This is a genomic window from Limosilactobacillus secundus, assembly GCF_020784695.1.
Classification (GTDB): Bacteria; Bacillota; Bacilli; order Lactobacillales; family Lactobacillaceae; genus Limosilactobacillus; species Limosilactobacillus reuteri_F.
Genome location: NZ_JAJGUA010000042.1, coordinates 7,771 through 102,756, shown reverse-complemented (window position 1 = coordinate 102,756; position 94,986 = coordinate 7,771). Strand labels below are relative to the sequence as shown.

General features: G+C 37.4%; 92 protein-coding genes, 4 pseudogenes, 1 riboswitch and 3 other annotated features. Of the genes and pseudogenes, 40 read left to right on the top strand and 56 right to left on the bottom strand.

Going from position 1 to position 94,986, the window contains the following annotated elements; genetic code table 11:
* The 6 genes from tnpA to LMB57_RS08065 all read right to left on the bottom strand — a co-directional run.
* Positions 1-283, bottom strand: a 283-nt coding sequence (gene tnpA / locus LMB57_RS08090; protein ID WP_229278037.1) for an IS200/IS605 family transposase, incomplete at its 3' end; no start/stop codon positions are given.
* Positions 284-494: 211 nt separating this feature from the next.
* Entirely contained in the window at positions 495-2,477 is a 1,983-nt protein-coding gene (locus LMB57_RS08085; RefSeq protein ID WP_229271542.1) for an ABC transporter ATP-binding protein/permease, read from the bottom strand.
* Positions 2,478-2,574: 97 nt separating this feature from the next.
* The gene (locus LMB57_RS08080; protein ID WP_229271543.1) at positions 2,575-3,264 is read right to left on the bottom strand and encodes an ABC transporter ATP-binding protein; all 690 of its coding nucleotides are present in this window, start codon (positions 3,262-3,264) and stop codon (positions 2,575-2,577) included.
* A 17-nt stretch (positions 3,265-3,281) separates the two neighbouring features.
* Positions 3,282-4,340 carry an ABC transporter permease gene (locus LMB57_RS08075; protein WP_229271544.1) on the bottom strand — a complete coding sequence of 353 codons (1,059 nt, stop codon included), beginning with the start codon at positions 4,338-4,340 and terminating at the stop codon, positions 3,282-3,284.
* Between the two features lie 10 nt (positions 4,341-4,350).
* Entirely contained in the window at positions 4,351-4,863 is a 513-nt protein-coding gene (locus LMB57_RS08070; RefSeq protein ID WP_229271545.1) for a TetR/AcrR family transcriptional regulator, read from the bottom strand.
* 265 nt (positions 4,864-5,128) lie between these two features.
* Positions 5,129-6,139 carry a zinc-dependent alcohol dehydrogenase family protein gene (locus LMB57_RS08065; RefSeq protein ID WP_003665087.1) on the bottom strand — a complete coding sequence of 337 codons (1,011 nt, stop codon included), beginning with the start codon at positions 6,137-6,139 and terminating at the stop codon, positions 5,129-5,131.
* 523 nt (positions 6,140-6,662) lie between these two features.
* On the opposite strand from LMB57_RS08065, the gene LMB57_RS08060 reads away from it, so the two are divergent.
* The 4 genes from LMB57_RS08060 to LMB57_RS09850 all read left to right on the top strand — a co-directional run bounded on the left by LMB57_RS08060 (position 6,663) and on the right by LMB57_RS09850 (position 11,802).
* Positions 6,663-8,303, top strand: coding sequence for an Nramp family divalent metal transporter (locus LMB57_RS08060; RefSeq protein ID WP_229271546.1), 1,641 nt, complete (start codon positions 6,663-6,665; stop codon positions 8,301-8,303).
* A gap of 264 nt (positions 8,304-8,567) precedes the next feature.
* Positions 8,568-9,275: a hypothetical protein gene (locus LMB57_RS08055; RefSeq protein ID WP_267493664.1), complete on the top strand. Its 708-nt coding sequence runs from the start codon at positions 8,568-8,570 to the stop codon at positions 9,273-9,275.
* 327 nt (positions 9,276-9,602) lie between these two features.
* On the top strand, positions 9,603-11,408 hold the full coding sequence (gene thrS / locus LMB57_RS08050; RefSeq protein ID WP_229271548.1) for a threonine--tRNA ligase: 1,806 nt from the start codon (positions 9,603-9,605) through the stop codon (positions 11,406-11,408).
* 259 nt (positions 11,409-11,667) lie between these two features.
* Entirely contained in the window at positions 11,668-11,802 is a 135-nt protein-coding gene (locus LMB57_RS09850) for a hypothetical protein (RefSeq protein ID WP_267493665.1), read from the top strand.
* A gap of 42 nt (positions 11,803-11,844) precedes the next feature.
* Here LMB57_RS09850 and LMB57_RS08045 read toward each other — a convergent pair whose 3' ends face one another.
* Positions 11,845-13,089: an MFS transporter gene (locus LMB57_RS08045; RefSeq protein ID WP_229271549.1), complete on the bottom strand. Its 1,245-nt coding sequence runs from the start codon at positions 13,087-13,089 to the stop codon at positions 11,845-11,847.
* 9 nt (positions 13,090-13,098) lie between these two features.
* Positions 13,099-14,391 carry an alkaline phosphatase family protein gene (locus LMB57_RS08040; RefSeq protein WP_229271550.1) on the bottom strand — a complete coding sequence of 431 codons (1,293 nt, stop codon included), beginning with the start codon at positions 14,389-14,391 and terminating at the stop codon, positions 13,099-13,101.
* Between the two features lie 247 nt (positions 14,392-14,638).
* Here LMB57_RS08040 and LMB57_RS08035 point away from each other — a divergent pair, with 247 nt between their 5' ends.
* Positions 14,639-16,015 carry an APC family permease gene (locus LMB57_RS08035; RefSeq protein WP_229271551.1) on the top strand — a complete coding sequence of 459 codons (1,377 nt, stop codon included), beginning with the start codon at positions 14,639-14,641 and terminating at the stop codon, positions 16,013-16,015.
* A 63-nt stretch (positions 16,016-16,078) separates the two neighbouring features.
* On the opposite strand, the gene LMB57_RS08030 is transcribed toward LMB57_RS08035, so the two are convergent.
* Positions 16,079-17,035 carry a ketopantoate reductase family protein gene (locus LMB57_RS08030; protein WP_229271552.1) on the bottom strand — a complete coding sequence of 319 codons (957 nt, stop codon included), beginning with the start codon at positions 17,033-17,035 and terminating at the stop codon, positions 16,079-16,081.
* Positions 17,036-17,091: 56 nt separating this feature from the next.
* Positions 17,092-17,327: a binding site (T-box leader), on the bottom strand.
* Positions 17,328-17,797: 470 nt separating this feature from the next.
* On the opposite strand from LMB57_RS08030, the gene LMB57_RS08025 reads away from it, so the two are divergent.
* From LMB57_RS08025 to LMB57_RS08015, 3 genes are all read left to right on the top strand, one after another.
* On the top strand, positions 17,798-18,937 hold the full coding sequence (locus LMB57_RS08025) for a 5-methyltetrahydropteroyltriglutamate--homocysteine S-methyltransferase (protein WP_229271553.1): 1,140 nt from the start codon (positions 17,798-17,800) through the stop codon (positions 18,935-18,937).
* A gap of 131 nt (positions 18,938-19,068) precedes the next feature.
* Positions 19,069-19,287 carry a cytochrome b5-like heme/steroid binding domain-containing protein gene (locus tag LMB57_RS08020; RefSeq protein ID WP_229278167.1) on the top strand — a complete coding sequence of 73 codons (219 nt, stop codon included), beginning with the start codon at positions 19,069-19,071 and terminating at the stop codon, positions 19,285-19,287.
* A gap of 21 nt (positions 19,288-19,308) precedes the next feature.
* On the top strand, positions 19,309-19,554 hold the full coding sequence (locus LMB57_RS08015; RefSeq protein ID WP_229271555.1) for a cytochrome b5 domain-containing protein: 246 nt from the start codon (positions 19,309-19,311) through the stop codon (positions 19,552-19,554).
* Between the two features lie 126 nt (positions 19,555-19,680).
* Here LMB57_RS08015 and LMB57_RS08010 read toward each other — a convergent pair whose 3' ends face one another.
* From LMB57_RS08010 to LMB57_RS08000, 3 genes are all read right to left on the bottom strand, one after another.
* The gene (locus tag LMB57_RS08010) at positions 19,681-20,118 is read right to left on the bottom strand and encodes a GNAT family N-acetyltransferase (RefSeq protein ID WP_229271556.1); all 438 of its coding nucleotides are present in this window, start codon (positions 20,116-20,118) and stop codon (positions 19,681-19,683) included.
* A gap of 176 nt (positions 20,119-20,294) precedes the next feature.
* On the bottom strand, positions 20,295-20,951 hold the full coding sequence (locus LMB57_RS08005; protein ID WP_229271557.1) for an NAD(P)H-binding protein: 657 nt from the start codon (positions 20,949-20,951) through the stop codon (positions 20,295-20,297).
* Positions 20,952-21,079: 128 nt separating this feature from the next.
* The gene (locus tag LMB57_RS08000) at positions 21,080-21,391 is read right to left on the bottom strand and encodes a winged helix-turn-helix transcriptional regulator (RefSeq protein WP_229271558.1); all 312 of its coding nucleotides are present in this window, start codon (positions 21,389-21,391) and stop codon (positions 21,080-21,082) included.
* 97 nt (positions 21,392-21,488) lie between these two features.
* On the opposite strand from LMB57_RS08000, the gene LMB57_RS07995 reads away from it, so the two are divergent.
* Both LMB57_RS07995 and LMB57_RS07990 read left to right on the top strand, forming a co-directional pair.
* Positions 21,489-22,091: a nitroreductase family protein gene (locus tag LMB57_RS07995; RefSeq protein WP_229271559.1), complete on the top strand. Its 603-nt coding sequence runs from the start codon at positions 21,489-21,491 to the stop codon at positions 22,089-22,091.
* Between the two features lie 64 nt (positions 22,092-22,155).
* Positions 22,156-22,608, top strand: a complete 453-nt coding sequence (locus LMB57_RS07990; RefSeq protein WP_229271560.1) for a winged helix-turn-helix transcriptional regulator — start codon at positions 22,156-22,158, stop codon at positions 22,606-22,608.
* Here the strand turns inward: LMB57_RS07990 and LMB57_RS07985 are convergent.
* The 3 genes and pseudogenes from LMB57_RS07985 to LMB57_RS07975 all read right to left on the bottom strand — a co-directional run bounded on the left by LMB57_RS07985 (position 22,601) and on the right by LMB57_RS07975 (position 26,572).
* Positions 22,601-23,914: a hypothetical protein gene (locus LMB57_RS07985; RefSeq protein ID WP_229271561.1), complete on the bottom strand. Its 1,314-nt coding sequence runs from the start codon at positions 23,912-23,914 to the stop codon at positions 22,601-22,603. The genes LMB57_RS07990 and LMB57_RS07985 overlap by 8 nt on opposite strands.
* 10 nt (positions 23,915-23,924) lie before the next feature.
* Positions 23,925-25,109: pseudogene (locus LMB57_RS07980) on the bottom strand (MFS transporter); the annotation flags it as partial.
* A 140-nt stretch (positions 25,110-25,249) separates the two neighbouring features.
* On the bottom strand, positions 25,250-26,572 hold the full coding sequence (locus LMB57_RS07975) for a C1 family peptidase (protein ID WP_229271563.1): 1,323 nt from the start codon (positions 26,570-26,572) through the stop codon (positions 25,250-25,252).
* Positions 26,573-26,789: 217 nt separating this feature from the next.
* Between LMB57_RS07975 and LMB57_RS07970 the strand changes: the two genes are divergently transcribed.
* Both LMB57_RS07970 and LMB57_RS07965 read left to right on the top strand, forming a co-directional pair.
* Positions 26,790-27,431 carry an SDR family oxidoreductase gene (locus LMB57_RS07970; RefSeq protein WP_229271564.1) on the top strand — a complete coding sequence of 214 codons (642 nt, stop codon included), beginning with the start codon at positions 26,790-26,792 and terminating at the stop codon, positions 27,429-27,431.
* A gap of 146 nt (positions 27,432-27,577) precedes the next feature.
* On the top strand, positions 27,578-30,109 hold the full coding sequence (locus LMB57_RS07965; RefSeq protein ID WP_229271565.1) for a M1 family metallopeptidase: 2,532 nt from the start codon (positions 27,578-27,580) through the stop codon (positions 30,107-30,109).
* Positions 30,110-30,169: 60 nt separating this feature from the next.
* Here the strand turns inward: LMB57_RS07965 and LMB57_RS07960 are convergent, their stop codons facing one another.
* Positions 30,170-30,622 (bottom strand): Rrf2 family transcriptional regulator, encoded by a 453-nt coding sequence (locus LMB57_RS07960; RefSeq protein WP_229271566.1) that lies wholly within the window; start codon positions 30,620-30,622, stop codon positions 30,170-30,172.
* A gap of 178 nt (positions 30,623-30,800) precedes the next feature.
* A riboswitch (THF riboswitch) is annotated at positions 30,801-30,899 on the top strand.
* A 54-nt stretch (positions 30,900-30,953) separates the two neighbouring features.
* Between LMB57_RS07960 and LMB57_RS07955 the strand changes: the two genes are divergently transcribed.
* The 4 genes from LMB57_RS07955 to asnS all read left to right on the top strand — a co-directional run bounded on the left by LMB57_RS07955 (position 30,954) and on the right by asnS (position 34,615).
* Positions 30,954-31,511 carry a folate family ECF transporter S component gene (locus tag LMB57_RS07955; protein WP_169478228.1) on the top strand — a complete coding sequence of 186 codons (558 nt, stop codon included), beginning with the start codon at positions 30,954-30,956 and terminating at the stop codon, positions 31,509-31,511.
* A 4-nt stretch (positions 31,512-31,515) separates the two neighbouring features.
* On the top strand, positions 31,516-31,911 hold the full coding sequence (locus LMB57_RS07950) for a GNAT family N-acetyltransferase (RefSeq protein ID WP_169473079.1): 396 nt from the start codon (positions 31,516-31,518) through the stop codon (positions 31,909-31,911).
* A gap of 58 nt (positions 31,912-31,969) precedes the next feature.
* Positions 31,970-32,222: a binding site (T-box leader), on the top strand.
* A gap of 64 nt (positions 32,223-32,286) precedes the next feature.
* Positions 32,287-33,297, top strand: a complete 1,011-nt coding sequence (gene asnA / locus LMB57_RS07945; protein WP_229271567.1) for an aspartate--ammonia ligase — start codon at positions 32,287-32,289, stop codon at positions 33,295-33,297.
* Positions 33,298-33,316: 19 nt separating this feature from the next.
* Positions 33,317-34,615, top strand: coding sequence for an asparagine--tRNA ligase (gene asnS / locus LMB57_RS07940; RefSeq protein ID WP_229271568.1), 1,299 nt, complete (start codon positions 33,317-33,319; stop codon positions 34,613-34,615).
* A gap of 152 nt (positions 34,616-34,767) precedes the next feature.
* On the opposite strand, the gene LMB57_RS07935 is transcribed toward asnS, so the two are convergent.
* Positions 34,768-35,466: an EAL domain-containing protein gene (locus LMB57_RS07935; RefSeq protein WP_267493666.1), complete on the bottom strand. Its 699-nt coding sequence runs from the start codon at positions 35,464-35,466 to the stop codon at positions 34,768-34,770.
* 50 nt (positions 35,467-35,516) lie between these two features.
* Positions 35,517-36,584 carry a GGDEF domain-containing protein gene (locus LMB57_RS07930; protein WP_229278166.1) on the bottom strand — a complete coding sequence of 356 codons (1,068 nt, stop codon included), beginning with the start codon at positions 36,582-36,584 and terminating at the stop codon, positions 35,517-35,519.
* A gap of 242 nt (positions 36,585-36,826) precedes the next feature.
* On the opposite strand from LMB57_RS07930, the gene LMB57_RS07925 reads away from it, so the two are divergent.
* Genes LMB57_RS07925 through LMB57_RS07915 form a run of 3 tightly spaced genes read left to right on the top strand, consistent with a single transcriptional unit; the run spans position 36,827 to position 39,429 of the window.
* On the top strand, positions 36,827-37,324 hold the full coding sequence (locus LMB57_RS07925; protein WP_229271571.1) for an ABC transporter permease: 498 nt from the start codon (positions 36,827-36,829) through the stop codon (positions 37,322-37,324).
* Positions 37,314-38,645 carry a glycosyltransferase family 2 protein gene (locus LMB57_RS07920; protein ID WP_229271572.1) on the top strand — a complete coding sequence of 444 codons (1,332 nt, stop codon included), beginning with the start codon at positions 37,314-37,316 and terminating at the stop codon, positions 38,643-38,645. The genes LMB57_RS07925 and LMB57_RS07920 overlap by 11 nt, the downstream gene beginning before the upstream one ends.
* Positions 38,632-39,429, top strand: a complete 798-nt coding sequence (locus tag LMB57_RS07915; RefSeq protein WP_229271573.1) for an EAL domain-containing protein — start codon at positions 38,632-38,634, stop codon at positions 39,427-39,429. The genes LMB57_RS07920 and LMB57_RS07915 overlap by 14 nt, the downstream gene beginning before the upstream one ends.
* A gap of 73 nt (positions 39,430-39,502) precedes the next feature.
* On the opposite strand, the gene LMB57_RS07910 is transcribed toward LMB57_RS07915, so the two are convergent.
* Together LMB57_RS07910 and LMB57_RS09915 are read right to left on the bottom strand one after the other, a co-directional pair.
* Positions 39,503-40,174: a type 1 glutamine amidotransferase gene (locus LMB57_RS07910; RefSeq protein WP_229271574.1), complete on the bottom strand. Its 672-nt coding sequence runs from the start codon at positions 40,172-40,174 to the stop codon at positions 39,503-39,505.
* A gap of 99 nt (positions 40,175-40,273) precedes the next feature.
* Positions 40,274-40,635 (bottom strand): annotated as a pseudogene (locus LMB57_RS09915) (HesB/YadR/YfhF family protein).
* A gap of 250 nt (positions 40,636-40,885) precedes the next feature.
* On the opposite strand from LMB57_RS09915, the gene LMB57_RS07905 reads away from it, so the two are divergent.
* Entirely contained in the window at positions 40,886-41,737 is an 852-nt protein-coding gene (locus tag LMB57_RS07905; RefSeq protein WP_229271575.1) for an SDR family oxidoreductase, read from the top strand.
* Positions 41,738-41,801: 64 nt separating this feature from the next.
* Here LMB57_RS07905 and LMB57_RS07900 read toward each other — a convergent pair whose 3' ends face one another.
* Complete coding sequence (locus LMB57_RS07900; RefSeq protein WP_229271576.1) at positions 41,802-42,680, bottom strand: aldo/keto reductase; 879 nt, start codon at positions 42,678-42,680, stop codon at positions 41,802-41,804.
* A gap of 120 nt (positions 42,681-42,800) precedes the next feature.
* On the opposite strand from LMB57_RS07900, the gene LMB57_RS07895 reads away from it, so the two are divergent.
* Positions 42,801-43,673 (top strand): LysR family transcriptional regulator, encoded by an 873-nt coding sequence (locus LMB57_RS07895; RefSeq protein ID WP_229271577.1) that lies wholly within the window; start codon positions 42,801-42,803, stop codon positions 43,671-43,673.
* A 75-nt stretch (positions 43,674-43,748) separates the two neighbouring features.
* On the top strand, positions 43,749-44,738 hold the full coding sequence (locus LMB57_RS07890; RefSeq protein ID WP_229271578.1) for an asparaginase: 990 nt from the start codon (positions 43,749-43,751) through the stop codon (positions 44,736-44,738).
* Between the two features lie 265 nt (positions 44,739-45,003).
* Here the strand turns inward: LMB57_RS07890 and LMB57_RS09910 are convergent, their stop codons facing one another.
* From LMB57_RS09910 to LMB57_RS07855, 8 genes are all read right to left on the bottom strand, one after another.
* Entirely contained in the window at positions 45,004-45,297 is a 294-nt protein-coding gene (locus LMB57_RS09910) for a dihydrofolate reductase family protein (RefSeq protein WP_418887480.1), read from the bottom strand.
* Between the two features lie 45 nt (positions 45,298-45,342).
* Entirely contained in the window at positions 45,343-45,546 is a 204-nt protein-coding gene (locus LMB57_RS09905) for a dihydrofolate reductase family protein (protein WP_418887479.1), read from the bottom strand.
* 45 nt (positions 45,547-45,591) lie between these two features.
* Positions 45,592-46,593: a DUF1002 domain-containing protein gene (locus LMB57_RS07880; RefSeq protein WP_087215087.1), complete on the bottom strand. Its 1,002-nt coding sequence runs from the start codon at positions 46,591-46,593 to the stop codon at positions 45,592-45,594.
* A gap of 157 nt (positions 46,594-46,750) precedes the next feature.
* Entirely contained in the window at positions 46,751-47,944 is a 1,194-nt protein-coding gene (locus tag LMB57_RS07875; protein ID WP_229271579.1) for an aminotransferase-like domain-containing protein, read from the bottom strand.
* A 48-nt stretch (positions 47,945-47,992) separates the two neighbouring features.
* The gene (locus tag LMB57_RS07870; protein WP_229278165.1) at positions 47,993-48,943 is read right to left on the bottom strand and encodes an L-lactate dehydrogenase; all 951 of its coding nucleotides are present in this window, start codon (positions 48,941-48,943) and stop codon (positions 47,993-47,995) included.
* A gap of 50 nt (positions 48,944-48,993) precedes the next feature.
* Entirely contained in the window at positions 48,994-49,806 is an 813-nt protein-coding gene (locus LMB57_RS07865) for a 2-keto-4-pentenoate hydratase (RefSeq protein WP_019254126.1), read from the bottom strand.
* A gap of 179 nt (positions 49,807-49,985) precedes the next feature.
* Positions 49,986-50,218: a binding site (T-box leader), on the bottom strand.
* 123 nt (positions 50,219-50,341) lie between these two features.
* Positions 50,342-51,208 (bottom strand): alpha/beta hydrolase, encoded by an 867-nt coding sequence (locus LMB57_RS07860; RefSeq protein ID WP_229271580.1) that lies wholly within the window; start codon positions 51,206-51,208, stop codon positions 50,342-50,344.
* Between the two features lie 210 nt (positions 51,209-51,418).
* Positions 51,419-51,949, bottom strand: coding sequence for a DapH/DapD/GlmU-related protein (locus LMB57_RS07855; RefSeq protein WP_229271581.1), 531 nt, complete (start codon positions 51,947-51,949; stop codon positions 51,419-51,421).
* A 116-nt stretch (positions 51,950-52,065) separates the two neighbouring features.
* On the opposite strand from LMB57_RS07855, the gene LMB57_RS07850 reads away from it, so the two are divergent.
* Positions 52,066-52,935 carry a LysR family transcriptional regulator gene (locus LMB57_RS07850; protein WP_229271582.1) on the top strand — a complete coding sequence of 290 codons (870 nt, stop codon included), beginning with the start codon at positions 52,066-52,068 and terminating at the stop codon, positions 52,933-52,935.
* Between the two features lie 57 nt (positions 52,936-52,992).
* Here LMB57_RS07850 and LMB57_RS07845 read toward each other — a convergent pair whose 3' ends face one another.
* The 3 genes from LMB57_RS07845 to LMB57_RS07835 all read right to left on the bottom strand — a co-directional run bounded on the left by LMB57_RS07845 (position 52,993) and on the right by LMB57_RS07835 (position 55,414).
* Positions 52,993-53,478, bottom strand: a complete 486-nt coding sequence (locus LMB57_RS07845; RefSeq protein ID WP_229271583.1) for a flavodoxin — start codon at positions 53,476-53,478, stop codon at positions 52,993-52,995.
* 102 nt (positions 53,479-53,580) lie between these two features.
* Positions 53,581-54,453: an aldo/keto reductase gene (locus LMB57_RS07840; protein WP_229271584.1), complete on the bottom strand. Its 873-nt coding sequence runs from the start codon at positions 54,451-54,453 to the stop codon at positions 53,581-53,583.
* Positions 54,454-54,592: 139 nt separating this feature from the next.
* On the bottom strand, positions 54,593-55,414 hold the full coding sequence (locus tag LMB57_RS07835) for a MerR family transcriptional regulator (RefSeq protein WP_229271585.1): 822 nt from the start codon (positions 55,412-55,414) through the stop codon (positions 54,593-54,595).
* A gap of 79 nt (positions 55,415-55,493) precedes the next feature.
* On the opposite strand from LMB57_RS07835, the gene LMB57_RS07830 reads away from it, so the two are divergent.
* Positions 55,494-56,345 carry an arginase family protein gene (locus tag LMB57_RS07830; RefSeq protein ID WP_229271586.1) on the top strand — a complete coding sequence of 284 codons (852 nt, stop codon included), beginning with the start codon at positions 55,494-55,496 and terminating at the stop codon, positions 56,343-56,345.
* Positions 56,346-56,392: 47 nt separating this feature from the next.
* Here LMB57_RS07830 and LMB57_RS07825 read toward each other — a convergent pair whose 3' ends face one another.
* Positions 56,393-57,400 (bottom strand): NADP-dependent oxidoreductase, encoded by a 1,008-nt coding sequence (locus LMB57_RS07825; RefSeq protein WP_229271587.1) that lies wholly within the window; start codon positions 57,398-57,400, stop codon positions 56,393-56,395.
* A gap of 328 nt (positions 57,401-57,728) precedes the next feature.
* Between LMB57_RS07825 and LMB57_RS07820 the strand changes: the two genes are divergently transcribed.
* Both LMB57_RS07820 and LMB57_RS07815 read left to right on the top strand, forming a co-directional pair.
* A complete protein-coding gene (locus LMB57_RS07820; protein WP_229271588.1) occupies positions 57,729-58,049 on the top strand; it encodes a carboxymuconolactone decarboxylase family protein in 321 nt (106 codons plus the stop codon).
* A gap of 266 nt (positions 58,050-58,315) precedes the next feature.
* A complete protein-coding gene (locus LMB57_RS07815) occupies positions 58,316-58,516 on the top strand; it encodes an SDR family NAD(P)-dependent oxidoreductase (RefSeq protein WP_229271589.1) in 201 nt (66 codons plus the stop codon).
* A 275-nt stretch (positions 58,517-58,791) separates the two neighbouring features.
* On the opposite strand, the gene LMB57_RS07810 is transcribed toward LMB57_RS07815, so the two are convergent.
* The 4 genes from LMB57_RS07810 to LMB57_RS07795 all read right to left on the bottom strand — a co-directional run bounded on the left by LMB57_RS07810 (position 58,792) and on the right by LMB57_RS07795 (position 62,969).
* On the bottom strand, positions 58,792-60,084 hold the full coding sequence (locus LMB57_RS07810) for an FAD-binding oxidoreductase (RefSeq protein WP_229271590.1): 1,293 nt from the start codon (positions 60,082-60,084) through the stop codon (positions 58,792-58,794).
* 121 nt (positions 60,085-60,205) lie between these two features.
* On the bottom strand, positions 60,206-60,856 hold the full coding sequence (locus tag LMB57_RS07805) for a PepSY domain-containing protein (RefSeq protein WP_229271591.1): 651 nt from the start codon (positions 60,854-60,856) through the stop codon (positions 60,206-60,208).
* A 104-nt stretch (positions 60,857-60,960) separates the two neighbouring features.
* Positions 60,961-62,292, bottom strand: a complete 1,332-nt coding sequence (locus LMB57_RS07800; RefSeq protein ID WP_229271592.1) for a sensor histidine kinase — start codon at positions 62,290-62,292, stop codon at positions 60,961-60,963.
* On the bottom strand, positions 62,289-62,969 hold the full coding sequence (locus LMB57_RS07795; RefSeq protein ID WP_229271593.1) for a response regulator transcription factor: 681 nt from the start codon (positions 62,967-62,969) through the stop codon (positions 62,289-62,291). The genes LMB57_RS07800 and LMB57_RS07795 overlap by 4 nt, the downstream gene beginning before the upstream one ends.
* A gap of 366 nt (positions 62,970-63,335) precedes the next feature.
* Between LMB57_RS07795 and LMB57_RS07790 the strand changes: the two genes are divergently transcribed.
* Positions 63,336-64,013, top strand: coding sequence for a dihydrofolate reductase family protein (locus tag LMB57_RS07790; protein ID WP_229271594.1), 678 nt, complete (start codon positions 63,336-63,338; stop codon positions 64,011-64,013).
* 123 nt (positions 64,014-64,136) lie between these two features.
* Here the strand turns inward: LMB57_RS07790 and LMB57_RS07785 are convergent, their stop codons facing one another.
* Positions 64,137-64,445, bottom strand: coding sequence for a hypothetical protein (locus LMB57_RS07785; RefSeq protein ID WP_229271595.1), 309 nt, complete (start codon positions 64,443-64,445; stop codon positions 64,137-64,139).
* Positions 64,446-64,983: 538 nt separating this feature from the next.
* On the opposite strand from LMB57_RS07785, the gene LMB57_RS07780 reads away from it, so the two are divergent.
* The 6 genes from LMB57_RS07780 (at position 64,984) to arsC (ending at position 69,454) form a co-directional block, all read left to right on the top strand.
* Positions 64,984-65,469, top strand: coding sequence for a DUF3278 domain-containing protein (locus LMB57_RS07780; protein WP_229271596.1), 486 nt, complete (start codon positions 64,984-64,986; stop codon positions 65,467-65,469).
* A gap of 357 nt (positions 65,470-65,826) precedes the next feature.
* Complete coding sequence (locus tag LMB57_RS07775; protein WP_229271597.1) at positions 65,827-67,089, top strand: GHKL domain-containing protein; 1,263 nt, start codon at positions 65,827-65,829, stop codon at positions 67,087-67,089.
* A gap of 12 nt (positions 67,090-67,101) precedes the next feature.
* Positions 67,102-67,869 (top strand): LytR/AlgR family response regulator transcription factor, encoded by a 768-nt coding sequence (locus tag LMB57_RS07770; protein WP_229271598.1) that lies wholly within the window; start codon positions 67,102-67,104, stop codon positions 67,867-67,869.
* Positions 67,847-68,167 carry a cysteine peptidase family C39 domain-containing protein gene (locus tag LMB57_RS09880; RefSeq protein ID WP_324255232.1) on the top strand — a complete coding sequence of 107 codons (321 nt, stop codon included), beginning with the start codon at positions 67,847-67,849 and terminating at the stop codon, positions 68,165-68,167. The genes LMB57_RS07770 and LMB57_RS09880 overlap by 23 nt, the downstream gene beginning before the upstream one ends.
* A gap of 23 nt (positions 68,168-68,190) precedes the next feature.
* Positions 68,191-68,685, top strand: a complete 495-nt coding sequence (locus tag LMB57_RS07760) for a prolyl-tRNA synthetase associated domain-containing protein (protein ID WP_229271599.1) — start codon at positions 68,191-68,193, stop codon at positions 68,683-68,685.
* Between the two features lie 358 nt (positions 68,686-69,043).
* Positions 69,044-69,454, top strand: coding sequence for an arsenate reductase (thioredoxin) (gene arsC, locus LMB57_RS07755; RefSeq protein WP_102816242.1), 411 nt, complete (start codon positions 69,044-69,046; stop codon positions 69,452-69,454).
* Between the two features lie 69 nt (positions 69,455-69,523).
* Here the strand turns inward: arsC and LMB57_RS07750 are convergent, their stop codons facing one another.
* Positions 69,524-70,543, bottom strand: a complete 1,020-nt coding sequence (locus LMB57_RS07750) for a serine hydrolase domain-containing protein (RefSeq protein ID WP_229271600.1) — start codon at positions 70,541-70,543, stop codon at positions 69,524-69,526.
* Between the two features lie 215 nt (positions 70,544-70,758).
* Between LMB57_RS07750 and hpt the strand changes: the two genes are divergently transcribed.
* Both hpt and LMB57_RS07740 read left to right on the top strand, forming a co-directional pair.
* The gene (gene hpt / locus LMB57_RS07745; RefSeq protein WP_229271601.1) at positions 70,759-71,298 is read left to right on the top strand and encodes a hypoxanthine phosphoribosyltransferase; all 540 of its coding nucleotides are present in this window, start codon (positions 70,759-70,761) and stop codon (positions 71,296-71,298) included.
* A gap of 128 nt (positions 71,299-71,426) precedes the next feature.
* The gene (locus tag LMB57_RS07740; RefSeq protein WP_229271602.1) at positions 71,427-72,104 is read left to right on the top strand and encodes an MgtC/SapB family protein; all 678 of its coding nucleotides are present in this window, start codon (positions 71,427-71,429) and stop codon (positions 72,102-72,104) included.
* A 209-nt stretch (positions 72,105-72,313) separates the two neighbouring features.
* Here LMB57_RS07740 and LMB57_RS09875 read toward each other — a convergent pair.
* The 3 genes and pseudogenes from LMB57_RS09875 to LMB57_RS07725 all read right to left on the bottom strand — a co-directional run.
* Positions 72,314-72,487, bottom strand: a pseudogene (locus LMB57_RS09875) (HI_0552 family protein); the annotation flags it as partial.
* A gap of 27 nt (positions 72,488-72,514) precedes the next feature.
* A complete protein-coding gene (locus LMB57_RS07730; RefSeq protein ID WP_229271603.1) occupies positions 72,515-72,838 on the bottom strand; it encodes a branched-chain amino acid transporter permease in 324 nt (107 codons plus the stop codon).
* On the bottom strand, positions 72,825-73,517 hold the full coding sequence (locus tag LMB57_RS07725) for an AzlC family ABC transporter permease (protein ID WP_229271604.1): 693 nt from the start codon (positions 73,515-73,517) through the stop codon (positions 72,825-72,827). The genes LMB57_RS07730 and LMB57_RS07725 overlap by 14 nt, the downstream gene beginning before the upstream one ends.
* 105 nt (positions 73,518-73,622) lie before the next feature.
* Between LMB57_RS07725 and LMB57_RS07720 the strand changes: the two genes are divergently transcribed.
* Complete coding sequence (locus tag LMB57_RS07720) at positions 73,623-75,032, top strand: aminotransferase-like domain-containing protein (RefSeq protein ID WP_229271605.1); 1,410 nt, start codon at positions 73,623-73,625, stop codon at positions 75,030-75,032.
* A 41-nt stretch (positions 75,033-75,073) separates the two neighbouring features.
* On the opposite strand, the gene LMB57_RS07715 is transcribed toward LMB57_RS07720, so the two are convergent.
* Complete coding sequence (locus LMB57_RS07715; RefSeq protein WP_229271606.1) at positions 75,074-76,648, bottom strand: amidohydrolase; 1,575 nt, start codon at positions 76,646-76,648, stop codon at positions 75,074-75,076.
* 136 nt (positions 76,649-76,784) lie between these two features.
* Positions 76,785-77,462, bottom strand: a pseudogene (locus tag LMB57_RS07710) (alpha/beta hydrolase); the annotation flags it as partial.
* Here LMB57_RS07710 and LMB57_RS07705 point away from each other — a divergent pair.
* Both LMB57_RS07705 and LMB57_RS07700 read left to right on the top strand, forming a co-directional pair.
* The gene (locus LMB57_RS07705; RefSeq protein WP_229271607.1) at positions 77,435-77,617 is read left to right on the top strand and encodes a hypothetical protein; all 183 of its coding nucleotides are present in this window, start codon (positions 77,435-77,437) and stop codon (positions 77,615-77,617) included. The pseudogene LMB57_RS07710 and the gene LMB57_RS07705 sit on opposite strands and share 28 nt — an antisense overlap.
* A 131-nt stretch (positions 77,618-77,748) precedes the next feature.
* A complete protein-coding gene (locus LMB57_RS07700) occupies positions 77,749-78,396 on the top strand; it encodes a pilin (protein WP_229271608.1) in 648 nt (215 codons plus the stop codon).
* Between the two features lie 98 nt (positions 78,397-78,494).
* Here LMB57_RS07700 and LMB57_RS07695 read toward each other — a convergent pair whose 3' ends face one another.
* The 12 genes from LMB57_RS07695 to rpmH all read right to left on the bottom strand — a co-directional run bounded on the left by LMB57_RS07695 (position 78,495) and on the right by rpmH (position 91,714).
* The gene (locus LMB57_RS07695; RefSeq protein ID WP_229271609.1) at positions 78,495-79,358 is read right to left on the bottom strand and encodes an aldo/keto reductase; all 864 of its coding nucleotides are present in this window, start codon (positions 79,356-79,358) and stop codon (positions 78,495-78,497) included.
* A gap of 128 nt (positions 79,359-79,486) precedes the next feature.
* The gene (locus tag LMB57_RS07690) at positions 79,487-79,996 is read right to left on the bottom strand and encodes a GNAT family N-acetyltransferase (RefSeq protein WP_229271610.1); all 510 of its coding nucleotides are present in this window, start codon (positions 79,994-79,996) and stop codon (positions 79,487-79,489) included.
* Between the two features lie 38 nt (positions 79,997-80,034).
* Entirely contained in the window at positions 80,035-80,640 is a 606-nt protein-coding gene (lepB, locus tag LMB57_RS07685; RefSeq protein WP_229271611.1) for a signal peptidase I, read from the bottom strand.
* Between the two features lie 172 nt (positions 80,641-80,812).
* Entirely contained in the window at positions 80,813-82,057 is a 1,245-nt protein-coding gene (locus LMB57_RS07680; RefSeq protein WP_229271612.1) for a carboxylate--amine ligase, read from the bottom strand.
* Between the two features lie 17 nt (positions 82,058-82,074).
* Complete coding sequence (locus tag LMB57_RS07675) at positions 82,075-83,625, bottom strand: UDP-N-acetylmuramoyl-L-alanyl-D-glutamate--2,6-diaminopimelate ligase (RefSeq protein ID WP_229271613.1); 1,551 nt, start codon at positions 83,623-83,625, stop codon at positions 82,075-82,077.
* Between the two features lie 141 nt (positions 83,626-83,766).
* On the bottom strand, positions 83,767-85,686 hold the full coding sequence (gene asnB / locus LMB57_RS07670; protein WP_229271614.1) for an asparagine synthase (glutamine-hydrolyzing): 1,920 nt from the start codon (positions 85,684-85,686) through the stop codon (positions 83,767-83,769).
* 198 nt (positions 85,687-85,884) lie between these two features.
* Complete coding sequence (gene mnmG / locus LMB57_RS07665; protein WP_229271615.1) at positions 85,885-87,828, bottom strand: tRNA uridine-5-carboxymethylaminomethyl(34) synthesis enzyme MnmG; 1,944 nt, start codon at positions 87,826-87,828, stop codon at positions 85,885-85,887.
* 11 nt (positions 87,829-87,839) lie between these two features.
* The gene (gene mnmE / locus LMB57_RS07660; RefSeq protein WP_229271616.1) at positions 87,840-89,228 is read right to left on the bottom strand and encodes a tRNA uridine-5-carboxymethylaminomethyl(34) synthesis GTPase MnmE; all 1,389 of its coding nucleotides are present in this window, start codon (positions 89,226-89,228) and stop codon (positions 87,840-87,842) included.
* A gap of 157 nt (positions 89,229-89,385) precedes the next feature.
* Complete coding sequence (gene jag, locus LMB57_RS07655; RefSeq protein ID WP_229271617.1) at positions 89,386-90,153, bottom strand: RNA-binding cell elongation regulator Jag/EloR; 768 nt, start codon at positions 90,151-90,153, stop codon at positions 89,386-89,388.
* A gap of 96 nt (positions 90,154-90,249) precedes the next feature.
* Positions 90,250-91,083, bottom strand: a complete 834-nt coding sequence (gene yidC, locus LMB57_RS07650) for a membrane protein insertase YidC (RefSeq protein WP_004562481.1) — start codon at positions 91,081-91,083, stop codon at positions 90,250-90,252.
* A gap of 3 nt (positions 91,084-91,086) precedes the next feature.
* The gene (gene rnpA, locus LMB57_RS07645) at positions 91,087-91,440 is read right to left on the bottom strand and encodes a ribonuclease P protein component (RefSeq protein WP_229271618.1); all 354 of its coding nucleotides are present in this window, start codon (positions 91,438-91,440) and stop codon (positions 91,087-91,089) included.
* Between the two features lie 139 nt (positions 91,441-91,579).
* Positions 91,580-91,714 (bottom strand): 50S ribosomal protein L34, encoded by a 135-nt coding sequence (rpmH, locus tag LMB57_RS07640; protein ID WP_003665227.1) that lies wholly within the window; start codon positions 91,712-91,714, stop codon positions 91,580-91,582.
* 494 nt (positions 91,715-92,208) lie between these two features.
* Between rpmH and dnaA the strand changes: the two genes are divergently transcribed.
* Positions 92,209-93,531: a chromosomal replication initiator protein DnaA gene (gene dnaA / locus LMB57_RS07635; protein ID WP_229271619.1), complete on the top strand. Its 1,323-nt coding sequence runs from the start codon at positions 92,209-92,211 to the stop codon at positions 93,529-93,531.
* A gap of 175 nt (positions 93,532-93,706) precedes the next feature.
* Complete coding sequence (dnaN, locus tag LMB57_RS07630) at positions 93,707-94,849, top strand: DNA polymerase III subunit beta (RefSeq protein WP_229271620.1); 1,143 nt, start codon at positions 93,707-93,709, stop codon at positions 94,847-94,849.
* Positions 94,850-94,986: the final 137 nt, after the last annotated feature.

Genomic DNA, 94,986 nt, shown 5'->3' with positions numbered 1-94,986 from the left:
CATGTCGATCAAACATCATTAATGCACTTTTCCCTTTTAAGTATCCCATAAACTGCGATACACTTAGCTTCGGCGGAATACTTACTAACAAGTGCACATGATCTGGCATCATATGACCTTCAATTATTTCTACTCCCTTATATTTGCACAATAAACGAATATAATCTCTTAGGTCTCTTCGGTATTGATTGAAGATCGCTTTACGTCTATACTTTGGTATGAATACGATGTGGTACTTACATAACCACTTCGTATGGGCTAAGCTATTTAATTTATTAGTCATATTTATATAACCTCTTTTCCCTTATTGACTTTGGCTTGAACACCTACATCTTAAGGCAAAAGAGGCCTTTTTATATAATTTTTATCGCCCACCCGCATAGCAGGTGGTTTTTTGTTTCGTGCACTCGCTCTGCTCGCGCACTCAACCAGGCCTAAAGACATTAACAAAAAAAAGCAACAACTCTAGCTATAGGAAAGTTGTTGCTTTTTAACTAATCTGCAGCTAATGCATCAATTGGATTAAGGTTTGCCGCCCGACGTGCAGGAAACAATGCAGCAATAAACGAAATTACAACTGCAATTACAATCGCAAAGATTACATTTCCAACAGTAATTTGCACAATATTATATTTAATCAAGCCATACAGAGCGTGGTTAATAATAACCGTTACAACTGCAACAATTAGCAGTGCAAGAATCGCTGAAAACAATCCGATAAAGACAGATTCAGACGTAAATAAGCGACGAATATCTTTCTTTCGCTCACCAAGGGCTCGCAAAATCCCGATTTCTTTTGTCCGTTCTGAAACCGACATGTACATTGTCACAATAATCATTAATGCGGACACAAGTAATGAAATTCCAGCGATTGAAGCAAGAACCGTAGAAGCAAGACTAACATAAGTATTAACAGTTTTAAGGATCGAACCAACTGTAACTGCTCCTAACACCCGTTTGTTATTACTACCACGAAGATTATCGATCTTATTCGCTACTCCTTGAACATTGTCAAGATTTGTTACATTAACAGTTGCAAAGTTAGGAGCAGTAGAGGCGTTCGCTTTTTGAAGCAATGCACGCATAGTGGAATAAGTAATTAAAGTCCCAGCAGTTGCTCCTTCTGTAATACCCGCTACCTTGAAGTTGCCAGAAACGGGAACTGGATTATTGTTGTCATTTATCCATGTAAATGAAAGATGGATAGTTTTACCAACCATTTGTTTATAATTTTTGGCACTTGATAATTGAATTGCTTGTTGTTTTGTAAGAACGATTTCACCATTCTTGGGTTTATGCCCCTCCTTGATTGAATCACTAGTAATTGCCTTACTCCATGTACTTAGTGAAGTTCCACTTTGTTTTTTTCCATTATAATTAAGCTGAAAGGCACTCACCATAATTCCCGGTTGAACAGACGACACATTATTAAGCTTTCGTAACCGATCAAGATTATGATCACTAATCGTCATTGATTGGGGATTAGCCGCCATCGTTTGTCCTAATGATGATTGAATTTGTTCCTGGGTCATCTTCTTACCGGTTGTATTTTTAAATACGGTAATTGCCTGCGGGTTGGCAAGAGAATTAATCTGGTTTTGAATGTAACCATTTATCCCATTACCTAATCCACTAAATAAGAGTACCGCAAAGATACCAATTGCGGTTCCAAGCATAATTAACGAATTGCGCCAAAAGTTATAGATCAAATGTTTAAAAGCCGTTCGATAGCTCGCCATCGCCGGTAAAACTCGTGGAGTAATCTCTGTTGGGTCTTCCGGAATCGGATAAGCAGGACGCAACCTTTCGTCCCCATCGATTTTTCCATCGATCAAATGAACAATTCGTGTCCCATTATTCGCTACTTCCTGAGAGTGAGTAACAGCGATCACTAATTTCCCATCTCGAGCAATCTTGTCTAATAATGCTAATACTTCTTTTGTATTCTGCGCATCTAAGGCTCCTGTAGGTTCATCAGCAATAATAATTTGCGGGTCACTTGCCAATGCACGAGCAATCGCTACCCGTTGCTTTTGCCCTCCTGACAAATGGTTCGGATGCTTTTTTACTTGTTCACTTAAGCCAACCTTATCCAAGAGTTCCAATGCACGTTTCCGGCGTTCTTCCTTAGTCAAAGTTGTCATATCCAACGCGACCAAAACATTATCCAGCACCGTCAAGTGAGAAATTAAGTTATAGGACTGATAGATATAACCCACCGTCGCGCGCCGATAACTATCTAGTTGCTTTTCCTTTCTATGGTCAAGGATTTTGTCATTTACGAGGACTTCACCTTCAAAGTTACGATCAAGGCCGCCGATGATATTCATTAAAGTGGACTTTCCACCACCTGATTCACCAAGGATGGACACAAATTCTCCCCGATCAAACTGTAAGTTAATTCCCTTAAGAACTGGGAATTCCTCTTTGTCAATATAATATGATTTATATATGTTTTTTAATTCTAAAAAAGCCATTGCATCCTCCCCCTTTCCTATTTATTTAGTTCGCTTATTATAGCAAGGTTCGTGATGAAAAAGGCTTGTTTCTAATATTTCTTTAACATTATTTATATTATTGATCTGAGGGATTTTTACTTAATGTAAGCTTCCCATCAGCTAACTCGTAGACATTATCTGCATATTCACGCAAACGTAAATCATGGGTTACAGCAATCACTGCTTTCCCCCTCTTTTTAGCCAGTTCCTGAAATAATTGCCCTACTGTCTTTACTAAATTACTATCTAAGGCCGCTGTTGGTTCATCTGCAAGAATTATCTCAGGGTTGGTATATAGAGCACGCGCGATCGCTACTCGCTGGTTTTGACCTCCCGACAATTCAGAAGGGTATTGCTTGAGCAGTTTTTTTATCGCAAGCTTTTCCAACAGTTCATCAAAAGCTGTCGATGAAATATTACCGCTCTTCTTTATACGATCAACAAGTTTAAATTGATCAGCCACATTTAGATAGGGTAGTAAGTTATACGACTGAAGAATAAAGCCAATTTTCTGCAAGCGCAGTTCATCACGTTTTTTAGAAGATAACTTTTCAATATCAATTCCATCAATTAACACTTTTCCTGAAGTAGGTGTTTGCAAACCGCCTGCAATTGTTAAAAAGGTACTCTTTCCTGATCCAGAAGGTCCTAAAACCAAATTCAGTTCTCCCGCTTTAGCAGAAAAATTAACATCTTTAAGAACATGAACACGGCTAATTCCTTCGCCGTAATATTTGTTAACGTCTACTAACTTCAATTTTGACATAACATTACCTCCCCATCTTAATTTAAGGCCTGTACCGGGTCAATTTTAATAATCATTCGCACTGGTAATAATGAGCCAATCATTCCAAGAACTATTAACCCTGTTGCCATTAAACTAATTAGTGGCCAATTCATAATAACTGGTACTGACATTGGAATTGCTACACTCGTAAGAAGGGTTAAAAGAATTCCTCCTATTACACCACTAATCATTAGGAAAATTGATTGAGTAACTGTTGCAAGAATTAAGTGCCGCGCAGGAATTCCTTGAGCGCGCATAACTGCATAATGACTTATTTTTTGCATAGTCAGAATATATAAGAAGACCGCAATTACAATTAACGAAATTATCATTAAAAAGCCAATCATAAAAGTGAACGTATTATTTTGTGCTGAGTATCCCGGTAACTTATTAATATATTCGTTAACAGTATAGTGTTGAAGACCAGGGTAGGTACTCTTGCTAAGCTTATGGTCAGAAAAAAGCCCGCTAGCAACGGCTGAATTATTTAATCCTCTCAAATCTCGCCAAACCGGCAAACTGCCATATATTACAGGTGCAACGCTAAATTTAGCATCATTAACAAAGCCAACAATCTTATATTTCTCATTTTGAGAATTGATTGTTACTCGATCTCCTAAATGATATCCCTTTTTGCTTAAACTCTTGTCAACAACAATTTCGTTATTTCCCTTGGCTTGACGACCACTCGTGATTTTAATCTTTTCCCGGGAAATAAATTGGTCAGGATCTATACCAATAAATTGAGCATTTTCTTTACTTGCTCCTTTTTCTTTAAGAACTACTGGCGCTTGACCAACAAGTGCAACATTCTTTTGATCCTTATCTGGTAGTTGGTTGCGCGTAATGATTGATTGTCCGAGATTATCATTACTATTTTTATTTAGAAAAACAGTTTCCGTTCCCCATTCTTTAATGACAGCATCATTTTCATTTTGAAGTCCCAACATCATCCCCATTAAGAAAAACATTAGGTAACTAATCAAAACAATCATGGCAACAATTAATCCATAATGCAGTTTCTCATGTTTCATTTCTTTTAGTGCTAAAAACATATTCTACCTCCTACTGCAATAATGCAGTCAATACCTTGGACAGCCGTTCAATTGCTTCATCTTGTTTGTTAGGTTGAAGAAGGCAATCCTTAATTGTTTCATGACTCAAAACCATTACACTCCATTCTTGAGCACTATGAATCTTAATTTGCGGGCGCGTATTATCACGTAATAATCCTTCATTTGTTTGAAAGTGTAAGCGCATAAAATCACGGTACTTGCTTCCGTTGATTTCATCTACAAAAGCTTTAATCTGATTAATATAATCACTCGCAGCTAAAATGTGATTAACACGTGTAATTGGTGTATGAATTTCTAAAATTGCTACTTGATAAAGATACTGATAGGCCTCCGTTAAATCTGTAAAATACTTATAAAATGCTCCTCTAGCGATTCCAGCTTGCTTTACAATCCGTGCAACTTGAGCATTCGCTAAACTATGTTGACTAAACTCTGTTAATAGTGCATTAGTAATAAGTTCTTTTTTCTGTAGATTTAAATTTTCAAATGTTGTACTTGGCATCTTAATTCCTCCACCATGTTGTAACACCGTGTCACTATGAATGTAATTTATACATTATCACCAAAGTGACACCATGTCAATTATTAAACAATAAATTATGATGCTGCTATTTCTGCAAACTTTGCGATTATAGGGCTTGACCTAAATTTAATTTAACTGCTAATTACATATTTACTTACGGATGAAATGAGGTATAAAAAAAGCGAGACGAAAAATTTATTTCGTCTCGCTTTTAATATATTTAAGTTTTTGTCTTAATCTAGAATTAAGCTTCTTCGCCGCCAACTTTAACAACAGCTTTGGAAACCTTACCTAACTTACCACTAACAAAGTCTTCAACACCATCAAGATCTAATTCGTGTGAGAAGAGTGGTAGTGGGTCAACAACACCAGAAGAAAGAAGTGCAATTGAGTCTTCAAAAGTGTAAGGGTTAATGAAGGCCCCTTGAATTGTAAGTTGCTTTTGGAATACATCGTAAGTGTTTACTGAGAACTTGTCATCAGGGTTACCAACACCAAACATTAATACTTGAGCACCACGAGCTGCAGCTGCAAGTGCTTGTTCTTGAGTAGCTGGCAAACCAACCGCTTCAACAACGATGTCATATGCATCAGCAGGAATTTCTTCCTTAGTAGTGTTGATAGTCTTAACGCCGAAGTGCTTCCGGTTGTTTTCCAACTTTTCATCTGAACGACCAGCTAAAGTAACTTCGTGAATACCACGAGCCTTCAAGATTTGTGCAAATAATTGACCTTCAAAACCATCACCTAATACTAAAGCCTTTTGGTATGGGTGAGTTTCAAGTAAGTCAACACCGTGCATTGCACATGAAATTGGTTCAACAACTGCAGCTGCCTTTAATGAAACATCATCAGGAATTGGGTAAACCACCTTTGCAGGAGCAGTAAAGTATTCTTCAAAACCACCGTTACGGGTAACACCAACAGCATCAAGGTGTTCACATAATTCTGGGCGTTGAGTCCGACAGTACTTACATTGGCCACAGTAGATGTTAGGGTCAACAGTTACACGATCTCCCGGCTTAACGTTAGTAACTTCTGAACCAACTTTTGTAACTACCCCTGAGTTTTCATGACCTAAAACAATAGGAGGAACAGCTGATGCAGATCCTGGAAGACCGGCATAAAGTGCTTTATCAGTACCACAAATACCAGCGTAGGCAGTATGAATCAAGACTTCATCAGGCTTGATTTCAGGTTCTTTAATATCTTCAATTTCGAGTTGCTTTTTACCTGTTAAAACAAGTGCCTTCATAATTAAAATACCTCTCTTGTGAATTTAATCATTTGTCAAGTGATAGTATAGTGTGAAAACGCCTTAATTGTCAAACGTCCAACAATTATCTCACATTCTTTTCGCCATCATAAAACGTTAAACTCAGTAAATCCGAACCTAAACAAATCCCGTTATATCAGCATTTTTTAAAAAAGTGCAATTTTTAAATATTTTTTTCTTCACTAAGTTTAAACAGATTTTTTACTAGTACATAAATGGTTTTACTACTATTTTTTCGATTACATAATTTCACAAGGCTTGTTATCCTATTTAGCGTTTTATACCAAGAAATAAAATATTTCCTCATAACAAAGTAATAAATTCTAAATTTATATAGAAAATTTCTTTGTCTTTCAGAAAGCGCTTAACTACCATTAGGTACGCCAAAACTTATCTCCAACCATTCCTCAAGATCGTCTAAACTGCTGTTATAACGGCGATTTTCCATTGCGGGATATATTTTTTTATGTTACCCTAACAAAGTATTCGAACTAAGTTAATTATGATTTCCAATCTAATTAACAAAACTCAAACGAAAGGTGGATTTGGCGTGGACGACACAAAAAATCAACACCGTAAGCATAAATTAATTGAGTATGCAAACGGTAAATCACTAGAGGAAATTAACGGAACAGTTGAAGTTCCTCGTGGAAAAGGTTTCTGGCGAACATTATTCGCTTACTCTGGTCCCGGCGCATTAGTTGCGGTAGGTTACATGGATCCAGGTAACTGGTCAACTTCAATTACTGGTGGACAGAGCTTCCAATATACCTTAATGACTACTATCTTGATTTCAAGTTTGATTGCGATGTTACTTCAATACATGGCGGCTAAACTCGGAATCGTGAGCCAAATGGACCTTGCTCAGGCAACACGGGCACGTACCGGTAAAGCATTAGGTATCATCTTATGGATTATGACTGAGTTAGCGATCATGGCAACTGATATTGCTGAAGTTATCGGTGCTGCCATCGCGTTAAACTTATTATTCCACATTCCGTTAATTCCATCTGTATTTATTACTGTTCTTGATGTTTTAGTATTGCTATTGTTAACCAAGATTGGGTTCCGGAAAATTGAAGCCATTGTTGCATGTTTAATTTTAGTAATTCTATTTGTTTTTGCTTATCAAGTTGCCCTCTCTAATCCTAATTGGGGTGGTGTATTTATGGGTCTTCTTCCATCTGCAAAAGCAATTGCTCAACATCCAGAAATTGGTGGCATCACTCCATTAACTGGTACATTAGGTATCATCGGTGCGACTGTTATGCCTCACAATTTATACCTTCACTCAGCTATTTCTCAGACTCGGAAGATCGACCATAATGATCTTGATAGTATCCGTCAAACAGTTCGTTTTACTACTTGGGATTCAAACATCCAACTATCCCTTGCATTTATCGTTAATTCCCTTCTTTTAATTATGGGGGTTGCTGTTTTCAAGACTGGCGCTGTTCAAGATAGTTCTTTCTTCGGTCTATATGATGCCTTAAACAATACTTCAATGCTTAGTAATCCAGTTTTAATCGCTGTCGCTAAATCAGGTGTACTATCCACTTTATTTGCGGTTGCATTACTTGCTTCTGGGCAAAATTCAACAATCACAGGAACCTTAACTGGTCAAGTTATCATGGAAGGTTTCATTCACATGCGTATGCCTTTATGGGCACGACGGTTAGTTACGCGAATTATTTCCGTTATTCCGGTTATCGCATGTGTTGCCATGACCAGCGGTGAAAATACTATCCAACAACACACCGCATTGAACCTTTTAATGGAAAATTCACAGGTGTTCTTAGCTTTTGCCCTTCCGTTCTCCATGTTGCCATTATTAATGATGACTAACAGTGAAGTTGAAATGGGTGAATTTAAGAATAGCGGCTGGGTTAAAGTTTGCGGTTGGATCTCTGTAATCGCTCTTACCTTCCTAAATCTCTACAACCTTCCTGCAACTTATGAAGGTTTTGGCATTTGGTCAAAAGGGACATCTGATGTTCTCGCATATATCACGATTATTGTTATTCTTGCTCTTCTTATTTGGACTTGTATTGAACTCTATAAAGGGGATAAGCGCTTTGCTGCTGAAGGTAAAGGATTTGGGCAACGTGAAGCTCAAATGGGAAATTCAGCTTTAGAAGATTAAAATAAAAACTGGAAGTAAATTTCCAGTTTTTTATTTTCGTAATAGTTCTTTCACACAATGTTCATACTTCAACGGTATAGTATAGACAATCCCTAATATAAATAAACCCCTATTTTTCTTCTATACTATCCCCCTCAAAATAGCTATGAAGAAACACGAAAAGTGGTCGGCCCATAATGAGTCGACCATTTTTTAATACATCTAGGCTCACCATGGTATAATAAGGAACTAGATATATTACTCATTAAGCATGAGGTGAAATCATTGAATAATAAAGATAACAATCAAAATAATAAACGTCGACCGACACGCGTTGAGTTATACGACACTCCTAAGCCAGGTGAAGAAAAGAAAAAACGATCCTTCTTTAGTCGTAAGCCAAAACAACCTACTCCTAGTCATAAACATAAATCAGCAACTTCTAAAAAAACAAATACTAAGAAAAAGAACCCTTATGGTATTTCGCGACGGATGTTTAAGGTTATCCTTGGTTGCCTATTAGTTGTTTTAATCGCAACAATTGTTATTTTCCTTGTTAAACAACAAGACCCTGTTAATGTCGATACCAATGATACTACTGTTTCTACAAGTACGTCTTCACATAAAAAGAAACATAAAAAGAGTAGCAGCAGTCATAAGCATCGTTCTAGTTCTACCAGTACTAATGCCAGTGATGATGTCCAGGAATCGTACAGTATACCATCAGCAACACATTCGAATAATAGCAATACCACCCAAAATAATCACCCAACTAGTCAGCATACTACTACTGAATCATCATCCACTCCACAACAATCCAATAATCAGCCATCTCAAGATGAACACCATGATCAAGGCAACAGCCAACAACAATCCACTTCACAACCAGCAAGTAACAGTTCTGGATCACAATCCAGTCAAGGTTCGCAAAGTACTAATTCTCAATCGACGGTACAACCAGTTCAACCCCACTCTCAAAATAATAATCACTAATTTGAGATAAAGGGTTGTCAATTGAAGTGGGCGTGCTATAATCAAGACAATTGATTGAAGGATATGCACTTTCAAAATTCTCTGCAGAGAGCGAGTGCCTTGAGTGGAAGCACTTGTGAGTGATGCTGATTGTTGTACCACCTTCCCTTATTATTAGCCGACATAAGGCTAGTCGGATCGTGTCCGTTACCGCACCTTAGAGAGGACATTACTAGTGTGTCCTAAAGATGGGTGGAACCACGCTAATTTTTGTTAATTAACGTCCCTGATACTTCTAACACCAGAAGTATCAGGGACGTTTTTATTTATATTAAAGGAGAGATTTCTATGGCTCAGGTTGCTGTTATGTCCCCAGATGGATCAGTTAAAAAGATCGATCGGGATTCGCAAGAAGGTTTAGAAGCATTACGTAAACTTTCTGCGTTAATGTTAAAGGCTGCATTAAAACAAGAATTTAAGGGTATTCGACTTGGTGAAGCTGTCGCTGACGAAGATGGTTTCCACGTTGATTCTGATAAAGACAATCAACAAGTTTCTGCTGACGAATTACCAGCTCTTGAAGATGTAATCAAGGGAATGGCAAAGAACGATGTTAAGGTAGAATTTGTTGAAGTACCTGTTGAAGAGGCTCTTGCTGAGGTAAAAGATGATCGTTTCTCTACTGAATTGATCAATGAAAACGCTAAAGACGGTAAAGTAGCAATGTATCAACTTGGCGATGTTAAATCCGTTGCAGATGATGACATTCTTCTGTACGGTAATGTTGTTAAGAACTTACGCCTTCTTTCTGTTGCTGGTGCTTACTGGAAGGGAATGTCCTCTAATCCTATGCTTCAACGGATTTACGGAACTGTTTTCTACAAGAAAGACGCATTAGAAGAAGATTTAAAGAAACGGCAAGAAGCTAAGGAACGTGACCACCGTGTTATCGGTAACCAACTTGATCTCTTCTTTGTTGATCCTAAGGTTGGTGCCGGTTTACCATACTGGTTACCAAAAGGTGCTACTATTCGCCGGACCATCGAACGTTACATCATTGACCGGGAAGTTGCCGATGGTTACCAACACGTTTATACTCCAGTCCTAATGAATCTTGATGCCTACAAGACTTCTGGTCACTGGGAACACTACCGCGACGATATGTTCCCACCAATGGACATGGGTGATGGTGAAATGCTTGAATTACGGCCAATGAACTGCCCAAGTCATATTCAAGTTTACAAGCACCATATTCGTTCATACCGGGATCTCCCATTACGGATTGCGGAACTTGGTATGATGCACCGTTATGAAAAATCAGGTGCTCTTTCTGGCCTTCAACGGGTTCGTGAAATGACTTTGAACGATGGACACACCTTCGTTACCCTTGACCAAATTCGTTCTGAATTTGCGAAGATTTTGAAGTTGATCATGAGCGTTTACGAAGACTTTGATATTACCGATTATAGCTTCCGTCTTTCTCTTCGTGACCCTAAGAATGTTAAGAAGTACTATGCTAATGACGAAATGTGGGAAAAGTCGCAATCAATGTTGAAGTCAGCAATGGACGACCTTAACCTTGATTATTATGAAGCAGAAGGTGAAGCTGCCTTCTATGGTCCAAAACTTGATATTCAAACTAAGACTGCTCTTGGAAATGACGAAACAATGTCAACTATTCAACTTGACTTTATGCTTCCAGAACGATTCGGTCTTTCCTACGTTGGTCAAGACGGTAAAGAACATCAACCAGTTATGATTCACCGGGGTGTTGTTGGAACAATGGAACGGTTCATGGCTTACTTAACAGAAATTTACAAGGGTGCATTCCCAACTTGGTTAGCTCCAGAGCAAGTTCATATCATCCCTGTTAACGAAGAAGCCCATGGTGAATACGCAGATAATCTTGCTAAGAAGATGAAGGCTGCTAATATCCGTGTTAATGTTGACCACCGAAACGAAAAGATGGGCTACAAGATTCGTGAAGCTCAAACACAAAAGGTTCCATACACTCTTGTTGTTGGGGACGATGAAAAGAATAATAATGGTGTATCTGTTCGTAAGTACGGTGAAAAGGAACAAAACGAAATGAGTCAAGAAGCATTTATGAATGAAATTCTTGAAGATATTGCTTCTTACTCCCGTGAAAAGTAATTAAAACTAAAAATGGCTTTATCACAACTTTGTGAAAGTCATTTTTTTATTTTAAATTTTATAAAAGTGAAATTTTTAGCATAACTTTAACCGTCAAAAATAAACCGTTTTCGAAGTGTTCGTGAAGTTTTGGACAACCTAAAATTAGTGATTGACACTATTGATCAATGGTTTTATAGTAGTAAACGCTCGCTTCTGAGCCACTAAATATAATAATTAATCATAAAAACAAAAACTATTTATTTTGGAGGTATAAGATATGTCTACGATGAACGATTTATTTAAAGCAATGGGTAAAGCTACTGAAGAACGTCACGCTAGCGGCCTTTCATTTGAAGCTAAGACTGATACACCTGCCGGTATCGGTCAAGGTATCCTTAACGTTCGCAAGTAATTTTAAAAGGTCATGATTAGGAATCTTCCGATCATGACCTTTTTATTTATTCTTAATAGCTGAAGCAAATATAAACATAACGAACCCAAGGGCAAATAGAATACTTAATGAAGCTGCACCAACTGTCGATTTACCAGTCCATTGAGTAACGATTCCGACAATAAAGGGACCGAGAATTGCGGAAAACTTCCCAAGAATATTATAAAAGCCAAAAAATTCACTACTGTCATTCTTGGGAACAAGGCGGCCGAAGTATGATCTACTAAGTGCTTGAAGTCCACCTTGGCTTGTCCCAACTAAAATCGCTAAAATCCAAAAATCAATTAAAGTCTGTAACCGCAAAGCATAGAGACAGATAAAGAAATAAATTACAATTCCCAAAATAATAATACGTCGAGTTGAAAACTTATTGGCAAGCCAACCATATAAAATTGAAAATGGAACAGCAATTAACTGAACTACTAATAAAACCACCATTAGCATCGTTGTTTGAATCCCGAGGTCTTTACCAATAACTGTTGCCATCGTAAAGATTGTATCGACCCCATCAATATAGAAGAAGTAAGCAATTAAAAACCATGTCAGCTGCTTATATTGATTAATATGATGCAAGGTTATTCTCAGACGGCGCAAACTATCAACAAAAGGATTTGCCGCACTGTTGACGCTATAACGTTGATGCCCATTTTTTAATAATGGCCATGCAAAAATAATCCACCAAATTGCAGCCAAAATAAAACTAAATCGGGCTACACCATAGCTACTTAAGAGACCACCAAAGCCTTTACTTAGTTCTGCTACTAAAAAGATAATAAAGGCGACGACTCCTCCTAAGTAGCCCATTCCATAACCAGTCGATGAAACACGATCCATTTGCTTATCATCGGCTACATCTGTTAAGAAACTGTCATAAAATAGATTTCCTCCTGAGTAGCCAATGATTGACCCAATATAAACAATTAACAGTAATTGCCAGTACTTAGTTGGAACAAGAACAAGTCCAATTGTCAATATAATCCCCAACCAGGTAAAAAGATTAAGCCAGCGTTTTTTTGCATGAGGATAATCAGCCAAGGCTCCTAATAAAGGTGCAAGCAATGAAATAACAAGCGTCCCAAAACTATTTGCGTATCCCCACAGCGCTGTCGAGTTTGCTGCACTAACACCGGCATGATCAGCTACTGCTTTGAAATAAACTGGTAAAACAGCAGTCACAACTAAAATTCCATAACCAGAATTTGCCCAATCATAAAAAATCCATTGCCATTGTTGTTTTGTAAACCTCACAATGTCACCTCAGTCTTTAAAGATTGCATCAATTACTTGTCCAGCAGTTGCAGTCGGATAATGTAATCCTAATAATTTAGCAAATGTCGGTCCTTCGTCAACCAGGTGAGCATTTTCAATAGTCGCACCACCTTTGATTTGTGGGCCAGCAAAAATAGCGGTAGTAAAGTAATTTGCTTGTGTTGGCCCATAACCATGGACTCCACGATATCGATCATGGGTTCCAATCGATTCTGGATCAACTTTTTCGACAATTGCTGGTCTGTTTACCTCATCAGTAAAATAATATCCCGGCTTAGCTTCAACTAAAAACGTACATTTAGGATCTGCACCCCGTTTAATTGCCGCTGCGTTATCATAGATTTGCTTAACTCCTTCAACACCAGCTATCATTTGCTTAAGCTTTCCTCGATCTACGGCACCACGAGTATAAATATAAGTTTCTCCATCGCAAGTTTTAGCAGTGACTTGCCAGTTATTTCGATAAGTACTTTTCTTTCCAAGAGGGTGAAGAAGTCCTTGTTGCGCAAATAACATATTCAAATGAATCATCTTATCAACATTAATTTGATAGTGGTCTCCTAAAATTACAAAGTCTGTTTGCGCATAAGTACCAGCATCTTTTGCCGCTTGAATTATCCTAACTACGCGTTTATCTAGACGCTGTAATGCTGCTTTAGCTTGTGATGAGCGAACCCCATAACGGTGACGCATACTATCCATATCAACTAGGTGAATCAAGGTTAAGTCGGGTTTCTTATTCTTAATCGTATCAACCGCACAGGCTGTTACAAAATCATCAAGCCACGGCTGCTTAATCCCGTGACGTAATTTACCGTATTTTTTATTCATTTCATATAGAAATAACGGACTACTTGCCTTTAACGAAACAAGTACTTGATTTGTCCAAATTCGATTAGGGAAAATTTCTGCAAGGTTATAATCAATCTTACTACCAGCAGTCACAGGCCACAAAAATGCAGCCGTTGTTAAGCCTTGTTCTTTTGCAACATCATAGAGGGGTATCGATTGAATATCTTTTCGATACCAGAACCAGTCAGGCGATTGCCGGCGCGGCTGCAATTTAGTATTGTTAACAATTCCATGGACGGCCGGATACTGACCAGTAATAATCGAAGTATGGGATGGATAAGTTAGCGTTGGAAAGATTCCTTCAACTTTTTTAACCCATGTTCCTTGTTCTATTAAATTTGCTAATGTTGGCGTTAATTGACGCAATTCGTTTAGGTCACGAAAACCTAATGAATCTAGCGAAATAACAATTAGCTTATGCTGTTTCATCAGTTCATCTGCTTTCTTTTCAAACTCATTAGCTATTTTAAAATAAATCATTGTTAATAACTAGTTTTGAAAGAAATTATCAAAAATCACCTTCATCGTAAGCATTAAAATTTGTATAAAAGAACGGTTAGGCGATATTGGTGGGCCGTAGATTCCCAATAAGTTTTAAAGCGAAATTTGATTCACAGCAATTTTTAATGTAAAATTAAGTTTCAGTTTTCAGTATTTTACGAAAGGAATCATAATCATGCAAAATCAGTTACCTAAGGGAAAAGAGCATGAGAAGACTCTCGGTCTCTTCGACCTTTCTATTCTAGGTATTGGCGCAATCATCGGAACTGGAATTTTAGTTTTAACTGGAATTGTCGCCGCGGAAGATTCAGGTCCAGCAATTGTTTTCTCTTTTCTGATTGCTGCTCTTGCTAGTGGTTTAATTGGTCTTTGTTATTCAGAATTAACCACTAGTTTACCCAATTCAGGAAGTGCCTTTTACTACGCGTGGGTTTCAATTGGTAAATTTATGGCGTTCCTTGCTGGGTGGACGCTGATTGGAGTCTACGTTACTACAACTGCTACCGTAGCCAATGGTTGGACTGGATATGTGCAATCGTTCCTAGAAGTCCTTGGAGTTAATTTACCACATAAATTACTGGTTACTCCTGCAGCTGGTGGTTATGTAAATCTCCCTGCTGTCTTGATGATCCTTTTTATGACAATTATCCTGACACGTGGAACTAGTGAAAGTAAACTTGTTAATAATTTCTTAGTTGGTGTCAAAATTTTTATTATTATTCTATTTATCGTTGTCAGTGCTCAACATATTAATCCAGCTAACTGGCACCCATTTTTACCATATGGTTACAAAGGAATTTTCACAGGGGCATCTGCTGTCTTCTTCTCTTTCTTAGGATTTGATGCATTAGCTACTTCTGCTGAAGATGCTAAAGATGTTGATAAAAATATTCCCCGGGCAATAATTTTATGTTTAGTTATTTCAACTGCCCTCTATATCTTAGTTAGTCTTGTTATGACGGGAGTTCTAAGCTATAAAGATTTGAATGTCTCTGAAGCCATGTCGTATGTTCTTTTAGCTAAAGGTCATAAATACGTGGCTGAGATTGTTTCACTGGGGGCTGTTTTAGGAATTATGGCTGTCGTCTTCGCATTCATCTATGCTGGCTCAAATATCATGAAGTCAATGAGTCGAAGTGCCTTTCTTCCTCAAGGCCTCGCTAAAGTTAATAGCAAAACTCAAAGTCCTAATCGTGCTATTTGGTTAGTCGGGCTACTTGCAGCTATCCTGGCTGGAGAATTTGATCTCCATTATCTTGCATTAATTGCCAATATTGGATCATTGGTTGTCTTTGCTTTAATTTCGCTTATCGTAATTATTTTACGGTACCGTTATCCAGAATTAAAACGACCATTTAAGGTACCCTTTGGCAACATTATTCCTGTTTTATCAGTCTTGATCTGTATTGTTTTATTAGTAAGCATCTCACTTAATGCTTGGTTAACATATTTATTATGGTTGGTAGTCGGATTAGGAGTGTACTTCTGCTATTCTCTTCGTCATGCCAACGAATTTAACTTCCAAGATGAAAGTGATATCCCAGGTAATTAAAATCTATTTCTAAATTATGATAGACCTCTACATTAATCCAGAATGTTAGAGGTCTATTTTATATTATTTAACACTTCGATTTTGACGAGTCGTTTCCGCTAAGTGGACTAAATTAGTAACAAAATTATGGGTGTGAGCTTCATAATTATATTGGCGACCCAGCTTAACAAAGTAACCATTGATATAATCAACTTCCACTGGACGATTATGACTCATATCTTGGTACATTGAAGGATAATGATGAGGACAGCCAACTTTAGAAACGTAATTCACACTTTCTAGCTCTTCCGCTCGCGTATTAACCAATTGTACTCCAGCACGCTCACAGACATCATATGCTTCATCGATCAATTGACGGGATAGTTCATCAGCCTTATCAAACGCCGCATATTCACCCATTGTAATTTCAAACATAGTGCAAAGGGTATTAACAACTGAATTAAAGACCACTTTTGCCATCAACGTTCCCATAAAATCATCTTTAAGGGATGGATTAAAATTTGCTTTTTTGAGCTCTGCCATTAATGCTTTCGTTTTCTCATCAGGCTTTTCAGTGTAATTAGCCCAATTAGTTGTTCCCATCCCTCGTTCTCCAACAAATTCAACTTCGCCAGGTTTAGTTAAGATAGTTGCTACTAAGGCAGTTCCAGCAACTACTTTTTCTTCAGGGAAATATTTCAATAATTTTTCAACATGTCCCATTCCATTCATCGCTGTCATCACATATTGATCCTTCAAGAAATGTTCACAACGTTTTAACATATCGTCTAACTGCATTTGTTTTAATTCAAAGAAAACAAAATCGGCATCTGTCGCCTTGTATTCTTCAGGTGTATAAACATTAACAGGAACAAGGTGTCTATTTTTATGCTCGCGAGTTACATAGACTCCTCCTTGTTCTTTCATCTTGTTGTAATGTGGTAACCATCCTTCAACAAAATCAACTTCATTACCTGCTTCTTGTAATAGAACACCAAACCGTAATCCCATTGCACCTGCACCAACGACTGTAAATTTCATAATTATCTCTCCTTTTTATGACTATAAAAAAAAGCGCCCTTAGATTAAAAACTTAACCTAAGGACGCTTTTTGCGTGGTACCACCTTAATTTGCCAATAATTCGCATTATTAGCCTCAAATGTTCAATGTTTCCATTAAACACGTCAGCTATAATGGGCTGATCCCACCATTAATTACTAATTTCATCATGGCACTCAAAGTGATTTTCGTTATAAGTTAATTATCCTTTTTCATCAACCAAGGACTCTCTGTTAATCCGCTCATAATTACTCTTCTTTTCAACGTGTTTTTATAATCATCTTTTAATTTTTATCTAATTTAATACTTTGAGTTGTAAATGTCAAGATTTATTTTTTGTCATAAATTATCTTGACATTCATATCTCATCCGCGTATTATAATGGCAAACAAATGAGAAATAGCTTAGAAAAGATGAGTAATCTTAGAATCTTATTACAGAGAATCACGGTTGATGAGAGGTGACATAAGAGACTGAGGTGAAGATGGTCTTGGAGCTTAACGAATTACGAGTATTCTATATAAGTAGTTCACGATTGACGACCGATAAAACGTCTGGGTATAGCTTCCATCAGTGTACCTATTGAGGATAGTATTGTGAGATACTATCAAATTAGGGTGGTAACACGTTAATTAACTATTGATTAATCAACGTCCCTAGGAAAAGTAGAAATATTTTTCCTAGGGACTTTTTTTATTGCTTCAATTCTTGAACCCATCATGAATAGAAAGGATCGATTTACTATGACTGAATTCACTACACGTACTACATCCCCATTTCGTTATGACATCGTTGGAAGTTTTCTTCGTCCTCAAGAGCTAAAAGAAGCTCGCGCGAAATTTGCAAACGGCGAAATAACACAAGCAGACTTAACAGCTGTTGAAGATAAAGCAATTATTAATTTGATTAAACAAGAAGAAGCTGCTGGCCTGAAAGCCGTTACTGACGGTGAATTCCGGCGTAGTTGGTGGCACCTTGACTTTTTCTGGGGATTAAATGGCATTAAAAAAGCTACTCTAAAGAAAGGCTATAAATTTGCAGACGAAGAGACTCGTCCTGAAACTGCTCAAATTAGCGGAAAAATCTCTGGCGAAAATCACCCCTTTGTCGAACATTTCAAATTTACCCAAGCTCATACCTCTGATGGCGTTCAAGTTAAACAAACCATTCCTGCGCCAGCCCAATTTTTAGAAGAATTTCTTCGTCCCGAAAATCAAGCTAATGCTAAAGAATTTTATCCCAACCAAGAAGATTTAGATCATGACGTTGCAGCTGCTTATCATCAAGTGATTGAAGATCTTTATGCTGCTGGGTGTCGTACTCTTCAACTAGATGACTGTACATGGGGAATTTCTGTTAACGCTTTTGCCAACTTACAGAAAAAAGATCCCAATGCTGATGTATCTCAACTCGAAGCCCTTCAAAAACGATTCTTAAAAGTAAACAATGAGGCAATTGCTAATTTACCTGCCGACTTAACAATTAATACTCACGTTTGCCGCGGAAACTACCACTCAACATGGGCTGCCGCCGGTGGTTATGGCCCAGTTGCTGACACGTTATTTGCTAAAGAAAACGTCACTGCCTTCTATCTCGAATACGATAGTGAACGCGCTGGTGGATTTGAACCACTTAGCAAAGTTCCTAATGATAACTATGTTGTTCTTGGTTTAATTACTTCAAAATCAGGTGAACTTGAAGATAAGGCAGCAATTATCAAACGAATTCACGAAGCTGCGCAATTCCATCCATTAAATAAGCTCTGTCTTAGTCCTCAATGCGGCTTTGCATCAACTGAAGAAGGAAATATTCTAACAGAAGAACAACAATGGGAGAAAATTGCATTGGTTAAAGAAATTGCTACAGAAGTTTGGGGCCTTTAGTGACTTTGCTTAAATTCTTGTGTAATCTTGTTTGCGGTCATTAGGATATTTTTTTGAAATGCATTTTAGTTTAATTATTTTTTTCTAGTGTTATGCTTAAGGTAAGGATGGTTTTTAGGAGGAGTTAGTTAATGACTGAAAAGAAGTTTACTCGTAATGAACTCGCCAATTATAATGGGGATAACAATAAGCCGCATTATATGGCAGTTGAAGGAATTGTATATGATATTACAAATGCCTCTAAATTGGGAATTAGCACTAAGAACCTGATGGAGTTAATTTTTGGTCGTTCAAAAGATAAACATGAAATTTTGCAAAAATTACCTGTTGTTGGTAAGCTAAGCGAATAGATATAAAAGAGGTAATATCTAATGGGAGAAAAAAGATTTACTCGTAATGATTTGCAGCAATATAATGGAAAAGACGGCAATCCAGCGTATATAGCAATTAATGGTATTGTTTATGATGTTTCAGATAGCCCTGCATGGGTTAATGGCAAGCACCACGGCCATCAGGCTGGTTATGACTTGACTGATGCCTTATATAAGGACTCCCCTCACAAAGATCGCGTACTTGCTAATTTACCTAAAGTTGGCGTTCTAGCAGATGCGGATTAAAATTTGAATACGCAATGAAATAAATGGATATTAACCTAATTCAATAACACATTAATAAAAGGCAGAGGAAATATTTTATTTTTTCTGCCTTTTTTACTTGATATAATTGGTAACTTTGCTATGCTACTATCCCATCCTCATATCTAAGTGCGGAATATTATCTTCAAGGTAAACATCTGAAATCGGCTTAAATCCAAACGAGGCATAAAATTCTTGCAGGTATGCTTGAGCTTGAATCTGAATCGCCTTATGGGGAAATAAACGCTTAGTTTCATCAATTGTCGCCTGGACTAATTGCCGCCCATAACTATGTCCACGAAACTTTTTTAATACTAGTACACGTCCAAATGTTGCGTGAGATTCATCCTTATTCATAATTCGTGTATAACCTACTAATTCTCCCTGATCATCCTTCAGCATTAAATGGTGAGCTTGATAATCCTGTTCATCGATTTCTTGATAAGGACATTCTTGCTCAACAACGAAAACCCTTACCCGTTCTTCCGCTAATTTGCACCATTCTTGAGCTGTCATTTCGTTTAATGTTTTTACTTCAACATTCATATTAAAACCTCCTAAAAATAAAAGAGTACTAACCAACTTCTTCATGTCATTTCGACAGGCCCTAGTAGAAGATGGCTAATACTCTTAATGTCTTTAATCCGGGGACTAAAGACGAGTCGTTATTAAATTATTCGGTATCAGTATACAATGGATTAGTTTATCTTGCAATTAGCGATTCAATACCATGCCGGTTTATCCCCGTCTGTATTGGGTTTATTCACACCAAAGTTTTTTCTGGCATATGGTGCTGGATCATCAATGATTTTGGCTACAAAATTACCAATCGACTTTCGTGAGACCTCGGTACCTTTGAACGATTCCCCTTTTGCAGTCGTTTCGTAATCAACTTCATCCTTATCCGTTAACCAAGCAGGACGAATAATCGTGTAATCAAGGGTTGAATTTTCAATTATATCGGCAGCACTACGATAAGTTCCTAAATAGCTATCTTCTTGGCCGCCACCTAACATTTCATTATTCCATTCACCAAATTTACCTGGAACTTCATCATAGATTCCAATTGAAGAAATCCAGACTAACGGCTTTATAGCGTATTTTTCCATCAAACTGACAATATTTTTAGCTTGTTGCGTAATTTCAGGATTACGTAGATTAGCATAAACCACATCTGCTCGTTCAATTGCTGGCTCTAAATCACCAATATTTAGGACGTCCCCTTTAATAACTGTTTCGCGATTTTCATCGACAACATTCATATTTTGTGGGTGTCGAGTAAATAATAATAATTCATCATTACCATTTGCTAACAATGCATCAATTGCGTGTCCAGCAATTTTCCCAGTTGCACCCAGAATCAAAACTTCTCTTGCCATTATTTTTACCTCCTCATAAATTCTACTTTTAGTATACAATTCTCTAGACCAATTAAAAGTAAGTACACATAAGTAAGGTAGTTACATTCAGGTAAGATATGATTGATGGACAAGTAATCAGCAAAATTTTATTTTTTATTATATTTTTTGCCCCACTGGTTAATTGACTTAATTATTGGGACCAAACTTTTTCCTACTTCCGTCAATGAATACTCAGTCTTAGGTGGCACCGTCGAATAGACACGTTTTTGTATAATGTTTGCTTTTTCTAAGTCTTTTAGTTGAAGGGCTAACATTCTCTTGGAACAATCGGGAATTAATTTTTGCAGCTCTGAAAAACGGCAGGGCTCATATTCACTAATTTGATATATAATTACGCTTTTCCATTTTCCGTTTATTAACTTAAGCGTATTTTCAATCGGACAATCTTTTTCGACCATTTTTTCTCCTTTCTCTGGTGAAATAAAATTCACTTCTTGTATATTTTTGTTTTTAAGTTACTATTAGTAAGTAAATAAATGTACGGGAGTGATTATTATGAATTCACAATTTAATAGTTTAGCTACAAATCGTCGTTCAATCTATGCACTTGGTGATAATCTTTCACAAACACCAGAAGAAATTTTTGACTTAGTGAAGCAAACAATCAAAAACTCACCAACTGCTTTTAATAGTCAAACAGTACGAGCAGTCGTATTATTTGGCAAGTCATCAGATAAAGTATGGGAAATCGTTGAGGACGCTTTACGCAAAATCGCTAAGAGTCCAGATGCTTTTGAACAAACAAAGGCAAAAATTGATAGCTTCAAAGCAGGTTATGGAACTATTCTCTACTTTACCGACACTACAATTGTGCATCAATTAGAGAATGATTATCCATCATATGCTGCTAATTTTGCAAACTGGGCTGAACAAGGTCTCGGTGGTGCTCAACAGGCTGTTTGGACAGCATTCGCAGAACAAGGAATCGGTGCCAATCTTCAACACTATAACCCATTGATTGATGACGCCATTCATCAAGCATTTAATCTTCCAGTCGCTTGGCAATTGCGTGCTGAAATGCCATTTGGTTCAATTGAGGCACCAGCTGGAGAAAAGGCTCATCTTGATGACGAAGAGATGTTTAAATTAATCAAGTAAACTTATTTTTCTTCACCCTCTTTAACGTTATATAATTATCATAAATGTTAAAGGAGGAATTTTAGTGAAACAGCAACCTAAAATGTATAATACTGGAGCAGACTACGCTTTAGCAATCATCGGCGGTAAATGGAAATCCGTTATCCTTTACCTCTTAGCTGGTCATCCCCGACGAACAAGTGAATTAGTTAAGCAACTAGGGACCTCATATAAAGTCTTGAGTGACCAACTTCGTGAAATGACGGATGCTGGTCTCGTTATCCGTAAAAGTTTCAATACAATTCCTCCGCACGTTGAATATCGCTTAACTCCTGAGGGTGAAAATCTTTATGCCGCCCTTCGTTATTTAAATTATTGGGGTGAAAACAGGGCAAAACAAACTAGTAACATTAAAATCATGTGTACTGATGAAATGAAGCAGGTCGGGGATGATGGTCTGTGTGTCATCACTAAAAAACATCTTAATCATTGGCGACAAGAAATTGTAAAAAGCAAGAACAAAGATATTTCTATCTAAGTTCTTGCTTTTTTGTGTTCTTTAATCTAAAAGCCAACGCCATTATAAATATAATCATGTAACCCGCAAGAATAAGGTGGGTATTCATGATTATTGAAAAGTTTTGAATACTTGTTTTTCCTACTGAAAAAGCACCAAAAATTCTATCCATTCCCGTTGTTCCAGCGAAAATAAATAAGCTTCCCCACATTACTAATTGGGAAATTATCCCCGCAATTGACGCATAGTAATAATTAACGATCGAAGAAATACTATAATTATGGGTTGCTTTCTCGTAGTCGTCAATTGCTGTTTTACGTTCTGCGCCGGCAAAACTCCGGATAATAAATACGCCAATAAAATATGTTGGCAACCAAAATGTTAAGAGAATTCCAATTGTTAGCATCACTAAATTAATTTGGCAATCTTTAAAATGGAATAAATGGTGGGTTTGTTTCACCAATAATCCTCCAAAGACGAAAGCAAATAAGTAAGCAACAATTGTCCAGGAATACATTTTTGTGCCATACAAAATGCCAATAAAAACAGTACTATACAAGGTCCAATACTGACCACAAGCACCATAAAGCATTATTCGTTGCCGTAAATGATTTGGATAATGAAGTAACCGCCGATGGTTTACAAGTAAAGCAAAGATCATCGTGATGAGGAAGATTAATAAAAGTGCGGTTCCCCATTCAAGGGGTTTTCCAAAGCCTAAACTTCTCCCTAATCGCAACAATAGCATCGCACCAAGCAAAATTAATGCTAGTAAGCAATTAGCCCAATGTAGCCGAACTGGCAACGGTCGAATTGCATGGGGTGTTTCCCAAATTGATCCCATTGCACTAAAAGTAATAATTAGCATCAAAGCAAAACTAATTACTGGCTTCTTTATCCACATAATTATTCCAATACCGACCAAAACTATAATAACTTGAAAAAGTGGCTTAAGATGATCCTGCTTAGGTAATAGTCCTTGTTTCGTTAATCGCTTCCGCTGACTCATTGCGGTTGGAAATAGTTGAGAAGCAATTCCTGCCCCTACACCTGACAAGTCCCAGAAGATTGGTTGAAATCCACCAAACATTCCTAAAAAGTAACCAATGATTCCACCATAAAGACCGATCCAGGCAAGGCGTTGATAATCATATTCTAAATCACGGCAAAATAACAAAATTGTATGCCGGAAAGCATAGAAAATAGCGAAAGGCAAAGCACCAACAAAGACATCAGATTGCTCCTTAGTAAGAGAAATATACAGCAGAAAAGGCATTAAATTTAATAATAAACTACAAACGCCAGTTAATTTTTTTAAGTTTTTCATTTTATTACCTCTAATGCTGGTCAATTGCACTATTTAGCTTCTTTCGGTTTACTAGGAAAATAATAATAACTAACGGAATAATGAATAACATTACTGGATAAAAATACTTAACTGGCAACATGCTATCAATAATTCCCCCAATGATTGGTCCGAGCGTCATTCCAATGTCAAGACCGAGAAAGAATGTCGAACTTGCCAGACCTCGTTCATTATCTGGAGCTAGCATCATTGCAGTTGATTGACAAACGGAATAAATAATACCATAGCCAAATGCCATTCCAGCAGCTGCCAATGCCATTTCAATGTTATTTTTCATAATACTTAACATAATAAGATAAAAGATTGTTGCAACCGTGCTTAAAATCAACCATGGTTCAAAACGAACAGTATCAAATTGGGTCCGTAAAAATAACCGGCTAAGTAAAAGGACTACAGCATAAATTAAGAAATACGCACCAACAGCAATAGGTAAGTGACGTTGTTCAGCGTACTCAACAATATCTGCCTGCGTTGCAAAATATGGGATCGCAAATAAAGCAGTTAAAAGGGCAACTGGGATAGCATCTCGCTGAATGATTTTAATATGGAAACCACTTTGTTTTACGGAGTGTGCTGCTGGTTGGGCGCGGTTACTGACAAACTGAATTGTGACAACAACCAGTAAAGCCGATAATGCTGAAATCACCATTGCAGCTCGATAACCAATAATTCGATACAAGTTAATTGATACAGCGGGGGCACATGCCATTGCCAAAGCATTCATCAGGCCATAAAAGCTCATTGCTTCGCCAACATGATTAAATGGGACTAAATATGATAGCCATGTTGTCATGCAAACGGTACATAATACAAATCCTAACCCGTTAATCAAACGACATATTAACAAGAAAGTGCTATTAGGCGTTAACACATAACCTGCAACCCCAATAAAGCATAATATTCCACCCCCAAAAGCTAATGAATATTTCGAAAAACGGTCAGTCAGATTACCAGCAATTGGTCGCAAAAACATTGAAACAATACTCATCATTCCAACGATTATTCCTGCAAAAGCACTTGATGCACCCAAATCCTGCGCATAACCATTAATCAACGGATTACAGTACATATTACTAAACATAAAAAAGAATGAGGCCGCCATTACGAGCACAACATCCTTCGTAAAAATCGATTTCTCCTTCGCCATCAATTCCCCTGCTTTCTTTGCATGATTTCAATTAAATTCTAATTACTATCATACAACTATTTGGGGAAGTTAAGTGATTTCCCAAGAAATAAATAAAGAGGTTGGGTGTTGTTTCCCAACCTCTCCGTGTGTACTTCACTATTTATATTTTACTGCAAAGAATCCCAAGCTGGTAGAATAACGGGTTCACTTTCAGCTACTTTCTTTACTCGATCGCTAAGGTACTTCTTATTAATAACAGCTTCATAAGTATACTCTTCAAACCAGTCCTGGGTCATTACAAAGTATCCGTTATCGCCATTATCTTTACCCCAACTGTTTTCAATCTTCCATCGTGTAGGTTGATTATTTACCATATCAAAGCCTGTTAATGTCATTGCATGAGAAACAACGGCTTGCTTAGTTTCCAAACGGTGCTTCTTATCCATTACAAAGTCAACATCAAGCAATTCCTCTCGATGATATAACTTCGCATCCATCAAGCCTCGCTTACGGTCCATTTGTTGGAGAACATCATTCCCAACCCAAACCGTTTCACCAGCTTGCAATTGTTTGATGGCCCCTTCTTGCAATTCTTCAAAAGGAACATTAACAAATTTAATTGGCAAACCATCAACCACACTATCTTGAGCTGGCATTAAATAACTCCGATCCATTTCATGATCAGGAGCGTTAGTAACTACAACATAGTCACTTAAGTTTGTATCAAAATATTCATGATAGAACTTTAATGGCGTTAAGCCAAGAACTTGGTGAAACTTTTTATCATCATCCCGATATTCAAGATCAAATTTTGCAGGCGGTTCACCAAATGAGTAGGCCGCAATCTTATAAACGTCACCCATCATTCGTTCTTGTGCTTCCTGTAATTCCGTTGCACTGGCATTAGTTTGCACCATTGCCCGTAATTCAATTGCATCTTTGCGCATTAAACTATCAAATACTTCGGCCACATCTGAAGTATCCTTAGTATTATGTGTGTCTGGCATTACATATTCTGGAACAACACCATATTTCTCAATAATAGAAGCGGCATTAGCCCATTGTCCACCATCATTTAATGCGAAACTAAGGTAGAAATCAACGGTGCGATCATGCAAAGGCTTATCAGCAGTTGCAATAATCTTTTGGAAAAACATATTTGCCCGTTCAATTCGATCCCAGAAAAACAGATAATTCTGTGACAATTCAAAATCCTTGAACTTATATTTTGTTGCAAACTTATGACGTAATGTGTTTAACGCTGCAAAAGACCAGCAACGTCCACTATGACGCTGGTTAGTTGGTTTCCCCGTCTTAATTTCATAAGAAAATGCTCGATGAAGACGTTCGCTTGCCGTTGGATCTTCACTCGCAGCTTTAATCCCATTTTTTTGTATTGCGCGGGCAATAATTTCTGCATCTTTACGTGAATGAAATTCTTTCTTTAATTTTTCAACCATTTTTGAGGTTAAATCGTGTTCTTCAGTCACAATAAATCCCTTCTTTGCCTAAAATTCTAAAATGACTTATACACTATTAATAATACCGCATTTTAGGTAAAATTATTGAATTAAAGCTTTGACATTTTAACTCATCACTAATCCTTTACCACTTATAAAAAGTAAGATAAAATCGTATTTAGTAAGCCACTTTTAATTATAAATTGTATGAACTGCGTTAAAATTCTATCTAGGAGGTTGATTAATTATGAAGAACGTATTTGTTGTCGGCGGTTCAGGTCGTGTTGCTACTGACTTAATTAAAGATTTAGTTGCTACCGGTAATGAGGTTACAGCTGGTGCTCGCCATCCGGAAAAAGTCATTAAGTTAAACCACGTTACTGCTGTTGAATTGAACCTACATGATAGCGTTGAAAAAATCGCTGAATTAATGAAGGGGATAGATGCAGTTTACTTTGTTGCCGGATCACGTGGCAAAGATTTACTGCAAACTGATGCAATGGGCGCAGTTAAAACAATGCAAGCTGCCGAAAAAGACGGCATTAAACGTTACATTATGTTAAGTTCTCTCTATGCTTTACAACCTGAAATGTGGTCAAAAGTTCCATCATTAGCTTCAATTATGGATTACAACATTGCCAAGTTCTTTGCTGATAATTATCTCATCTCAAATACAAATCTTGACTACACTATCCTTCAACCCGCTAATTTAACTGAAGAACCTGGTACCGGTAAAATTCAAATTGGTGAAGGTGTTGCAACCTCTAATCCGATTCCAGACGTTGCCCAGACTTTAGCCGATATTTTACAACACGATAATACAATCGGTCATGTTATCATGATGCGGAGTGGCGATACGCCGATTGAAGAAGCACTAGATCAAATTTGATTTTTTACAGGTTGTTGATCAATCTAAAATAACATAAGATTGGTTCACAACTTTTTTCTATTCCAAAATCAGGTAATAGTTTAGCTAATTCTTCTCAGCAGCCGTATAATAAACATTAAAAATAAATTAAGAAGGGAATCTTCTACATGGCAAAACTCGAACGCTTTTATAATACTTTCCAACCTGACCATTATGATGTTTTTATTGATATTGATCGTGCAGAAAAAATAATTAATGGAAAAACAACTATCACTGGGAACGCAACTGATCCCCAAATTGCAATTAACCAAAAAAATTTGCAGATCACTAGCGTTCAAGCAGACAGTGAAGAATTAGACTTTAATATTGATAATGAAGCCGAGGCAGTGCGGATTACCCTTCCTCAAACTGGTAAAGTAACTTTTACTGTAACTTACAATACTAAGTTAACTGATTCAATGATGGGAATTTATCCATCATACTATGAGGTTGATGGGGAGAAAAAACAAATTATCGGAACTCAATTTGAAACAACTTTTGCTCGGCAAGCTTTCCCCTGTGTCGATGAACCAGAGGCTAAAGCTACCTTCAGTCTAGCAATTAAATTTGATGAGCATCCTGGTGAAACTATTATCGCTAATATGCCAGAAGATCATGTTGAAAATGGTATCCACTACTTTGAACCAACTGTGCGAATGTCCACTTATCTTGTTGCCTTTGCCTTTGGGGAACTCCAAAGTAAAATTACTGAAACAAAGGGCGGCGTTAAAGTAGGTGTATTCGCAACGAAAGCGCACCAACCCAAGGAACTTGATTTTGCATTAGACATTGCCAAACGAGCCATCGACTTTTATGAGGATTTCTATCAAACTCCATATCCTCTCCCCCATTCATGGCAATTAGCTTTGCCTGATTTCTCTGCTGGTGCAATGGAAAACTGGGGATTAGTAACTTACCGGGAAGCGTACTTATTACTTGATCCAGACAATACTTCCCTTGAAATGAAACAATTAGTTGCAACTGTTATCACACACGAACTAGCCCACCAGTGGTTTGGTGATCTTGTGACAATGAAGTGGTGGGATGACTTATGGCTCAATGAAAGCTTTGCCAATATGATGGAATATGTTGCTGTGGATGCTCTCCAGCCTGACTGGCACATTTGGGAACTCTTCCAAACCTCAGAAGCTCCAATGGCATTACAACGAGATGCAACTGATGGTGTTCAATCCGTTCATGTTGATGTTAACAATCCTGCTGAAATTGATGCCTTATTCGATGGTGCGATTGTTTATGCTAAAGGATCGCGAATGTTAGTAATGGTCCGGGCGCTTTTAGGTGACAAAGCGTTACGAGAAGGTCTTAAAAATTACTTTGCTGCTCATAAATACAGTAATGCAACCGGAGCTGACTTATGGAAGGCCCTTGGCAACGCATCTGGACTCAACATTGGAAAGATCATGAATTCATGGCTTGAACAACCAGGTTATCCTGTTGTAACAGCAAAGATTAATGATGATGGCGATTTAGTACTGTCACAAAAGCAGTTTTTCATTGGGAACGGTAAAAATGTTGATCGTCAATGGCAAATTCCACTTAATAGCAACTATGACGAAGCTCCACAAATTATGGCTGAGCAAAAACTCAATCTTGGAAATTATCAAACATTGCGCGATAAGAATAGTCAACCATTCCGTCTAAACCTCGGTAATAATTCCCACTTCATCGTAAAATATGATGATACGTTGCTAAACGATATTTTAGATCACGCAGCTGAATTAGATCCGATTACCCAGCGCCAACTTCTTCAAGATCTACGGTTGCTTGCTCAAGGTCAACAAGTGTCGTATGCGTCATTAATTCCATTATTAAAGCAATTTAAAGATAGTCCTTCTGCAATTGTTAACGCCGAACTATACCAAATTGCTAATAGTCTTAAAATGTTTGCTAAGCCTGATTCTCCTGCTGAACAAGAACTACGACAATTCTTTGATTTATTAAGTAAGGACCAGGTAAAGCGGCTTGGTTGGTTGCCAAAAGACGGTGAAAGCAATGATGATCAGTTAACTCGCCCTTATATTCTTAGTGCTTCACTATTTGCACGTAATAATGATTCGATTACCCAGGCTCATCAAATTTTTACCGAAAATCAGGATAAATTAGAATCCCTTTCGGCAGATATTCGCGGGTTGGTTCTTAAAAATGAAGTCCAGAATTTCGGAAATACTGAATTATTCGATAAATTGATCAAGGCTTACCAACAAACAGCAGACGCAAGCTTTAAACAAGACTTGCGAATGGCAATACCAAATACCACCGATCCAGCATTAATCGCAAAAGTCGTTAGTTACTTTGAAAATGCCGATGTTATCAAGCCACAAGATTTACGAGCATGGTATCGTGGGCTTCTTGCCAATAAAGCAGGTCAACAAGCTGCCTGGAATTGGCTTCGTGATGAATGGCAATGGTTAAATGACACAGTTGGTGGCGATATGGAATTTGCTACCTTTATCACTGTCACTGCTGGCGTTTTTCATACTCCTGAACGATTGAGCGAATTTAAAGACTTCTTTGAACCTAAGCTTAATACACCAGGTTTAACCCGGGAAATTAAAATGGACATTAGCGTAATTGAAAGCAAAGTCAACTTAATTAACAAAGAGCAAACAGCCGTCAATAATGCAATCGTCCAACAATAATTAATCGTAAAGCACTAAAAAAACGCAACTAAGAATTTTTCCTCAGTTGCGTTTTTTACTTTAAATTTGTTTCTTTAATAAATCTAACTTTGTACTTTGGCGTTGTAGAATATCGTCGATTACATCTGCTAATGAAATTTTCTTCATCTCATTAAAAGCTGCTGCTTGAACCTGATCATAATACTTTTCTAATGATGCCTGAATGTTTCCACCAACAATACACTTTAAATTAGTTTTTGGATCAACATGAAGCAAATCATGATCCATCTTTATTGCCTGGTAGATATCGAACAGGTTAATCTCTCGTGGCTTTTTGGCTAATCGCGGTTTAGCAGCCCCCTTTCTAGTTACAATCAAACCAGCAGTCCTCAAATCTGACATTAATTGACGAATAACACTCGGATTCGACTCAATACTATCAGCAATCGCTTTACTAGATAAGTCACCATCCTGATAAATGTGTAAATAACTTAATAAGTGAACAGCATCACTTAGCTTATATGAATATTTCATACTTTTATTTTATCTTGTTGTTTTTTTATATTCAAGTATCCCATCAATAATTTACAAGCTTCACCTCCAATAATTATGTTTATTAAATAGATTAAAGTCTAAGAAAATAAAGACATGGTAAAAATAAAAGCACATGTTTAGGCTTGATTAATAAATGTATTTAGCATATATTACTACTGTTGGGGTAGGAATCTCAGAGTTATTGTCTAACGGAACGGAATGTGAACGTTAGAAGGAGGCTAGTAACTAGCTGCTTTGTTATTCCGCATTCACCATGAACGGAAACGTCAATGTGTTCCCTAACAAAATTTTTAAAAGGGAGTGGATTGATATGTCTACGTTATCATTTGCTGGACCGCGTTTTACGACAAAGAATTTAACTTTAGCTGCTATGTTAGTCGCACTGCAGGTAATCTTAAATAAACTTTCAATTGGAGATCCAGCGGTTTTAAAGTTTAGTTTCGGTTTCATTGCCACCGCACTTATTGGCTATTGCCTTGGTCCATGGATTGGTGGTTGGTCAATGGTCGTATCGGATATCATAAGTAATACTATTTTGAACTCAGGAAGCCTGTTCTTTCCCGGCTTTACTCTCTCAGCATTTATCTCTGGTGTAATTGCAGGCATGTTTCTATACCAACAACGGATAAGCTGGCAACGAATTTTAATATATGAGTTTTTCCAAATTCTTCTTACTAATGTTATCGGAACAACCTTATGGCTTTACCTTATGAGCTTAAGTTCTAGTAGTAGCAGCCATACTTTCGTGGCGCTCCTCTTCATCCGTTTACCAAAAGAGCTAATTACTTGGCCGATTGAAACTTTACTCGTGCTGATTATTCTGCGTCAAATATCACAACTAAATTTAATTCAAAAAAATCATGATTAGAAAAATGAAATCAACTGATATCAATAGAGTGATGGATATTTGGTTATCTACTAATCTAGAGGCTCACCCTTTTATTGACCCCAATTATTGGTATCAAAATTTATCAAATGTTCAAAATGCGATTCAACAAGCAGAAGTTTATTGTTCAGTAGCTGCCAATAATCATCTTCAAGGATTTATTGGCCTGCAAGAAAATTATATTGCTGGTTTATTTATCGCAAAAGAGTATCAATCACAGCATCTTGGTACTAATCTACTAAATGTTGTTAAAGAAAAACATCAACAGCTCATTTTAGATGTATATTTAGAAAACCAGCGTGCTATTAAGTTTTACCAACAAAACGGTTTTCAGATTACTAACCATAATAATTTAGAAGCCAAGATGACCTGGTTAAAATAAATTATTTAAAAAAGTATTGCATTTTAAATGAATTAGGTTAAAATACAATTAACAAAATAAAAAAGCGATGAGAAAGAAGAGTAACTAGTTGTATTCGTTCAGTGAACTGGTGGTAGTGAGAAACCAGTCGACCCTACACTAGTGAATAACACTTTCGCGAGTGCTGCCAACCCAAATAAGTTTACTTAAAGTAGGCTTGGCCGGATCCGGACCGTTACCTCACCGGCAGAGCATGATGTGCTCTTGAGGAGGCCTAGTTTTATACTAGACAATTTGGGTGGTACCGCGGAAAAAAGCCTTTCGTCCCTTGATTATAAGGGGAACGAAGGGCTTTTTTAATTCATTCCTAAATATATTATTTGAGGAGTGTCTATTATGGACTTAACTATTCCAAAGGATTACGATCCACGTCTTTCAATTAGAGAAACTGAAGCTGCTATTCGTTATATTCGTGAAACTTTCCAAGACGAATTTGGCAAGGAACTAAATCTTCAACGAATGTCTGCACCAATGTTTGTTGAAAAAAGTACTGGATTAAACGATAACTTAAATGGTGTTGAACAACCAGTATCATTTGAAATGAAAGATATGCCAAGCGAAACTGTTGAAGTCGTTCATTCCCTTGCAAAGTGGAAACGACTTGCCCTTAAGCGGTACGGTTTTGGAATGCATGAAGGTCTCTATACCAACATGAACGCTATTCGGAAAGAAGAGGACCTCGACAACTTCCACTCAATTTATGTTGATCAGTGGGATTGGGAAAAAATTATTAGTAAGGATGAACGAACAGAAGAAACTTTAAAGGATACAGTTCGTGATATTTTCAAAGTAATTAAGCACATGGAACATGAAGTTTGGTACAAATTCCCTCAAGCTGTTTACCATTTGCCAGATGAAATTCATTTTGTTACAACGCAAGAACTTGAAGACCGGTGGCCAGACCTTACTCCGCTCGAACGGGAAGATAAGATTGCTAAAGAACTTGGTGCTGTTTTTGTAATGAAGATCGGTGACAAGTTGCAACGCAGTGGTAAGCCTCACGACGGTCGAGCACCTGATTATGATGACTGGAGCTTAAACGGTGATATTATTTTCTGGTACGAACCTCTTCAACGCCGGATCGAAATCTCAAGTATGGGAATCCGGGTTAGTCCAGAAGCAATGAAATATCAACTTGAACAAGCCGATGCAACTGATCGTGAAAAATTACCATTCCATAAAATGTTGCTCAATGGCGAATTACCATATACAATTGGTGGAGGAATTGGTCAATCCCGTCTCTGTATGCTTCTTCTTGGCAAAGCTCATATTGGAGAAGTACAGGCAAGTATTTGGCCAGAAGATATGATTAAGAAGTGTGAAGAGAACCACATTCAAATTCTATAATTTAAGGGAGAGTATAAAAGTGGAAACTATTACAATTAGTGAAGCACCAAAACATGTTGGGGAAACAGTTAAAATTGGTGTTTGGTTAACTGATAAGCGTTCAAGCGGTAAGATTGCTTTCTTGCAACTCCGTGACGGAACTGGATTTTTCCAAGGGATCATTCGTAAAAATGATGTTCCTGAAGAAAAATTCGACTCTGCTAAGCATGATTTACACCAAGAAACTAGTTTTTGGGTAACTGGTGAAATTGCTGAAGACAAGCGTTCGAAGTTTGGTTATGAAATTCATATCAAAGACTTTGACATTGTTGGCGAAAGTGAAGATTACCCTATTGGTAACAAGGAACATGGAATTGACTTCTTACTTGATAACCGTCATTTATGGTTACGTTCTCGTAAGCCATGGGCATTAATGCGGATCCGAAGCCGTGTTAAGCTTGCGACAATGGAATTTTTTGAAAAGCATGGATTTACTCAATTTGATGCTCCAGAACTAACTGGAAGTGCTCCTGAAGGGACTACCGAATTATTTGAAACTGATTACTTCGATCGTTCTGCCTACCTTTCACAATCTGGTCAATTATATGCAGAAGCTGGAGCCATGGCATTAGGTCGAGTTTACACAATGGGTCCTACCTTCCGTGCTGAAAAATCAAAGACTCGTCGTCACTTAATGGAATTCTGGATGATCGAACCCGAAATGGCTTGGATGCACCAAGAAGAAAGTCTTAAGATTCAAGAACAATACATTGCTTACTTAGTTCAAGACTTAATTGATCATTGTGCTCGCGAACTTGAAATGGTTGGTCGGAGTGTTGAAAGCTTAAAGCCATTCACTGAATTACCATATCCACGGATCACTTATAAGGAAGCCATTGAAATGCTTCAAAAAGGCGGTTTTGATGTAGAATACGGCGCTGACTTTGGTTCACCAGAAGAAACCTACTTAGCCGACCAATTCCAAAAGCCAGTCTTTATCTTAAACTATCCTAAAGAAATCAAGGCTTTCTACATGCCTGAAGATCCTGAAGATTCTCGCCAAGTTATCTGTGCGGACTTGCTTGCTCCAGAAGGCTATGGTGAAATCATTGGTGGTTCTGAACGTTCTTACGATTACGAATACATCACAAATAAGCTTGAAGAAAATGGCTTAAGTAAAGAAGATTATGGTTGGTATGATGATTTACGGAAGTACGGTTCAATTCCTCACTCTGGATTTGGAATGGGACTTGAACGATTCTTAGCTTGGATTACTCTTCAAGACCACATTCGTGAAAACATTCCATTCCCACGGATGCTTAATCGTTTGAACCCTTAATAAAAAAGATGAGACTAAAATTCTTGGTCTCATCTTTTTTTATTTTGTAAATTTACGCACCATTTCCAACTTTAATTTCCCTATCTTATAATTGATAATGTTTAATGATATTCAGAAAAAAGGGTTAAAGATTGGCAATTATTTGCTGGTCTTTAACCCTTTATTCGTTCGTCTTTATTTTCAAAATGCAGTGTACCTTTTCCCCAGTAAAAGCCTTGTTGTAAAACAACTGGATTCCCCGCAAATTTTTTAGCTAATTGTCGATTTGAGATTCCTTCAATAACAAAAGTAAGTTGATGTTTTTTGGCAAAAGCTAACCAGGCGTCAACGAAGCTAATCAACGTTTTATCGTCTTCATCCTTAAAAAGTAATAGAGATAATTTGATTCGACTAATAGCCTTTAGCTGTCTTTTAATGAATGCATAACTATTATTACCCGCACACACATCATCAATTGCCAATTCAAAGCCCATTTTTTTGAGACGTTGGATTTCTCTATCTAAATAATCAAGACTATGAATCGTTTCGCGACGTTCTGTAATCTCAATTGCCACGTGATCATGATATGCTTCGCGAATCTCTTCTAAAAATTGCCAAATGCTTTCAAACTTCATTTGACACGGTTCTAAATTAATATATATTTTGCGATTTTGTTGATCTTTTAAAGCATCCCTTAAAGATTTACGACTTGCCTTAATCCATGTATCGTTTCCCTCTTGCGTCGTGAGACTGTGCAAAAAATTATTTCCTGGAAACTCGCCATTATTATTTCGAATAAGCATTTCATAAGTGTCAATTTCAGCATTCATCGCTTGATCAACACTAAGGATTGGCTGAAAGATATTGTACATTTTTATCCCTAACTTTTAATAATTATTTGTTTTACGTTCTGAACTAGGCTTTAGAGATGTTTATGCCGATCTGTAACTATCCATCCCCGGCCATTATTCTTTACACTATATAACATTTTATCAGCTCGCTTCAAGGTCGTGTCAAGTAATTCATCATTCAAACGATCAGTTAAACTGCATGAAAAGCTAATCGTTAATCTAATTCCTTCTTTAGTAACAATCGATTTATTATTAAAGAATTTTTCAATTGACTGTAGTAATTGATAGACTTCTTCTAGGGAATGGTTAGAAACTACGATCGTAAATTCTTCGCCGCCAAATCGATATACATAACCATGCTTGGGAAATGCGGAATGAATTTGTTCGCGAAAAACTGTTGAGAAATAATTTAACACTTCATTACCAACAAAGTGACCATATGTATCATTTATCTTCTTAAAGTGATCAATATCTAATGCCCCGATTACAATATTATGAATTTCACTATTATTAGCTAATCGATTAATTTCTTGACTAAGCGCTCGGTAGTTAAGTAACCCTGTCAAATCGTCACGTTCACTTTCTTTTTCAAGAAGTTTTATTTTTTGCTCATTTTTCTTCTCACTATAAAAACGTTGCTCTTCAAACATCGCAATAACGAATAATCCTAACGTGGCTGCAACAACACTTACAGGTGAAAAGCTATGGTTAATCCCTAACGATACTAACTCAACTATTCCCAACGATGCAATGGCATAAAAATAACTAATTCTTTTAGAAATGCTGCGCCACCGCGTTAAAACCAAACAAATTGTCGTAAAAACAATCGATTCAACGATCCAATACCACCAATCTTTTAGCGGCAAAATCCCCATCAAGTATTCCACGACATTCACAAACAACGGGGTTAGAGCTAATAATGCCCACCATATTTTGTACACTTTATCGCGAAAAAGCATTGTAACAGAAACAACTTGCATGAAAACAACTTGCCCGATATTAAATAAGGACAACTGAAACAAACAAAATTCCTGAATAAAGTAAGTAATTATAATAACGGCTCCTAGCCCCCAACTAGTTAACCGTGAGTTCTTATACGAAACCCAATACCGTTCAAAATAAATTTGACTGATAATCATACAAATAACGATGATTGGTAAATAGAGTATCGCGTAAAAAAGTTTAAGCGCCAACTTATTTTCACCTTTTCAAACTTTATTTTTATTAATAGCTTTAAAATTGTACTTCTTATAGCTGAATTAATCTAGTAGCGCTTCTAATCTTTCATTTAATAATATTCTCCTAAAAGAACCGTATGATATAATTTTTTCTGCTAACGCGTTAAGAATATTAAGAAAGGACGACAGATCTTATCTTTATAATGAAAAATAATTACCATGATATGTATTTTGAGCATCACCACTGGCTCTTAAAAATTCGACAAACACTAATTATGCTCCTTAGCTGGTGCATTTTACTTATCCCCATTATCATCACTATTTCAACTTACCTGGCTTACCGGACTAATGGTCATCAAGGGTACTTTTTTTGGTATTACGCTGAAGGATTTCGTGAACTTAATTTTTTAGTAATCATTTTGCTATTTGCTTTAGGAATGATTGGGATCTTCTGCATTACAATGGGATATATCCAAGCTCAAAGGACTCGTGGACTAACTACAAAATGGCCCATGTTTGACATTAACAAAAGTCATTTACAACGCCAACGAGCTGAATCATTCATAACCAAGCAGTTTGGTGATCCTGAGATGCGAACAAATACGCGCAATTTTGTTGTTAAGCCTGAACAAAATCTAACTAAGAATCAATTACGCGATATTGTTAACAATCACATAGGAGATGATAAAGATGGTTTCTAACATTTTCTATGAAGCATTTCAAACCAGCTCACCATGGATGGTCTTTCTTATAATAATCAATTTAATTTTATGTATATATCCTATTTTAGGAGCGATGTTCTGGTTCTTTGGCGCAATATCATATGTTCTCTTTCGCCAAAAAGAAGAATTACCACCAAAAGCCGAACTTACTCCCGAACCTTTTATCACAATTATGATTCCAGCGCATAATGAAGAAATCGTAATAAAAAGTACTTTAGAGTATTTACTAACCCAATTGAATTATCATAATTATGAAGTGCTGGTAATGGATGATGGAAGTGATGATCGTACCCCTGAGATTCTTCGCTCAATGCAAGCAAAATATTCGCGCCTCAGAGTTATTAGAATCGAACAGAATCAAGGAAAGGCTCATGCGTTTAATATTGGACTTTTCTTTGCGAAGGGTGAGTATATCTTGAGCAATGATGCTGATACTATTCCTGAAACTGATGCACTGATAAAGTATATGCAATATTTTACAAGTGCTAACGGGATAAACTATGCTGCTATTACTGCGAATATGGATGTTTATAATCGTTCCTCATTATGGGGTAAATCCCAAACGGTTGAATTCTCTAGTATTGTTGGCATAATCAAGCGAAGTCAAACTGCCATCAATAACACGATGTATGCATATAGCGGTGCAAATACCATGTATCGACGCGATTTTCTTATTAATGTTGGTGGTTTCCGCCAAGATCGTGCGACTGAGGACATTAGCATCGCCTGGGACCATACCTTTATTAATGCTACTCCGAAGTTTGCTCCAGATATCGTTTTCCATATGAATGTTCCCGAAACGTTTCACGATTTATATCGGCAACGTAAGCGGTGGGCGCAAGGTGGGTCAGAAGTTTGGCTTTCTAATTTTCTGAAAGTCTTTCGCCATCCGTGGCAGTATCGGTTTGTCATCCCCATGTTAACAGACACAACTTTATCGATTATTTGGTCTTTCTTTTTCTGGATAACAAGTATCATTTTCATTATTGCAATGTTGGACTTCTCAATAACTGGTAACTACGAACGAATTTGGCATGGCATAGTTATGAGTATGATCTTTGTTAACTTTCAATTGATAGCTGGTCTTTTTCAAGTACTGGCGGCGTTGATTCTTGATTTTAATGGGTCTAAGTTGCGCTATTTACTGTTTTCGCCACTTTATCTCTTATTTACTTGGATCATCAATCCCTTAACAATTGTTACTACATTTCATAAAGCGATAAAAACTGTTACCGGCCATGGAAGTGGTAAATGGATTAGTCCCGAAAGAAAGGCAGTTGATAATGATGGCAAGTTTTGAAAATTTTCTTTGGTGGATATTCATTGCCTTCACCCTAATTTGTAGCGGCTTTTGCATTGAGGCTCACTATCGATATAAAAATAAAAATGGAATTGATAATGAGCACAAATTTTCAAATAAATATAAATATTTTGGCCAGCCAATTTATGACGAACAAAATAAAATTCGTGGTTATGAACTTTTATTACGGGAATATGATCACCAAACTCATAACTGGCAATTACCTCAGAATGTTGTGGACTTTCCCCTCAGTAAAATTGTTTCTACAATTCAAGAAATCAATCCACAATTAGAAGAAATTCCAAATCTATCTTTAAATATGACTGTCAGCCAAATTACCGATTTTCGATCTGAGTATTTCTTTACTTGGGTATTAGGAACGATAAATGTTAAGCAATTAGTCATTGAATTAGATGCTAATGATATTAGACGTGCCAATATTTTTAAACGTAAAGAAATATTGCAGATACTAAGAAAACTTAAGCAACTTCAAATTAAAGTTACTATTGAAAATGTTGATTCTTCTAAAATGACCTACAACTTGTTACAGCGATATTTGCCATATATCACCTATTTAAAATTCAATATTCATTCTTTTAATAAGTCGGCAAATCACTGGATAGATATCACGCTTGCGCAGTGGCAACGGAGAATCGCCATTTTCAACATTGAAATGATTGTCGGTAAAATTGAAGATGCTAACCATATTGTATTAGTAAATCAACTAAAGATCCCTTTTCGACAAGGTTATGCTTACGGTCATCCAAAAAATTTTAAAAAATAAAAAGCGAAGTTGTTTTTAACCAGCCTCGCTTTTTTACTTTAGAAATATATTCGCATTAACAAAATTTTGCGCTCTAATTATTTGCGATAAACTCCAACAGTTGATACATAACTCGCTTATTTTCAGCCGGAACGCCATGCTGAATGATTTCTTTTCCATTTTGGTGAAGATCATTATGGTCTAATGGATATTGATCATCATTTACAGCAATCTCGCGAACGTTATCTGCTGTCGGTTCAAAGTGAAATTGAAGTCCAATTACATTACCGTTCATAACAAAGCCTTGATTTTTAACTAAGTCACTACTAAATAATAAGTCTGCTTGCTCTGGAACCTCAAACATCTCTTCATGCCAATGTAAAGCAGTTAATTTTTCTGGAATATTAGGAATAATATCACTTTTTAGATACACCGGCGCCCAACCAACTTCCTTATGTGGTGCCGTTTTTATGGCATAACCGAGCGTCTTAGCAATCTGTTGCGCCCCATAACATGCGCCAAAAATTGGCTTGTGAGCTTCTATCAGTTGCTGAATTAAAACGCGTTCTTGCTTAATCCACGTTAAGTCGTCATTAGGGCTCATAGGACCGCCAAGAATAATCAGCATGTCAGTCTCATCAGCGGTTGGCAAATTGCCGAACTGATAGGGATGATAAATATACATCTCATGTCCATGATCCTGTGACCATTCTTGAATCATTCCTGGTCCTTCATTTGGCGTGTGTTGCAAAACATTGATTCTCATCGAATATCCTTTCCGTCGACGGCAATGTTGTGCTAGGTATCGCCTGCAAGTACCTAAGATATTATTGTTATAACACCAAATCGTAAGCTTAACAATATTTTATTCCCAGTATTCTTCATATTTTCGAGATGCCCCAGGCGCAGCGTCTACATTTGGTTCGCCATTATCTTCGCGTCTAAAAATAAAGATAGGCTCTCGATCTCCTTGTTTGTAATCAACAGTAACAGCTAGCCCTGAGAAGAACCAAGCATCTGCAAAGTTAACATGATATCTTTTTTTATTACGATTGTTGCCTCACCGAGCGTCGATTCAAGTTCATATCTCTGCTTAGGACCATGTTTAACATTATGTGGTTGAATTGTTTTACCATAAAATTTTATTCCATCTCCACTAACTAGGTTAAAGTTTTGCTGGAATCATTTGCTGGCAGTATCAGTAATAATTAATTGCACTTCAATCACTCCTTAGATTACTGTCTTTTTTATTTTACAACTAAGAACATATCTTTACTTATTTCTAAACTCAAATTTTTTGCACCTCCTCAAAAATATGTCGTCTTATTATTTGCACATATAAGCCAACTCTTTCATCAAATAATCGCAGCATTTTCAAATCCAGTTTAACAACATGTTGACTTTAGAAAAACACGTGTTATTATAATGCATGTAAATCAAAAAGTAACAAGTTAAAAATTAAAGGAGATTGTTAATTATGAAATATGTTGTAACTGCTGCTACTGGTAACTTAGGACAAACTGCTGTTAAAGAATTAAACAAGTTAGTTGGTGCAGAAAATGTTATTGTTATTGCCCGCAACACTGATAAGGCTACTAAGCTCTTTCTTAATAATGAAGTTCGTCATGGAGATTACGAAGATAAGTCATCAATGATCGATGCGTTAAAAGGAATTGATCGCGTCCTCTTCATTTCTTCTCAACCTAGTGATAAGGTTGATCGTGCTACTGCTCATGCTAATGTAGTTGATGCATTAAAAGAAAATAACATTAAATTTGTTGCTTACACTAGTTTTCCTGATGCCCAAAATTCTACTACTCCTCTTGCAACTGACCACCGCCTTACAGAAAACGCAATTAAAGAAGCCGGGATCGATCACTCATTCCTTCGTGATAACTGGTACCTTGAAAATGAAATTGGCTTCCTACAAAGTGGAGCTGCTAATCATGATGCATTATACTGGGCTAATAACAAAGCTGGCTGGGCACTTGAACGTGATTACGCTGAAGGTGCTGCAAAGGTTCTTACCAGTGAAGATCCCCGTGAAATTTACGAATTTGCTGGTAAAACCCGTACTTACGATGAACTAGGAAAGGCTCTTCAAGAAGCTACTGGTAATCACTTTGCTATCAAGCAGATTTCTCATGATGATTATGTAAAATCACTAGAAGAAGCTGGCTTAGATACGCCAACAGCTGAACTCTTCGCATCATTCCAAGCCCCCATTGATTCTGGAAGCCTTAATAAAGAAAGTAACGATTTAGAAGAAGTTCTTGGTCATCCCGTTACTCCGCTTGTTGATGCTATTAAAGAAGTTCTTGCACGATAAATTATTATTAGCTATCACAGGTTAAGAAAATTTTCCCTTAGCCTCTCTATTTCTATATTATTAATTATTTTTCATCATCTTGAACCATCTTTAAGCTGGAGCCAAATATCTGTTCAATCGTAACTGGATCACGGTGGTCAAAAAATTGGCTTTCGTTCTTGTTAAGACTAGCCATCTTCTTCATATCATCATCGGAAAGTTCAAAATCAAAGACATCGATGTTTTCTTCCATCCGGTTCTTGTGGACTGACTTTGGAATGACAGTAATCCCACGTTGCAAGAGCCAACGAAGAATTACTTGACCATTGCTCTTGCCATATTTAGCAGCAATCTCCGCAATTGTTTCGTTGGTAAAGATATCATGCTTACCTTCCGCAAATGGTGCCCATGCTTCAACACGAATATCTTCACTTTGCGCAAACTTAACTTCTTGGTCTTGTTGGTACCAAGGGTTAACTTCAATTTGGTTGACCGCTGGCTTAACAGGCATTGTTAATTCAAGATCCTTTAGTTGATCAGCGTAAAAGTTCGATACACCGATTGCGCGAATCTTACCTTCCTTTTGTGCTTCTTGTAATGCGCGCCAAGCACCCATTGTATCGCCATATGGTTGATGGAGAAGGTAAAGATCCATGTAATCAAGGCCAAGTTTTTGCAGTGAAGTATCAATCCCCGCTTTAGCCCGCTTATAGTTAAAATCAGACACCCATAACTTTGAAGTTACAAAAATATCTTCACGATTTACGCTACTATTCTTTATTGCCTTGCCGACTGCTTCTTCATTTTGGTAAGCAGCAGCAGTATCAATTAAACGGTAACCGACTTCAAGAGCATCGGTAACTACTTGTTCAGCTTGACTTAAATCTGGAACTTGGAATACTCCAAATCCAAGGGTTGGCATTTCTACTCCGTTATTTAATTTTACTGTTGGTACTTTTGACATGTTAATTCTTCCTTTCTCTAATCAATCATTGTCTATATATTAATCGCTAATTTACGAATTGGAAATTACTACCTTAGCATGATAGTATACAATTAACGTATGCTGATGAGGTGTGATCAAATGATCGATAATTACTTACTAGAAGAACTGGTAACTTTTGCTAGTGAAAAAACACTTGCTAAAACTGCTGAAAAGTTAAACGTTACCCAGCCGACTGTTACACGAGGAATGCAAAAATTAGAAGACGAACTCGGGATTCAACTATTTGAGCGCCACCCAAACCGCATTATCCTTACTGATACCGGAAAATTAGCTGCTGAAAAAGCTACTGAAGTTCTCGCCGTCAACCGTAATTTTGTTCAACAACTTCAAAATTATGCTGCTCGACAATCAGTAATTAAAATTGCAGCCATTGCGCCCGGTCCATTAATCCTCTTTCGCACGAAACAAGCTTCTTTCTCTACTCATATTTCGATTAATGATGACTTTACCCCCTCTGATCAAGTCACGGCTTCTCTTTTAAACAATGAAAATTCAATAATTATCAGCGATCAAGAAATTCAAACCGATCAAATTGAATCACGTTATTTGGGTACTGAAAATCTCTATGTTAACCTTGATAAATTCATGTATCTTGCTAATTCCCACCAAGTTTCTTTTAGGGACCTAGCCGGATTAAGTTTTGTCGTTTTGAACGATATCGGACCGTGGAAAGAAATTATCCAAAAATATATTCCAAATGCTAAATTTTTATATCAAGAAGAATGGGCCGCGCTTACTGAAATCACAAAATACTCTAGTTTTCCATACTTTAGTACTAATATAACAACAGTTACTCCACGACAGCGTACTTCAAACGACGATCGCGTTAGAATCCCGATTACCGATGAAGCTGCGACTATGACGTTTTATGCTAATTACCTTAAGAAACAAAGAAAATCCTTAACGCCCTTACTTAATGAAATTAGCCAAAACTGGCCTAATTTAAGTTAAATTATAGGCGTTTAACTTGTTTCGCTGAAAATCCCTATTTAAAATATTAATAAAAAATGAATCATGGTGACTAAAATGACGAAAAAATTATTACTCCTTTCAACCGGTGGAACTATTGCCTCGGTTGTCTCTGATGAAGGACTAGCTCCAGGCGAGTCTGGTGAAGAATTAATCAAAATGCTTGGTCGGCTGGAATATGACATTACTGTTCGTGATATTCTCGAATTAGATTCGTCTAACATTCAACCTGAAGAGTGGAAAATTATTGCTGAGTCTATTTATGACCATCGTAATGATTATGACGGAATTGTTGTTTCTCATGGTACAGATACGATGGCTTATACTGCTTCAATGCTGACTTTTATGCTTCAACATATTAATATTCCGGTTGTGCTAACTGGAAGCCAAGTTCCTATGAATGTGATCCTTAGTGATGCACCTGATAACTTACGACTTGCCTTTGCGGCCGCTGCTAACTGCGAACCAGGAGTTTACATTGCTTTTAATCGCAAAGTAATGCGTGGCTGTCGGAGTGTAAAAGTGCGAACAACCGCCTTTGATGCTTTCGAAAGTGTGAATGTCCCGCCAGTAGGAGAAGTTACTTCAGACGGCTTTTCCATCAGAGCTCATCGGCATCCCCAACCCGGTAAAAGTCAATTAAATACTAAGATCGACACTCATGTTTCGCTGGTAAAGCTTTTTCCTGGATTTGACCCATCTCTCCTTCATGCAATGGCTAAAAATGGTTGTCATGGCATTGTTATTGAAGCATATGGCTTAGGAGGAATGACATCTATTCGCCGAAATATGGTTGCGGCTGTTGGTGAATTAATCCGAAATGGCATCCCGATTATTACTTCTAGTCAGTGTCTTTATGAACGAAGCGACCTAACAAAATACGAGGTCGGACGCCTGGCTCTCCTAGAAGGAGCAATCAGTGCCCGCGACATGACTTCTGAAAGTGCCATCACTAAGTTAATGTGGGGCCTTGGTCAAGGGATGGACGTTAAAGAAATTACTGACTTTTTTAACACTGATGTTGCTGGTGAAGTAACCCTTGACTAATTATTAATTACAACAAAGAAACGAGGCTGGAAAAAACTCCTAGTCTCTTAAAACTAACAAAATTTGGACAATCAATTAGTCGATTGGCGACTAATTTCATCAATAATTTAAAATCCGGACTACGATTTTTGATCGATCAAAAATCGTAGTCCGGATTTTACTGTTAGAGAATTAAGAATTAATAATTGATTTACACTGCACTTATCATTATTGTATCCCTTAATTTCTTGTCGAGATAATCATTTCATACTCTTATTGTTTATCATTAATTTTCCCGCTTATAAATTAGATCAACTATTCCGTTACAAGATTGTGTACTAATTAAATTTAAATTAATTTGATGATCAAGATTATCAAACAATCGAATTCCCGAACCCAAAACTGTTGGAATTATAGTGAGGTAGTAATAATCAATCAAGTCTGCATTTATTAATTGCTGAACAAGATGGGCTCCACCGCAGATCCAAATATCTTTTCCATTTTCCTTTTTTAGTTTTTCTACTAAATCGTAAAGATTTTCATCTGTAAAATAAATTTTATTATCAATATCTGGAGTCATTTGTTTTCTATGCGTAAGAACATACGTCTTGCACTGGTTATATATCTATTCTTGAGGCGAAAGTTCTGTAGCTATTTGGTTATAAGTTTTCCATCCCATTAAAATTGTGTCGATATCTTTAATGAAGTTAGAATAAGTGTCAACAGCTTCCTCACCATTGTTACTATCTTCTAACCAGTCGACTTTGCCATTCGGATCAGCAATATACCCGTCAAGACTCATCGCAATAAATAATTTTACCTTTCGCATTATTATTTCCTTCTATTATTAAGATCTTTTGCCTATGCTAAAATTTTAAAACCAACTACGGATCCAGTTAACAAACCGGGTCCACCAAGACTGAGCTTGTTGCTTAACTGCCTGCCCGTCTTGAGAATTCAAGAATTTTTTCGCCTTATTCATCATATCTCCTGATGAATTCTTTACATTATTAATCGTATCAGTTACGTGCGAGCTATAGTCTTTACTTGAACTAATTGGAGCATTATTAAACTGAACAAGCGCATTGATAATTGGTTGTTCATGATTCTTTGTTTCATTGTAAATGTTTCGCTCTTCAAGTTTCTGATTAAAGATTACTTGAATTTGATTTTGCGTTGGGGTAGTTCCTTGTTTCTTTTGTTGGTTAATTTCCTTAGTGGTATCACCAACCGCAGCCATCAACTTACCAGGATATTTACTATCATCCTTATTAGCTTCAATTGCCCCATTTGTTGCGGTCAACATCTGGTTAGCAGATTGAGTATTTTGCTCATTTAAACTGACTCCATCTGCCGCAATGGCTTTATAGACTCCGGTTAAAGCTGATTCTCCAGAAACGGCCCGGTTAGCGCTAACGGTGATAGTAACATCCGTGACTCCGGCCATTTGAGCAACCATAGCATACTGTTGAGCAGTTACTTTAGTAATATTATCCTCACCATTAAACTTTTTTACATTAACTTTAATCCCCGAACCTGGATCGGTGGGGACAATTGCTACTGAACTAACCATGGCAGCATTAGTTGTCGAGCCATTCGGATTGATATACTTCTGATAATCACTGGCAGTAGCGGTTAACGTTGTAAAGTTATCATCGACTGCTAGTACATTATTTAATTCATTCTTCTCGGCAGCCCCTGCTCCATATACAACATATGATTTATTTAGCGTATGGGTCTGAGTAGTTGAACTGTTGCTCGTACTTTCACTAGTTGTCTCAGCCGCCAAAACTGTGGCCTGGCTAACTGGCACTGCTAATAAAGATAGTGCGAGAGTAGAGGTAATAATGATTTTGGTTAACTTATTTGAGCGCACTTTTTTACTCCTTTTAAGGCAAATTAAATTTATGTTAATGATAAGGAAAAATCCGCCAAAATACTAGCGGATTTTATTTTCTTTACCACAGTTTAATTATTACGCCAGTGGATTGGGCGGGAGCAGAAAGGCGCTTAGTCATAACTTGGCTTGGCCGTTAATTCTCTCTCTCGTCTTGCAGAGCTTCACCGAGTTGCTTCATTCCTGCCTTGATCTGGTCTTCCTGAGCATTGGAGTAGTTCAACCGGAAGGCACCAGGCTGTGGTTCACCTGCATAAAATGGGTCACCTGGTACAAAGGCCACGTTATGTTCCAGACATTGCTTAAAAAGCTCAACAGTATCTTCTACTCCGGGTACTTCAACCCATAGGAACATTCCGCCTTCCGGATCAGTATATTTAACACCTTGGGGGAAGTATTTCTCTAGCCCCTCTGTCATTAGTGCTTTGCGTTGCCCATACAGGTCACTAATTTGCTTGACATGTGCATCAAGGTCGTTATGCTTCAGAAATTCTACCACGGCATACTGGGCTAAGTTATCTGTATGCAAGTCTGCAGACTGTTTCAGTACCGTCAGCTTATTAACAACAGCTTCATCGGCTACCACCCATCCTAAACGGAAACCAGGAGCAAGCGTCTTGGAGAAAGTCCCCATATAGAAAACATGTCCGGTTTTGTCAAACGACTTAACTGCTGGTACATGCTGCCCCTTAAAACGAATTTCACCATAAGGATTATCCTCTAACACATAAACATCATATTTAGCGGCTAGTTCGGCCAGCTTTTCCCGTCGCTTTAGTGCCATGGTTCGGCCAGTTGGATTTTGAAAGTTTGGCACGGTGTAAACCAGCTTAGCTTCCGGATGAGCCTTTAATGCTTCTTCTAGGGCATCCATCTTCATCCCCGCTTCATCCATTTCTACCCCCACAAAGTTGGCACCATATGATTTAAAGACATCAAGAGCACAAAGATAAGTTGGCTGTTCGACCAGTATGGTATCACCAGGATTAACAAAGGCCTTCCCGACTAAGTCAAGGGCTTGTTCTGAACCTGTCGTCATCAACACATTGTCTAGCTGCCCGGTCACGTTTTCTTTTTCTTTGACACGTTGGAGAACCAATTCACGGAGGGCTGTCACCCCTTTAGCGGCTCCATATTGCATTACTTCTTGACCACGTTCAGCAAACACCTGGTCAACAGCTTCTTTCATCGCTTTGACAGGGAAAAGCTCAGGCGCCGGCAATCCTCCAGCAAAAGAAATAATCTTTGGATCCGCCGCTGCTTTTAAGATTACACCGACTGCATCTGTTCCATCTGCTGGCACGCGTTTGGAAAAATTAAACTTGGTCATTGTCGTCACTCCTCGTAATAGATGTCACATGGCATTAACGTTATCAATCTATTCTGCCTGAGCTAGCTGGTTTGCTCGCTCTTCTTCTTTTTTCAATCGTTCTTTGATGTATGTTGCGGATGTTGCTAGTTTTGCTTCTTCTTCCGGCGTCAAGTCCAGATGCAGCTGCTCCACTACCCCGTCACGGCCAACGACAGCTGGATATGAAAGGTACGTGCCGTATTCTTCACGATAATTAGAAACTGGCATTTCAGTTCGCGCATCATTCAATAATGCGTTGGTTAACCGGACTGCTGCCGTGGCAACACCATAATTAGTGTATTTCTTCCCTTGATATACGAGGTAGCCTCCTTGACGAGCACGTTCTTCTAGCTCAGAAAGCTTTAATCCCCGTTCTTTTGCTAGTTCAGTGACCGGATTCCCCAGGACGCGGACTGTCGACCATGCCGTAAATTGCGAATTGCCATGTTCCCCAAGATTAAAACCAACAACAGAGCGTGAATCAACTTTCAACGCTTCACCAACCCGGGCCCGCATCCGTGCAGAGTCGAGTAAGGTCCCCGTCCCCATCACGTGTTCTTTTGGTAATCCCGTTAATTTTTGGTACATTGAGGTAATCACATCACAAGGGTTAGTAACATCAACTAACTTACCGTGAAATCCATTGTCTACTAACATCTTCGCTACCAAGGGCACTTGGGTCCGCGTAAACTTAAATTCAGCAAAGCGATCATGATCTGGCGTATCAACCAACTTTGATTTCCCTAGGGCTGACACGACCACATCACAATCACGCAATTGGCTTTCATCATTAACAGTCAGGTTAGTATGGTAAGGCAAATTGGCCATTGCATCTCGTAAGTCCAAAGCATCCGCTTGCACCTTAGCTTCATTAGTATCAAATAATGCGAGGTCATCGACAAAGCCACCAGCAACTAAATAGTGCGCTACCGTTGCCCCAACGTGACCCATTCCGACTACTGCTACTTTTCTCGTCATAATAAAACTCCCTTTCTCTTTTATTGCACAACTATGTAAAATAATTAATTCTAGTCGGTCACGTCCACACTCACAGTGCCGAAGCCATTATCAAATTTGGCTTCCCACTTGCCGGCAGTTAAATGTGGTGGTAAGAGGAAAGTACCTGATGATACTAGCTGCCCTGCGCGGAATGTCTTCCCTTGTTCTTCAAGCTTTCTGACTAGCCATTGCAATGACTTTAATGGGTTGCCAAGCACTTCACTTGACGCCCCACTATCCACTTCTTTGCCATCGTGGTAAAGGGTGACGTTTACATTTGCTGCATCATCAACGGTCTTAAACACCTCATCGGTTGGTCGTTCTTGACCATATACTACATACCCACCAACAGCACAATCACTCATGACACTGAATTTATTTAGATCTGGGAACCAGTCAGCAAAACGACTATCAGGTACTTCCAGCGTGCCGCAGACAGTAGTCTTATGTAATAAATCTTCCATCGAGTCACTGGCGTGCAAGTCAGTTTTAGCACGGAAGCCGAGTTCAACTTCCACTAACGGAGCCATCGTTTGTTCTTTGAGAGAGAGAACGGCAGGTGATGGTAAGAAGTGGGCATCAACTTGTTGTCCATAGAGCGGACTATCAGAATCAAACATGTCCTGGGTTTTCTTACTAGTTAAGGAAACTTTATACCCGCCAGTTGGGAGTCCCTTTAATTCAACGAAACGATCTTGAAGGGCATAAGCTGTATTATCATCGCTAACGACCTCTGCCCATTCATCCATTACCAGTGGTTTCTTGCTTTGATAAGCTTGGAAAAGTTCTTGAGCAAAAGCTTCTTGTTCTTCATTTAAGGTAACGTTTTTATTTGCAGTCATAATAATATCCTCCTTAGGACCTGACCGCTGTTACCAAATTAATTATCGGTCTAAGCCGGTCAGGTCATGTTCTAATTTTTCTTTAATGTTAATAATGTCTGAAATATCACTGTCTGCCATGACCACCACCACCTTTAAATATGTCTAATAAAAAACGCCCTCCTAGCTCTATTAAGAACTAAAAGGACGTCTATCAACGTGGTACCACCTTTATTTACAACACAAGGGTTGCCTCAATCAACTGCCCACAATGGCAATTAATCGGCAAGATAATGGCTGCTACCAGTATGTTCTACTATTATTTCGGCATACAACTCGCGAGGGATTTGTCACAACTACCTCCTACCGGTTTCCACCAACCACCGGCTCTCTTAATTCAGCAGAATTGACGATTCTCGGTCAACGTTTTTTAATCTCTCTTAATTGATTATTAGTAGAATATCACGTGAAAATGAGAAAAACAAGAGTTAAATTAGAAAATCATTAAAAACAACATTGCCATGGATCATTATTCGCAAAATATGCACAGTATCAACTAATTTGACTCTTCCCACAAGAATTTAATCAATTCACGGTTTACTTGACTGTTATTGTGGAGCTTACTGTGCTGGGCATTCTTTCCATGAATTTCAACTTCGCGATATGATTTTGCACGATCACTGACTAAATACTTTAATGATTTAGCAGAATTTACCGGTACATCTTCGTCCGAGTGACTACCACCCCCAACATCCCCATAAATATTTAACACGGCTGTATTTTTCGGAAAGATCTGCCGTAAACCAAGTAATTCGTGGTAGGCAGAGTCCATTTTCTCTGGTTCGCCAGTCTTTGGATTTATCTTAGCATTTTGCGTCTCACTTTGCCCTACCAGTCCATTATAGTGTCCAGCAATCGCTACTAAGTGGGCTACTTGCGGAAGGCTTTTATCATTTACATTGTCATTAATATAATTGATAATTTCCAAGTTTCCCATTGAATGGCCCACAAGGTTAATTTGCTTATAATGGTGTTGTTTTTCTAAAGCTAGTACCACATTTTTTACATATTCACCACCATGATGATAACCTTGCGTGTAATTATCTCGATATGCACTTAATTTATTATCTTCAAGGTTGACTTCCACAATAGGATTAACGGCATTTGCGGGAATTGGGCGGTTAAAAGTTACTTTCCCTTTTTTGTCAACATTCGCCCGCACAATTGTCTTGGTTACACCGGCATCACGGGCCGCATTAGCCATTTTTTCTTCGGCATGAGAACTGCTCCCCCAACCATGAACAAAAATCGTCGGTGTTGACGACTGAACATAATGGGTTACCGCATGGACTTTATAGTTTCCTCCCAACAAACTAGCAACAATGATAATCAGGGCAAGTAATAATTGATAATATTTTTTCATCTATTTCTCCCTTACAAAAGCTTCATCAAAGAATTGTCTGATCTTATTAAATGGTATTTTATCAACCCGATCATAAAGATCAATATGTTCACAATCATCTACAACATACATCTCTTTAGGTTCTTTTGCTAACTTATAAGCTCGTTCAGAGAAAGCACGTGAATGAGCATGATCTCCAAAAATAATGGCGTAATGTATCCAAATGACATATTATTCGCCTCCGATTTTCTTAATCACTTTAGCAGGAACGCCTGCAACAACAGTATTAGCAGGAACATCTTTACTAACAACTGCTCCCGCTGCAACAACCGCATTTTCACCAACTGTAACACCTGGTAAGATTGTAGCATTTGCGCCAAGCCACGCGTTTTGCTTAATAAGAACTGATTTTAACTCGACCCCATGCCGCTTTTTCGGTTCAAGGGGATGATTTACCGAAATAATTGTTACATTGGGTCCGACTAAAACCTTATCTTCTAATTCAATTCCGCCGAGATCAGTAAACATCGCACCACTGTTAATAAATACTTGTTTCCCAATTTTCAGGTTAGCTCCGTAATCACTACGGATCGGCAAACGAATTTCAACCGAGGCATCTATTTTTTGACCAGTTACATCATTAAGGACATGGCGAATTTCTCTTTGCGATGCTGGCCGACTATTCAATTGTTGAAGCAAGTCTTGATTTTTTAAAGCCGTGGCCGTGATTGTCGCAAGTTCTTCTTTTTGAATCTCTTTCATTTCCATCCCTCTTTTGCTTGAAATTATTGTTTATATCTTATCGAGTTTTTATAATAATGTTAAATACTTATATTTAATGGCATACTATAGTTAAAAAGCATATCGGAGTGATCAAAATGGAAGTCCGTGTACTGAGATATTTTATTGAAGTAGTTCAAGAAAGAAACATTTCAAATGCCGCTAAAAGATTACATATTTCTCAACCGACACTATCACGACAATTAATGGATCTTGAAAAGGAACTTGGGATTACTTTATTTGAACGAGGACACCGCCAAATCAAACTTACCCAAGAAGGCTATTATTTATATGAACGGGCACAAGAGATTACTGGCCTCGTTGACAAAACTGAAACCGACCTGCAATCACAAAATGTCATTAGCGGAACATTAGATATTGGTGCAGGAGAAAGTGCAGCTATTCAGCCAGCAATGACAGTAATTGGTGATATTATCAAAAAGTATCCAGATATTAAGATTAACTTAGTAAGTGGTGATAGCGATCAAATCTATCAGCGCTTAAATAACGGTACCTTGGATTTTGGAATCGTTATGGGGCCAGAAAAGCTCCTAGATTATCATTCAATTAGGTTACCCCAAAAGAATACATGGGGAATTTTAATGCTAAAAGACCACCCGCTTGCAAAAAGAGCACAAATTACTCCGGAAGATTTAAAAGGCGTCCCTATTATTACGTCAGCCCAATCTAAAGAGCAGGATGTATTTCGGGTATGGGCTGGTTCATTGATTGATCAGTACAACTTTATTGGTCAGTACAATTTAATTTTTAATGCTCGTTTATTAGTGGAAACTGGGGCCTGTCTTGCGCTAACCTATAAAAATTTGGTCAATATTACTGGAACTAATCTTATCTTCCATCCTTTAACACCTACTATTACAGATCAAAATAATCTCATTTGGAATAAAAACCGGCAATTATCTAACGTTGCGCAGGTTTTCTTGAACCACTTAAAGGAAGTGCAATGAGTTTTACTATTACAAAAAGCGCTGAACAACTGGATTTCCCAGCTTCAGCGCTTCTCTTTATTTAAAATTAAGTGAGTCAATCCAGCCGTCAATTTGGCGTGGGTCATTTAAAATTGCCCCTTGATTAATCTTAGTATCATAACCATTTTCATTAACCGTTCGTTCAACATAGCTTTGTGAGCGATCATAGTTTGTTCCACCAGAAGTAGCAAATAAGGCTAAATTCTTCCCGTTTAAATCAAGATGATCAATCACCGTACTAATCATCCGTGGCGGAATTGCCCACCAAATTGGATGACCAATAACAATATTATCGTAGTTAGCAAGATCAGGTAAATCATCCTTAACGTCAACTCGACTATTGTGTTCATGCTGTTCAACCGTTGTCCGGCTCTTCTCATCATGCCAATTAAGATCAGCAGCAGTATATGGTTGTGCAGGATGAATTTCTGCAATATCTGCATTTAATTTTTGAGCAATCTGTTCTGCAATCATCTTAGTAGTATTAGTTGCAGAGTAGTATAAAACAAGGGTCTTTGCCATCCTTGAGGGCCTCCTTTATATTAAAACTCTATCTAAATTTTAACGTAAAAAAGTAGCAATAAAAAATACCTATAATCAATTCTTATCTATGCTTTAAATGTATTAATCATTAGCATGGATATCATATGCATTTAATAACATTTCACCAACCCCGGGTGCATCCGGATCGTGCATTCCCTTGCCTTTATCGAGTGCGCGAATTTGGTCCATTTCTTCATCTGTTAATTCGAAGTCAAAGATATCGAGGTTGCTCTTAATTCGTGTTTTGTGAACAGATTTAGGAAAGACAACAATTCCTTCTTGATTTTCAAAACGAAGAATTACTTGACCGGCATTCTTACCGTACTTTTCGGCAATTGCTGTGATTACTGGTTCATGCAGCAAGTCAGCGTTACCTTGTCCAAGAGGTGCCCATGCCTCAAGACGGACATTATCTTTCGCAAGGATTTCCCGTAATTCCCTTTGTTGGAAGTAAGGATTAAATTCTACTTGGTTTACAGCAGGTGTTACATCAAAACCAGGGACAAACTTGTTCCAGAGCTTTGGTGTCATGTTGGAAACACCAATTGAACGGATCTTCCCAGCCTTTTGTGCTTCTTCAACAGCCTTCCATGCTTCATCAACGGCTCCATATGGTTGGTGAAGGAGATAAAGGTCAATATAATCAAGGTCTAGTTTGTTAAGGGAAGTTTCAATGGCCTTCTTAGCGTCTTCGTACTTGTAGTCTTGAAGCCACATTTTGCTAGTAACCCAGATTTGATCTCGAGAAATGCCGCTATCCTTAATTGCTTTTCCAACTTCTTGTTCATTCATGTAAGCAGCTGCTGTGTCAATATGACGGTAACCAGCAGCCAGAGCATCCTTAACCGCATTGTATGTCGTGCCATCAGCTGGGATTTGGAAAGTCCCAAAACCGATTACTGGAATCTCATTGCCATCATTTAATTTGAAAGTAGGTACATTATATTTAGACATTATTTTTCGTCTCCTTTGCTTTAATCATTGTCTAAATATTAGCATCAAATTTTCTAAACTAACATTACTTGATTATCATATCAGTATACACAAAAAGTATACTAAAAATTTAACTATCGATTATTAAGTAATCATACAGTTATGATAATTCATTTCCTAATAATATTCTCAACTCCGCAATATAATTTTTTCCCTCTACTAATTCAGTTGTTAAATAATTTAAGGGATATGATTCTTCGTAAATAAACTCGCTGTCAGTAGGATAAGACAATAATTTTTCTAAATTACTAAGATACTCCTCAGTCGACCACATAAAATTGATACACAAATATTTCCCTGATACATCTTTAATTTCTAGCCCTGTTTTCTTCTCTGCTGGAAAAATAAGTTCTTTAAAAATATTCTGGTAGCAAATATCTTCAAGAGTTTGATAGGGAGTAGCTTTAAAACTAAAGCCATATTCTAGATTGGGCGTTTGACCTGCTTTCATTAGTAATTGGTCTAATTCCGCAACTTCTTTATCCGGAAGACTTTTTGGTGTAATCTTTTCTTTTGCGGGAATAATAGCAATTTTTTTGTTAATTTTCTTAACATAAGGCCCCTTTCCTAAGTGATCCTTCATTATTTCAATTGCATCTAATTGTCTTCGTTGAAACTTCGCGAGTTCTAATTTTTGTTGTTCTTGTTTAATTTGCTCTTGAATTACTTTTTCTTGTTGATTCCAAAAAGTAGTTAAACCTACTATATCATTTTGCAACGTTTCCTTTATCTCTTTCAAAGACAAATTAGTACTTTGTAAATATTTAATAAGGTTAAATAAAAATATCTGATCTGTTCGGTAATAACGATAATGAGTATGCGGATCAATATAGGCCGCCTTGATTAAACCTTCTTTATCATATAGTCGTAAGGTTTGGACACTTGTCTGACATAGTTGTGCCATTTGTCCTATCGATAACATTTTATTTTCTCCCTCCTTGACTCTATACTTACTATAGAGTTTATGATGAAGTCAATAAAAAGGAAAGGATGTCAAAATTATGAATAAACAAACTTTACGGCTAGTTGTTCCAGATTGGCAAGCAGGTAACAATCCGATCTATGCTTTAGGCGCAAAAATATTAGCAGCGATCGCACCCGAAAAACCCCACCAAGAAACAATTACTATTGATGTTCCAAATGTTCCTAAAAAATTATCTCAAGAAAATAATGTTAATGGCCAGCCCCTCATTAAAAACACTTTATTAAAAACAAAAGATGCAATTAATTCTGCATCTCCCGCTAGAATTATTACCCTCGGTGGTAACTGTTTAGTTTCACAAGCCCCAATTGATTATCTAAACGGTAAATACGATGATTTAGGGGTAATTTGGGTTGACGCGCATCCCGATATTTCAACTCCCGAGATTTTTGAAAATGAGCATGCCATGGTTCTCGGAAATCTACTAAAAAAGGGTGACCCCGTCTTTAATAATCTCGTGGACCACCCACTTCACCCTAATCAAATTTTCTATGCTGGCCTCCAAGAACCAACTACGATAGAAAAACACCTTCTTCAAAACGATAATCTTGAGTATCAACACCATGATAATCTTTCAATCGCTGAAGTGAAAGATTGGGTTGATCAAAATACTTTCACCCATCTTTATATTCATTTTGATATCGATGTTCTCAATCCCCATAATTTTTATGCAACCTACTTTAATAATCCGCAATTAACTGCTATTCCGGAAAATGCGGCAATGGGACAAGCCAACGTACCAGAAACGTGGACCTTCTTAAAAGCACTTAACCAAGAATTTAATTTAGTTGGTCTCACTATTGCTGAATACATGCCCTGGAGCGCCCAACAGCTGGTTAGCTTAATGAATGGGTTAGAAATTTTTAAATAAAGATAAGAAATAAGACTAAGATTCGCTATCCTAGTCTTATTTCTTATTTACTTTTTACTCATATCGATAATTATTTTACCTTTATTATGTCCTTGCTGAACTTTTTCCATCGCTTGGGAAACTTCATTCAATGAGAATATTTTTCCAACTGCGGGGTGAATTTGATTTTTAACCAAGACCTGGCTTGCATCTGCTAATTGTTGACCATTGGCTGTAACAAATAAAAATTGATAGTCTATTTTCTTTTTGGCTGCTTCTTTTTCAATACTACGGGATGCAAGACTAAAAAGTCCTTGTTTGAATTTACCCATTTTCATTCGTTTAGCAAATTCCTTATTAGGCATTCCACGTAAAGATACGAGCTTCCCATGAGGACGTAAAATTGCCATCTGCTTAATTGTTTCTTTTCCACCTAATGTATCTATTACTAAATCAATTCCTGAAAGAACCTTTGTGTAATCTTCTTTGGTGTAATCAATAAATTTACTTACTCCAAGTTGTTCAACATATTGCTGCTTTTGTGGACTACCGCTAGTAATTACTTTAAGTCCTTTTGCCACTGCAATTGGAATCGCCATGGCACCGAAACTCCCTGTCCCACCAGAAATAAATAATGTCTGTCCTGGCTGTGCTTGTAACAATTCAAGAGCCTGGATTGCTGTTAAAGCAGTCAAAGGAACACTAGCCGCTTCTTGATCGGTAAGGTATTCTGGTACATGGGCAACTGCAGATTGATTAACTACTAATTCTTCAGCAAACGCACCAATATTATTTACTGGATTGCGCCCATATACGCGGTCACCTACCTTAAATTTAGTAACATTTTTACCAGCTTGTTGAACAAGTCCTACGAATTCATTTCCCAGTATTTGTGGCAATTTATATGGGGTAACTAATTTCAAATCACCATGCGCTATTAAATTGTCCAATGGATTCACGCCGGCCGCTTTAACTTCAATTAGTAGGTCATCAGGTCCGAACGGCGGCAAAGAAGCATTGCTAATTAGTATTTGTGGAGTCTTTTTATTGTATTTAGTAAGTTGCGCTGCTTTCATAATAATCCTCACTTTTTCTTATCTTTATCAACCATAGCGAATTAAGAAAATAGCGTCAATAAAGTAGCTCTAACATGTGTTTCATGTTTTAATTTTTATTTTTACTTCCTAGTATTATATCTTTTAATGTCTTACTAAAAATGCATTAATTGCACTATTATTATTCAATAAGTTTTTGTCTTGCCTTATTTTATTAGTCAAAAATAAAAACTGCTAACTATTCATTTTTTGCATTATTACCTACTTAATATTGGTATTTTCAATTTCTTCTTTCTAGGCTTATAGTAAAAGTAATCAAAAATAACAGTGTTGAGAAAGGAAGATTTTCATGGCTAAGAAACAAACAGCTGGTCGCGACCAACTTGGTGATTTCGCCCCTAAGTTTGCAGAATTAAATGATGATGTATTATTCGGACAGGTTTGGTCACGGGAAAACGAACTAAGCCTTCGTGACCGGAGTCTTCTAACCATTACCGCTTTAATTACAAAGGGTGCCTTTGAACAACTCCCTTACCACATGCAAACTGCTAAGAACAACGGCATTACAAAAGATGAAATTGCGGAAATTATTACTCAATTGGCCTTTTATGTTGGATGGCCGAATGCCTGGTCTGCATTCAACGTTGCTAAAAAAGTATGGGACGATTAAAAGATTAATTTAAAACGTATCTTTAATGGTGCATTTTTTTATTTTCGGCCTATTGTGATTTGATCTTGTAAAAAGAGCCTTCCTTTTATTGGCTGCACGATCCCAGCTCAACCGCTAACAATAAAGTAGGGGCCCTCGCCGTTAAATTACGTACTAATTATTGATACAAATTAGCCACTGGCATCATATGATATTACTTCTCCTTTTCTTCAACCTATAATGTAATCAACATCAAATGAAGGATAAGATTTTGAGGAGGAATTATTATGTCAAAAGAAACTGCTTTAATTACTGATACCACCGGTGGTCTGGGAATGGAATTTGTTAAGATCCATGCACAAAAAGGTGGTAACCTGGTTTTAGTCGGACGAAATCCGCAAAAACTTGCCCAGCTCAAGTATGATATTACTAACAAATACCACATTAAAGTAATGGCGATTGCCGTGGACTTTACACAATTCTGGTAGGCTCCCTTCTAGGTGAACATGGAAATATATGGATATCTGTCAACCATACCAGTTGACAGATATCCAATTAAACAGCTTAATCCCAGTAGAATACCAGAATCAAGCTGCTTAACAACTTTATATATTTACATGTTCACTTGACAGGATGCGATTCATTTTCTCCCGGCCTCAACTGTTTTCCCGAACGATATCAGCCCGTGCTTCAATTCCTTGATTGAGAATCCTTAACTTGAGATTGACTCCGTACCCCCGCGATTGGTTGCATATTATCATTATTACATTGTTAATCTTTCATCAATTATGTGTGGTGACTTAACATTAAGTTTCCGAAGCATCTTTTCGACATTTAAGATGACATGAGCTGGTCCCACGATAAAGTAGAGCCCTTGATCAATTTCTTTAGGTGACAATTCTTTTTTTATTGATTCTTCCGTAAAACGACCTTCTTTTGCAATAACCGTAATATTAGGATTTTTCTTTAATTTTTCCAGGGCTTTTTCAAAATATAGGCCGTTCTTTTTTGATGAAGACCATAATATTTTTATTTGTCGTTGATTTCCATATTGTTCTGCCAAGCTAAGAAGGGGTGCTAACCCTGATCCTAACCCGTAAAACACTAATGGTTGATCCTTAGGTAATTTACGAATAATGCGATCAAATTGTCCGTATGGCCCTTCTAAATATACTCTTGTTCCAATTTGTACTGATGGGATCTTTTTTGTAAAATCCCCAAGTTTTTGGATCGTAAAGGCAATTTCATGAGGGTTATTTTTAGGGGCGGACGTAACGGAAAAAGGATGCTTTTCCCTCCCAATTGATTTACTGCCCCTAAAAGATACAAAGTAAAAGTCACCGGCTTGATAAGCTGGATCGGTTTTATCTAACTTAATTACTAACTGTTGAGTATTCGGTGCAAGCTGTTTATTCGCTATCACTGTTCCATTTGTTTTAAACAGCGTGATAAATTTTGCTAACAAGTAATAACCAATAATGATATAAGTATACGCATCAAATATTGTTATAAAACTTGTCATCTCGCTAAAATTATCTATTAAGTGAACATGCAACCAGATCAGTAGGATTAATAGTAAGTTTAAGCGGTGGATCCAGACAGAAACTTGATGGGAGCAAATTATGCTTAACTTTAGTTTAATTTGACGAAGCAGCTTAAAGCGGTCAACTAACCATCCCGACATAAAGACAATCGCGTAAATTATACCGACAATTGCCAAGTACCAAGCAATATCTCCCGTCATTTCAACAAGGTGATCAGCGCCGGGACTTAAAAATTTGTGAGCAGTCGCAGCAATCAGCGCTGCAACGCCTAACGAAGCATGCAAAAAATACATTGAAGGGATTCCAATATACTTTTCAAGCCATCTTGGACGAGTTGAGAGGAAAATGATAACCAACCACCAAACATAGGCCAATATCCCCACATCATAAGCAAAAAGATCTTCATAATCAGCCGTTAATTGACTATTTGTCAAGATAATTAACGGTAATGGAATAACTGCTAAAGCAACTATCCACGTAATATATAAGGCTAAAGGGTGTTTCTTTAACATTTTTGTCCTCCTCGTATTTATTACATGACCAGCAACTGAAGAAAAAGCACTCGTTGCTTTAAGAAGGCGATTCATCCCCCACTTATAGAAGTGGGGGATGAAGGCGCAAATTATGGATAAATTAATGGTCGTTTTCCACGGCTAATACTTTTTTCGAACCGGCATCAATCTTAACTTCTTTAACTGTTCGGCCATCTTTTACTTTAACTTCCCAAACAGCTTGATTTTCCTTTTCTTGTTCTAATTTCCATTCGATCGCACTACCCTTTTTAGCGGCTTCTTCGGCAATTTGGCTCGCTTCATCACGGCTAATTGCCTTACCTGGATCTAATGTGTATTCCTTCTCATTTTGGTCAAGCTTTTCAGACTTGTTAGAGATTAGTTTGCCATCCTTGGCATTGACTTTAACCTTGTATTCGTTGGTATTGTCAAAGCCTTTTACCTTGTACACATATTTTCCCTTGTCACTTTCCAGCTCTACTTCATTGAGGTGTTTATCTGGGTACTTCTTGTTAAACTGATCAATTGCAGCCTGTTGGTCAATCTTGATGTCGCTCTTATTAGCTAACTTTTCATGTTTCACCGCGGCTTCGATTTGAGCATGATAACCATCCATTGCGGCGACACCAGCAATGCCTCCAGCTCCTAACACAAGTCCTCCACAAACACAGGCGGTAATCAGAACCTTTTTAGTCATCTTTGGGAACTTCCTTGCTTTCTTCTTGTCTGGCTTTGGTTGTTGGTCTTGTCTTTTTTCAATTTTTTCAGTCATTTTTATTCTTCCCTTCTTAACTTTAATTGGTAATTTTATTTTACGAAATAATCTCTCAACTAAAACCAAGAACAGGTGAAAGTATGATGAAGAAATCTTCATTTTTATTTTGGAAGGTAAACCGTAAAAATGGTCCCACTTGGTTCATTACCGCGTATCGTGATTTTTCCGTGGTATTTTTCGATAATCATTTTGACAATCGCCAGGCCAATCCCTGAACCAGCAACCTTATTAGAGTGTGATTCATCTTCACGGTAAAATCTTTCGAAAACTTTTTCCCGATTTTCCCTAGCAATTCCCTGCCCTTGATCGGCGACGCTTAATATTATTTGGTGATCATCTGCCGTTAATTGGACATTAATCGTTGAATCAGGAGGTGAATATTTGGCCGCGTTTTCTAAGAGATTATGAACAAGACTTTGAAAATCTCCGGTAATTATCCGATAAGATAGCTCTGGGTCTAAATCGGTAATAATCTTTTGGTGATATGCCCCTTGAAGGGATTTAACTTCTGCGAGAACAACTTGTGATAAGTTGATTTCGGTTAACTTTTTCGTTTGATGTCCTTCTAAGATCAACAGCTCATTTATTAATTGACTCATTCGTTGCGCTTCTTGGTCAATATACTTTAATGACTTAGCAATTAATTCTGGATGTTTATCCCCGTGCCTTCTGATTAAATTTACATGTCCCAGAATTCCGGCAAGGGGGGTCTTTAACTCATGAGAGGCATTCGCAATAAATTCTTTTTCTCGTTGCATTACCTGATACTGCCGGCCTAATAATTGATTAAAGGACTGCGCAACTTTGTGTACCTCTAACGGCTGTTTAGGGACCGTCAAAGTCTGCAATCGATCACTTTGGGGCGTGATTGCATCGATCTCAGCGCTCAAATTTGTCAGGGGCTGGGTCCACCGGTGTGCCAAGCGACGAATGATGGGGAGAGCCACGATGCTTATTACCAGGTTGATTAACAAGGTCACTATCAGCAACCAACCCGTTAATTTGATTAAATCATCAACATTAATTGCTACTTTCACGGTGCGATGATGATGGACCTTTTCCTGCCGTAGATAATAGACCCCATGACGGGTTAACTGTAGATTTTTAAGGGCTAACTTGCGGTGGTCAATGCGCTTAAAAATTTTACGCGCTTTGGGCGAGGTATATCTCCGTTCTCCATCAGTAATCTCGATTGCATCATCATCTTGCCGCGCAACATACGCATTCAAAAAAGTTTCCCGATTTTGATTTTCGGGCCAGTCTTTTTCAATGGTCTCAATTACTTCTTCGGCCTGATCATCAGCATAACGATAGATTAAGTTAGTAGCTGTAACCACAAAGAGCAGATTAATAACTACCAAAATAATTGCAAATAGCATTAGAAAAAGGCGGGTTAATTGTCGAGATGCAGTTACTGCTCGTGTGGTTTTCATTGTTCATCACCTAATACATACCCAATCCCCCGCACAGTTCTAATTGAGTCACGATATTTCCCTAACTTATTGCGTAAAGCCCGGATATAGACATCGACCGTATTGGTCTGGCCGTCAAAATCATAACCCCATATTTCGTTAAGAAGGTCATCACGGGTTTGGACTACTCCGGGTTCTTTAATGAGGGTCGCCATGAGGGAAAATTCTTTCGGGGTTAAATGCACCTGTTTCCCATCCACCATAAATTGATGTTTCAGTAAGTTTATTTCAAATGGTCCAAAATGGTAGTCAAGCTTGTCTACTTTTTCTTGACCTAGCCGTCGTAAAGCAACCCTAATTCGAGCTAAGAGTTCCTCTATTTCAAATGGTTTAGTAATATAATCATCTAATCCTTGGTCAAGTGCCATGCTAATATCAGAAGTTTGGCTACGGGCGGTAATCATAATAATCGGCACATTGCTTGATTGACGAATTCGTCGGAGAACAGTTAGCCCATCGTAAACGGGGAGCATCCAATCTAATAAAATCAAGGTTATTTCTTTTTCTTTGAATATTGCTAGGGCCTCGCGCCCATCTTTTGCCCAGATAACTTCATAGCCTTCGAGTTCTAATTCGGTTATCAAGAAACTAGCAAGGCTCTCTTCATCTTCAACTAACATAATTACAGCCTTATTCATTTTTTGATCCTCCAATTGCTTGTCTTGTATTCTATTTTAGCTGTTTTATGGTAATTGAAGGTAAAAAAAGTTTCATATGAAACTTTTAAAATTCTTGTTCAAGTTGATATAAATCATTAAGGAAATGAGCAACAACCGTTAATTCATCTATTAACGGAAACACCCTCCTTTACATAAAAGTCATGAATACTAACCTTGTCATTAGGATGTATTTCCCTATAGATATCAACGAAAAAGATAAAATTGCAATTATAGTTTCTAGCTACCTCATTATTACCCTTAATCAGTTACTCATTTTTTACATAGTATTTCAAATAACAACCTCCTTAACCTATGATGGAATTAGATATTAGAGAGGCTTTATAAATGAACAAACCATATATTATCGTTCATATGATGACATCAGTTAATGGACGAATTGACTGTGGAATGACGACCCAATTAGCTGGCGAACCCGAATACTATTCTACATTGGACAGTTTAAATGTTCCTACAAGTATTAGTGGACGTGTTACTGCAGAAACTGAATTGACCCGTGGTGGAAAATTTAATCCACAAAACAAAGAAATTCTTGGTAAAACTGACTTTGCTAAAAATGCGACAGCTAATAGTTATAATATCGTTGTCGATACTAAGGGAACTTTACAATGGGGCAAGGAAAATGGCAATAACTTCCCTCAGCTCATTATTACGAGTGAACAAGTTACGAAAGTTTACCTTGATTACCTCAACGGCCAAAACATTTCATGGATCGCAGCTGGGAAAGATCAAATTGACTTGGCTAAAGCAATGGAAATTCTTGCTGATGAATTCAATATTGACCGTTTAGCAATTGTGGGCGGCGGAAAAATCAATGGTGGTTTTCTAGAAGCGGGATTAGTTGATGAAATCAGTATTTTAATTGGGGCTGGTGCCGATGGGCGAACCGGTCAACCAAGCCTTTTTGATGGTCGTCCAGAAAGCAGTAATCCAATCGCTTTGCAATTAAAAGATGTTGCAAGTTTTGATGATGGAGCGGTCTGGTTACGGTATTCGGTTAAGTAACTGAAATTTGAACGCATAGGATCGTAGTAAATCACCAGGATTCTATGCGTTTATACTTTAAAAACAAGAAAACAAAGGTATGGTCCCAATATTCAACCGGGATCATACCTTTTATTCTCTAGATTATTGCTTTTTAAGTTTCTTTAGATAGAAAAACAAGATAAACAATCCTATTACTATACACGCCAATGCACCCGGCCATAAATCTGCCCGAATAATTAAAATAAACACGGCATATGAGATTAGTGCTATCCCTCCTAAGAAAGAATATTTTTTCTTCAAACAACTAATCAGCCAAATTATTGCACCCAGTAAGGAATCGCTGGCCATAACAATGTTTTTATCATAAACATAATATATACAAAGGCCAAAAAATATTAATATTGCAATTATATTCCACTTATTCTTTTTTAAAAAATTAATCAAAATCATCAAAACTCCCCATGATAGTCGAAACAACTTTTCCCTCCGACTCTAACTATTCTAGAAGCCAGTTCAGCCTCTAAAATAAAATATAAAGAAAACTATTCCAATTAAGATCAAAATTACAGAAACTATCCATGTGCTTGGATGAACTATAAAAAGTAATAATCCATATATTATGAACAATAGTGCTTGCAGATATAAAAATTTCTTCCCTAGATTACTAATTAATAGTGAAAGTCCACAAAAGATTGACATCGATATCATGCCAAAATTGTAATCAAATATTAAATACATAAAAGCTATGGCAAAAAAATATAATGGATCAAACAGAATTTTTTTCATAATAATTTCCTTCTCAATTTCTATACTTTAAGCATAAAGTAAATTAAGACAGCTAAATAAAAACTTCTAATTTGTACAAATTACACTCATATCCTGCTTCAATATCCTAATACGCTAAAATTCCACTAAAATTAGAAGAAAATTATTAAAAAAGATAAATTATGTTATGGTAAAAAACAAACTTTTTAAGAGGAGTAAATTAATGAATAATAAACTTTTTCAATGGTTCTATAATATGCCCAAATTAACAAATCAAGATAATAAAGATTATATGGCGAAGATTAGTCTTAATATCGCTGTTAGCCTATTTCTTTTTAACCTCGTTGCAGTTCTTATTTCTTTTTTCATTGTTACTACAACAGAGAATTATGAATTGTCTTTTAATATTTTAGCTGGGGCGTTACTGATTTTTACTGTTTATATTGTTGGTGGCTATTCTATATATGCAAAACGTAAAATTAATAGAGTCGTGACTCATGATAACACACATATTGTAAAGAATAGTTTTGCCTCAGCTGTATATATAACACTGATTATTTATTTACTTAATTCTCTTACAAATGCTCTTAGTTTTCATACTTCACTCATTAGCGAATTAAAAAATCCTATGAGTTATATAATCCCAACTGTAATTGGGATTATATATGGGGTGCTTATGGCTATTATTACATGGTATAGGAGTAAATAATTAAGTATGTTTTTATTAAGAAAGATTAACTGAAAGTAATTTCCTTATTGAGAAGTTAAACAAAAATTTAACATTTATTATTTTTTGCTAACGGAATAATCGGACTCATTTCTTACAGAATTTGAACCTTAAACAACTACTTTTGATTATTTATGATTTTTTTGATGCATCCTGTTAAAATAAATTACTGATAAAACAATAGGAGACATGATATATTTATGCAAAAACTATCAATTCAGCAACTATCTTTAATTAAGGGTGGTGCTATACCCGGTATTAATTATACTGACCATAGTAGTTATGCCAGTTGGATGCTTAAGAAATTAATAAAGCACTAATCTTATAAGAGGTTATACATTGTCTATTCCAATTCAAATTTTTGCTGCAACAATATCAATACTGTTTGATTATATTTTCTTTTTCCTACTTATAAAAATAAGACCGACAAAATATGATATCTGCCCCTTGCTCATAATATTTATTATTGTGTTCTTTATTAACGGACTAGGCTATATTGGATCGTATTTAGTACCATTCTTTGAGGGCAGTTTTCTATATTTAAATTACAAACGAAGGGCATCCAACAAAAAATTGCTAGGTGCTCTTTTAATAACTTTTATCACATCTATATTGATTGCTTTTTTAGCATTTGTTATCGGTAAATTATTCCTTCTATCAACTAATCAACGTCTTGGAATCAATTTAATATTCTCAATAACCATTTTAATTTTCTTTTTCTACTACAATCCAATTAAAAAAATTCAGGAAGGTAATGAAACTCTTAATTTATGGATTTTATTTTACCTTCTTGTCAGCCTAATCATTGTAGGCTTTATAACTTTCACAACAACGGAAGTAACGCCAGCCTTTATTGTTATCTTTTGCTTACTAGTTCTTCAATGCAGTTTTACAGTCTTTATATACCGAATTAGTAAACAAATTCAGCAAAAAAAGCTCCAGCTTCAAGAAAAGAAAGACTTATTATTTCTCATTCAAAACCTAGAAGAAAATCAATCGAAGTTAAGACGATTTAAACATGATTATCAAAACTTACTAAATAGCCTCAAATTAAGTGCCATCCATGGTGATAATCAAGCCTTACTCAATAAATTAGAAAACTATTCTCGAGATAACCTTGGTAAAGATTCTCTTTGGCAATTCCAAGACACTAAAAACATTAAAGATGATGTCTTGCGAAGTATCTTTATTAGTAAATTAAATTCAATTTACCAAAAAGATATTAAATATCATTTTGAATGTTTAACTGAAATTAATGATCTCCCAAATATCGATTTATTTGATTTAATTCGAATAATTGGAATCGCTTATGATAATGCCCTTGAAGAATGCGAAACCTTAAAAAAGTTAGGAGCACGTACTGTAGAAATCAATTCAATGCTGTATCAAAGTGCCCCTAACAAGTTAGAATTTGAAATTAAGAATACTTGTCGAAAGCAGCTTAGCACCAATAAGCTTCATCAAGAAGGAATTACAAATAAGACTAACCATGAGGGACTTGGATTAGCAACTGTAAAAAAAATAGCTAACAAATACCGTAACGTATACATTGCTTACTCTTCTGATAATGGTTACTTTACATTTACAATTTCAATTGAATAGAAAGGAATACTTATGGACTACCATTTACTTGTCTGCGATGATGACAGGACTCAAGCAAAAAATATCGCTACACTACTTAAAATGTCATCAATTATTCTTGAAGAACAAGATATTCATCCGACCATTGATTTGATTGCAACCGACGCAGAGAGTGTATTAGATTACCTTGAGTTTAATAGTGATTTAAATAATATTATTGCCTTTTTAGATATTCAGTTAGATGAAAATTCTAATTCAAAAGGCGGTCTAGATTTAGCTCAAAAGATAAAAACACTTAACGAAAAAGCACAAATAATCTTTATTACAACGCATGAAGAACTAGCTTTTCTCACCTTTCAACGACGAATTAATCCGTTGGACTATATAACTAAAACTACAAACCAACGAGATTTACAAAGACGGCTAACCGAAACCCTAGAACTAGCTATAAGGAACCTGAATGAATTTAACTATATTAAAAAAAATACATTCAGTTATAAAGTTGGTACAAGGATTATAAATGTAAACTTCAGTAATATCCTTTATATCTCTACTACAAAATTCCCTCATAAATTAAAGATTGTTACATCTAATGGTCAAGGGGAATTCTCAGGTGATATTAAAACAATTGAACAAAATTATCCTCTATTTTTCAAGGCTTCTCAGTCTAGCTTAATTAACTTACAAAATGTTGAAACAATTAATACCAAAAAACGGCTTATTAAGTTTTCCAACAATGATTATCTTAAGTATTCTAGAAGCAGAGCTAAAGAATTAAATAATCTATATAAATCAAGTTAATAAGACTGATTGTAGATTAGCAACAGTTCTTCATAATTACGGCTCTAAAATTTCATTAGCAACACTGCGAAAATTTACAAAAACTACTACTGATGGAACTACTGCACTTAGGATTGTAAAAGCAGCAGAAAAGTTAAAAATGAATGTTGAAGCATATCAAGCAGATGCTAGTTTATTTGATTCAAAAGATGTAATTTATCCTTTTATTGCTCATCTCATGAAAAATATAACCTCTCACTCCTTAATTTTGATGGTTTATCCTATAATTAATGTAAGCGTTTCACAACAAGTGATTTAATTATTTAATTAAGGAGCAAAATTATGACATTAGGAACTTATCAGCAAGTCAAGGATGCATTAAAAAAATTTGGAATAACTGACTATACTGTGATTGATCACCCTGCTGCTCACACCACCGAAGAAGCTGATACATATATCGCTGGTCATGAAGGTGTGCGCACTAAAACCATGTTTCTGAAAGGGAAGAAAAAGAATTTCTACATGGTTATTATGGATGATAAAAAACCAATGGACTTTCATAAATTCATGGCCCTAACTGGAGCTAAAAGGGTTTCAATGGCCCGACCAGAGTATCTCCAAGAACAGCTCGGTCTAGCACCAGGAATTGTTTCTCCATTTGGTTTGCTAAATAATGAAGCTCATAATGTTAAGGTCTATTTTGACAAGGACATTGTCGACGAACCGATTCAGACTTTCCATCCTAATGAAAATACCCATACAATTTTTATTAAGACGGATGACCTGTTTAAGTTTCTTAAACAGATTGATTTTGAACCAGAAATTATTGATTTGTAACCACCAGTCGATTACTTATCGCGATTAGCTCCCTCTTTTTTGGGGGAAGTTTTTTTGTCTTGTAATGTTCTCACTAATAGCAAATAAGTTCAAGTAAAAAACAGAGCCACCTTCAGAAATAAGGTGATCCCCCGTCGGGAAATTACATTGTGACATAACGTACCTATTAGGAATAAGTAACAAGCAATATATAAGTCTATTTTAAGCTCGTGTTCACTTTTACTAGTTTTCAACTTAAATTCTCCATTTTCATGAACTTAAATTCCTAACTTTTTCGTGTTATTATATCAATAATTCTGCTTCTCTCTAGTCCCTCAGCCTACTTGATCCTAATTTTATCCCAGGAGATATTACTAAAATGAATAAAATTTATTTCTTATGTACTGGCAATTCTTGTCGCAGTCAAATGGCGGAAGGCTATGCAAGAATTTTTCTAAAAGACAAGTACGAAATCCAAAGTGCTGGTCTTGAAGCTCATGGCGTTAACCCCCTGGCAATTAAAGCAATGGCAGAAGATAATGTCGATATTAGTCACCAACATTCTAAAACGATTAACCCTCATTACTTTCAGGCTGCCGATTTAATTGTTACCTTATGCGGTGATGCTAAAGACCATTGCCCCGTCACCGCTCCCCAAACGCGCAGTATTCATTGGCCCTTGCCAGATCCAGCACAAGCCACCGGAACTCCTGAGCAGCAGCTGCTAATTTTCCGGCAAGTCCGCGATGAGATTAAGCAGCGGATTTTAGCCTTAGCAAGCAACCCGTAAAATTATACTAATATCTAAAAAAATGCCTTCTGAGCAAAACTCATTTGTTTACTCATAAGGCATTCATCGTTATTCCATATAATTATGGAGAATATCATCCGACGTTGCCTTTAATTTTAGATAATCGATATTATTAGAGAACAGCATAATCATTCGTTTCGTCTTGTAATCAGCGACAAAGCAACTGTTATATCCAGGAATACTCCCATTTGCGCGAATAACGTCCCCATCAAAGTAGACTCCACCAAAATAGGCAACTTCTTGATGCTGCGCCTGTTGGTAGTATTCATTAATCATTTTTGGATCTTTCAGCACCTCATTATATACAAACTTCCAGTAATCATTTGGCGATATAAAAAGGTTCCCTGCTCCAAAGTCTGAGGAGGTCGTTACAGTTACCCGGTGCCAATCAACTGTTGGATCCATAGGTTGTGGGATTTCTTTTTTTGAAACTTCAGAAAAGTCTTTAATTTGGTGAAGATGGAGCGGTTTAGCAAAGTTTTTTTGAATATATGCATTATAGCTTAAATGTGCTTGCTTACTAACAATGGCTGCCAATATTTCATAATCAACATCTTGATAATCCCATGTGTGCGTATGATCATACTTGAGATGTTTAAGCATATAAGCGATTTGTGCTTTTTGGCCTCTAAGCGGTTCGAAGGGACGATCATTATTAATCAAGCCACTAGTATGGTTCATTAATTCTCGAATTGTAATCTCTTTACTGCCGTCAATCTGTGGGTAATACTTACTTAGCGAAGTGTCCCAAGCTAATTGCTTTTTTTGTTTTAATTGGTAAACAGCGGTTCCCGTTACAATCTTTTGAAGCGATGCCGTGGGAAATAGTCGATCCGCCTTTACGATTTGATCTTTATTTGTGGTTTCATTATTCTCAATGACAACTGGCTTCCCATCTTTGCCATTAACTAGCATCACTCCATTAATATGATGGTTCTTCATATAATCTTGAAGTTGGTGTTGCGTTTGTTTGTCAACTACTTCTGCCTTTACCTTTGATGGCGTGGTCAATAAGAAGATGGCAAAGGAACAGAGCGTCAAAAAAATATATAAGTTAACTTTTTTCATAATTATAAGTATCCCTTCCAGGCATCCATTTTCAAAAAAATATCTACCTGTATTATACAAATTTTATGCCTCATCTTACAAAATAGAACAAAAATCTGACTTTTCTTACTGAAACACTTTAAATTCATTCGATTTATGTTAAAATTCTAACGTTAATAAATAAAAAACGCAAAAATAGTTCGTAAATAACGAACTTTATCCAAGGGAGCGCTAGTATGAATAACGATGTCGAAAAAGTTTTATATACCCAAGATCAAGTCAATCAACGCTTAGATGAACTTGCCAATACCCTTACTGAAAAATATCACGATGAATTTCCAGTTTTAGTTTCCGTAATGACAGGGGCAATGATTTTCACTAGTGAAATGATGAAGCGCCTTAATTTCAAATTAAATGTTGATTATGTCGATGTTTCTAGTTATAAAGAAAGTTCAGAATCTACTGGAAAAGTTAATTTAATTCAAGATCTTTCCCACGATATTAAGGATCGGCCCGTTATTATTATGGAAGACATTATTGATACCGGTCATACCTTAAAGTATCTTACTAAGCTGTTTTCCGATCGTGGCGCTAAGAGTATTGAAATCTGCTCCCTACTTGATAAACCTGACCGTCGTGAAGTTGACGTGGAGGCCAATTACGTTGGCTTTAAGGTGCCGAATGAATTTATTGTCGGATACGGTCTGGACTTTAATGGGCTTTACCGCAACCTCCCCTTTGTGGGCATATTAAAGCGTTCTATCTATGAAAAATAATGAAGAGGCTGGAGGAAAACTTTAATTCTTTCAGCTTTCTTTTTGGCTTTAAATACTTAAACGCGATATAGTACAGTTAGATTAATAAAATTGATAATAAGTGACTTTTGGTAAAGGAGGCGGAATCGTTGCTTACGCTTGACTGGTGTTTGCGAATGCTGATGGCGGCACTATGTGGTGGCATTATTGGCTTTGAACGAAAAAGCAAGGCTAAAATGGCCGGAATTCGTACTCATGCATTAATCGCAGTTGGTGCGGCGATGGTCATGATTATTTCCAAGTATGGTTTTTTCGATTTACTGAAAGTTACCCACAGTAATTGGAACGTTGATCCATCACGAATTGCCGCACAAGTTGTTAGCGGAATTGGTTTTTTGGGTGCTGGAACCATCATTAACCGCCACGATGAAATAATTGATGGCTTAACAACGGCAGCGGGGATCTGGGTGACTGGTGCCATCGGACTTGCCTATGGGAGCGGTTTATACAGCATCGGCATTATCGGTACTTGTTGTGTCCTCTTCGCAGAAATTATTGGCAAATACCTTGATCAGTTTGCCTTGAAACAAGGTAAGGGATTTTCTTGTTTTATTCAGTTAGCAGGAAATACCAATGACCTGCACGCCCTGATTACTCGATTAAACAAAAAGTATTTTAAAATTCCTCTTAAATACTCGATCTATGATTATAGCGAGGGAAAAATCGCCTGTCAGCTTTATGGTGAATTAAAATCAGGGGTTAAGTCAGAACATGTCTTTACAGATCTTACTGAACTAGAAAATATTAAAAGCGTAGAACTAGAATAAACGGATAAAAACTTTTAAAATATCCTATTCAAAAGCAAATTTTAGTGAATTTGACGCTCAATTATTAGTAAAAGGCATCAGAAGTTTAACCAGCTCCTGATGCCTTTTTGGCGAACGTTTCCAATAAAATGCTTTAGGACATTTCCTATTTAACATCCTTATTAAATTGTTGCTGAACATCTTGACTATTGAGATATTTAGTCAATGGCAGATGTCCAGTAATGGTCACGCAAATTCCAATCATTCGTCCAACTCTCAACGTGAACCTTCGAAAATTCGCCCGTTGGTAATTGACTAACGACGGTTTGATTTACTTTCTTCCATCTCTGCCAAACCTTTTTAAACTTTTCTTTTAACTCTGCAACTTCTTCTGGTAAATTATTTTCTTAGCTCGTGTTTTTTTATCGTTATTAAAATAAATTTAACATCACCATATAAAAGCCAGTTCCAACCAAGATTGATAATGGCATATTTCTTTTCCAAAGGTGAATAAATAACGTTACTAATCCGGCGACGATTTCTAATAATGCCTTACTAGGCTCACCAAAAGAAATATTTCGATAGCAATAAATTACTAATACTCCCATGATTGCTGCTGGGAGGAATTTCCCCAGTTCTTCCAAATAAGGTGATAATTCTTTCGACTGGTCAAAAATCAGAAATGGGATAAAACGGGTTGCCATCGTGACAACTGCTGCGATTAAAATTGAAATAATTTGTTCAGTTAATGTCATTTTTTCTCCTCGTGATTAAGTAATTTAATGAAAACAGCGCGACAAGTGTTACTAATGTCACTAATAAGAAAGCATTCTTGTTGCAAAATAATAAACAAATAATTGCAAATACTAAACCAATCAGAGCATCACGCTGAGTTCGGACATTTTTCAACTGTTCTGTAAACAAAACAATAAAGAGCGCCGTCATTACAAAATCTAAACCTGCTAAGTTTAAGTTAATCATTCCTCCAAGGAGACCACCTAAGCCTGCACCAGCTACCCAACTAAAATAGTTGAACGCGGTTATGTAAAAATAAACATATGAGCGATCAAGGCCATCTGGTACTTTTAACGTTGCATTTAAGGAAAAAGACTCATCACACATTCCAAAAATAAGAATCGGCTTTAATTTTCCTGTATTTGAATATTTTTTTAACATCGTAATGCCATAAAAAATATGTCGTGAATTAACAAGGGCAGTTAAAATGAGAACAGTTAATGGCTGAAAACTTTGGACTAAAAGATTACCAATTACAAATTCAACTGATCCAGCAAAAATGGTAGCGGCCATTAATAATGGATACAAAAAATTAAAGCCCAGTTTATGCATATATATCCCATAGCTGGCGCCTAAAAATATAAAACCAAGCATTACTGGACTAGTTTTCTGAAAAGCATAACGTACTTCCTTTCTCATGGATGACTTATCCCTCCTTAAAATAACTTGAATTTATTTTAAACAGGAGTATTTTATCCATACAAGGAATTAATTGTATGGATTACAATATTGGAGTGATAAACTATGCCTATTAATGATTTCTCCCACTATCAGCTTACCTGGCATCCCGATAAAAATAAGCTGACACGACCAATTTATAAGAGCTTGCTTGACCAACTAAAATCAGCGATTGAGCGTGGAATTCTTACGCCTGGAACGAAACTACCCCCGCAACGCGAACTCGCCGATTATCTCGACATTAATTTCACCACCGTCACTCGCACTTATAAATTAAGTGCGCAACTTGGTTTAACTTATGGAATTCATGGTAAAGGAACCTTTGTTAATTCAAATGGTATCGATCCGTTAACTGCCAATTCTCCTTTGACCCGCACCATCGATCTTGGCTTTGTTGCTTCCTTTGAACAGACAAATCACCTCCTAGACAATATTCTTAGCAACACCATCAAGCAAGGCGCCTCGCAACTTCTAACCTATGATTCACCAACTGGACGTCCGATTGATAAGGAGGCTTTTCGGCATTATCTTAACTGGCTTGGCGTGAAATTAACTCCTACTCAGCACATCCTTATTACAGGGGGAGGAGAAAACTCACTTACATTACTGCTAATGACCTTATTTTCAAGTGGCGATAAGATTGCTGTCGACGAATTTACCTATGCCAACCTGATTGCAACCGCGCAACTAAATAATCTCCATTTAGTAGCGATAAAAAATGATCAAGGCGGGATGAATATTGAAGCATTAAAACGCGCTTGTCAAAACCACAACCTAGCTGGCCTTTATACCATGCCCGAATATAGTAATCCAACTGGTAATATTTTCTCGGTGGCTCGCCGGAAAGAGATCGCAACGATTGCGCAAGAATACGGGCTAAAAATAATTGAAGATGATTACCTAAGTTTTCTTAGTAAAATCAATCCAGAACAGCCGCCGAAAATAATGGAATTACTGCCAAATCAGACCTGTTATGTTTGCAGTATGTCAAAAGTTCTTGCATCCGGGCTCCGTGTTGGTTATCTAATCTTTCCAGCCCAACTCGCCCAGCAAATTAAAAATGGCTTTTTTAACACAACAGTCAAAACGTCAACTCTCAATACAGCAATTGCATCCACGGCAATAAAAGAACATATTGTCCAACAAATAATTCAAAGTAAAATTAGCCTTGCCAAACAAGCTAATATCCTTTTTGAACAATATTTCCCAACTGCTCCCACAAACCAATTAACTGATTATGCCTTTTTTCGTCGATTACCGCTTAAAAATATTCAAAACACATCCAAGATCGAACAAGCCCTCGCTAATATAAATATCCGTTGTTTTGGCTCTGGTCGTTTTCAAGTTAATGCTTCTTCAAACAATCATTTTCTCCGTGTTTCATTGTCCGCAAATAAGTCACTTGATGAGTTAGAAATAGGACTTAAAAAATTACGCGAGTTTTTGCAAAAATCTAATTTAATTTGCTTGAAATAAAAAAGCGAGTATGAAAACTTCCCTTACTCGTCTAATAAAATTTACTTAACTCTCTTTCCTGCCATCCACGTTTCATTAATGTGGATCTTTTTAAGTTCATTATGGGCAACTGTAAAGATGTCATCATTTAAAATAACAAAGTCCGCGGCCTTCCCTACTTCAAGCGTCCCATTATCATCAAAGCCGCCAATTCTAGCACCATCCCGGGTATAACCAAGAATGGCTTGTGGAACTGTTATTGCTTCTTCTGCGTTCACAACATCGCCATTAGCTGCCTTTCTCGTTACAGCCGCATAAATACTATAAAATGGACTATCTGGTTCTGCCCAGGGCGTACATGGGGCATCCGAGCTCAAACCTAACATTGCTTGAGAATTTAACATCGTTTTAACGCGGTAGGCTAATTTAAACTGGGCTGATGAAAGAAAATGCCGATAGGATTCATCTTCCGCAAAGAAAAAGATCGGTTGCGTGACTAGGGCATAATTCATTTTACTATTGGCAATCTCCGCAAACATTTGATCAGTCATTAAGGATGCATGTTCAATTCGTACGGACGGCATCGTTGTTAACCATGGCTCAATATCCTTTGTTACATCAATCACTGTTTTAATTGCTTTATCGCCCATCGCATGCACAGCTAGTTGAAGCTTATTATCACGCGCCATCTTAACTGCTCGCTGAAGTTTTTCCACTGAAGTTAAACTAACTCCCATTTTCCCCGATGGATAAGGATCAGTATTATAAGCCGTTTCACCAGAAATACTACCATCCATAAATACTTTAATCCCAGCAACGCGGAGTTTTTCATCCCCGCTTGGTTGTAGTCCTACCTGTGGATCAATTTCATCAAAGACATAGTAGATCGAGGCTTTCGGACCAAAACCTTGCTTAACTGCATCTTGGTATAGTTTTAAAGAAGTATATGGTTTCATCCGACCCATCATTTCACCAATTGCCACAATTCCTTCTTTAAGATAGTGTTCGGAACTATTAACCATATTCGCTACGTCATTTTCATAACTTTGTGCTGATTTAGCCCGAATAAGAAGTTGAGAAGCAGCCACTTCCCGCATAAAACCAGTTGGTCGGCCATCCGCAAATCGTTCAATTTTCCCACCGACCGGATCAGGCGTATTTTCATCAATTCCTGCAAGCTCTAAGGCTTTAGAATTACCAACTGAAGAATGACAGTCAGAGCGATAAATAAAGATCGGTTGTGTTGTTGACACAACATCTAAATCATCTCGATTAGGGCTCCGATGTTCTGCTAATTTTGTTTCATCAAAACCCCAGCCTTCAATCCACACATCCTCACCTTGACCATATGCAGGAGAGTTGCGAAGTGCTTCTTGCATTTCCTTGATACTATTAACATTTGGCGGGGTACAAGCAACGCCATGAAGTGCATCGGCGATATATTTAGGATGGGTATGACAGTCAATCAATCCTGGCAAAACTGTTTGTCCTTGAAGATCAATAACTTCGCCTTCATCATTAGGTAAATTATCACCAATTCGTTTAACCGTTCCATCTTCAACAACCATACTATTAACAAAGTGTGTTTCATTATCACCAACAAAGATTTTACCGTTAATAAATGTTTGCTTAGGCATTATCGTAACTCCTTTCAACTTCAAATATCCTTACCAAAGATACTTTCATTATAGAATGGAATCGCTTTAAAATGACTTTTATTTAAAATAAAAACGCCATGACTCCTAAGCCATGACGCTTTATAAATATTTTTAACTAATTATTCTGCCGCCTTCTTTCTGGATGTTGCTGTAAAATATATCTTCTAATTAGACTTAAGACTTCCTGATTTTGCGGCAATGCTGAATGTTGGGCTAACTTCCCCGTAACCGTAATCTGAGTATAATGACTAACTACTCCTTGATAAATATACTTTCCAGCAAGCACACTACTTAATGGTACTAACCCATCTTCAACATAATTTTCCGACCCAGCAATCGAGTACATCGTCAGATTGCTGGGTAATTTTTTACGATTTTTAATGAAATCAGTTAGCATTTGTGTCCTCCGATTTGAAGGTTCAGCAAAGTTATATGGTGTCCTGATTGTCATTAATCGCTTTATCCGAATCTGTCGCTCATTAAAATAGTGTTCCAAGAAATAAGTATAGATTAGTCCACCATTCGAGTGCCCAATGCCCTTGAAATTGTTAAAGTTGTATTGTGCTTTTAACTGGTTAAAGGCAGTATTAAACATGCGAGCTTGCTTTTTGACGTTTCTATAGCCATCATGATTATTTTCGAATCCGACGACAATAAAAGGTTCATTATCGCCTTGCCTGATCCGGCCCGTATAAGTGATTTGACCATTGTTATAAACTTTAACTTTTAGCAAACTATGATTCTGCCGGTCATGTTGGTTAATTTTTGCCACCAGCGTATCAAATCGGTTCAGGTGGATATCGTCCTAATGATGTTGCACCCGTATTTAAGATTTTGACAACATATCAAGCTCAAATTAAAAAAATGGTTACAAAAGTTTATCCATGGAATGAATTAGAAACAGCAATTAAATTAGCATCTGATCCCTACCGAGCAATTAAGTACTAAATATAATCTTACCCAGACTAACATATGCAACAGCTAAGAAATTTGGTAAACTGTAAGTGTCTAAAACTAAATGGTCAATCGACGCATTAAACTACGCTGATTGACCATTTTGTGTATTTTAGGAGGAACTTATGGATATCATGGAAATTCTAGGAGACTTATTTAGTTTAATCTTCCTAGGGGCCCTCATTTGTGTGATCATTTTTGCTATTATGTGGTTTCGCACTAATCGCGAGAAGGACAAAGAAAAATATCAAAAGAGTAAAAAATATACAATCATCTCCACCATTATGTTAGTCATAGGCCTTGTTGGTTCAGACATTTTTATTCCTGATGATGAAGAAAACTCAGCTAGTACTGAACAAACTAGTAAAATTTCGTCAAGCAGCAAAACAAGCAGTGCTGAACCCAAAATTGATTCCGAGGTTTCACGCAAACCTACGCAGCACACAATCGACAAGGTTGCTGAAGCCCTAAATAATGACCTCACAACGGCAGATACTGGGAATACCAAATGGACATGGAACGAAGAAGACGCCTGTTGGGAGGCAACACTCGATCAGAATAGTACCATGTACCAGTCAATGAATTCCGGACAAGTATCACTATGGAACAGCTATGTACGAGACATTCAAGAAGCTTCGCAAACAATAGCAGATGAAAAGCTCGATTCTATGGCTACGTTTAAAGTCCTGACACCTACTGATCAAAATAGATGTTTCTTAATTGTAAGTGATGGGAAAATAAAATATAATATTGGCGAAGATTTAACTAACTAAAATTTTTGTCAAGAATATAAAACAACCTAAGTTCAAAAAATGGCACGCCTGTTTAAATGTAATCAGCACTCAAACAGACCTGCCATTTTTATTTATCTTTACATTTTTCCACCGTAAACAGGGTAGATATCAAAATCACCGTAGTCTAATGGCTTTACTCGCCGTAATAGGTCCATATCAGCTTCAGAAATTTCAAAATCAATTTCAGCATTTTCTTTCATGTGCTCTGGATTAGTAGTCTTTGGTAAGACAATCATTCCTAATTGCCAATCATACCGAATGCACAATTGTGGGACTGAAACGTTGTACTTTTTAGCCATCTTTTCAATTACGGGGTTGTCCAAAGCAGCGCCGTGAGCAACTGGCGAATATGCTTCAACCGCAATGTCGTGTTCATGAGTAAATGATAAAAGATTGAATGGCGTATGCCCAATATGAGCTAAAACTTGATCAACAGCAGGGACGGTATCGCTATTCTTGATAATATTTTCAAGATCAGCTTTTTCAAAATTAGAAACCCCAATTGTCCGAATCTTACCTTCATTTACAGCATCTTCCATGGCCCGCCATGCCGCAAGATTTCCTTCAAGGTAACGATTATCGGATTGATTTACTTCTTTCCATGGTTGAGGACTATGGATAAGCATCATGTCGATATAATCAAGCCCCATCTTTTCAAGAGTCTCATCAATCGACTTTTTAGTTATATCATAATCTTTGTGTTCAGCAGCAATCTTTGAAGTAACAAAGATTTTATCCCGATCAATACCGGCTGTTCGTACACCTTCACCGACTCCCCGCTCGTTATCATAAGCCTGAGCTGTATCAATGTGCCGATAACCAATCTTAATTGCATTTCGGACTACTTCAGCTGCTTGGTCATCATCAATCATCCAGGTCCCCAAGGCAAACTTAGGAATCTTTACACCACTGTTAAGCGTAATTGTCTCATCTAAAATCACTGTTCTCCGTCCTTTCGCATTTCAAGTTATTCCTACAAAACTATTGTCGTCATTTTTTTCATAAATGTAAAATGGTAAGCCTTGATTTGAACAATAAAAAAGAGGTTAAAGCTTAAAATTGCTCAACCTCATAAAACTTGCTGCTTATTAAACTGCCTGCCCATCATATATAAGGATCGCCTTTGACCATTTATTTCAGCAATCTGTGGCAACTTGCCCCATTCTTCGTACCCGCAGGAGGTAAAGAGATGATAGCTTGCTTGATTTTCAATATAAATATATGCAATTACGGTTCTTATATCTAAATGATCTTCAATTTGTTCCTGTACATATGTTAGTAAATTATGACCAAGATGTTGACGCCGATAATCTTCATGAATATAAATAGCTATCTGTGCTGAATGATCATAGGCGGGATGCGAATAAAAATATTCAAGAGCACACCAGGCAATTACTCGATTATCTATTGTTGCTACCCAAATTGGATGGGTGCTGTCAAATTGCAGAAACCATTCACGGCGATCCACAACCTCAATCGGTGCGCTCTCATCATTGACTTTCAGCGGAATGGCTTGATTAAATATATCGACAATCGCTGGTAGATCATTTATTGTTGCTAACCGAATTTGATAATCCATGTCAAAGCTTCCTTACAGAGTTTTTTATCTACTAATTATTACTTAGCATAGAAGTGTTGCCATTCTTTATTAACATTTTCGCGAGTTGTCTTTGTCCCAGTCCAAGATGGAACTTTTACGACCCCATCAATCTTACTCTTAGGTACAAATCCCCAGTAACGACCATCATTAGAAACACTTCGGTGGTCCCCAAGAACAAAGTATTCCCCCTTCGGAACTCTTGTAGCACCATTATTTTTTAACCAACTGTTCTGAACTGAAATACTACGCAATGTCCAGTTTCCAGTTCCGGTTGTTCGTTGACTCTTGCTAATGTAGTCTTGATTAATTTTTTTACCGTTAACATAAATATTTCCATTTTTAGAGCTAACAGTATCACCAGGAAGTCCAATTACGCGCTTAACATAATCAGTCTTGACCGATACTTGCGGATCAACACCATTAGCATCAAATACAACGACACTTCCATGATGAATCTTGGCAGTTTTCAAACAAAATACTCGTTCATTATTTTGTAAGTTTGGTTGCATGGATGGTCCATCAACCCGAACAATTTGGAAGAAAAACTGCTTAATTACTAATGCGATTATTAACCCGATTAAAATGGGAATAATCCAACTCATTGCTTCACGAAATGCTTTCATTATAATTCCTCAATTTCTTTGTTTAACTGTTATTAATCATACAACTAGTAATAAAACCTGAAAAGTTATTTATAATAAATAATATATTATTTTCACATTTAATAACATTAAAAAGATATTAAGGCTCAAAAAAGAAGTAGAAAATTTATGCATTTCCTACTTCTTTTAGTTTCTATTTCTTTTCGACAAAGTACTTTTCAAAATTCTTTTGATAGTTATGGTTAATCCGTTGTTCCATTAACCACCGCATGAAATTCATGTCCTTGTCATAATGGAAAGTTGTTCCATAGCGCCCTTCTTTAATAAGCTTCTCAGCCTGCTTTTTAATTTCATTATTTTTAGCATACTGAAGAAAGGTCTTTTTTGAAACCCCCAGCCATAACTTGTAGTTGCTTTCATCCTTGTTCCCATAAATCGTCTCTTGATCTTTTAAGCTATCAAAAACGTAATCTTCAACTGGGAAAGTAGCAAGTTGATAGCCATTTAATGAAACAAAGAAACTACTACGACCTTGGCGAGGATTGAGGTCAAATACCTTGAATTGACCATCACGACGGTCATATTTTAAATCAAAGTTAACAAATCCAGTAAATTCAATACTTTCAAGGAAATTTTTGATGTTGTCATAGATTTGTTGGTCATATGCTGGCATAATCGCAACGTAATTACCAACATTTGCTGGATTACAATCTTCAAGCAGCGGATGACCGAGACACATCATCTTTACCTTATGCTCTTTATCAACGTAACAATTGATTGTCCGCATATTACTATCATCACCAGGAATAAATTCTTGTAAAACAAGATCGCCGTTGTATGGACTATGTTCGTAAATAATCTCAAGAACTTCCGCTAGTCTTTCTGGTGTTTTAATAATATAAGCCTTTTCGTATCCTTCAAAGTTTCCCTTATGCCATTGCACCGCATCAGCAGCTTTCAAAGCAATTGGAAATTCAAATGGTGATTTGTAGTTTTTATAATCAAGGTCGGGTTTTAAAATATCAGTTTTAGGGTAAGGCAAACCATACTTTTCGCAGACATTGTAGAATTTCTCTTTATCCGTTAATGTTGCCACTTCATCATAATCAGCATACGGACAGAACATATGCTGAGAAAGTTCTTTACGATTTTTCGCAACTAATTCGGTATAGTCATCCCCACAACTAATTAAAACGGTCTTCTTGCCTTGCTTAGCAAACTCATCTGCCGCTTCAATTAATACCTTCGTAAACACTTCTGGTGATTGTAATTGTTCATTATAATGCATCTCAACAATTTTTGAATAACGAGTTGGTGCCAATGGTTGCCGAGCATATAATTGCGACTTAATTCCATATTTTTCATACATTGACCGTGCCATTCCGTAAGCGTTGAAATCACTACCTAGAATCAATGGAACAAAAGGTTGTTCACTCATTAGATCCCCACTCCTCTTTATTTTTCTAGTTCATTAATATAATCACGTGCAATCTTCACATCAGTTGGGTAAGGAACATCTTCACCATTAATCTTTTGGTAAGGATCTTCACCCTTCCCTGCAAGGACTACAATATCATCTTTTTCACTACCGTCAATTGCCTTTTTGATCGCCGTTTCGCGGTCCATTTCAAATTGAATATGTTTAACCTTATCATGATCAATATAAGAATCTATTTCCCGGGCAATAGTCATCGGATCTTCAAATCCTGGGTCATCAGTCGTCAAAATCACTTCATCTGGTTGTTCTTCAGTTAAAGCTTTTCCAAACCCGGGACGGCGTGAAATACCTTTATCACCAGTCGCTCCTAAGACAACTGTTACTTTGCCAGCATTAGTTTGTCGTTTTAAGAATGCCAACAGTCGCTTTAAGCTAGCGTAATTATGGGCATAATCAACATAAATTGTTCCATGCGTATTACTGTTAATCATTTCCATTCGACCACGGATGTGAACGTGGTTTAATGTTTCTACGGCATCGTTAGCACTCGCCCCAGCTAATCCACTAGCAATGATTGCAGCAACCGCATTTCCTTCATTATAATCTCCAGGGACACTCGTCTTATAACGGCTATCTAAGTTTAACTGCTTTGCTTTCTCAGTTAAGGTGGTCAATTCAAATTCACTTTCATGAAGATCTTCTAAATCATTTCGATATTCAAAATCTATTTGGGCATTATCAGGTAATTCGATGTTTGCTCCCCGCCGTGCAAATAAGAAAATGTCTTCTGGTTGTGTAGTTGCCTTAGCAGTGTAATAAACATCAGTAAATTTTTCAGTTTCCGCATTAATTAAGCATTTAGCAGAATTTACTAATAATTGTTCCTTACAGTGAAGATAATCAGCAAAAGTTGGATGCTCATTTCGTCCGATATGATCCGGCGAGATATTTAAGAAAATTCCCACATCATACTTTAAACCGTAGATTCGATTCTTCTTGTATGCTTGTGATGATACTTCCATTACTAAATGCGTCATTCCATTATCAACGGCAGCGCGCATATCATGGAAAAGGTCTAAGGATTCAGGAGTAGTCAAATCAGATTTAAATTTATCTTCCGGTTTATTGCCTAAAACCCGATCCAGCGTTGAAAAAAGGGCAATATGATTATTTGTACTTTGAGCTAGAATATGGTCAGCAAAATAAGCCGTTGTTGTTTTGCCTTTTGTTCCTGTAATTGCAATAATAAACAAATCATTTTGGGGATAGCCATAGAAGGCTGCCCCTAGTAAAGACATCGCTTTTTGTTCGTCGTTCACGATAATAGCTGGCAATCCTTCGCCCTCTGGATATTCCTTTTCAGCCACGTACGCAATCGCACCTTTTTCTTTAGCGGATGCTAGATATTTAGGCAAAAAATTTCCTTTACAAAAGAATAAAGTTCCTGATTTTACCTTCCGTGAATCATAGGACACGCTAGTTGCGGTAAAATCAGTTAAATTACTAACATGATCCAATAAGTGATGCTCGCGTAATAATGCTAAAGCAGGTGTAATATGCAATTCCATCTTGCAAATGACTCTCCTTTAATCTAATCTGCCCTATATTATTTCATTTTTTATCATAAAAATAAATAAGGGTTATCAACTAACAAAAAAGGAGACTTAGAAGAGTCCTACAGCCCTTCGCCAGCCTCCTTTAATATTTTTCTATGCTTCTGTTGTAGCTGTTTTTTGTGCGCGGTCAATTCCTGATTCATCAGGTTTGAAGTTATCAATAAAGTATAACTTATACCACGTTAAGAAGGTGTAGATTGTCCAAATCTTACGACGACCATCCACCTTGCCTTCAAAATTATCATCGGCAAGTTTTAAAAGCTTTTCTTGATCAAAGAACTCTTTTACGAAGTCTTGTTCAAATAATTCACGTACTTCTTGGTAATACTTCTTTTCCCGAAGCCATGCACGAACTGGAGTTGGGAAGCCCATCTTAGGCCGCGTAGCCCATTCTTCCGGTAAATGCCGATTTGCTGCCATCCGGAATGCCCACTTTGTATCCTTATAGTTAAAAAGGTACTTAGTTGGTGTCGTTTCAGCCACTTTCATTACCTCTTTATCAAGAAGTGGTACCCGGATTTCAACAGAGTTAGCCATGCTCATCTTATCTGCCTTTAAGCAAATATCACCAGGCATAAAACGGTGCAAGTCAATATATTGCTTCTTTGCGACTTCATCGATATCTTTATCTTCCATCTTATCAAAAAGTGGATTAAGAATATCGGCAATACTTGGTCCGCAATCAAATTCTGGTTGCAAGTAGTCAGCAGCTTCTTCAGGACTAAAGATGTATGCTTGACCAATAAAAGTATCCCGTGCTGGCGCTAAGTTGCGGTACATATGCTCTTGGCCGTGGAAGTGTTTCCCATCTAACCACTTAGCAAACTTATACCGACGTTCACGAGGCATCTTTTTTAATTGGTCAGTTACCCAACGAATAAACTTAACTTTCGTATTAAAACCATAATCAATATATCCCGCGAACAATTCATCGGCACCTTCACCAGAAAGAAGGGCCTTGTAGCCGTTATCCTTTGCCAACTTGTTCAAGAAGTATAAAGGAACAACAGATGGATTAGAATCAGGTTCATCTAAGTAGTATTGAATCATTGGGAATGCATGGAAAGCTTCTTCGTTAGTTAACTTTTCATCAGTATTCTTCAGACCCATCTTAGCAGCTAATTCCCGTGCTTGTTTGGTCTCATCGTAAGTACTATCAAAGCCGATTGAGAACGTGTTATCTGGACGCATCAAAGCCGTTACTAAACTTGAATCAACCCCTGCGGAAAGAAATGAACCAACCTTAATTCCTTTATCTGCAAAGGTATGGGCCTTAACAGAATTCTTAACAACATCGTCAATCTTGTTAACAGCTTCATCAAACGTCTCGTCTTCTGGCTCAAAGTTTTCGTCCCAGTATTGGGTCATTTCAAACTGACCGTCTTTATAAGTGAAGTAGTGCCCTTCTGGGAGGCGATAAACACCCTTAAAGAAAGTTTCCTGAGTAACTGGGTACTGGAATGTCATGTATGGTTTAAGGGCTTCTTTGTTAAGTTCCTTCGTAAAGTTAGGGTGATCAAGAAATGCTTTGATTTCAGACCCAACAAAGAAAGTGCCGTTCATTTTAGCGTAATACAATGGTTTGATCCCAAAATGATCACGGGCACCGAACATCTCTTTAGTCTTAAAATCCCAAATAACAAAGCCGAACATTCCACGCAGCTTGTTAACAACATCCTTGCCCCATTCTTCATATCCGTGCAAGATTACTTCAGTATCGGCATGTGTCTTAAATGTGTGACCCTTACTGATTAATTCTTCACGTAATTCTTCAAAATTGTAAATTTCACCGTTGAATTCAATAGCTTTTGAGCTATCTTCATTAAAGATTGGTTGATTACCAGACTTAACATCAATAAAACTCAAGCGCCGGAAGCCAAGTGCTACATCCTCGTCCACATATTGACCTTCTGCATCAGGTCCCCGGTGAATAATCCGGTCCTTCATTTTTTTGATTAATTGGTCTTTAATTTGTGGTTTTTCATTATCAACAAATGCAACAATCCCACACATTATAAATTTCCTCTTCTTTCTCTTAAATTCACGGATCACAAAATAGTTATTTAAAATTCATTATTAAAACTCGAACCTAAATTATACCATATAATACCAAACTTAAGTATATTATCCCTTTGCTTTAAGAAAACCATAATAAAATCTCGAGACCTGAGTCGTTACTCTGTTTCTCCAGATTTTATTTCCCAGGAAATTTTATTTGCGATCCTTCTTGGAGAACTTTCCCTGGCGGACGTAAACACTCAAGATTGCAATATCAGCAGGATTAACCCCACTAATCCGTGAAGCTTGCGCTAAAGTTTCTGGACGAATCTTTTCAAGTTTTTGACGTCCCTCAGTTGCCAGGCCATCAATATCACCATAATCAATATCATCTGGAATTCGTTTGGCTTCCATCCGCTTCATCCGTTCAACCTTAACTTCCTCTTTCTTAATGTAACCAGCATATTTTAATTGAATTTCAACCTGCTCAATCACATGACGATCAAGTTCCTGTGCCGGTGCTGGAATGAATTCAGCCAACGTTTGGTAATCGAAGTATGGTCGCTTCAAGAGGTCAGCTGCCGCAATCCCATCTTTTAAGCGGTTATCCCCGTGAGCTTCAATAAATTCATTAACCTTATCATCGCTTGGCTTGAGCTTAATTTCTTCTAAACGTTTAATCTCTGCTGCAACTTGGCGCTTTTTATCCTCCATTTTAGCAAGCCGCTCATCACTAACTAAGCCAACTTTATAGCCCATTTCCATTAATCGGAAATCAGCATTATCATGACGTAAAATTAGCCGATATTCTGCCCGACTTGTAAGTAAACGGTAAGGTTCTTTTGTTCCTTTTGTTACTAAATCGTCAATCATCACGCCGATATATGCATCAGAACGCTTAAGGACAAATGGTTCGTTGCCTTGTGCCCGTAATCCTGCATTAATCCCTGCGATTAACCCTTGACCCGCTGCTTCTTCATAACCCGAAGAACCATTTGTTTGGCCTGCAGTATAGAGGTTCTTAATGATCTTGGTTTCAAGGGTTGGGTGAAGTTGGTACGGCGCAACTACATCGTATTCAATCGCATATCCAGGACGCATCATTTCAGCATTTTCTAACCCCTTGATGGAGTGCACAATCTTTTGTTGGATTTCTTCTGGCATTGATGTTGAAATTCCATCAAGGTAATATTCATCGGTATCCCGGCCTTCCGGTTCAAGGAAAACTTGGTGCCGTGGCTTATCAGCAAAACGAACAATCTTATCTTCAATTGAAGGACAGTAGCGTGGGCCAACCCCCTTGATTACACCAGAGAACATTGGTGCCCGACTAAGGTTTTCGCGAATAATGGCATGTGTTCCTTCATTTGTATAAGTTAACCAACAAGATAATTGTTCGCTAATCGGAATATAGGCACTATCAGGAGTATCAAAACTAAAGTGGTGTGGTTCCTCATCGCCTGGTTGTTCTTCCGTTACACTATAGTTGATTGTCTTTCCATTAACCCGTGGTGGCGTTCCCGTCTTAAAACGCTCAAGATCAAAACCAAGTTCTTCAAGGTTTTCCGAAAGCTTTACCGCTGACTTAGAGTTATTTGGACCAGATTCATATTGCAATTCACCAATAATGATCTTTCCGCGCGCCGCAGTTCCAACAGTTAGTACAACCGTCTTAGCGTGGTAACGAGCTCCCGTATTAGTAATAACGCCTTTGCAGACACCATCTTCAACAATTAACTGGTCAACAGTTGCTTGACGGAGAGTAAGGTTAGGTTCTTCCTCAATTGTCTGCTTCATTGCACGATGATAAGCATGTTTATCTGCTTGAGCTCGTAATGCACGGACAGCGGGACCCTTACCGGTATTTAACATCCGCATTTGAACATAGGTCTTATCAATGTTATGGCCCATTTCACCACCAAGAGCATCAATTTCGCGGACCACGATTCCTTTTGCTGGACCACCAACAGAGGGGTTACATGGCATAAAAGCAACCATTTCAAGATTAATTGTTACCAATAAGGTCTTATTTCCCATCCGGGCTGCGGCAAGGGCAGCCTCGCTTCCGGCATGACCCGCACCGACAACAATTACATCGTATGATCCCGCTTCGTATTGAACGGCATCAGATGTTTGCAATGCTTCTGAACTCTTCATTCTTCTATTCCCTACTTTCCTAAACAGAATTGGCTAAATAACTGGTCAAGTAACTCATCTTGGTAACTATCCCCAGTAATCTCACCTAATAATTCCCAACACCGGGTCATATCAATTTGAACCAGGTCTACCGGCATTCCATCATTAATTCCTTTTAAAACATCGCTTAAAGCATCATTAGCTTGGTGGAGTAAACCAATGTGCCGAGCATTTGTAACCATTACATTATTCTGATTGCTTTCAATTCCCTCGTTGAAGAACATGTGACCAATCTGTTCACCAAGTTGGTCCATTCCTTCATGGTTAACGATTGAAGTTTCAATAACGGCACTCTTGCCAGCTAGTGATTTCAATTCCTCTAAATCAACCTTCCGTGGAAGATCCGTCTTATTTAAAATAATGATCCGCTGCTTATCCTTGGTTGCTTCAAGTAATTGGCGATCTTCGTCAGTTAATTCATTTGAACTATCAATCAAGAGAAGTACTAAGTCCGCGGCACCCAAGGCTTTGCGACTCCGCTCTACCCCGATCTTTTCAACTTGGTCATTTGTATCGCGGATTCCTGCTGTATCAATTAACTTCAATGGCACCCCGTTGACATTGACGTATTCTTCAATTACGTCCCGAGTTGTCCCAGCAACGTTTGTAACGATCGCCTTATCTTCGTGAAGCAAGGAATTCAATAAACTTGATTTACCAACATTTGGCTGCCCGATGATTGCCGTTGCTAAACCATCTCGCAGAACCTTTCCTTGCTTAGCTGTTTTAAGAAGACCTTGGATTCGTTGTTGAATGTCCGCTGCTTTTTCTTTTAAGAGTTTCGTAGTCATTTCTTCAACAGCATCATATTCTGGATAGTCAATATTAACTTCTACCTGTGCTAATACATCCAAAATGTCTTGTCGTAAATTACGAATTAACCGCGACAAATCACCATCAAGCTGGTTTAATGCTACCTTCATCGATTTATCCGTCTTTGCGCGAATTAGATCCATTACTGCTTCTGATTGGGATAAATCGAGACGCCCATTTAAGAAGGCCCGTTTAGTAAATTCACCTGGTTCTGCCATTCGGGCACCAAAGCTCAGTACTAATTGCAGAATACGGTTAGTTGCTAATAATCCCCCATGACAGTTGATTTCAATTACGTCTTCACGGGTATAAGTGTGTGGAGCGCGCATTACTGAAACCATCACTTCATCGACTTCTTGCTCCGTGTCAGGGTCGATAATATGACCATAGTTAATGGTATGAGTTGCTACTTTGGCGAGATCTTTTCCTTTGTAGATCCGTTGAGCAACTTTCACCGCGTCATCCCCACTAATTCGGATAATGGAAATTCCACCTTCACCAACCGGCGTCGAAATTGCTGCAATCGTATCGTTCTCGCTATTTGCCATCGCTACTTTACTCCTTTCTAACAAAAAAAGTGCTAGTCCATGCATAGCAATAAGATTATTACTAAACATGGTCAAAGCACTTTCACTACTTTAACGAATATTAAATTTATAACCGCTCATATTCTAAAATCATTACCAGAAATTGTCAACAAATAAGTTAGTCTTTGGGGGCAATCACGATACTCCGATAAGGTTCCCGACCGTGGGAATAAGTTTTTACATGGTCGTTATCCTCAAGTTCCTGGTGAATTTGTTTCCGTTCGCGAGCTGGCATGGGATCCATAAAAACTGCCTTCCCACTTGCAACTACTTCCATTGCCGACTTTTGTGCTAGCTTGTGAAGTGCTTCTTGACGCCGTTCGCGATAATTGGAAGTATCAAGTTCAACATTTACCTTTGCTGCTCCATGGTAATCCATGAATATATTACTAAGCTGCTCCATCGCATTGATCCGTCGACCGTGCTTCCCGATTACCCGTCCATTTTCTTCAGTTTGAAGATCAATTTTGAGGTCATGAGCTTCTAAATTAATAATCCGCGGTTCAACAGTAATACCTAATTCTTTAAATACTGTTGTTAGATATTCCACCAATTCTTTACTTGTTGCTTGAACCTTTTTAAGATTGGCCTGTTGCCGCCGTTTGATTTCAGCTGGATCGAGCTCATTCTCAGTAGAATTTAAGCTTGCTGGCCTTTGTTCTGGCGCTTTTGCTAGCTGCTCATCTTTTTCTTCCAGTGAGGGCATCGCAATTTCTTTATCTTTTATAACTGCATCCACTTGTGCGCGGCGTCGCCCAATTCCTAGAAACCCGTGTCGTGGCTGTTGAAGGACCGCAAATTCAATTGTCTGATTAACGGTTGGTTTCAATTGTGTACGGGCCTTTTCTTTTGCTTCTTCAATTGTTGTTCCAGTAAAAACTGCCATTTTTATCCCCCGTGAATTTAATTAATTTCCACTCTTTAAATTTATTACTAATATAAAAAGGCTCGCAACAACTTTACTTGTCACAGCCTTAATAACTTATTTCCGCCGACTTTGGTAAGCGCGACGTTTTGCTTTTTCAATCTTGCGACGTTTTGCTTTTTCAGCCCGTTGCTTTTCTTCACGTTCACGACGAATCTTAAATGGATTCTGGATGATAAGCGTTTGGACAACCTGGAAGGCGTTTGTTACTACCCAGTATAAGGTAATAGCTGAAGAGAAGCCTAATGCCATGAAGAATACCATAATCGGCATAAACCACGTCATTGTAGTTGTCATTGAGTTTTTTTCGGGCATCGAAGCCATGGATAACCATGAACTAATAAACGTAAATAATGCCGCTAGAATAGGCATGATGTAGTATGGGTCTGGGTGACCTAACTGAAGCCACAAGAAAGTTCCATTCCGTAAGGCTGAGGTCCGCCAGATTGCTTGATAAAGAGCCCACATAACTGGTAACTGAACCAGTAACGGAAGCATCGAAGCCCATGGATTAACTCCTGCTTCTTTATAGAGCTTCTGTGTTTCCATTTGCATCTTTTGCATTGACTCGCGATCACGTGATGAATACTTTTTCTGAATTGCCTTTAATTGAGGAGCAAGTTCTTGCGTCTTCATCATGGTCTTTGTTTGGTAAAACATCAATGGCAGCAAGATGATTCGGATGATGATCGTAAAGATAATGATCCCCATTCCATATCCGCCAAAGTGCTTTGATAACCAAATGATAAATTGTGAACAGTTATAGATAATGTAGTGGTCCCAGATACCAGTACTATGACTAGTAATTGGCTTATTGGAGCACGCAGCTAAAAATAGGGTTAAGCTCATGATTGCTCCCAAGCTTAGGAATTTTTTTGTTTTCTTATTCAAATCCTAATCCTCACTTTTTTCATCTAACAAATGTGCTCGCTTTAAAACGTGCACTAGGTTTTTCTTTGTTTCTGCCATTGATAAACCATCTGCCGCTGACCGAGCAATAACCAAGAAATCAACATCAGACCGTAATTGCGGTTTCACCTCTAATAATGTTTGACGAATACGCCGCTTAACCCAATTACGATGCACAGCATTTCCAATCTTTTTTCCAACAGAAATACCGACACGAAAATGTTTTTGTCCTGGCTTTTCCATTTGATATACGACAAATTTGTGGTTGGCCACGGAATTATGGGTTTCAAAAACCCGTTGAAACTCATTTTCCTTTTTTACGCGATATGATTTTCTCATTTGTATAATCCCCAGCCTTAATTTAAGTAGATATAAAAAATAGGGCCGGGCATACGTCAACTTTAACGATTAAAATTGCTCGTCAAGCTGACTGCCCTGCCCCACACAATAAAAAAAGCCACTATAAAAGTGGCCGTGGTTATGCAGATAATACTTTTCTGCCCTTTTGACGCCGACGTGCTAATACCTTACGGCCGTTACTGGTGCTCATGCGCTTACGGAAGCCATGGACACGTGCACGGTGACGCTTCTTTGGTTGAAACGTGCGCTTCATACAATTGCACCTCCTATTAAATTCGAGTGGTTTGGTTTCTAGAGTCTAAAAGACGATCTCTTCAAACATACTTTGGTAGTATAACACACTTACCGAAATTAATAAACGGCGAATTTTTATTTAATTTTTTTGATTATTAACAAAATTGGCAAAATAATCCACAGCGTTGTGTAAATTTATAATTTGTGGACAAGTTATCAACAACGTTTTTCAGAGATTATCCCCAGATCCACACCTGTTGATAAAGTTATCCACAAGTAACCTTTAAGATGTTGATAACTCTCTAGTTAACTGCTATATCAATAGCGTATATCAACACAATTCTGTGGATAAATAATAATAAAACCTTCTTTTCCCCATTTTTCACAGGAAGATTATTAATTTACACACAGTGTTGTGTAAACTTTTTTATTATTATCCACTTGGTTGTGGAAAACCTTCCCATGTAATGATAAAATACCGTTTGTAATTTAATACTTTAGGAGGAAATTATTTTGACTGAGCTCGATTCTCTGTGGGAAGCGATCCAAAATTCATTTCGTCAGGATACCACTCCGGTTACCTTTGACACTTTGATTGCTCCGGCAAAAGCAATTTCTCTCTCTCAAAATCAACTGGAAATCGAGGTGCCCACTCCGGTGCACCGCGATTTTTGGCGCAAAAATTTAAATACGCAGCTTAAAGAATTCGCTCAACAGGAATTGGGACGTAATATTGAGCCGCATTATGTGTTAGAGGGAGAATTTACCTATACAAATAAAAAAACAGAAGATGATCCAACTCCTTCTTTTGAGATGGATACTCCTCTTAATCCTCATTACAACTTTGGAACATTCGTTGTTGGAGAAGGAAACAAAATGGCACACGCTGCAGCATTTGCCGTTGCCGAAAGCCCTGGCAGCCTTTACAACCCGCTATTTATTTATGGGGGAGTTGGTTTAGGAAAGACCCACTTAATGGAAGCGATCGGTAACCATATGCTTCAAGTTAATCCAAATTCGCGTGTCAAGTATGTGACGAGTGAGGATTTTACCAACGATTATATTAATGCTATTCGTAATAATACGACTGAACAACTAAGAGAAGAATATCGTAATCTTGATCTCCTATTAATTGATGACATTCAATTTTTAGCCAACAAAGAGGGGACACAACTTGAATTCTTCAATACTTTTAATGCCCTTCATGATCGCAAAAAACAAATCGTTATGACATCTGATCGAATTCCAAATGAGATTCCTGAACTGCAAGACCGACTTGTATCACGTTTCAGATGGGGACTTACTGTTGAAATTACTCCTCCTGACTTAGAAACGCGAATTGCCATCTTACGGAGCAAAGTTGAGGAAGATCATATTGATATTGGAAACGACACCCTTAACTATATTGCTGGACAAATCGATACAAACATTCGTGAACTAGAAGGAGCCTTAACAAAGGTTCAAGCATTTGCTAATTTAAGCGGTGAGCGAATCACGCCAAGTTTAGCATCCCAAGCATTAAAAGGACTTCATCGCGTAGCCAAAAACGAAATATCAATCGCTTCAATTCAAAAACAAGTCGCTGATTTTTATAATATAACTCAGGGAGATATCCTTGGTAAAAAGCGAGTTAAACAAATTGTAATGCCTCGTCAAATTGCTATGTACCTTTCTCGAGAACTCACTGATTCTTCTTTACCAAAGATCGGCAACGAATTTGGCGGCAAAGATCATACCACCGTTTTACATGCTATTGATAAAATCGAAGCAGAACTTAAAAAAGATACTGATTTACAAAACGATATTACAAAACTAAAAGCTAAGCTACGATCATAGGCTGTGGATAAGTATAAGAATTATCCTCTGACTTATCCACAAGTTATCAACAGGTGGATAAGTCACAATAAAAGGTGTTTGGATAGTTTTCCACAGTATTAACAGGCCCTACTACTACGACTGTATTTTAAACTATTAAATATATTTATATATTCATACAAAAGGACTGAAACATATGAAATTTACAATTAACCGATCTGCATTCATTAGTCAATTAAATAATGTCTTACGAGCTATTTCTTCTAAAACCACGATTCCAATCCTTACTGGATTAAAGATGGTAGTAAACGAAGATAACATTGTGTTAACTGGTAGCAATTCAGATATTACAATTGAAAGCGTTATTAGTGCCAATAATGCTGATAATGATTTAACAATTGAAGACACTGGCGCTATTGTATTACCAGCTCGCTTCTTCAGTGATATTGTTAAAAAGTTACCAGATAAAAAAGTAACTATTGAAGTTACAAGTGGTTTTCAAGCAGATATTACCTCTGGTTCTGCTAAGTTCCAAATTAATGGTCAAGATGCTGAAAACTTTCCCCATTTACCAGAAATTGAAACTAATAAATCAGTAACCCTTCCAAACGATATTCTTAAAGAAGTAATTCGCCAAACCGTTATTGCAGTATCAAAGCAAGAAAGTCGTCCAATCCTTGCCGGGGTTCATATGACTTTAAAAGATGGTGTCCTGACTGCCGTTGCAACAGATAGTCACCGACTTGCACAACGGAAAGTGGTCCTCGATAACATTGATAACAGCATAGATTTTGATGTGATCATTCCTGGAAAGAGCATGGAAGAACTTTCTGGAATGATTAGCGATGTCCACGAAGATGTACAAATGCAAGTAACTGAAAATCAAGTATTGTTTATCTTTGGTAACACTCATTTCTATTCTCGATTACTAGAAGGAAACTACCCTGAAACTAGTCAATTAATTCCACAAACTGCCGATACAACCGTTGAGTTAGAAGCCGGGACATTTTTATCATCAATTGAGCGTGCTTCGCTTTTATCTCATGAAAGTCGTAACGACGTGGTTAAGTTAAGTCTAAAGCCATCAGAAAATCTTGTCCGAATTAGTGGTGATTCTCCAGATATCGGTACCGTCGAAGAAGAGGTAGTAACGTCTGCTCTTGATGGTAATGATCTTGAAATTTCGTTCAATCCTAATTACATGAAAGATGCTTTGCGTTCTTTTGGTCAAGCAACGATCAAGATTTCATTTACTTCACCATTGCGACCATTTACCTTAGTGCCAACAGAAGATCAAGAAAACTTTGTCCACTTAATTACACCAGTACGGACATTTTAGAAAGAATCTTAATAATTTTTATAAAAGGGAGCGAGACAGAAGTCACTTGTGACTTCGTTTTTCGACGCGAAGCTAGCCTCTGGGAGCCCCCGCAAGCAACAATAGGCCTCTAACGTTCGGTTTTGCCGGACGTTAGA

What these genes read in the sequence shown, in the direction of transcription:
- LMB57_RS07810 (WP_229271590.1), bottom strand. Translation starts at nt 60,084, where the DNA reads ATGTTAAAGAAACACCCTTTAGCCTTATATATTACGTGGATAGTTGCT.
- LMB57_RS07930 (WP_229278166.1), bottom strand. Translation starts at nt 36,584, where the DNA reads ATGATTATCAGTCAAATTTATTTTGAACGGTATTGGGTTTCGTATAAG.
- LMB57_RS07795 (WP_229271593.1), bottom strand. Translation starts at nt 62,969, where the DNA reads ATGAATAAGGCTGTAATTATGTTAGTTGAAGATGAAGAGAGCCTTGCT.
- LMB57_RS07905 (WP_229271575.1), top strand. Translation starts at nt 40,886, where the DNA reads ATGAAATATGTTGTAACTGCTGCTACTGGTAACTTAGGACAAACTGCT.
- LMB57_RS09905 (WP_418887479.1), bottom strand. Translation starts at nt 45,546, where the DNA reads ATGCGAAAGGTAAAATTATTTATTGCGATGAGTCTTGACGGGTATATT.
- LMB57_RS07935 (WP_267493666.1), bottom strand. Translation starts at nt 35,466, where the DNA reads ATGTACAATATCTTTCAGCCAATCCTTAGTGTTGATCAAGCGATGAAT.
- LMB57_RS07830 (WP_229271586.1), top strand. Translation starts at nt 55,494, where the DNA reads ATGAATAAACAAACTTTACGGCTAGTTGTTCCAGATTGGCAAGCAGGT.
- jag (WP_229271617.1), bottom strand. Translation starts at nt 90,153, where the DNA reads ATGGCAGTTTTTACTGGAACAACAATTGAAGAAGCAAAAGAAAAGGCC.
- LMB57_RS07960 (WP_229271566.1), bottom strand. Translation starts at nt 30,622, where the DNA reads ATGAAATATTCATATAAGCTAAGTGATGCTGTTCACTTATTAAGTTAT.
- rpmH (WP_003665227.1), bottom strand. Translation starts at nt 91,714, where the DNA reads ATGAAGCGCACGTTTCAACCAAAGAAGCGTCACCGTGCACGTGTCCAT.
- LMB57_RS07730 (WP_229271603.1), bottom strand. Translation starts at nt 72,838, where the DNA reads ATGACATTAACTGAACAAATTATTTCAATTTTAATCGCAGCAGTTGTC.
- LMB57_RS07895 (WP_229271577.1), top strand. Translation starts at nt 42,801, where the DNA reads ATGATCGATAATTACTTACTAGAAGAACTGGTAACTTTTGCTAGTGAA.
- LMB57_RS08000 (WP_229271558.1), bottom strand. Translation starts at nt 21,391, where the DNA reads ATGGTCGAAAAAGATTGTCCGATTGAAAATACGCTTAAGTTAATAAAC.
- LMB57_RS07675 (WP_229271613.1), bottom strand. Translation starts at nt 83,625, where the DNA reads ATGGAATTGCATATTACACCTGCTTTAGCATTATTACGCGAGCATCAC.
- LMB57_RS07750 (WP_229271600.1), bottom strand. Translation starts at nt 70,543, where the DNA reads ATGAAAAAAGTTAACTTATATATTTTTTTGACGCTCTGTTCCTTTGCC.
- LMB57_RS07785 (WP_229271595.1), bottom strand. Translation starts at nt 64,445, where the DNA reads ATGATTTTGATTAATTTTTTAAAAAAGAATAAGTGGAATATAATTGCA.
- LMB57_RS09910 (WP_418887480.1), bottom strand. Translation starts at nt 45,297, where the DNA reads ATGACTCCAGATATTGATAATAAAATTTATTTTACAGATGAAAATCTT.
- LMB57_RS08035 (WP_229271551.1), top strand. Translation starts at nt 14,639, where the DNA reads ATGCAAAATCAGTTACCTAAGGGAAAAGAGCATGAGAAGACTCTCGGT.
- LMB57_RS08010 (WP_229271556.1), bottom strand. Translation starts at nt 20,118, where the DNA reads ATGAATGTTGAAGTAAAAACATTAAACGAAATGACAGCTCAAGAATGG.
- LMB57_RS08005 (WP_229271557.1), bottom strand. Translation starts at nt 20,951, where the DNA reads ATGGCAAGAGAAGTTTTGATTCTGGGTGCAACTGGGAAAATTGCTGGA.
- LMB57_RS07915 (WP_229271573.1), top strand. Translation starts at nt 38,632, where the DNA reads ATGGCAAGTTTTGAAAATTTTCTTTGGTGGATATTCATTGCCTTCACC.
- LMB57_RS07720 (WP_229271605.1), top strand. Translation starts at nt 73,623, where the DNA reads ATGCCTATTAATGATTTCTCCCACTATCAGCTTACCTGGCATCCCGAT.
- LMB57_RS07800 (WP_229271592.1), bottom strand. Translation starts at nt 62,292, where the DNA reads ATGAAAACCACACGAGCAGTAACTGCATCTCGACAATTAACCCGCCTT.
- lepB (WP_229271611.1), bottom strand. Translation starts at nt 80,640, where the DNA reads ATGAAAGCATTTCGTGAAGCAATGAGTTGGATTATTCCCATTTTAATC.
- LMB57_RS07850 (WP_229271582.1), top strand. Translation starts at nt 52,066, where the DNA reads ATGGAAGTCCGTGTACTGAGATATTTTATTGAAGTAGTTCAAGAAAGA.
- LMB57_RS08030 (WP_229271552.1), bottom strand. Translation starts at nt 17,035, where the DNA reads ATGAAATTTACAGTCGTTGGTGCAGGTGCAATGGGATTACGGTTTGGT.
- asnB (WP_229271614.1), bottom strand. Translation starts at nt 85,686, where the DNA reads ATGTGTGGGATTGTTGCATTTGTTGATAATGAAAAACCACAAATTAAA.
- LMB57_RS07950 (WP_169473079.1), top strand. Translation starts at nt 31,516, where the DNA reads ATGAAATCAACTGATATCAATAGAGTGATGGATATTTGGTTATCTACT.
- LMB57_RS07970 (WP_229271564.1), top strand. Translation starts at nt 26,790, where the DNA reads ATGAAGAACGTATTTGTTGTCGGCGGTTCAGGTCGTGTTGCTACTGAC.
- LMB57_RS07860 (WP_229271580.1), bottom strand. Translation starts at nt 51,208, where the DNA reads ATGAAAAAATATTATCAATTATTACTTGCCCTGATTATCATTGTTGCT.
- LMB57_RS07890 (WP_229271578.1), top strand. Translation starts at nt 43,749, where the DNA reads ATGACGAAAAAATTATTACTCCTTTCAACCGGTGGAACTATTGCCTCG.
- LMB57_RS07900 (WP_229271576.1), bottom strand. Translation starts at nt 42,680, where the DNA reads ATGTCAAAAGTACCAACAGTAAAATTAAATAACGGAGTAGAAATGCCA.
- LMB57_RS07840 (WP_229271584.1), bottom strand. Translation starts at nt 54,453, where the DNA reads ATGTCTAAATATAATGTACCTACTTTCAAATTAAATGATGGCAATGAG.
- LMB57_RS07865 (WP_019254126.1), bottom strand. Translation starts at nt 49,806, where the DNA reads ATGACTGCAAATAAAAACGTTACCTTAAATGAAGAACAAGAAGCTTTT.
- thrS (WP_229271548.1), top strand. Translation starts at nt 9,603, where the DNA reads ATGGCTCAGGTTGCTGTTATGTCCCCAGATGGATCAGTTAAAAAGATC.
- LMB57_RS09850 (WP_267493665.1), top strand. Translation starts at nt 11,668, where the DNA reads ATGTCTACGATGAACGATTTATTTAAAGCAATGGGTAAAGCTACTGAA.
- LMB57_RS07920 (WP_229271572.1), top strand. Translation starts at nt 37,314, where the DNA reads ATGGTTTCTAACATTTTCTATGAAGCATTTCAAACCAGCTCACCATGG.
- LMB57_RS07835 (WP_229271585.1), bottom strand. Translation starts at nt 55,414, where the DNA reads ATGTTATCGATAGGACAAATGGCACAACTATGTCAGACAAGTGTCCAA.
- LMB57_RS07855 (WP_229271581.1), bottom strand. Translation starts at nt 51,949, where the DNA reads ATGAAAGAGATTCAAAAAGAAGAACTTGCGACAATCACGGCCACGGCT.
- LMB57_RS07790 (WP_229271594.1), top strand. Translation starts at nt 63,336, where the DNA reads ATGAACAAACCATATATTATCGTTCATATGATGACATCAGTTAATGGA.
- LMB57_RS07965 (WP_229271565.1), top strand. Translation starts at nt 27,578, where the DNA reads ATGGCAAAACTCGAACGCTTTTATAATACTTTCCAACCTGACCATTAT.
- LMB57_RS08065 (WP_003665087.1), bottom strand. Translation starts at nt 6,139, where the DNA reads ATGAAGGCACTTGTTTTAACAGGTAAAAAGCAACTCGAAATTGAAGAT.
- LMB57_RS07690 (WP_229271610.1), bottom strand. Translation starts at nt 79,996, where the DNA reads ATGGATTATCAAATTCGGTTAGCAACAATAAATGATCTACCAGCGATT.
- asnA (WP_229271567.1), top strand. Translation starts at nt 32,287, where the DNA reads ATGGACTTAACTATTCCAAAGGATTACGATCCACGTCTTTCAATTAGA.
- mnmE (WP_229271616.1), bottom strand. Translation starts at nt 89,228, where the DNA reads ATGGCAAATAGCGAGAACGATACGATTGCAGCAATTTCGACGCCGGTT.
- LMB57_RS08080 (WP_229271543.1), bottom strand. Translation starts at nt 3,264, where the DNA reads ATGTCAAAATTGAAGTTAGTAGACGTTAACAAATATTACGGCGAAGGA.
- LMB57_RS07825 (WP_229271587.1), bottom strand. Translation starts at nt 57,400, where the DNA reads ATGAAAGCAGCGCAACTTACTAAATACAATAAAAAGACTCCACAAATA.
- LMB57_RS07815 (WP_229271589.1), top strand. Translation starts at nt 58,316, where the DNA reads ATGTCAAAAGAAACTGCTTTAATTACTGATACCACCGGTGGTCTGGGA.
- LMB57_RS07715 (WP_229271606.1), bottom strand. Translation starts at nt 76,648, where the DNA reads ATGCCTAAGCAAACATTTATTAACGGTAAAATCTTTGTTGGTGATAAT.
- LMB57_RS07770 (WP_229271598.1), top strand. Translation starts at nt 67,102, where the DNA reads ATGGACTACCATTTACTTGTCTGCGATGATGACAGGACTCAAGCAAAA.
- LMB57_RS07955 (WP_169478228.1), top strand. Translation starts at nt 30,954, where the DNA reads ATGTCTACGTTATCATTTGCTGGACCGCGTTTTACGACAAAGAATTTA.
- LMB57_RS07760 (WP_229271599.1), top strand. Translation starts at nt 68,191, where the DNA reads ATGACATTAGGAACTTATCAGCAAGTCAAGGATGCATTAAAAAAATTT.
- LMB57_RS07700 (WP_229271608.1), top strand. Translation starts at nt 77,749, where the DNA reads ATGGATATCATGGAAATTCTAGGAGACTTATTTAGTTTAATCTTCCTA.
- LMB57_RS07985 (WP_229271561.1), bottom strand. Translation starts at nt 23,914, where the DNA reads ATGAAAAACTTAAAAAAATTAACTGGCGTTTGTAGTTTATTATTAAAT.
- LMB57_RS08085 (WP_229271542.1), bottom strand. Translation starts at nt 2,477, where the DNA reads ATGGCTTTTTTAGAATTAAAAAACATATATAAATCATATTATATTGAC.
- mnmG (WP_229271615.1), bottom strand. Translation starts at nt 87,828, where the DNA reads ATGAAGAGTTCAGAAGCATTGCAAACATCTGATGCCGTTCAATACGAA.
- LMB57_RS08015 (WP_229271555.1), top strand. Translation starts at nt 19,309, where the DNA reads ATGGGAGAAAAAAGATTTACTCGTAATGATTTGCAGCAATATAATGGA.
- LMB57_RS07680 (WP_229271612.1), bottom strand. Translation starts at nt 82,057, where the DNA reads ATGAGTGAACAACCTTTTGTTCCATTGATTCTAGGTAGTGATTTCAAC.
- LMB57_RS08040 (WP_229271550.1), bottom strand. Translation starts at nt 14,391, where the DNA reads ATGAAACAGCATAAGCTAATTGTTATTTCGCTAGATTCATTAGGTTTT.
- rnpA (WP_229271618.1), bottom strand. Translation starts at nt 91,440, where the DNA reads ATGAGAAAATCATATCGCGTAAAAAAGGAAAATGAGTTTCAACGGGTT.
- LMB57_RS07995 (WP_229271559.1), top strand. Translation starts at nt 21,489, where the DNA reads ATGAATTCACAATTTAATAGTTTAGCTACAAATCGTCGTTCAATCTAT.
- LMB57_RS07805 (WP_229271591.1), bottom strand. Translation starts at nt 60,856, where the DNA reads ATGACTGAAAAAATTGAAAAAAGACAAGACCAACAACCAAAGCCAGAC.
- LMB57_RS07820 (WP_229271588.1), top strand. Translation starts at nt 57,729, where the DNA reads ATGGCTAAGAAACAAACAGCTGGTCGCGACCAACTTGGTGATTTCGCC.
- LMB57_RS07780 (WP_229271596.1), top strand. Translation starts at nt 64,984, where the DNA reads ATGAATAATAAACTTTTTCAATGGTTCTATAATATGCCCAAATTAACA.
- LMB57_RS07925 (WP_229271571.1), top strand. Translation starts at nt 36,827, where the DNA reads ATGAAAAATAATTACCATGATATGTATTTTGAGCATCACCACTGGCTC.
- LMB57_RS07870 (WP_229278165.1), bottom strand. Translation starts at nt 48,943, where the DNA reads ATGACGAGAAAAGTAGCAGTAGTCGGAATGGGTCACGTTGGGGCAACG.
- LMB57_RS08025 (WP_229271553.1), top strand. Translation starts at nt 17,798, where the DNA reads ATGACTGAATTCACTACACGTACTACATCCCCATTTCGTTATGACATC.
- LMB57_RS07725 (WP_229271604.1), bottom strand. Translation starts at nt 73,517, where the DNA reads ATGAGAAAGGAAGTACGTTATGCTTTTCAGAAAACTAGTCCAGTAATG.
- LMB57_RS08020 (WP_229278167.1), top strand. Translation starts at nt 19,069, where the DNA reads ATGACTGAAAAGAAGTTTACTCGTAATGAACTCGCCAATTATAATGGG.
- hpt (WP_229271601.1), top strand. Translation starts at nt 70,759, where the DNA reads ATGAATAACGATGTCGAAAAAGTTTTATATACCCAAGATCAAGTCAAT.
- dnaN (WP_229271620.1), top strand. Translation starts at nt 93,707, where the DNA reads ATGAAATTTACAATTAACCGATCTGCATTCATTAGTCAATTAAATAAT.
- LMB57_RS07845 (WP_229271583.1), bottom strand. Translation starts at nt 53,478, where the DNA reads ATGGCAAAGACCCTTGTTTTATACTACTCTGCAACTAATACTACTAAG.
- LMB57_RS07910 (WP_229271574.1), bottom strand. Translation starts at nt 40,174, where the DNA reads ATGAGAATCAATGTTTTGCAACACACGCCAAATGAAGGACCAGGAATG.
- LMB57_RS08060 (WP_229271546.1), top strand. Translation starts at nt 6,663, where the DNA reads ATGATTTCCAATCTAATTAACAAAACTCAAACGAAAGGTGGATTTGGC.
- arsC (WP_102816242.1), top strand. Translation starts at nt 69,044, where the DNA reads ATGAATAAAATTTATTTCTTATGTACTGGCAATTCTTGTCGCAGTCAA.
- LMB57_RS08075 (WP_229271544.1), bottom strand. Translation starts at nt 4,340, where the DNA reads ATGTTTTTAGCACTAAAAGAAATGAAACATGAGAAACTGCATTATGGA.
- LMB57_RS07875 (WP_229271579.1), bottom strand. Translation starts at nt 47,944, where the DNA reads ATGACCAAGTTTAATTTTTCCAAACGCGTGCCAGCAGATGGAACAGAT.
- LMB57_RS08070 (WP_229271545.1), bottom strand. Translation starts at nt 4,863, where the DNA reads ATGCCAAGTACAACATTTGAAAATTTAAATCTACAGAAAAAAGAACTT.